Annotated in this window: 96 protein-coding genes and 2 pseudogenes (1 of these 98 cut by a window edge); 40 read left to right on the top strand and 58 right to left on the bottom strand. The window is 65.4% G+C overall.

Annotated elements, in window-relative coordinates; translation table 11 throughout:
• Both ACUZUJ_RS00490 and ACUZUJ_RS00485 read right to left on the bottom strand, forming a co-directional pair.
• A protein-coding gene (locus ACUZUJ_RS00490) for a hypothetical protein (protein WP_197622187.1) crosses the window boundary here: on the bottom strand, positions 1-162 show its beginning. Its footprint begins 513 nt before the window's first position; only the first 162 of its 675 coding nucleotides appear in the window; the start codon lies at positions 160-162; its stop codon lies beyond the left edge, outside the window.
• Positions 163-202: 40 nt separating this feature from the next.
• Positions 203-721 (bottom strand): hypothetical protein, encoded by a 519-nt coding sequence (locus ACUZUJ_RS00485; protein ID WP_458220850.1) that lies wholly within the window; start codon positions 719-721, stop codon positions 203-205.
• Between the two features lie 238 nt (positions 722-959).
• Between ACUZUJ_RS00485 and ACUZUJ_RS00480 the strand changes: the two genes are divergently transcribed.
• The 4 genes from ACUZUJ_RS00480 (at position 960) to ACUZUJ_RS00465 (ending at position 6,166) form a co-directional block, all read left to right on the top strand.
• The gene (locus ACUZUJ_RS00480) at positions 960-2,171 is read left to right on the top strand and encodes a hypothetical protein (RefSeq protein ID WP_458220851.1); all 1,212 of its coding nucleotides are present in this window, start codon (positions 960-962) and stop codon (positions 2,169-2,171) included.
• A gap of 93 nt (positions 2,172-2,264) precedes the next feature.
• Positions 2,265-4,754, top strand: coding sequence for a DEAD/DEAH box helicase (locus ACUZUJ_RS00475; protein ID WP_049443594.1), 2,490 nt, complete (start codon positions 2,265-2,267; stop codon positions 4,752-4,754).
• Complete coding sequence (locus ACUZUJ_RS00470; protein ID WP_458220852.1) at positions 4,751-5,773, top strand: ribonuclease H-like domain-containing protein; 1,023 nt, start codon at positions 4,751-4,753, stop codon at positions 5,771-5,773. The genes ACUZUJ_RS00475 and ACUZUJ_RS00470 overlap by 4 nt, the downstream gene beginning before the upstream one ends.
• A gap of 78 nt (positions 5,774-5,851) precedes the next feature.
• Positions 5,852-6,166, top strand: coding sequence for an I78 family peptidase inhibitor (locus tag ACUZUJ_RS00465; RefSeq protein ID WP_049443590.1), 315 nt, complete (start codon positions 5,852-5,854; stop codon positions 6,164-6,166).
• Between the two features lie 35 nt (positions 6,167-6,201).
• Here the strand turns inward: ACUZUJ_RS00465 and ACUZUJ_RS00460 are convergent, their stop codons facing one another.
• Positions 6,202-8,202, bottom strand: coding sequence for a M56 family metallopeptidase (locus ACUZUJ_RS00460; protein WP_119007370.1), 2,001 nt, complete (start codon positions 8,200-8,202; stop codon positions 6,202-6,204).
• Positions 8,203-8,205: 3 nt separating this feature from the next.
• A complete protein-coding gene (locus ACUZUJ_RS00455; protein WP_049443587.1) occupies positions 8,206-8,592 on the bottom strand; it encodes a BlaI/MecI/CopY family transcriptional regulator in 387 nt (128 codons plus the stop codon).
• Positions 8,593-8,783: 191 nt separating this feature from the next.
• Here ACUZUJ_RS00455 and ACUZUJ_RS00450 point away from each other — a divergent pair, with 191 nt between their 5' ends.
• The gene (locus tag ACUZUJ_RS00450; RefSeq protein ID WP_101766360.1) at positions 8,784-9,905 is read left to right on the top strand and encodes a serine hydrolase domain-containing protein; all 1,122 of its coding nucleotides are present in this window, start codon (positions 8,784-8,786) and stop codon (positions 9,903-9,905) included.
• Here the strand turns inward: ACUZUJ_RS00450 and ACUZUJ_RS00445 are convergent.
• From ACUZUJ_RS00445 to ACUZUJ_RS00435, 3 genes are all read right to left on the bottom strand, one after another.
• A complete protein-coding gene (locus ACUZUJ_RS00445; RefSeq protein ID WP_101764655.1) occupies positions 9,840-10,652 on the bottom strand; it encodes an SPOR domain-containing protein in 813 nt (270 codons plus the stop codon). The genes ACUZUJ_RS00450 and ACUZUJ_RS00445 overlap by 66 nt on opposite strands.
• Before the next feature lie 3 nt (positions 10,653-10,655).
• Positions 10,656-12,071, bottom strand: coding sequence for an XVIPCD domain-containing protein (locus tag ACUZUJ_RS00440; RefSeq protein ID WP_101764654.1), 1,416 nt, complete (start codon positions 12,069-12,071; stop codon positions 10,656-10,658).
• Positions 12,072-12,187: 116 nt separating this feature from the next.
• On the bottom strand, positions 12,188-13,294 hold the full coding sequence (locus tag ACUZUJ_RS00435) for an SDR family oxidoreductase (protein WP_101764653.1): 1,107 nt from the start codon (positions 13,292-13,294) through the stop codon (positions 12,188-12,190).
• A 196-nt stretch (positions 13,295-13,490) separates the two neighbouring features.
• Between ACUZUJ_RS00435 and ACUZUJ_RS00430 the strand changes: the two genes are divergently transcribed.
• Positions 13,491-13,799: a hypothetical protein gene (locus ACUZUJ_RS00430; protein ID WP_049443579.1), complete on the top strand. Its 309-nt coding sequence runs from the start codon at positions 13,491-13,493 to the stop codon at positions 13,797-13,799.
• Here the strand turns inward: ACUZUJ_RS00430 and ACUZUJ_RS00425 are convergent.
• Complete coding sequence (locus ACUZUJ_RS00425) at positions 13,787-14,845, bottom strand: DNA topoisomerase IB (protein WP_101764652.1); 1,059 nt, start codon at positions 14,843-14,845, stop codon at positions 13,787-13,789. The genes ACUZUJ_RS00430 and ACUZUJ_RS00425 overlap by 13 nt on opposite strands.
• A gap of 111 nt (positions 14,846-14,956) precedes the next feature.
• Here ACUZUJ_RS00425 and ACUZUJ_RS00420 point away from each other — a divergent pair, with 111 nt between their 5' ends.
• The 3 genes from ACUZUJ_RS00420 to ACUZUJ_RS00410 all read left to right on the top strand — a co-directional run bounded on the left by ACUZUJ_RS00420 (position 14,957) and on the right by ACUZUJ_RS00410 (position 21,483).
• Positions 14,957-15,346, top strand: a complete 390-nt coding sequence (locus tag ACUZUJ_RS00420; RefSeq protein ID WP_014035471.1) for an I78 family peptidase inhibitor — start codon at positions 14,957-14,959, stop codon at positions 15,344-15,346.
• A 175-nt stretch (positions 15,347-15,521) separates the two neighbouring features.
• The gene (gene gltB, locus ACUZUJ_RS00415) at positions 15,522-19,976 is read left to right on the top strand and encodes a glutamate synthase large subunit (protein ID WP_049443576.1); all 4,455 of its coding nucleotides are present in this window, start codon (positions 15,522-15,524) and stop codon (positions 19,974-19,976) included.
• 61 nt (positions 19,977-20,037) lie between these two features.
• Entirely contained in the window at positions 20,038-21,483 is a 1,446-nt protein-coding gene (locus tag ACUZUJ_RS00410; RefSeq protein WP_049443574.1) for a glutamate synthase small subunit GltD family protein, read from the top strand.
• On the opposite strand, the gene ACUZUJ_RS00405 is transcribed toward ACUZUJ_RS00410, so the two are convergent.
• A complete protein-coding gene (locus tag ACUZUJ_RS00405) occupies positions 21,469-23,877 on the bottom strand; it encodes a response regulator (RefSeq protein WP_049443668.1) in 2,409 nt (802 codons plus the stop codon). The genes ACUZUJ_RS00410 and ACUZUJ_RS00405 overlap by 15 nt on opposite strands.
• A gap of 166 nt (positions 23,878-24,043) precedes the next feature.
• Here ACUZUJ_RS00405 and ACUZUJ_RS00400 point away from each other — a divergent pair, with 166 nt between their 5' ends.
• Positions 24,044-24,910 carry a methylglyoxal synthase gene (locus ACUZUJ_RS00400; RefSeq protein WP_014035467.1) on the top strand — a complete coding sequence of 289 codons (867 nt, stop codon included), beginning with the start codon at positions 24,044-24,046 and terminating at the stop codon, positions 24,908-24,910.
• Positions 24,911-25,311: 401 nt separating this feature from the next.
• Here ACUZUJ_RS00400 and ACUZUJ_RS00395 read toward each other — a convergent pair whose 3' ends face one another.
• Genes ACUZUJ_RS00395 through ttcA form a run of 3 tightly spaced genes read right to left on the bottom strand, consistent with a single transcriptional unit; the run spans position 25,312 to position 28,013 of the window.
• Entirely contained in the window at positions 25,312-26,091 is a 780-nt protein-coding gene (locus tag ACUZUJ_RS00395) for a M48 family metallopeptidase (protein ID WP_049443572.1), read from the bottom strand.
• Between the two features lie 59 nt (positions 26,092-26,150).
• Positions 26,151-27,056, bottom strand: coding sequence for a recombination-associated protein RdgC (locus ACUZUJ_RS00390; protein ID WP_005411825.1), 906 nt, complete (start codon positions 27,054-27,056; stop codon positions 26,151-26,153).
• 36 nt (positions 27,057-27,092) lie between these two features.
• The gene (ttcA, locus tag ACUZUJ_RS00385) at positions 27,093-28,013 is read right to left on the bottom strand and encodes a tRNA 2-thiocytidine(32) synthetase TtcA (RefSeq protein ID WP_182474436.1); all 921 of its coding nucleotides are present in this window, start codon (positions 28,011-28,013) and stop codon (positions 27,093-27,095) included.
• A gap of 91 nt (positions 28,014-28,104) precedes the next feature.
• On the opposite strand from ttcA, the gene ACUZUJ_RS00380 reads away from it, so the two are divergent.
• Positions 28,105-28,308 carry a YdcH family protein gene (locus tag ACUZUJ_RS00380; RefSeq protein ID WP_004153435.1) on the top strand — a complete coding sequence of 68 codons (204 nt, stop codon included), beginning with the start codon at positions 28,105-28,107 and terminating at the stop codon, positions 28,306-28,308.
• Positions 28,309-28,463: 155 nt separating this feature from the next.
• Here the strand turns inward: ACUZUJ_RS00380 and plsB are convergent, their stop codons facing one another.
• The 5 genes from plsB to ACUZUJ_RS00355 all read right to left on the bottom strand — a co-directional run bounded on the left by plsB (position 28,464) and on the right by ACUZUJ_RS00355 (position 35,055).
• Positions 28,464-31,100, bottom strand: a complete 2,637-nt coding sequence (gene plsB, locus ACUZUJ_RS00375; RefSeq protein WP_049443568.1) for a glycerol-3-phosphate 1-O-acyltransferase PlsB — start codon at positions 31,098-31,100, stop codon at positions 28,464-28,466.
• Positions 31,100-32,053, bottom strand: a complete 954-nt coding sequence (locus ACUZUJ_RS00370; RefSeq protein ID WP_458220966.1) for a hypothetical protein — start codon at positions 32,051-32,053, stop codon at positions 31,100-31,102. Before ACUZUJ_RS00370 ends, plsB begins: the two co-directional genes overlap by 1 nt.
• A gap of 316 nt (positions 32,054-32,369) precedes the next feature.
• Positions 32,370-33,191 (bottom strand): S1 family peptidase, encoded by an 822-nt coding sequence (locus ACUZUJ_RS00365; RefSeq protein WP_049443564.1) that lies wholly within the window; start codon positions 33,189-33,191, stop codon positions 32,370-32,372.
• A gap of 218 nt (positions 33,192-33,409) precedes the next feature.
• Positions 33,410-34,135, bottom strand: coding sequence for an orotidine-5'-phosphate decarboxylase (gene pyrF / locus ACUZUJ_RS00360; RefSeq protein WP_014035461.1), 726 nt, complete (start codon positions 34,133-34,135; stop codon positions 33,410-33,412).
• A complete protein-coding gene (locus ACUZUJ_RS00355) occupies positions 34,132-35,055 on the bottom strand; it encodes a 5'-nucleotidase, lipoprotein e(P4) family (RefSeq protein WP_049443561.1) in 924 nt (307 codons plus the stop codon). Before ACUZUJ_RS00355 ends, pyrF begins: the two co-directional genes overlap by 4 nt.
• Before the next feature lie 101 nt (positions 35,056-35,156).
• Here ACUZUJ_RS00355 and ACUZUJ_RS00350 point away from each other — a divergent pair, with 101 nt between their 5' ends.
• A complete protein-coding gene (locus ACUZUJ_RS00350; RefSeq protein ID WP_458220967.1) occupies positions 35,157-35,807 on the top strand; it encodes a YceH family protein in 651 nt (216 codons plus the stop codon).
• 125 nt (positions 35,808-35,932) lie between these two features.
• Here the strand turns inward: ACUZUJ_RS00350 and ACUZUJ_RS00345 are convergent, their stop codons facing one another.
• The gene (locus tag ACUZUJ_RS00345) at positions 35,933-36,457 is read right to left on the bottom strand and encodes a GNAT family N-acetyltransferase (RefSeq protein ID WP_458220968.1); all 525 of its coding nucleotides are present in this window, start codon (positions 36,455-36,457) and stop codon (positions 35,933-35,935) included.
• Positions 36,458-36,720: 263 nt separating this feature from the next.
• Entirely contained in the window at positions 36,721-38,697 is a 1,977-nt protein-coding gene (locus ACUZUJ_RS00340; protein ID WP_049445716.1) for a UvrD-helicase domain-containing protein, read from the bottom strand.
• A gap of 99 nt (positions 38,698-38,796) precedes the next feature.
• Here ACUZUJ_RS00340 and ACUZUJ_RS00335 point away from each other — a divergent pair, with 99 nt between their 5' ends.
• From ACUZUJ_RS00335 to ACUZUJ_RS00325, 3 genes are read left to right on the top strand one after another with little or no spacing between them, the layout of a single operon-like run.
• On the top strand, positions 38,797-39,468 hold the full coding sequence (locus tag ACUZUJ_RS00335) for an SEL1-like repeat protein (protein WP_049445719.1): 672 nt from the start codon (positions 38,797-38,799) through the stop codon (positions 39,466-39,468).
• Positions 39,465-40,199: an SEL1-like repeat protein gene (locus ACUZUJ_RS00330; RefSeq protein WP_049445721.1), complete on the top strand. Its 735-nt coding sequence runs from the start codon at positions 39,465-39,467 to the stop codon at positions 40,197-40,199. The genes ACUZUJ_RS00335 and ACUZUJ_RS00330 overlap by 4 nt, the downstream gene beginning before the upstream one ends.
• Positions 40,200-40,208: 9 nt before the next feature.
• On the top strand, positions 40,209-40,829 hold the full coding sequence (locus ACUZUJ_RS00325; RefSeq protein WP_049445723.1) for a thymidine kinase: 621 nt from the start codon (positions 40,209-40,211) through the stop codon (positions 40,827-40,829).
• 526 nt (positions 40,830-41,355) lie between these two features.
• Here ACUZUJ_RS00325 and ACUZUJ_RS00320 read toward each other — a convergent pair.
• The 5 genes from ACUZUJ_RS00320 to ACUZUJ_RS00300 form a co-directional block, all read right to left on the bottom strand.
• Positions 41,356-42,960, bottom strand: coding sequence for an OpgD/OpgG family glucan biosynthesis protein (locus ACUZUJ_RS00320; protein WP_049445726.1), 1,605 nt, complete (start codon positions 42,958-42,960; stop codon positions 41,356-41,358).
• Between the two features lie 106 nt (positions 42,961-43,066).
• Positions 43,067-43,879 (bottom strand): bifunctional DNA-formamidopyrimidine glycosylase/DNA-(apurinic or apyrimidinic site) lyase, encoded by an 813-nt coding sequence (mutM, locus tag ACUZUJ_RS00315; RefSeq protein WP_005421105.1) that lies wholly within the window; start codon positions 43,877-43,879, stop codon positions 43,067-43,069.
• 76 nt (positions 43,880-43,955) lie between these two features.
• Complete coding sequence (locus ACUZUJ_RS00310) at positions 43,956-44,798, bottom strand: hypothetical protein (protein WP_049445955.1); 843 nt, start codon at positions 44,796-44,798, stop codon at positions 43,956-43,958.
• A gap of 198 nt (positions 44,799-44,996) precedes the next feature.
• Positions 44,997-45,329 carry an EF-hand domain-containing protein gene (locus ACUZUJ_RS00305; RefSeq protein ID WP_014035450.1) on the bottom strand — a complete coding sequence of 111 codons (333 nt, stop codon included), beginning with the start codon at positions 45,327-45,329 and terminating at the stop codon, positions 44,997-44,999.
• Entirely contained in the window at positions 45,326-46,528 is a 1,203-nt protein-coding gene (locus ACUZUJ_RS00300) for a DesA family fatty acid desaturase (RefSeq protein WP_119007384.1), read from the bottom strand. Before ACUZUJ_RS00300 ends, ACUZUJ_RS00305 begins: the two co-directional genes overlap by 4 nt.
• A gap of 151 nt (positions 46,529-46,679) precedes the next feature.
• On the opposite strand from ACUZUJ_RS00300, the gene ACUZUJ_RS00295 reads away from it, so the two are divergent.
• Positions 46,680-47,501 carry an ABC transporter ATP-binding protein gene (locus ACUZUJ_RS00295; RefSeq protein ID WP_049445731.1) on the top strand — a complete coding sequence of 274 codons (822 nt, stop codon included), beginning with the start codon at positions 46,680-46,682 and terminating at the stop codon, positions 47,499-47,501.
• Between the two features lie 51 nt (positions 47,502-47,552).
• Here ACUZUJ_RS00295 and ACUZUJ_RS00290 read toward each other — a convergent pair whose 3' ends face one another.
• The gene (locus ACUZUJ_RS00290) at positions 47,553-48,755 is read right to left on the bottom strand and encodes a DUF4785 domain-containing protein (protein ID WP_049445734.1); all 1,203 of its coding nucleotides are present in this window, start codon (positions 48,753-48,755) and stop codon (positions 47,553-47,555) included.
• Positions 48,756-48,766: 11 nt separating this feature from the next.
• Positions 48,767-49,645, bottom strand: a complete 879-nt coding sequence (locus ACUZUJ_RS00285) for a hypothetical protein (protein WP_014035446.1) — start codon at positions 49,643-49,645, stop codon at positions 48,767-48,769.
• A 260-nt stretch (positions 49,646-49,905) separates the two neighbouring features.
• On the opposite strand from ACUZUJ_RS00285, the gene ACUZUJ_RS00280 reads away from it, so the two are divergent.
• Entirely contained in the window at positions 49,906-50,745 is an 840-nt protein-coding gene (locus tag ACUZUJ_RS00280; protein ID WP_049445739.1) for an acid phosphatase, read from the top strand.
• A 128-nt stretch (positions 50,746-50,873) separates the two neighbouring features.
• On the opposite strand, the gene ACUZUJ_RS00275 is transcribed toward ACUZUJ_RS00280, so the two are convergent.
• Positions 50,874-53,144, bottom strand: a complete 2,271-nt coding sequence (locus ACUZUJ_RS00275; RefSeq protein WP_049445741.1) for a TonB-dependent receptor — start codon at positions 53,142-53,144, stop codon at positions 50,874-50,876.
• Between the two features lie 159 nt (positions 53,145-53,303).
• Here ACUZUJ_RS00275 and ACUZUJ_RS00270 point away from each other — a divergent pair, with 159 nt between their 5' ends.
• Both ACUZUJ_RS00270 and ACUZUJ_RS00265 read left to right on the top strand, forming a co-directional pair.
• On the top strand, positions 53,304-54,317 hold the full coding sequence (locus tag ACUZUJ_RS00270; protein ID WP_119007387.1) for a TIGR00266 family protein: 1,014 nt from the start codon (positions 53,304-53,306) through the stop codon (positions 54,315-54,317).
• 183 nt (positions 54,318-54,500) lie between these two features.
• Positions 54,501-55,493 carry a patatin-like phospholipase family protein gene (locus ACUZUJ_RS00265; protein WP_014035442.1) on the top strand — a complete coding sequence of 331 codons (993 nt, stop codon included), beginning with the start codon at positions 54,501-54,503 and terminating at the stop codon, positions 55,491-55,493.
• Between the two features lie 39 nt (positions 55,494-55,532).
• On the opposite strand, the gene ACUZUJ_RS00260 is transcribed toward ACUZUJ_RS00265, so the two are convergent.
• Positions 55,533-56,018, bottom strand: coding sequence for an Lrp/AsnC family transcriptional regulator (locus ACUZUJ_RS00260; protein ID WP_049446786.1), 486 nt, complete (start codon positions 56,016-56,018; stop codon positions 55,533-55,535).
• A 125-nt stretch (positions 56,019-56,143) separates the two neighbouring features.
• On the opposite strand from ACUZUJ_RS00260, the gene phhA reads away from it, so the two are divergent.
• Positions 56,144-57,037 (top strand): phenylalanine 4-monooxygenase, encoded by an 894-nt coding sequence (gene phhA, locus ACUZUJ_RS00255; protein ID WP_458220287.1) that lies wholly within the window; start codon positions 56,144-56,146, stop codon positions 57,035-57,037.
• Positions 57,038-57,141: 104 nt separating this feature from the next.
• On the opposite strand, the gene ACUZUJ_RS00250 is transcribed toward phhA, so the two are convergent.
• The gene (locus tag ACUZUJ_RS00250; protein ID WP_430346819.1) at positions 57,142-58,197 is read right to left on the bottom strand and encodes a LacI family DNA-binding transcriptional regulator; all 1,056 of its coding nucleotides are present in this window, start codon (positions 58,195-58,197) and stop codon (positions 57,142-57,144) included.
• 240 nt (positions 58,198-58,437) lie between these two features.
• Here ACUZUJ_RS00250 and ACUZUJ_RS00245 point away from each other — a divergent pair, with 240 nt between their 5' ends.
• The 4 genes from ACUZUJ_RS00245 (at position 58,438) to ACUZUJ_RS00230 (ending at position 61,429) form a co-directional block, all read left to right on the top strand.
• The gene (locus tag ACUZUJ_RS00245; RefSeq protein WP_101764635.1) at positions 58,438-59,028 is read left to right on the top strand and encodes a cysteine dioxygenase family protein; all 591 of its coding nucleotides are present in this window, start codon (positions 58,438-58,440) and stop codon (positions 59,026-59,028) included.
• Positions 59,029-59,145: 117 nt separating this feature from the next.
• A complete protein-coding gene (gene eda, locus ACUZUJ_RS00240; protein WP_101764634.1) occupies positions 59,146-59,784 on the top strand; it encodes a bifunctional 4-hydroxy-2-oxoglutarate aldolase/2-dehydro-3-deoxy-phosphogluconate aldolase in 639 nt (212 codons plus the stop codon).
• A 96-nt stretch (positions 59,785-59,880) separates the two neighbouring features.
• The gene (adhP, locus tag ACUZUJ_RS00235; protein WP_014035436.1) at positions 59,881-60,909 is read left to right on the top strand and encodes an alcohol dehydrogenase AdhP; all 1,029 of its coding nucleotides are present in this window, start codon (positions 59,881-59,883) and stop codon (positions 60,907-60,909) included.
• A gap of 127 nt (positions 60,910-61,036) precedes the next feature.
• Positions 61,037-61,429, top strand: a complete 393-nt coding sequence (locus ACUZUJ_RS00230) for a hypothetical protein (protein WP_014035435.1) — start codon at positions 61,037-61,039, stop codon at positions 61,427-61,429.
• 64 nt (positions 61,430-61,493) lie between these two features.
• Here the strand turns inward: ACUZUJ_RS00230 and ligD are convergent, their stop codons facing one another.
• The 3 genes from ligD to ACUZUJ_RS00215 form a co-directional block, all read right to left on the bottom strand.
• Positions 61,494-63,986 (bottom strand): DNA ligase D, encoded by a 2,493-nt coding sequence (gene ligD, locus ACUZUJ_RS00225; protein ID WP_458220288.1) that lies wholly within the window; start codon positions 63,984-63,986, stop codon positions 61,494-61,496.
• Between the two features lie 3 nt (positions 63,987-63,989).
• On the bottom strand, positions 63,990-64,910 hold the full coding sequence (gene ku / locus ACUZUJ_RS00220; RefSeq protein WP_049446799.1) for a non-homologous end joining protein Ku: 921 nt from the start codon (positions 64,908-64,910) through the stop codon (positions 63,990-63,992).
• A gap of 154 nt (positions 64,911-65,064) precedes the next feature.
• The gene (locus ACUZUJ_RS00215; protein WP_014035432.1) at positions 65,065-65,463 is read right to left on the bottom strand and encodes a hypothetical protein; all 399 of its coding nucleotides are present in this window, start codon (positions 65,461-65,463) and stop codon (positions 65,065-65,067) included.
• Between the two features lie 146 nt (positions 65,464-65,609).
• Between ACUZUJ_RS00215 and ACUZUJ_RS00210 the strand changes: the two genes are divergently transcribed.
• Positions 65,610-65,954 carry a hypothetical protein gene (locus ACUZUJ_RS00210; RefSeq protein WP_049446800.1) on the top strand — a complete coding sequence of 115 codons (345 nt, stop codon included), beginning with the start codon at positions 65,610-65,612 and terminating at the stop codon, positions 65,952-65,954.
• Between the two features lie 143 nt (positions 65,955-66,097).
• Here the strand turns inward: ACUZUJ_RS00210 and ACUZUJ_RS00205 are convergent, their stop codons facing one another.
• Positions 66,098-68,188 (bottom strand): TonB-dependent receptor family protein, encoded by a 2,091-nt coding sequence (locus ACUZUJ_RS00205; RefSeq protein ID WP_458220289.1) that lies wholly within the window; start codon positions 68,186-68,188, stop codon positions 66,098-66,100.
• Between the two features lie 171 nt (positions 68,189-68,359).
• Here ACUZUJ_RS00205 and ACUZUJ_RS00200 point away from each other — a divergent pair, with 171 nt between their 5' ends.
• The 3 genes from ACUZUJ_RS00200 (at position 68,360) to ACUZUJ_RS00190 (ending at position 71,743) form a co-directional block, all read left to right on the top strand.
• Complete coding sequence (locus ACUZUJ_RS00200) at positions 68,360-69,562, top strand: amino acid aminotransferase (RefSeq protein WP_101764630.1); 1,203 nt, start codon at positions 68,360-68,362, stop codon at positions 69,560-69,562.
• Positions 69,563-69,908: 346 nt separating this feature from the next.
• On the top strand, positions 69,909-70,925 hold the full coding sequence (locus ACUZUJ_RS00195; protein ID WP_101764629.1) for a class 1 fructose-bisphosphatase: 1,017 nt from the start codon (positions 69,909-69,911) through the stop codon (positions 70,923-70,925).
• Between the two features lie 107 nt (positions 70,926-71,032).
• Positions 71,033-71,743, top strand: coding sequence for a 2OG-Fe(II) oxygenase (locus tag ACUZUJ_RS00190; RefSeq protein WP_014035427.1), 711 nt, complete (start codon positions 71,033-71,035; stop codon positions 71,741-71,743).
• Positions 71,744-71,754: 11 nt separating this feature from the next.
• On the opposite strand, the gene ACUZUJ_RS00185 is transcribed toward ACUZUJ_RS00190, so the two are convergent.
• The 3 genes and pseudogenes from ACUZUJ_RS00185 to ACUZUJ_RS00175 form a co-directional block, all read right to left on the bottom strand.
• Positions 71,755-72,375: a hypothetical protein gene (locus tag ACUZUJ_RS00185; protein ID WP_233490818.1), complete on the bottom strand. Its 621-nt coding sequence runs from the start codon at positions 72,373-72,375 to the stop codon at positions 71,755-71,757.
• Positions 72,376-72,417: 42 nt separating this feature from the next.
• A pseudogene (locus tag ACUZUJ_RS00180) lies at positions 72,418-73,272 on the bottom strand (PA0069 family radical SAM protein); the annotation flags it as partial.
• Between the two features lie 120 nt (positions 73,273-73,392).
• Entirely contained in the window at positions 73,393-73,926 is a 534-nt protein-coding gene (locus tag ACUZUJ_RS00175; protein ID WP_229298581.1) for a cyclin-dependent kinase inhibitor 3 family protein, read from the bottom strand.
• 451 nt (positions 73,927-74,377) lie between these two features.
• Between ACUZUJ_RS00175 and ACUZUJ_RS00170 the strand changes: the two genes are divergently transcribed.
• The 11 genes from ACUZUJ_RS00170 to ACUZUJ_RS00120 all read left to right on the top strand — a co-directional run bounded on the left by ACUZUJ_RS00170 (position 74,378) and on the right by ACUZUJ_RS00120 (position 88,150).
• Entirely contained in the window at positions 74,378-74,770 is a 393-nt protein-coding gene (locus ACUZUJ_RS00170; protein ID WP_229298500.1) for a hypothetical protein, read from the top strand.
• Positions 74,771-74,860: 90 nt separating this feature from the next.
• Entirely contained in the window at positions 74,861-76,111 is a 1,251-nt protein-coding gene (locus ACUZUJ_RS00165; protein ID WP_012478646.1) for a TolC family protein, read from the top strand.
• Complete coding sequence (locus ACUZUJ_RS00160) at positions 76,108-77,343, top strand: efflux RND transporter periplasmic adaptor subunit (RefSeq protein ID WP_005411786.1); 1,236 nt, start codon at positions 76,108-76,110, stop codon at positions 77,341-77,343. Before ACUZUJ_RS00165 ends, ACUZUJ_RS00160 begins: the two co-directional genes overlap by 4 nt.
• A gap of 9 nt (positions 77,344-77,352) precedes the next feature.
• Complete coding sequence (locus tag ACUZUJ_RS00155; RefSeq protein ID WP_012478645.1) at positions 77,353-80,490, top strand: efflux RND transporter permease subunit; 3,138 nt, start codon at positions 77,353-77,355, stop codon at positions 80,488-80,490.
• Complete coding sequence (locus ACUZUJ_RS00150; RefSeq protein WP_012478644.1) at positions 80,487-81,218, top strand: HupE/UreJ family protein; 732 nt, start codon at positions 80,487-80,489, stop codon at positions 81,216-81,218. Before ACUZUJ_RS00155 ends, ACUZUJ_RS00150 begins: the two co-directional genes overlap by 4 nt.
• Before the next feature lie 19 nt (positions 81,219-81,237).
• Entirely contained in the window at positions 81,238-81,876 is a 639-nt protein-coding gene (locus ACUZUJ_RS00145; protein WP_046272255.1) for a hypothetical protein, read from the top strand.
• Between the two features lie 39 nt (positions 81,877-81,915).
• Positions 81,916-82,155 carry a hypothetical protein gene (locus tag ACUZUJ_RS00140; RefSeq protein WP_458220290.1) on the top strand — a complete coding sequence of 80 codons (240 nt, stop codon included), beginning with the start codon at positions 81,916-81,918 and terminating at the stop codon, positions 82,153-82,155.
• Between the two features lie 165 nt (positions 82,156-82,320).
• A complete protein-coding gene (locus ACUZUJ_RS00135) occupies positions 82,321-83,655 on the top strand; it encodes an MFS transporter (RefSeq protein ID WP_005414984.1) in 1,335 nt (444 codons plus the stop codon).
• Positions 83,656-84,341: 686 nt separating this feature from the next.
• A complete protein-coding gene (locus tag ACUZUJ_RS00130) occupies positions 84,342-86,069 on the top strand; it encodes an ATP-dependent nuclease (RefSeq protein ID WP_005414983.1) in 1,728 nt (575 codons plus the stop codon).
• Positions 86,059-87,480: a UvrD-helicase domain-containing protein gene (locus tag ACUZUJ_RS00125; protein WP_012478642.1), complete on the top strand. Its 1,422-nt coding sequence runs from the start codon at positions 86,059-86,061 to the stop codon at positions 87,478-87,480. The genes ACUZUJ_RS00130 and ACUZUJ_RS00125 overlap by 11 nt, the downstream gene beginning before the upstream one ends.
• Positions 87,481-87,724: 244 nt before the next feature.
• Positions 87,725-88,150, top strand: coding sequence for a hypothetical protein (locus tag ACUZUJ_RS00120; RefSeq protein ID WP_125892599.1), 426 nt, complete (start codon positions 87,725-87,727; stop codon positions 88,148-88,150).
• On the opposite strand, the gene ACUZUJ_RS00115 is transcribed toward ACUZUJ_RS00120, so the two are convergent.
• The 7 genes from ACUZUJ_RS00115 to ACUZUJ_RS00085 all read right to left on the bottom strand — a co-directional run bounded on the left by ACUZUJ_RS00115 (position 88,113) and on the right by ACUZUJ_RS00085 (position 97,334).
• Positions 88,113-90,179 carry an integrase gene (locus ACUZUJ_RS00115; protein ID WP_458220291.1) on the bottom strand — a complete coding sequence of 689 codons (2,067 nt, stop codon included), beginning with the start codon at positions 90,177-90,179 and terminating at the stop codon, positions 88,113-88,115. The genes ACUZUJ_RS00120 and ACUZUJ_RS00115 overlap by 38 nt on opposite strands.
• A 44-nt stretch (positions 90,180-90,223) precedes the next feature.
• Positions 90,224-92,065 carry a hypothetical protein gene (locus ACUZUJ_RS00110; RefSeq protein WP_021204602.1) on the bottom strand — a complete coding sequence of 614 codons (1,842 nt, stop codon included), beginning with the start codon at positions 92,063-92,065 and terminating at the stop codon, positions 90,224-90,226.
• A 90-nt stretch (positions 92,066-92,155) separates the two neighbouring features.
• Positions 92,156-93,457: a tyrosine-type recombinase/integrase gene (locus ACUZUJ_RS00105; RefSeq protein WP_012478638.1), complete on the bottom strand. Its 1,302-nt coding sequence runs from the start codon at positions 93,455-93,457 to the stop codon at positions 92,156-92,158.
• 619 nt (positions 93,458-94,076) lie between these two features.
• Positions 94,077-94,550: an NIF family HAD-type phosphatase gene (locus tag ACUZUJ_RS00100; protein WP_021204601.1), complete on the bottom strand. Its 474-nt coding sequence runs from the start codon at positions 94,548-94,550 to the stop codon at positions 94,077-94,079.
• A 118-nt stretch (positions 94,551-94,668) separates the two neighbouring features.
• Positions 94,669-95,457, bottom strand: coding sequence for a hypothetical protein (locus ACUZUJ_RS00095; protein WP_232418926.1), 789 nt, complete (start codon positions 95,455-95,457; stop codon positions 94,669-94,671).
• Positions 95,458-95,756: 299 nt separating this feature from the next.
• Positions 95,757-96,848 (bottom strand): PA0069 family radical SAM protein, encoded by a 1,092-nt coding sequence (locus ACUZUJ_RS00090; RefSeq protein ID WP_021204599.1) that lies wholly within the window; start codon positions 96,846-96,848, stop codon positions 95,757-95,759.
• 150 nt (positions 96,849-96,998) lie between these two features.
• Entirely contained in the window at positions 96,999-97,334 is a 336-nt protein-coding gene (locus tag ACUZUJ_RS00085; RefSeq protein WP_012478634.1) for a hypothetical protein, read from the bottom strand.
• Positions 97,335-97,414: 80 nt separating this feature from the next.
• On the opposite strand from ACUZUJ_RS00085, the gene relB reads away from it, so the two are divergent.
• On the top strand, positions 97,415-97,639 hold the full coding sequence (gene relB, locus ACUZUJ_RS00080; protein ID WP_012478633.1) for a type II toxin-antitoxin system RelB family anti-toxin: 225 nt from the start codon (positions 97,415-97,417) through the stop codon (positions 97,637-97,639).
• A 159-nt stretch (positions 97,640-97,798) separates the two neighbouring features.
• Here the strand turns inward: relB and ACUZUJ_RS00075 are convergent.
• The 15 genes and pseudogenes from ACUZUJ_RS00075 to dnaA form a co-directional block, all read right to left on the bottom strand.
• Positions 97,799-98,035, bottom strand: a pseudogene (locus ACUZUJ_RS00075) (PA0069 family radical SAM protein); the annotation flags it as partial.
• A gap of 144 nt (positions 98,036-98,179) precedes the next feature.
• Positions 98,180-98,923, bottom strand: a complete 744-nt coding sequence (locus ACUZUJ_RS00070; protein ID WP_458220292.1) for a pyridoxine 5'-phosphate synthase — start codon at positions 98,921-98,923, stop codon at positions 98,180-98,182.
• A 9-nt stretch (positions 98,924-98,932) separates the two neighbouring features.
• Positions 98,933-99,202: a hypothetical protein gene (locus ACUZUJ_RS00065; RefSeq protein WP_014035422.1), complete on the bottom strand. Its 270-nt coding sequence runs from the start codon at positions 99,200-99,202 to the stop codon at positions 98,933-98,935.
• Between the two features lie 40 nt (positions 99,203-99,242).
• The gene (cls, locus tag ACUZUJ_RS00060) at positions 99,243-100,703 is read right to left on the bottom strand and encodes a cardiolipin synthase (protein WP_042358375.1); all 1,461 of its coding nucleotides are present in this window, start codon (positions 100,701-100,703) and stop codon (positions 99,243-99,245) included.
• Positions 100,704-100,862: 159 nt separating this feature from the next.
• Complete coding sequence (locus tag ACUZUJ_RS00055) at positions 100,863-101,276, bottom strand: ExbD/TolR family protein (RefSeq protein WP_005411740.1); 414 nt, start codon at positions 101,274-101,276, stop codon at positions 100,863-100,865.
• Positions 101,277-101,279: 3 nt separating this feature from the next.
• Entirely contained in the window at positions 101,280-101,705 is a 426-nt protein-coding gene (locus ACUZUJ_RS00050; protein WP_005411739.1) for an ExbD/TolR family protein, read from the bottom strand.
• Between the two features lie 62 nt (positions 101,706-101,767).
• On the bottom strand, positions 101,768-102,529 hold the full coding sequence (gene exbB / locus ACUZUJ_RS00045) for a TonB-system energizer ExbB (protein WP_005411738.1): 762 nt from the start codon (positions 102,527-102,529) through the stop codon (positions 101,768-101,770).
• A gap of 94 nt (positions 102,530-102,623) precedes the next feature.
• Positions 102,624-103,292 (bottom strand): energy transducer TonB, encoded by a 669-nt coding sequence (locus ACUZUJ_RS00040; RefSeq protein ID WP_008265902.1) that lies wholly within the window; start codon positions 103,290-103,292, stop codon positions 102,624-102,626.
• 143 nt (positions 103,293-103,435) lie between these two features.
• The gene (locus ACUZUJ_RS00035) at positions 103,436-104,629 is read right to left on the bottom strand and encodes a tetratricopeptide repeat protein (protein WP_014035419.1); all 1,194 of its coding nucleotides are present in this window, start codon (positions 104,627-104,629) and stop codon (positions 103,436-103,438) included.
• A gap of 132 nt (positions 104,630-104,761) precedes the next feature.
• Positions 104,762-105,568 carry a M48 family metallopeptidase gene (locus ACUZUJ_RS00030; RefSeq protein ID WP_458220293.1) on the bottom strand — a complete coding sequence of 269 codons (807 nt, stop codon included), beginning with the start codon at positions 105,566-105,568 and terminating at the stop codon, positions 104,762-104,764.
• 71 nt (positions 105,569-105,639) lie between these two features.
• Positions 105,640-106,488, bottom strand: a complete 849-nt coding sequence (locus ACUZUJ_RS00025) for a CPBP family intramembrane glutamic endopeptidase (protein WP_049446813.1) — start codon at positions 106,486-106,488, stop codon at positions 105,640-105,642.
• Positions 106,489-106,555: 67 nt separating this feature from the next.
• A complete protein-coding gene (gene gyrB / locus ACUZUJ_RS00020; protein ID WP_014035416.1) occupies positions 106,556-109,015 on the bottom strand; it encodes a DNA topoisomerase (ATP-hydrolyzing) subunit B in 2,460 nt (819 codons plus the stop codon).
• A gap of 112 nt (positions 109,016-109,127) precedes the next feature.
• Positions 109,128-110,222 carry a DNA replication/repair protein RecF gene (gene recF, locus ACUZUJ_RS00015; protein WP_458220294.1) on the bottom strand — a complete coding sequence of 365 codons (1,095 nt, stop codon included), beginning with the start codon at positions 110,220-110,222 and terminating at the stop codon, positions 109,128-109,130.
• 990 nt (positions 110,223-111,212) lie between these two features.
• Complete coding sequence (dnaN, locus tag ACUZUJ_RS00010; RefSeq protein ID WP_005411731.1) at positions 111,213-112,313, bottom strand: DNA polymerase III subunit beta; 1,101 nt, start codon at positions 112,311-112,313, stop codon at positions 111,213-111,215.
• Positions 112,314-112,588: 275 nt separating this feature from the next.
• Positions 112,589-113,920, bottom strand: coding sequence for a chromosomal replication initiator protein DnaA (gene dnaA / locus ACUZUJ_RS00005; protein WP_014035414.1), 1,332 nt, complete (start codon positions 113,918-113,920; stop codon positions 112,589-112,591).

The following is a 113,920-nucleotide window of genomic DNA, read 5'->3' as shown; positions in this document are numbered from 1 at the left end:
GAGCAGGTACAGGCGCGGCGCATCGACCACGCGTGCCAGCGCGAACTGGCTCTGTTCGGAGGGGAACGCGCCATTGCGGCAGGCGCCATCACCGGCGATGCCGGAAGCAAAGGCGGACGCTGGCAGCAATGCAGCCAGCAGGCAGAACGAACGCAGGAACATGGCAGCGCCACCGGTTGAGGAACCGGCAGGATATACCGGCCTACTTCACCGCCGGCGGATCACAGCCATCCTGCTGCTGGCAGAAACGCAGCGCACGCTGCTGCTGTTCGGCACTGAGCTCCGGCGGCGGCCGGGCAATGGCGGACTGGATCTGGTCGGGGCCGCCGGTGAGCTTGTTCAGGCCCCGACCCGCCGCCAGCACGCCCTTGACCACGCCCATCATGATGTAGCCACCGCCCATGCTGACCTGCTCCGGTGACGGTGGCTCGCTCCAGTCGCGGCTGAAGCGGTTGTCGCCGAACTTCACCGGGTTCTTGAAGCGGTACAGGTCCAGCGGCTCGTCATCGGGCTTGAGCGCACGCACTTCGCCAAGGGTGGTGACGTTGTCCTGCGGCGGAGCGGCAGGAATCGGCGCGGTGGTGGCAGCCGGCGCATCCGCCGGGGGAGTCGGCGCTGGATCAGGCGCCGCTGCCGGTGGGGCCTGCTGCGCCTGCGCGAGACCTGCCAGCAGCAGGCCGGCCAGGAGTGCTCCCTGCGTTCCACGTCGTGCCACAGCCATCCGCCCTGTTGGTTGCGTCCAGCGCTCAAGGATACGGATGCCGGCTTCAGATTTCGTTGTGACCTGCGCCGGTGTTCAGCTTCCATCGGCGCCCCCTACGTGGTGACCCCGACCGCGATCTGCAACTACTTGCATTCCCCTTGCAGGCAGAAGAACCCAGTCTGCGGACTGCCCTGCACCCGCTGTCGATGAAGCCCATGCCGCTCCCCTCCCGCCTTCCCCGCCACGGGCGCCACTGATGTCGCCGGCGCTGGCGTTGGTCCTGGTGTTCCTGCTGGCCGCGGTGGTGCTGATCGCCCGTGCCGAATGGGCGTCGCGCCGCAGGCGGGCCTTTGCCGAGCTGCGCCGGCAGCCACCTTGCCGCGTGCTCAGCGGCGACGAAAACGCGGCCCTGGCCGTGGTGCGCGCACTGACCGGTTGCGTCCACGACCATCAGGTCCGCGTGGTGTCCGGCGCATTGGGCAATGCTTCGCTGTTCGGCGCGCGCGCGATCAATCATGCCGACCTGGGGGAGATCCCGGTCCTGCTGCCCTTCGATGCCTGGCGCCACATCGCCACTGACAATCACGCCGAGGTGGTACTGGCCGATGGCATGGCCGTGGTCGTGCGTCTGAACGGCTTCCATATCGTCGGCGCACAGCGGCGAGCCGACCGCGCAGCTGCGGTCGAGGAGGCCCCTTTCGAACCCCTCGTCCTGCGGCCCCGGCGACACCGGGTGCATTCGCTGGCACCCAGTGAAGTACTTGGCATGCGAATGGAGAATGCTGCGGAAGTCCGTCTTCGCCGCCACCGCCCCCCACGCTGGACGGGGTTGCTGGTGGCATTGCTGGCCCTCGGAGCAGCGGCCGCCCTGCATGACGACTCGCCGTTCTGGTTGCAGCTGCTGCTGTGCAGTCCGCTGCTCGCGATCGCCGCGCTTGCGCTCTGGTTGTCGCGGCCGCGACGACGCGGGCCGGCGGTGCCGCAGCGTGTCCTGCAGGTCCGCGGCAGGCTCGCCGACTTCGCGCTGCACCCACAGCATCCGCCGTTGTGGCTGATCGGCAGTGACCGCCGCATTGAACTGCCGGCGGAGTGGCTGGGCAGCGGGCACTTCGTCAGCGGCAGATGCGTGCGGCTGGACGTGCGCGAGAGCGACGGCGTCGTACTGGGTGCGGGACCGCATTGGTCCCGCGTGGAGGACCACCACCACTATCCGCCGAGCGGCGCGCTGTGGCCACTGGCCTGGCTGGGGATGATGCTGGTGGTGCTGTTGTTCGGCGGGACAAGCCCGGACCTGATCAGCGATGCGGGCGCCGCGCGTGCGGACGCGTGGCGGCTGTGGTGGCTGCTGGCCCTGGCCATCACGCTGTGGCAGCCCATCGGGTTCCTGCGCAGGACACGGCATGCGCTGCGTCGGACGGCCCGGTACACCGCCGCACTGGCCAATCGGCCGCCGCCAGCAGCGCACTGAACGGTTCACTCCGTCCCATGCCGATGTCTCACATCCTGAGACGTGGATGTGGTGCCATGTGACCCCTCGCAATCCGTCCCGGCTCCACTTTCCATGGCTTACGAACTCGCCAAGCGCACCGCCGATGCCGAGCAGAAGCTCGCCACCCGCGATGGCCTGCCCGCCCGCGACGGCGCCCTGCTCAGCGCGCGACTGCAGCGCCGCTACCAGGACCGCATCACCGGCAGCTTCGCCATTCCCGGCCGCGAGGGCCGCTACGCCCCCATTCCCGACTCGGTGCCACCGGCACTGGCCGCGGCCCTGAAGGCACGTGGCATCGAGCAGCTCTACAGCCACCAGGCCGAGGCCTGGGAGGCCAGCCAGCGCGGCGAGCACGTGGCCATCGTCACTCCCACCGCCAGCGGCAAGTCGCTGTGCTACACCCTGCCGGTGGTCAGCGCAGCGATGCAGGACAAGGCCAAGGCGCTGTACCTGTTCCCGACCAAGGCGCTGGCGCAGGACCAGGTAGCCGAGCTGCTGGAGCTCAACCGTGCCGGCGACCTCGGCGTGAAAGCCTTCACCTTCGACGGCGACACCCCCGGCGATGCGCGGCAGGCGATCCGCCTGCATGGCGACATCGTGGTGTCCAACCCGGACATGCTGCACCAGGCCATCCTGCCGCATCACACCAAGTGGGCGCAGTTCTTCGAGAACCTGCGCTACATCGTCATCGACGAAGTACACACCTACCGCGGCGTATTCGGCAGCCACGTCACCAACGTGCTGCGCCGGCTCAAGCGCATCTGCGCGTTCTACGGCGTGCAACCGCAGTTCATCCTGTGCTCGGCCACCATCGGCAATCCGCAGGCGCATGCCGAGGCGTTGATCGAGGCACCGGTCACCGCCATCACCGAATCCGGCGCGCCCAGCGGACCGAAACAGGTACTGCTGTGGAACCCGCCGGTGATCAATCCAGACCTGGGCCTGCGCGCCTCGGCACGTTCGCAGAGCAACCGCATCGCGCGCATCGCGATCAAGTCCGGGCTGAAGACCCTGGTGTTCGCGCAGACCCGCTTGATGGTCGAGGTGCTGACCAAGTACCTGAAGGACATCTTCGACCACGACCCGCGCAAACCACCGCGCATCCGCGCCTACCGCGGCGGCTACCTGCCCACCGAACGCCGCGAGACCGAGCGTGCGATGCGCGCCGGCACCATCGACGGCATCGTCAGCACGTCGGCGCTGGAACTGGGCGTGGATATCGGCAGCCTGGACGTGGTCATCCTCAATGGCTACCCCGGCAGCGTGGCCGCCACCTGGCAGCGCTTCGGCCGCGCCGGCCGCCGCCAGCAACCGGCGCTGGGAGTGATGGTGGCCAGCTCGCAACCGCTGGACCAGTACGTGGTGCGGCATCCGGACTTCTTCGCCGAAGCCTCGCCCGAGCACGCGCGCATCGCGCCGGACCAGCCGCTGATCCTGTTCGACCACATCCGCTGCGCGGCGTTCGAGCTGCCGTTCCGGGTCGGCGATGGCTTCGGCCCGATCGACCCGGAAGTGTTCCTGGAGGCGCTGGCCGAAACCGAGGTGATTCACCGCGAAGGCGAGCGCTGGGAATGGATCGCCGACAGCTATCCGGCCAACGCGGTCAGCCTGCGTGCGGTGGCCGACGGCAACTTCGTGGTGGTCGACCGCAGCGACGGCCGCCAGCAGATCATCGCCGAGGTCGATTATTCCGCTGCCGCGCTCACCCTGTACGAAGGCGCCATCCACATGGTGCAGTCCACGCCCTACCAGGTGGAGACGCTGGACTGGGACGGCCGCAAGGCCTACGTCACCCGCACCCATGTGGACTACTACACCGACAGCATCGACTTCACCAAGCTCAAGGTGCTGGACCGTTTCGACGGCGGCGTGGCCGGGCGTGGCGATTCGCACCATGGCGAAGTGCACGTGGTGCGGCGCGTGGCCGGCTACAAGAAGATCCGCTACTACACCCACGAGAACATCGGCTATGGGCCGGTGAACCTGCCCGACCAGGAACTGCATACCACCGCGGTGTGGTGGCAGCTGCCGCAGGCGCTGTTGCTGCGCGCGTTCGCCAGCAGGCAGGATGCGCTCGATGGTTTCCTCGGCGCGGCGTATGCGCTGCACATCGTCGCCACCGTGGCGGTGATGGCCGATGCGCGCGACCTGCAGAAGTCGGTCGGCAACGGCGATGGTGCCTGGTTCGCGATTGCCGACCAGAGCGGCCGTGGCCAGCTGCGCGGCAGCAATGGCGACCCGGGCACGGTGGAACTGCTGCAGGAATTCGTGCCGACCGTCTATCTGTACGACAACTTCCCCGGCGGCGTTGGCCTCAGCGAGCCGTTGTGGCAACGCCAGGCCGAACTGGTGCAGCGCGCGCGCGAACTGGTGCAGCGCTGCGACTGCAAGGCCGGTTGCCCGGCCTGTGTCGGCCCGGTGCTGGCCGCACAGGAAGAGGATGAGACCTCGCCGCGTGCGCTGGCGCTGCGCGTGCTGGACCTGTTCGATGCCGAGGCCTGCCAGCACGTACCCGACGTGGTGGTGACCGCGCGCGACCCGATGGAGCTGCTGGCCCCGTGAGCCTGAGCCTGGACAAGCTGCGCCTGCTGCGGAAGCAGGCCGGCGACCCGAAAGCAGTCACGCCGGTGGCGCCCGAGCCACCGCCGCCAGCGCCGGCCCCGGTAGCCGCCAACGATGCACAGCAGCCGCCGGCCGAGCGTTCGGTGTTCGCCTGGGTCGAGCAGGAGATCCGCCACAAGCCGACTGGCGCTGCCGCGCCCGTGACGGCCGCCGCTCCGCTGCGTCGGCCGGAAGTGGGCAGCCTGCACCGCCTGCTCGGCCTGCGCTCGCGCGGCGGTGCCACGCCGGCGCGTGCCAGCGTGCAGGATCGACAGCTGCCCGGCGAGGAGATCGCACCGGGCCTGTTCCTGATCGAATCGCTGCTGCCGCAGCCGATTCCCGCAGAACCGCTTTCCCTGGCTTTCGCCAAGCGCGAGCACGAGCACGTCGCCGCGCGCGACCTGCTGTTCTTCGATACCGAGACCACCGGCCTTGCCGGCGGCACCGGCACCCGCGCCTTCATGATCGGCGCCGCCGACTGGCATGTGTGCCCGCAACGTGGCGAAGGCCTGCGCATCCGCCAGTTGCTGATGGCCACGATGGCCGCCGAGGACGCGATGCTGGCCACCTTTGCCCGCTGGCTGCAGCCGTCCACCGTGTTCTGCAGCTACAACGGGCGCAGCTATGATGCGCCGCTGCTGAAGGCGCGCTACCGGCTGGCCCGGCAGCGTTGCCCGATCAGCGCGCTGGATCACGTCGACCTGCTCTATCCGACCCGCCGCCGCTATCGCGGCACGTGGGAGAACTGCAAGTTGTCCACCATCGAGCGCCAGCTGCTGCGCGTGGTGCGCGAGGACGACCTGCCCGGCTCCGAAGCCCCGGGCGCATGGCTGCGTTTCCTGCGCGGCGGCGACGCGGTGAACCTGCGCCGGGTCGCCGACCACAACCACCAGGACGTGGTGACCCTGGCCCTGCTGCTGCAGCGGCTGGTGCACGAGGAACAACGCGAACGTGAGACGCTGGCGCTGGTCGGGCAGTAACGGCATGGGGCCGCGTTGACATGCCCTGACGCTGGCAGCGGTGACACTGCCGCCACCATCCACGCCTGGAGCCCGACGATGCGCCTCAATCCCCTTGCCCTGCTCGCCATCCTGCCGCTGGCCGCCTGCAGCCACGCCGGCAGCACCACCCGCCACGATGCCGCACCGGCGCCGGTGGCCGATGCCGCGCACGAATGCAGGCCGGAAGCGCTGGAAGCCTTCACCGGCAAGACCGCCGACGAGGCCACGATCAAGAAGCTGGTGGCCGACAGCGGCGCGCGCAACGCGCGGGTGGTCAAGCCGGGCATGGCGGTGACCATGGACTTCCGCCAGGACCGCGTGACGGTGCAGGTGGACGGTCAGAACCGGATCGAGCGCGCCAGCTGCGGTTGATCAACGGGGTGCCGGCCAGCGGCCGGCACCACCGATCAGAGCCGCTCGGCCTTGCCGCTGGCCAGTGCGCGCGCGATCACCTGCTGCGCCTGCCGCGACGCCTGCTCATGCACGCGTGCCTGGCGCTCACCCAACGCGGCCTGCTGGCTGCCCAGCGCCGCCTGGCGGCTGGCCAGTTCAGACTGCTGGCTGGCCAGGCGCTGCATGTCGCGGGTGTGAGTGGCCCGCGCGGTTTCTTTATCAACTTCCTGCATCGCACGACGTGCCTCTGCAGCGGCCTCACGTGCGGCCTCACGGGCAACAGCCGCATCGTTGGTCGCGCCGCGCGCCGCCTTCGCCGCTTCCGCCGCCGCTTCGCGGTTGATGTCATGCGCGGCCATCGCGCTGCGCGCGGCCTCGGCGGCAGCCAGTGCCATGCGGCGCGCCTCCTCGCCCTGCAGGCGGCCCATCTCGCCCATCTGCTTGCCGAGTTCGCCCTGCTGGCGACCCAGCGCACTCTGCTGGCGGCCCAGTTCGCTCTGCTGGCGGCCCAGATCCGCCGCGCCGCTGTAGGCACGCTGCAGGGTCTGGATCATCATCGGATCACGCACCACGTAGCGCTTGTCGCCCTGGCGGAACCACAGCGCCGGGCCCTTGCCGAGCTGCCTGCGGGCGACCGTCACGTCGTCCATGCCGCCATTGGCGAAGGTCGAATCGCCATCGACCAGCACGAAGGCCTCCGGCGGCGACTTGCCCAGGTCCAGGCGGCCGTAGGTGGTGATGGAGGTGGCGCGGGAGGTCGTGTGTTGACTGTGCATGCCGGTATCGACATCGACATCCGCATCCACGTCGACCGCCACATCCGCATCGTCCGGACCTGACAACGCCTCGGCATCAGCCGGCTCGGCAGGCGGCGCTGGCGCCACAGGCACGGCCGGAACGCGCGCGGACGAAGGCGGTGCGGGCGGTGCTTTCGGAGCCTTCGGCGGCGACGGCACAGCGACCTTCGGCGCCGCAGGAGGCGCGGGCGGTGCCGGCGGCACCGGCGCAGCGACCAGTCGCATCGGCGCCACGCCCACCACCAGCACCACAGCGGTCAACGCCATCGCCAGGATGCGCGGGCAGGCCCGGCGTGGCTGCAACGAGAGCAGGCGACGCTTGAGGCTGGTGGTATCCGGTGCGGCACTGGCCACGCCCAGGTGCGGCTGCGGTGCCACACCCAGCTGCAGCAGCAGGCGCCCATAGGCCTGGCGGCTCGCGCCATGCTGGCCAACCACCGCTGCATCCACCGCTTCTTCGCGGGCCTGTGCGTATTCGCGCACCGACAGGCGCAGCAGTGGGTGGAAGAAGAACAGATGCTGGGCCAGCGCCGGCAGCAGGCCCCACTGCAGGTCACGCCGCTGCAGGTGCTGCAATTCATGGGTCAGGGCCAGGTCCAGCGCATCGCCCTGCAGGGCGTTGTCGCCGGCCGGCAGCAGCAGCACCGGGCGGAACGGACCGACCAGCTGCGGTGCGTCCACCTGCGTGCTCATCCACAACCGCGGCGCAGGACGCACGCCATGTGCATCGGAAGCCAGCTGCAGGGCCTGCACCAGCGCCTGGTCCTCGCAGGGATAGGCCGCTGCCAGCAGCGCACGGCAGCGACGCCACTCACCGAAGGTACGCAGTGCCATCAGCAGCACGCCGGACATCCACAGCGCGGCCAGTGCGACGGCCCACCATGCCACCGCCGGCACATCCGCGGCAGGCACCGGCATTGCGGCCAACAGCTGTGCCGAGGCCTCCGGGGCCAGCGGGTAGACGATATCGGCGGCCACGTCAGTCGCGCTCATCGCCACCGCCTGCGGCGCCGGCAGCCAGGCCAGCTGCAGCGGCTGGCTCCAGAACAGGCCGAGCACGGCCTGCAGCGAGACGAGCCACCACAGGCGGCAGCGGGTCGCCGCCGACAGCGACGGCAGCGCGCGGCATACGCCATACACCAGGGCCACCAGCAGCACGGTCTGCAGGCTGGTCCAGCCCAGCCGTTCCAACATCGGGATCAGCATCGTGGTGTCCATGGCTCAGCCCTCGTGGCGGCGCGATTGGAGTTGGGCGACCAGCGCTTCCAGCTCGGCCAGCTCGTTGTCGCTGACCTGCTTGCGCTGCGACAGATAGGCCACGAACGGCGACACCGAGCCCTGCAGGGTGTTGTCGACGAACTGGGCCACGGCGCCCTGCAGCACGCTCTCCGGGCCACGCGTGGCCTGGTAGCGATAGACACCGTCCTGCTGCCGGCGCTGAAGATACCCCTTCGCCCGCAGCCGCTCCATCATCGTCAGCACGGTGGAACGGGCCAGGCCACGGGCCTCCCCATAACCACTGGCGACCTCGCCGACCGTGGCCGGCGCATGTTCATCGATGTACTGCAGCAGGGCCAGTTCCTGGTCCCCGATCGTCTTGCCACGCATGACACCACTCCCTTGACTACACGTGTCGTCACTGTCTACGTGACGACAACTGTAGTCAACCCCCCGGAAGTCATGGGCCGACGAACGGTAGGCACCACCGAGCGCCTAAACCTTTGACCCGCCCGCTGCATCCGATCCGCAACGCCCCGCTGGAATTCCCCATGTCCCGCCCAATGCTGCGAGCCCTGCTCATGCTCATCAGTGCACTGCCCTTCGCCGCCGTCTCTGCCAGCCAGGACCAGGCCAACGACCAGACCCGCCGCCTGGTCCGCCAGATCATGCTGGATGAGCGCATCCCCGGGCTGCAGTTGGCCGTGGTCAAGGACGGCCAGATCGTGCTCTCCGAAGCCTACGGCCTGGCCAATGTCGAAAACGGCGTGCTCGCCTCGCGCGACACCCGCTTCCCACTCAACTCGGCCACCAAAGCCTTCACCGGGGTCGCCATCGCACAGCTGGCAGAGCAGGGGCGAGTGGATCTGGATGCACCCGCCTCGCGCTACCTGGACGACCTCCCCATGGCATGGCGCGAAGTGCGTGTTCGCCAGCTGCTGGCCCACACCTCGGGCCTGCCGGACATCCTCGATGCCAACGGCCTGCTGGGCGGGGGTTCCGAAGCGCAGGCATGGACGGCGGTCAGCGCGCGACCGCTCGAAGCGGCACCCGGGCAGCGCTTCGCCTACAACCAGACCAACTATGTGCTGCTGGCACGGATCATCGCGCAGCAATCCGGCATGCCCTACGAACGTTTCCTCGCCACCGGCCAGTTCAGCAGCGCGCGCATGGCCCGCACCACCTTCGGCGACAGCTACGACCTGATTCCGGATGCGGCGACGATGTACAGCCTCGCCCCTCGTACCAGTGATGCGGCCGATGCTCCGCCACGCCTGTCACACTGGTTCTACGACATTCCGCCCTCACTATGGGCCGGCGGCGGCATCCTCACCACTGCCGACGACACCGCGCGCTGGCTGGTCGCGTTGACCGAAGGCCGCCTGCTGCCGAAGACGGCCCTGCGGCGGATGTGGACCGCAGAGCGCCTCACCGATGGCTGTGCCGGCCCGTGGGCGGGCGGCTGGCCGGTGCTGCGCGCATCGCCCGACCTGCAGGTGGCCGGTATCGGCGGTGCCCGCTCGGCCTTCGTGGTCTACCCCGACCGCGACGTCGCGGTGGTGGTGCTGACCAATCTGGTCGGCGCCAATCCACAGCAGTTCATCCCCCGCATTGCCGATTTCTACGCGCGTGACGCCTCACCGCCCGCTCACGAACGGGTCGCCCTTGCACGGCAGCAACGGGCTGTCGTCGCAGGGCCATAAGGCGGCCGGTACGGTCCTGGCCACTTCGAAGTGATCCTGGTTCCAGCGCAGGAAACCGCCGTGGATGGCATTGCCATGGTCGAAGCTGCGCGCATCGACGGACAGTGGCTGTTCGGGGTCGGCTTCGGCCACCCAGCGCAGCACCGGCACCTTGTCCAGCACCCCGATGAAGGCGAACAGATCACCCGCGCCCTTGTTCTGGTAAGCCGTCATGGTCCCCGCGTCGGGCAGCTCGGCCTGCGACAGCAACGACGCGGTGACATCCTGCAGCGGTGCGGCTCCCTGTGCGATGTAGGCGCGCATGCCCGTGGTGGTTGCCGGGCAATCCTGCAGCTGCACCAGATACCCGGTGGTACCGCCACTGCCGGAGAACGACCGCATCCAGTAGCGGAAACGCGGCCCGCTGCGATCAGTAACCATGAAATCCTGCTGGCCATCCTGCGCGGGAATGGAAAGCACCTGCACCTTGCTGGCGCCCTCCACGTTGCACTTCAACTGCGCCAGCACCTGCCTGGCAGGTTCGGGCAGCGCAGCGTAGCGGCCGCCGGGATAGGCGCTGCCGGAGGCTTCCGGCAGTGCGGGCAATCCACGATCAGTGGGCAGGGTCTGCGCAGGCAAGGCCTCCGGTTTCGCCGCCGGGCTGGCAGTGGGCGCTACCGGCGCGACGCGCTCTCCAGCGGGCGCGCAGGCACTGCAGGCCAGCAACAGCATCAACGAAATGCCCGGCATCAGGTGTGATCGGATCATCGCTCAACGCCCTCCCATCGCCGGCGCTTCCTGCAGTTGTGCAGGCGCGGGTGTGGGTGCCGCCTGTTCGCGCGATTGCTGCTGCAGTTGGCGCAGGCTGCTTTCCACCGAAGTCTCGCGTACCTCGGCCGCATTGACGCCTGCGCGCAGCGCCGCAGGATCGCCCGGACTGCCCTGCACCAGGAACAGTGTCTCGCCCGCCGCACGTCCAGCACTGGGATTGCTGGCCACGATCTGGTCGACCCGGGTGATGCCCGCGGCCTTCGCTTCGCGCAGCATCACCAGACTATAGTCATCAGCATGCTCGGCGTAGCGTCCGCCCAAGGCCTGCAGGCGCGTGCTGATCTGCTGCTGCAGGGCATGGTCGCGATGCTGCGGCTGACGGGGGTCGTCATTGGCCGCGAGCGGCACGTCCTGCCCCAGCTCACGCGCCTGGCCGGGTGCGACCGAGGTCAGCACGTACTGCCAACGGTTCTGCCCGGGCGTGCCGCGCACCGTCGACACGAAGTCGTCGTACTCGCCGCCGCCGATGGTCTGGCAGCCGGCCGAATCGGTGTTGGAGCGGCTGCCCCGATGGATCTTGAAGGTGTCGTTGAGGTCCTGCACGCCCTGCGTATCTCGCGCATCGAACCAGCCGTCGCCATTGCTGTCGCGCTCCACCCGTCCGGCGCCAGCAGTGATCGCGTCCTGCGAAGGACGCAGCGCGAACTCATTCGGATGGCCATTGCGCGGATGGGTCGTTGCGCGCATCTCGGTGGTGCCCTCACCCAGGCGCCCCAGATCCTTGACCCGGTCGCCGTTGACGTCCTCACCCTCGGTCTTGGTGCGCGGCGCCACGTTGCCAAAGCCCGGGCTGCGTGGCGTGGTCTTGGCATGCCCGTCGTACTGGGCGGTCGGCTCAGTCGTGGCCTGGTTGAACTCGCGCACATGGCCGTGGCCCTGCGCATCCCTCCACAGCACCACGATGCGATCGTCGTAGACGCCACGCCCACGTGCCTCGGTGGTGCGGTTCTCGTCGCGCAGCCCCAGCACCACGCGGTCCTGCGTTGCCATCGCGTCATTCGCTGCGGTGTTGCCGCGCTGGGCCACCATGCTGCCATACACATCGTACTGCTGGGCCTGGCTCAGGGCTGCGGTCTCCGCCGCATCCGGCATTCGCGGTGGCCGCGTCGCCTCGCCCAGGCGATCCAGCATCGGGTTCACCGTTGCCGCATCCGCTGCGGCAACACCACCATTCCGTCGCAACGCCTCGAGCTCGGTGGCGGCACGCACCGATATGTAACGATCCAGCGATTCCTGCACCACGGCGCTCTGGCCGTCGTGCAGGACCTGCAGACGGGTGGCGGCAGCGCGCGCATCGTTCTGCCGCAGCAGGGCGACGACTTCGTCGGCCGCCGCATTGATATCCATCTCGGGCATGGTCGGTCCTGGGACGTGATCAGTACAGGGTCAGCCTACCCCAGCCCCCCACTGGGGCGTTTGACGCACTGCACACCCTCACTGCCACGCCGTATTCAGGCAGATCACGCCGTCACTCAGCCCCGTGGGCCGCCCATCACCGGCAGGATCACCCCGCTGATGTAACTGGCACAGACCGGCGAGGCCAGGAACACATACGCCGGTGACAACTCTTCGGGCTGTGCAGGCCGGCCCATATCGCTGTCCCTGCCGAACTCGGCGACGTCCCCGGCCTGCTTGTCGGCCGGGTTCAGCGGCGTCCATACCGGCCCCGGCGCCACGCAGTTGACCCGGATACCGCGTGGCAGCAGCTGGCTGGCCAGCGCCTTGGTGAAGGCATGGATGGCGCCCTTGGTGGCCGAGTAATCGATCAGCGCCTTGCTGCCGAAAATGCCGGTTTCCGAACCGGTGTTGATGATGCTGGCCCCCTCGCCCAGATGCGGCAGTACCGCGCGCGCCATCTGGATGTAGCCGCCAATGTTGGTCTGCAGGGTCTCCTGCAGGTGCGCGTCTTCCAGGTCTTCCAGCCGCTTGCAATGCAGCTGGAACGCGGCGTTGTTGACCAGGATGTCGATGCCGCCGAACGCCTTGGCCACCTGCTTGACCGCCTTGTTGCAGAAGCGCGGATCGCGCACATCACCGGCGATCACCACGCAGCGGCCGCCTTCGCGCTCCACGTGCTGGCGGGTGATGTCCGCGTCTTCGACCTCGTCCAGGTGCAGCACTGCCACATCGGCGCCTTCGCGTGCGAACAGCACCGCCACCGCACGGCCAATGCCCGAATCGCCACCGGTGACGATCGCGCGCATGCCTTTCAGCTTGCCGCTGCCGGCGTAGTCCGGTGCAAGGAAACGCGGCGCCAGCTCCAGTTCGTGTTCATGCCCGGGCTTGGCCAGCTGCTGCGCCGGCATCGCTTCCGGTTGCCGGCGTGCACCGGCCTGGGTAGCGGGCTTCTTTGTGGCTTTCTTTGCCGCGCGCACGTCCTTGGCCTTCTCCTGGTCCTGCAGGCGTCGCTGCCGGGCCGCGACGCGCGCTGCCCGTGGATCGCTGGCCGCCGCCTTGCGGGTTGCGGTCTTCACCACCCGTGGGCGAGCGGGGTCGGCAGCGGTCTTCGTCGCGGTGCTGCCTTTGCGCACCTTGGGCGAGGCTTTGCGGCGGACGGGGGTCTTTCGGGTGGTGGCCATGCAGGTCTCCTCGGGAGGGAAAGGGGCTGCCGGCCAGCGGCCGGCACTACCGGGGGCGGCGCACGCCGCTCCTGCAGTGTCTCCACCCAGGCTGTTGGCGGCAGTGAGCGCGCCGTGTCCACGATGTGCACGGTATTCATTCCGCCACCACGTGCGGCGTCGCACGCTGCACCCAACCACACCAAGGAATCCTTCCATGAAACATGCCATCGCCACCGCCGCCGTCTGTCTTGCCCTCGCCGCCTGCAGCAGCACGCCGATGGCCCAGGTGCAGCCGATCGACGGCGTGATTTCCGGCCAGTGCCACAGCGACATGGTGCGCGGCGCACTGGGCCTGGCCGCGTCGGACGCCACCGTGGCCCGTGCACGCGTGGACAGCGACAGCCTGCACGTACGGGTGCTGCGTCACGATGGTCCGCGTGTGCCGCCGGCCAGCGAGGGCGGCGACCGCCTGACCATCGAGAAGGGCCGCACCAACAACATCGTCGCGATCTACTGCGGCTGACGACTGCGGCTGAGCCGGCGCGCCCTGCGCAGCACGCGCAGAGTGGCCTGTTCCCACTGGCGCGGCCCACGCAGGCCGGCCAGCTTGGCCAGTTCGCCTCGCTCCCAGCCGGCGAACACGCACGGGTCGATGTAGGCCTTGCGGCACACCGCCGGGGTGTTGCCCAGCAGCGACGCCACCTCGCACACCACCGCGCGCTGCGCCTGCGCCAGGGCGCGCTGGCTGGCCGGTTCCGGGAGCTCGGTGGCGGCGAACGCCTGCACCGCCGCCACCGTGCCGCCCCAGGTGCGGAAATCCTTGGCGGTGAAGTCCTCGCCCATCACCCCGCGCAGGTAATCGTTCACCGCACCGGAGTCCACCGGCTGCAGCGCACCGTCGTCATCGCGGTACTGGAACAGCGCCTGCCCCGGCAGCTGCTGCAGGCGCCGCACCAGCAGCCCCAGCCTGCGATCGCCCACGGTCACCTCCTGCAGCTGCCCGGACTTGCCACGGAAGCGCATGCGCACGCGGCCGCCGCGCAGCAGTTCCAGATGCCGGTTGCGCAGCGTGGTCAGCCCGAACGAACGGTTCTGCTGCGCATAGGTTTCATTGCCGACCCGTACCAGCGTATCGGCCAGCAGCGCGACCACCATGGCCAGTACCTTTTCCTGCGGAAACCCGGGCCGTTTGAGATCCCGCGACAGCCGCCGCCGCAGCGTGGGCAACGCCTCGCCAAAGGCGATGATGCGGTCGAACTTGCCGGCGTCGCGCTCCTTCGCCCAGTTGGCGTGGTAGCGGTACTGCTTGCGCCCGCGGGCATCGCGGCCGGTGGCCTGCAGATGGCCATTGGCGTGGGCGCAGATCCACACGGCGGTATACGCAGGTGGAATCGCCAGCGCGCGGATGCGCTGCAGGGTGGCGGCATCGCGGACCGCGTGGCCATCGGCATCGCGATAGCTGAAACCCTTGCCGGCGCGGCGCCGGCTGATGCCCGGCTGGGTGTCATCGACATAGCGCAGGCCTGCAGCACGCGCAGCCTGTCGTTCGGGTGTAGAGGGGGTTGGCATGCCCGCAGTGTCGCCGCCGCGATGCCGCGAACCTGTCGATAACACAAGACAAACACGTGAGGATCGGTTCGCCGCTATGCTCGGGCTTTCACAATCCCTTCCGGAGTCATGATGTCGTTCCCGATTCGCGCCCGTTCGCTCTCCGCCCTGCTGCTGCCGGCCGTGCTGGCCCTGACCGCCTGCCAGGCACCGGCGCTGGATGAACAGGATTCGGCCACGGCCCATGCCCAGCAGGCTGCCGAAGCCGCCAAGGCGCCGGCCGACGAGGCTGGCAAGGCCACCGAGGCACCGCCGGTCGGCACCTGCGATGCCAGCCAGGTGCAGAGCCTGGTCGGCCAGGCCTACGCCGACGCGCTGGGCAAGCAGGCGCAAGAAGACGCCGGTGCCCACCAGCTACGCGTCATGAAGCCCAATGACGTGGCCACGATGGAGTTCCTCGGCGACCGCCTGAACATCGAAGTGGACGACAAGGGCCTGGTCAGCGGCGTGCGCTGCGGCTGAGTTCGACCCCGCGCCGGCACGGGGTTGCCGGCGCGTTCTGTTGCACCTGCAACCGTGTATTGCGGCGCTGCAGCAACCTGTGATCTAGTCGAGGCATCCGGTGGCCTCACGATGCGCTCCAGGGATTGAGCGGGCTTGAGTGTCCCCGTTCAATTCATCCCGCATCGAGGTAGAGATGGCCCCCCGCAACCGCCAAGGGCTTTACGACCCGCGCTCCGAGCGCGATGCCTGTGGATTTGGCATGGTCGCCCAGCTCGACGATCAACCTTCGCGCCTGTTGGTTGATACCGCCATCGCCGCGCTTTCGCGCATGACCCACCGTGGTGGCGTCGCCGCCGACGGCCTGACCGGTGATGGCTGCGGCCTGCTGCTGCGCCGCCCCGATGCATTCCTGAAACTGCTGGCCGGCGAAGCCGGCATCACGCCGGCTGCGCGGTTCGCTGCCGGCGTCGTGTTCCTGCCACACGATGCCGATGCGGCCCACGCCTGCCGCACCCAGCTGCAGGCGCAGGTCGAAGCGGTCGGCTGCAAGGTCGCCGGCTGGCGCGAGGTACCCACCGACGACAGCGTCTGCGGCCAGCTGGCGCGCGATACGCTGCCACGCATCGAACAGGTGTTCGTCGATGCCGGCGTCGGCCAGGATGATGCCGGCTTCGCGCTGGCGCTGTTCCTGGCCCGCCGCCGCAGCGAACAGCAGCTGCGCGGGCACGCCGATTTCTACGTCACCACCCTCACCCCGGATGCGATCAGCTACAAGGGCATGGTGCTGCCGGACAAGCTCAGCCGTTTCTATCCGGACCTGCAGCGCCGCGAACTGGCCTCCAGCGCGATCGTGTTCCACCAGCGTTTCTCCACCAACACGCTGCCGCGCTGGCCGCTGGCCCACCCGTTCCGGATGCTTGCCCACAACGGCGAGATCAACACCATCGAAGGCAACCGTCGCTGGGCGCAGGCGCGCAGCAAGGTGTGGAAGACGCCGCGCTTCGACATCGCCGAGTTCGACCCGGTGATCTCCATGCACGGTTCGGACTCGCAGAGCCTGGACAACATGCTGGAACTGATGGTCGCCGGCGGCATGGAGTTGATCCAGGCGCTGCGCATCCTGGTGCCACCGGCCACCCAGTCGCTGGAGTTCAAGGATCCGGACCTGGCCGCGTTCTACGAATTCCACGGCCTCAACAGCGAACCGTGGGATGGCCCGGCCGGCATCGTCGCCTGCGACAGCCGCTACGCCGTATGTACCCTCGACCGCAATGGCCTGCGGCCTGCGCGCTGGATGCTGACCGCCGACCGCCACTTCCTGGTCGCCTCCGAAGCCGGTGTGTGGGAAGTGCCGACCGAGCGCGTGGTGCGCAAGGGCAAGCTCGGCCCCGGCGAAATGGTGGCCATCGATCTCAAGCGCGGTGACCTGCTCGACTCCGATGCGGTGGACCGCATCAACCGCGGCCGCGCACCGTACAAGCAGTGGCTGCAGCAGGGCGTGACCTACCTGCAGACCGAACTGATCGATCCCTCGCTGGTGGAAGAGCCGTTCGACGAAGGCACCCTGCGCAGCTACCACAAGCTGTACCAGCTCAGCAGCGAGGAAGTGGAACAGGTGCTGCGGCCGCTGGCCGAGACCGAACAGGAAGCCACCGGCTCGATGGGCGACGACACGCCGATGGCGGTGCTGAGCCAGCGCAGCCGTCCGCTGTACGACTATTTCCGCCAGGCCTTCGCACAGGTCACCAACCCGCCGATCGACCCGCTGCGCGAAGACTGCGCGATGTCCCTGTCCACCCAGCTCGGCAAGGAGACCAACATCTTCCATGCCGGCCCGGAGACGGTGAACCACGTCATCCTCAATTCGCCGGTGCTCAGCCAGCGCAAGCTGCGCCAACTGCTGAAGATGGACCAGTACGTGCACGCCAACCGCCTGCTCGACCTGTCCTACAGCGAAGACGAGGGCCTGCGCGCCGGCATCGAGCGCATCTGCGCCGAGGCCGAACAGGCCGCGCGCGAGGGCATGGTGATGCTGCTGCTGTCCGACCGCTACCCGGTGGCCGGGCGGCCGATGGTGCATGCGCTGCTGGCCACCAGCGCCATCCACCACCACCTCTCGCGGCTGGGCCTGCGCTGCGACGTGAATCTCATCGTCGAGACCGGCACCGCGCGCGACCCGCACCACATGGCCTGCCTACTCGGCTTCGGCGCCACGGCGGTGTATCCGTACCTGGCCTACCAGACCCTGTTCGACCTGGGCCGCCGCGGCATCCTCAAGCTCAGCAAGGGCGGTGAGCAGTCGCAGATCGGCCGCCGCTACCGCAAGGGCGTCTACAAGGGGCTGTCGAAGATCATCTCGAAGATGGGCATCTGTACCGTGGCCAGCTACCGCGGCGCGCAGCTGTTCGAAATCATCGGCCTGGAACCGGAGGTCGTGGACCTGTGCTTCCCGGATACCGCCTCGCGCATCGGTGGCGCCGGCTTTGCCCGCCTGGATGCCGACGCGCGCGAACTGTGCGCGCAGGCGTGGGACGCGCAGCAGGACGTGGATGTCGGCGGCCTGCTGAAGTACGTGCACGGCGGCGAGTACCACATGTACAACCCGGACGTGGTCACCACCCTGCAGCGCGCAGCACGCAGCGGCGATCCGCGTGCGTGGCAGCAGTACTGCGATGCGGTGCATGCGCGTCCGCCGTCGGCGCTGCGCGACCTGCTGGAACTGGTGCCGGCCGCCACGCCCGCGCCGCTCGATGAAGTGGCACCGGCCAGTGCACTGTTCCCGCGCTTCGATACCGCGGCGATCAGCCTGGGTGCTCTGTCACCTGAGGCGCACGAGGCGCTGGCGATTGCGATGAACCGCCTGGGTGGCCGCAGCAATTCCGGCGAAGGCGGCGAAGACCCCGCACGCTATGGCACCGCCAAGCGCAGCAAGATCAAGCAGGTGGCCTCGGGCCGCTTCGGCGTCACCGCCGAATACCTGGTCAATGCCGAGGTGCTGCAGATCAAGGTCGCGCAGGGTGCCAAGCCCGGCGAGGGCGGCCAGCTGCCCGGGCACAAGGTCAACGAACTGATCGCGCGGCTGCGCTATGCGCGTCCGGGCATCGGCCTGATTTCGCCACCGCCGCACCACGACATCTATTCGATCGAGGACCTGGCGCAGCTGATCTACGACCTCAAGCAGGTCAACCCGACCGCGCTGGTGTCGGTGAAGCTGGTCAGCCATGCCGGCGTCGGTACGATCGCGGCGGGCGTGGTCAAGGCCGGTGCGGACCTGATCACCATTTCCGGCCACGACGGCGGCACCGGCGCCTCGCCGGTCAGCTCGATCCGCTATGCCGGCGTGCCGTGGGAGCTGGGCGTGGCCGAGGCGCACCAGGCGCTGCTCGCCAACGACCTGCGCGGGCGTACCCTGCTGCAGACCGATGGCGGCCTGAAGACCGGCCTGGACGTGGTCAAGGCCGCATTGCTGGGCGCGGACAGCTTCGGCTTCGGCACCGCGCCGATGATCGTGCTGGGCTGCAAGTACCTGCGCATCTGCCACCTCAACAACTGCGCCACCGGCGTGGCCACCCAGGACGAGCGCCTGCGCGAGAACCACTTCACCGGCCAGCCCGAGCGCGTGGAGAACTTCTTCCGCCTGCTGGCCGAGGAAGTGCGTGGCTGGCTGTCGTACCTGGGTGCGCGTTCGCTGGAAGAAATCGTGGGCCGTACCGACCTGCTGCGACAGATCGACGCCGCGCCGCGCGACGGCGTGCGCGTGGATCTGTCGCGCCTGCTGGCCGACAGCCGCTACGAGGGCAGCCACTGCGCGGCGCAACGCCTGTACGAATCGCCGGACAGCCTGGCCACGCAGATGGATGGGCTGCTGGCGCCGGCCATCGCGCACAAGCGTGGTGGCGAGCATCGCTTCCTGATCCACAACACCGACCGCAGCATCGGCACCCGCCTGGCCGGGGCGGTGGCGCGCGCGCATGGCAACCAGGGCATGGCCGAGGCGCCACTGGAGCTGCGCTTCCGCGGCAGCGCCGGGCAGAGCTTCGGCGCCTTCAACGTGGGCGGCCTGCACCTGGAAGTGGAAGGCGAAGCCAACGATTACGTCGGCAAGGGCATGGCCGGTGGCCGCCTGGTGGTGCGCCCGCCGCGTGGTGCCCGCTTCGAGGCACGCAGTACCGCGATCATCGGCAACACCTGCCTGTACGGCGCCACCGGCGGTGAACTGTTCGCCGCGGGCCGCGCCGGCGAGCGTTTCGCGGTGCGCAATTCCGGCGCGCTGGCGGTGGTGGAAGGGGCCGGTGACCACTGCTGCGAGTACATGACCGATGGCGTGGTGCTGGTGCTGGGCAAGGTCGGCCTGAACTTCGGCGCCGGCTTCACCGGCGGCCTGGCCTACGTGCTGGACGTGGACCGCGATTTCGTCGACCGCTACAACCACGAGCTGATCGACATCCATCGCGTATCCGCCGAAGGCTTCGAGAACTACCGCCAGCACCTGCACCGCCTGATCGGTCGCCACCGCGAGCTGACCGGCAGCATCTGGGCGCAGCAGATCCTGGACGAGTTCCGCGATTACATCGGCAAGTTCTGGCTGGTCAAACCGAAGGCCGCCAGCATCGAGTCGCTGACCGAAACCCTGCGCCGCGCCGCGTGATGTTTTCCGGTAGTGCCGGCCGCTGGCCGGCAACGTTCCCCCTCGCATTCCAGAGCCCGCCATGAGCCGCAAGCACGCCTTCCAGTTCCTCGACCTGCCCCGCACCATGCCGCAGCGCATCCCGGTGGAACTGCGCACGTCCGGCGACTGGGGCGAGCTGTACGGAAAGTTCGGCAAGGAAGATGCCCAGTACCAGGCCGGTCGCTGCCTGGATTGCGGCAACCCCTACTGCAGCTGGAAGTGCCCGGTGCACAACGCCATTCCGCAGTGGCTGCAGCTGGTGCAGGAGAACCGCATCCACGAAGCCGCCACGCTGTGCCACAGCACCAACCCGCTGCCGGAGGTGTGCGGCCGGGTCTGCCCGCAGGACCGCCTGTGCGAGGGCAGCTGCACGCTGGAAGAGTTCGGTGCGGTCACCATCGGTGCGGTGGAGAAGTACATCGTCGATACCGCGCTGGCCAGCGGCTGGCGCCCTGACCTGGGCGCGGTGCAGCCCAGCGGCCACAGCGTGGCGGTGATCGGCGCCGGTCCGGCCGGCCTGGCCTGCGCCGACCGCCTGGCCCGCGCCGGCATTACCGCCGTGGTCTACGACCGCTATGAGCAGATCGGCGGCCTGCTGCAGTTCGGCATTCCCAGCTTCAAGCTGGACAAGGACGTGATCCATCGCCGCCGCGAAGTGCTGGAGGGCATGGGCGTGCAGTTCCGCCTTGGCGTCGAGATCGGACGCGACCTCAGCGCGCAGCAGCTGCTGGAGACCCATGATGCGGTGTTCGTCGGCACCGGCGCCTACCGCTACACCGATGGTGGCCTCGACGGCCAGGACCTGAAGGGCGTGCTGCCGGCGCTGCCGTTCCTGGTGCAGAACAGCCGCATCGTTGGCGGCGATGACCCGAAGGGCCGGCCGATTGCCGGCTGGGAAGACACCATCGCCCTGCCCGACCTCAACGGCAAGCGCGTGGTGGTGCTCGGTGGTGGCGATACCGGCATGGACTGCGTGCGCAGCGCGGTGCGCCTGGGCGCGGCCAAGGTCACCTGTGCCTACCGCCGCGACGAAGCCAACATGCCCGGCAGCGCGCGCGAAGTGGCCAATGCGCGCGAAGAGGGCGTCCGCTTCCTGTTCAACCGCCAGCCGCTGTCGATCGAGGCCGGCGCCGACGACGAAGTGATCGGCGTGACCGTGGTCGAAACCCGGCTGGGCGAACCCGATGCCAATGGCCGCCAGAACGCGGTGCCGATCGAAGGCAGTGAATCGCTGCTGGAAGCGGACGTGGTGATCATCGCCTTCGGCTTCTCGCCGAGCGTGCCGGCGTGGCTGGCCGAGCTGGGCGTGGAAGGCCAGTCCAACGGCCGCATCGTCGCCGGGGGCAAGGACCGCCTGCCGTTCCAGACCGCGCATCCACGCCTGTTCGCCGGTGGCGACGCGGTACGCGGTGCAGACCTGGTGGTGACCGCCGTGGCCGAAGGCCGCGACGCCGCTTCCAGCATCGTCCGCCTACTGGCGCACTGAGTCCGGCAACAGCAGCACTTCCAGCAGTGCGCGCAGTTCGCACGGCTCCACCGGCTTGGCCAGGAAATGGTCGATGCCGGCATCACGGCAGGCCTCGCGCGTGCGCTCCAGCACGCTGGCGGTCAGCGCGATGATCGGCACCTGCGCACGGATGGCGCAGGTGTCGCTGCGGATCGTGCGTGCCAGCGCGAAGCCGTCCATGTGCGGCATATGGCAATCGGTGATCACCAGGTCGAACGGCTGCGCCTGCCAGGCCTCCCATGCCTGCAAGCCGTCGTCGCAGGCGTGTACCTGCAGCCCCAGTTCGCGCAGGCGCTGCTCCAGCAACTGCAGGTTGGTCGGATGGTCTTCGACAACCAGCACCCGTGCCGCCGGCAGCGGCCGTTGCGCGGCCGTCGTGAGCACCGGTACCGCCGTTGGTGCCGCACAGTCCGCCAGAGCCAGCTCCAGCCATACGGTGGTGCCCTTGCCGGGCGCGCTGCGCAGGTGCAGCTGCCCGCCCATCGATGCCGCCAGCTCGCGGCAGATCGACAGGCCCAGCCCACTGCCACCGAAGCGGCGCGTGGTCGAAGTCTCGGCCTGCTCGTAGGCAGCGAACACCGCCTGCTGCCGCTCCACGCTGATGCCCATGCCCGTATCGGTCACCTGCAGGCGCAGCCGCTGGCCGCCATCGCCCTGCTGCAGCACGTGGACCTGCAACACCACGCTTCCCTGCAGGGTGAACTTGAGTGCATTGCCGGCCAGGTTGAACAGGACCTGGCGCAGGCGCAGCCCATCGGCCAGCGACCACCGCTGCAACGCGGGGTCGATCTCGCTGTGCAGGTGCAGGCCGCGGCTGGCCGCAACGGGCATCAACAGCTGCTGCACCGCGCGCACCAGCGCCGCAAGGTCGGTCGGCCGCAGCTGCAGTGGCGCTGGCTGCAGGCGCTGGCTGTGCAGCACATCGTCGAGGATCTGCCGCAGCATCTGCGCGGCGTCACCCACGGTGGTCAGCACCTGCCGCTGGCCCGCATCCAGGTCACTGCCCGCCAGCCGCTCCAGCATGCCCAGCAGGGTACTCATCGGCGTGCGGATCTGGTGGCTCATGGTCGCCAGGAAATGGCTCTTGGCCAGCGCCGCCTGCTCGGCCGCGCGGCGCGCCTCGGCCAGCGCTGCGGCACGCGCCTGCGCTTCGCTGACATCCAACCAGTAGCCGCTCCACTCCACGTTGCTGTCATCGCACTGCAGCGGTCGTCCCTGCGAACGGACCCAGCGCCAGCCCTGCGCCGAGCGGGTGCGGAAGGTAACGTCGATGGGACCGCGCACCAGCGCGGCCGCTTCGATGCACGCCATCACCCGGCTGCGGTCGTCGGCATGCACCGCGGCCAGAAGCTGCAGATGGTCGATCCGCGCGGTCTCCACGCTTACCCCGAACAGCGCCTGCACGTCGCCGGCGATCTGCGCCAGGGTGTAGTGGCCGGTTGCCGAACGGCGGGCCTGGTAGACCACCGCCGGCAGGTTCGCGGTGACGTCGCGCAACCGCTGCTCCAGCACGCGACGACGCACGCTCTCGCGATGCACGCGCCAGTAGCCGAAGGCATGCAGCAACACGAGTGCGAGCAGGATCAGCGACGCCGGCACCAGCCAGCGCAGTGCCGACCCGGTGAGCTGCGCGCGTGGCCGATCCGGCAGCCAGGCGCTGCGGTTCGACGCGCGACGTGCATCGCCCTCCTGCAGCAGCCGCTGGTCGAAAGCAGCGACCACCTCGGCACAGGCCGGTGCGGCCGCGAGTACCAGTGCATCGCCGAAGCCCGCGGGTGCCGCGATCACCACGGCATCCCCCGGCTCCGCGCGGAGCGCAGCTTCCACTTCAGCGAGATTGGCGACCACGGCGTCGACCAGCCCGGCACGCAGCAGTGACAGCGCGTGCTCCAGCGGCGCAGGTGCCAGCAGCTGCGCCCCCGGGGCCTGCTCGGCCAGCAACGCCTCCAGCGGCAGCCGGTCCGGGCTGGCCACGCTGCGACCACGCAGGCCTTCCAGCCCCAGCACCGCAGCGGCGCCCTCGCGCCGCACAATCACCTGTGGCACCTCCAGGTAGGCCCTGCTGGCCACCCAGTCGGCCGGCAGCTGCGCACGCGGCCAGCCCAGCAGCACCTGGGTGCCGGCCGGCAGTGATCCCTCGGCAAGCACCGCCGCAGGCAACGGCTTCGCATGCTGCATCGCCTGCGTGCCCAGCAGCGGCAGGTAGTCCGCGGCCAGTCCCGCAACCTCGCCCTGCTGGCTGTATGACAGTGGCGGCCGGTCGGAGCGCCATGCCACCTGCAGGGGGTTCGCACACCCGGATGCAGCGGCGATGCCGGGCAGCAACAGCGATGCCATGACAGCGGCGACGGCGCGGCGGCCGGCGACATTCACGATGGACGTCCTCATTTCGCGGGCAGGAACCACGGCCGCGCAGCGGTACCGCTGCAGCCACGCTAGCGAGGCAGGCTTCCGCGACAATGAGAAAAATTGGAAAAGCATCCGCATCGGCGAATGCCGACATACACTGCCGCTTCTACCCGTCCCTACGGAGCGCTCGATGCGTATCGGCCTGGCCGCCAACCGTCTCCATCACCACGATGCGCGCGCCGCGCTGTTCCGTTGGCTGCGTGCCAGCGAGGCGGGCCTGCGTGAACTGGGGGTGTCACTGCATGCGGTCGGGCGCACCCACGATGCGATCGAGCGGCAGGGCTTCCTGGCCGGCTACGGCGGCCTGCACCGGTATCCCTATGGGCGCGAGGGTGGCCTGATGAAGCTGGTGGCCGAGGTGGTCGGCATGGGGCCGGAGCGGACACTGGACGGTGCGATCTACCTGATCGACCCGGTCGATCCGTCCTCGGTGTTTCCGGAAGCAACCGCGCTCAAGCGGCAGTGCGTGATCCACGGCAAGCCGTTCATCTCAACCGTGGCCACCGCACGCGACTGGATCGAGGTGGAGCGCATCCACGCCGGGCTGGCGGCCGACACCGGTGCCGACGACCTGCATGCCTTCCAGGGACAGACGCTGGCGCTGATCGCGCATGATGCGATGAAGCCGGCGATGCTGGCCTTTGCCGATGAACACTTCGATGTGCTGGCCCGATTTGGCCAACGCGTGGCGACGGGCACCACCGGGCAGCGCTTGAACGAGCTGGCCTGGAGCCGGGGGTGGCCCAGCGATACGCCGTGGGTGACGCGTTACCAGAGTGGCCCGATGGGCGGCGATGCACAGATTGCCGACCGGGTGCTGGAGGGGCGCTGCCAGCGCGCGATCTTCTTCGAGGACCCGCATGTGGCTCGCCAGCACGAGGCCGATATCCAGCTGCTGGAGCGCGCGGTGACGACGGTGACCGACCAGGCGGTGTGCATCACGGCGCCGCGGGTGGCGGCGCGCTGGGCGGCGGCGGCGGCGTTGCGGGCGGGGTGAGGGTTTCGGCCAACGGCTGAGCCCCTCGTGGTGGGTTGGGCCTGCGCGGTCATGAGGTTGGCCGGGATGGGTGGAATTGCGGGGGACGCCGTGAACCCATCCATGGGGGCTTGGCCGCGGCATCCATGCCGCGGACACCCCTGCAATCCCACCCATCCCGTCCTTCGACAGATTCCGGTGTGCCCACCACGGAAGAAAGAAAAGAAGAGCAGGAGCGGGTCGCGCGCTGCGCGCGCTCTGCGGCGCGCTCCCATTCCGCGGAGTTGTTGTTCTTCACTCTGTAGCGTCGAGCTTGCTCGACTGCTCAGCACACGGTCTGGAGTGAAGCCCCTTCTGTTGAAGGGGCGCGCCGAAGGCGGAGATAGAGGAAGAATGCGTGGGCAACTGCTGTAGCGCTAGCGCTACAGCAATTGCCGGAGCATAGCCTTGAGGCGTCGCCCTTCGAGCTGGAAGTAGTCGCGCTGTTCGCGCCACGCGGGGAAGCGCTGTTCCACTTCGTGCCAGAACGCGGGCGAATGATTCGGCTGGATCAGGTGGCAGAGTTCGTGCACCAGCACATACTCGAACGCGTCCGGACGCCCCAGCACCAGTGCCAGGTCCAGTGCCATGCTGCCGTCGGGCGCCAGCGAGCCCCACTGCGAGGACATCACTTTCAGCCGCAGGCGGCTGGGTGCACGTGGCAGGGTCGGCAGGTACTTCGGCAGCCAGCGGCCGACATCGGCACGGGTCTGTGCTTCGTAGAATTCGCGCAGCAGGCGGCGCAGGGTGGCATCGCCGGCACGGGCCGGCCACTGCACGCAGGCGCCGTGTTCGTCGATCTCCAGCCGCGCATAGCGGCCTTCCTGCCAGCGCAGCGGCAACAGTTCGCCGCGCAATGGCAGCACGCCGTCCTCGCCTGGCTGCAACGGGGCGGGCAGGCCATGGCTCTGGTACTGGCGCAGCTGCAGCGCCAACCAGTCGCGGTGCTGTTCCAGGAAACGCTCGCCCATCACCAGGCTGGCCCGCGGCGGCAGCGTCAACCGTGCGCCGCGCTCGTCCACGCTCAGCTTGATCCGTCGCGCGCGCGGATCGCGCACGCGCAGCACCTCGATCTCGGCGTCCTCCAGGCGCAGGCGAACGGTGTCGCGCTGCACGGTGGCGGGCGGGGTCGGGCTGATCAGGCGGCGCAGCAGACGGCTCATGCGCCCAGCATAGCGCTGCTTCGGGCCGCCGGATGACCGGCGGCCCACAGGGTGCCTGTTCAGTCAGCCTTGCTGAGCTTGAAGGCTTCTTCCAGCAGCAGGAACAGGCGACGGATCTCGGCGCTCTGCAGGGCGAAGCGGGCGTCGAACTCGGCGCGGCGGCCGTCTTCGTCGGCATGCTCCAGCTGGTCCAGGGCGCCATCGAGGAACTTCAGCTTGCGCACGATCAGGTCGTCGCCGATCACGAAGGACAGGTTGTCCTCGAAGATCAGCGCCAGCTTGGTTACCTGCTTGCCGGCGTCCAGGTGCTTGTCGATCTCGTCGCAGCGCAGTTCCTGGTGCTGGCACTTGACCACGGCGCCGCCCTCCACCGGATCCTTCATCTCGCACTCTTCGCCCAGGCTCAGCCCGGTCGGCAGCGGCTCGCCGGCGATCCAGCCGGTCAGGATCGAACGCGGTGCGACTTCGGCGTTCAGCGGCATCGCCGGGAAGCTGCCGAGCAGGCCGCGGATGTCGGACATGAAGTACTCGCCGGTCTTGCGGCTGGAGGTATCCACCGCCACGTAGCCGTGCTGCAGGTCGATGAAGGCATCGTTGCGCGAGGACTTCACGAAGGCGCGCGGCAGCAGTTCATGCAGCAGGTCGTCCTTCATGCGCTTGCGCTCGCGGCCACCCGGGCGGCGGCCTTCCTTCTCCTCGATCTCCTCCAGCTTGCGCTCGAGCAGGTCGTTGACCACCGCCGCCGGCAGGATCTTGTCCTCGCCGCCCACGGTCAGCCACAGGTGTTCGGCGATGCGGTGGGAGAGCAGCTCCTTCTCCTCGCGGCCGAACGGCGAGATGAAGCCGCGCGAATTCATTTCCAGCGCGCCGACCGGCTTCAGCAGGGCGTGCGGCAGCAGGGTATCGACTTCGGAAAAATCGGTGGTGGTCGGGAAACGGAAGAACGTCAGGTTGCGAAAGAACATGGAATTCCGGATGGCAAAGAGGAAGGGCGACCGACCTTAAACGGTGGGCGTCTCGGGATCTGCGTCGGCGTCGGCCGGGGAGCCGGCCAGCCAGGCATGGGCGTCGGGCAGCGGCGCGTCGTCGCGACGGCCCAGCGCCATGAAGTCGAACAGGGTGGTGTCGGCCAGCTGCGAGGGCCGGACTTCACCCATGGCGCGCGCGATCTGCTCGATGCGGCCCGGGTGGTCCTTTTCCCACTGCTTCAGCATCAGGCCGACCTGGCGGCGCTGCAGGTTCTCCTGGCTGCCGCACAGGTTGCAGGGAATGATCGGGAACTGGCGGGCCTGCGCGTACTCGACGATGTCGCTTTCGCGCACGTAGGCCAGCGGCCGGATCACCACGTGCCTGCCGTCATCGCTGCGCAGCTTCGGCGGCATGCCCGACAGCCTGGCGTGGTGGAACAGGTTCATGAAGAACGTGGCCACCATGTCGTCGCGGTGGTGGCCCAGCGCGATCTTGGTGAAACCGTGGGTCTCGGCGTAGTTGTACAGCGCGCCACGACGCAGCCGCGAGCACAGCGAACACATGGTCTTGCCTTCCGGGATGACCCGGCTGACCACCGAATAGGTGTCCTGCTCGATGATGTGGTACGGCACGCCCAGCCCGGCCAGGTACTCCGGCAGCACGTGCTCGGGGAAGTCCGGCTGCTTCTGGTCCAGGTTCACCGCCACCAGCTCGAACGGTACCGGCGCCTTCTTCTGCAGCTGCAGCAGCACGTCCAGCAGGGTGTAGCTGTCCTTGCCGCCGGACAGGCAGACCATGACCTTGTCGCCGGCCTCGATCATGCCGAAGTCGGCAATCGCCTCGCCGACCTGGCGGCGCAGGCGCTTGGCCAGCTTGTGCTGCTCGCGCTCGGCCACGCGCGGATCACGGGCGGCGCGCGGCTGGGGATCGGGAAGGGAAATCACGGCACTCATGGGTTCCATTCTAACGGCTCGGAGCCGCCCCGGCCGGGGGTCGGGGTTCCCCTCTCCCGGCGGTCATCATCGCTGTGTATGCTCGGAGGCTGTGGACACCTACAGCCCCGCCGAGATCGTCGAGCACCTCGCCGCCCTGCGCGCCGAGCACCGGCTGCTGGATGAACAGATCACCCGCATGGCCGCCAACGGCGAGGACGAGCTGGAGTCCAAGCGCCTGAAGCGGCGCAAGCTGCAGCTGAAGGACTGCATCGCCAGGCTGGAAAGCCTGCAGATTCCCGACGAACCGGCCTGAGCGGTGGCCCATCCACGCATGGCGTGGATCTACTGCTTCGCCCCGGTAGATGCCAACCTTGGTTGGCCCACTGCTCTGGTGGGTGCCAACCTTGGTTGGCACGGCTGGAAGGTGTGGACCAAGGTCCACACCCACCGCATCGCCCGGCGCTGCCTTCAATCCTGCGGCGCAGGCTCGTCCGGGCGGGCCGCTTCCGGGCTGACCCGTTCGATGGTGTGGCGCAGCTCGCGGCCGAGGATGAACTTGGCGTCCTTGGCCCAGGCATCCAGGCGCTCGTCGAACAGCAGCTTGCTGTTCTCGTCCGGCCACACCAGGCGCAGTTCGCGCAGCTTCTGGATGAAGCCACGGAACAGGGCCTTGTCGAAGAACTCCGGTGCCGCCGGTGCATAGAGCAGGCTCAGCCGCTGCGCCGCCTGCTGGCACAGGCTTTCCAGCTCGGCGGCGCCGAGCACGCCGGGGCCGTTCTTCACCAGCACCGAGATGGCGATGTAATAGCGCTCGAACGCCTGCTGCAGCGAATGGCCGATCGCACGCAGGCGGAACACCTCGTCGGTCTGCCCGGTATTGCGCGCCAGGATGCCGCCGTCGTCATCGTTGACGTTCTGCAGCAGGCCCTCGCGCACGAACACATCGATGGTCCGGTCGATGCGCAGGGCGAACTCGTCCTCGCTCCACGGCAGGAACAGCTCGGCCTGCAGGAACGGGTACACCGTACGGCCCAGCTGGACCAGGCCGGTGCGGCTCATGCGGCGGTTGTTCTGGAAGCAGCAGGCCACCCACGACGAGGCGGTGAACAGGTGCACCACGTTGTTGCGGAAGTAGCTCAGCAGCACCGCGGTGTCGCCGCTGACGCTGAGCACATCGCCCAGCGGGTGCTTGATGCGGGTGAGGACGTTGATTTCCTCGGCGTGGGCGATGATCCGCTCCGGCGAGTGCGGGGTCACCGTCACCCGGTCCGAGTACGGCATCTCGACCAGCAGGGTCTTGCACAGCTCGATCTGCGCGATCAGGTCGGCCTCGCCCATCGCGTGCTTCGGCGTGGACAGCAGGGCCAGCGCCAGCAGGTTGATCGGGTTGACGTCGGCGGCGCCATTGATGCGCACCTGGATGCGTTCGGCCAGCGTGTCCACCGTGGTCGACAGCCAGGCCGGTTTCTCGTCCTCGGACACCGCCTCGCCCTTCCACTCCGGCGCCTTCTCGGCCAGCACGTCGTTCAGCGCGATCGGCTCGCCGAAGTTCACCACCACCTGGCCGTAGTTCTGCTTGAGCACCTTGGGGATGCCCCACAGCAGCGACCAGATCGATTCCTTTTCCTTCGGCCGGCCGGACAGTTCGTCCAGGTAGCTGCCGCCTTCCATCAGCTTCTCGTAGCCGATGTAGATGGGCTGGAACAGCACCGGTTTGCGCGGCTGGCGCAGGAACGCGCGCAACGTCATCGAGATCATGCCGCCCTTGGGCTGCAGCAGGCGCCCGGTACGCGAGCGGCCGCCTTCGACGAAGTACTCCAGCGAGTAGCCACCGGCCACCAGCTGCGCGACGTATTCGCTGAGCACCGCCGAGTACAGCGCATTGCCACGGATCGAGCGGCGGATGAAGAACGCACCGCCCTTGCGCAGCAGGGTGCCGACGACGGGCAGGTTGAGGTTGATGCCGGCCACGATGTGCGGCGGCACGATGCCACGGTCGTACAGCAGGTACGACAGCAGCAGGTAGTCCATGTGGCTGCGGTGGCTGGGCACGTAGACCACTTCGTGGCCCGGCGCGGCGGCCTTGAACTTGTCCAGGTGGTGCACCAGCACGCCCGCATAGATGCGGTTCCACACGTGGCTGAGCATGAAGCTGGCCGAGCGCACCACCGGGCTGGAATAGTCCGCAGCGATTTCCCAGGCGTAGGCGTGTGCCTTCTTCCAGGCATCGGCCGGCTTCGAGTTGTCGCGCTTGGCCTGCGCGGCGATCGCTTCGCGTACCGGCTCGGCGGCCAGCACCTGGTCCACCAGCAGGCGCCGGGTCGACAGGTCGGGGCCGATCACCGATTCACGGATGCGTCGGAAGTGCGTACGCAGCACGCGCTGCAGCTTGCGCACCGTGCGCTCCGGCTCCAGGCCTTCATCCACGGTGTTGCGCAGCGAGATCGGCGGGGCGAAGCGGACGATGGTGCTGCGGCCGTTGAGCAACACCGCCAGCAGGCGACGGAAGCGGCCGACCAGTGCCCAGTTTTCCGAGAACAGCACCGCGAACCAACCGCTCTGCTTGTCCGGGGCGCGGCCAACGAAGATCGACACCGGCACCAGGTGCACGTCCAGGTCATCGCGCACGCGGTGTGCCTGCAGGACCTTGGCCAGCGAGTCGGAGTGGGTCTTCGCGCCGCGCTGCTCGGGAATCAGCGAGTTGCTGGAGCTGCGCCGCGACAGCGCCAGGTAGGCGCGCTTGCGGCCGGTCGGGTCACCGGCCAGCGGCACCAGCGGCGACGGCAGGCCGGCCTGGCGGCAGGCCTTGTCCAGGATCAGCGCGTTGGACAGGCCGTAGTCTTCCAGCACGTACATGACCGGGCGGCCATCGTTGTACTGGCCCGGGTCTTCCGGCTCGATCTTCAGCGACAGCCACGGCTCGACCAGGCGGCCCAGCAACCGCGCCCACAGCGGGCGGCGGCCGGCCGGACGCGCGTGCGCGGGCGGCGGTACCGGGTTCGGGCCGGTACCGGTCGAGGGGGACGCCGGCACCGTATCGGCGGGCGTCGACTGGGATTCTTCGCCGGGGAACGGCAGCGGGTTCTGTTTCGACATCGGCGCCATTATGGCTTAGGCGGCGGCGTTGCCGCTTCCCCACCCTCCGCGGGGGCTTCAGCCGGTGCCGGCGACGCAGCCGCGCGGGCCGAGTCGGCCTTGCGCAGCAGCGCGTCGGTGTCGGCCAGGGTACGGGTCAGGTACCAGTGGCCCTCGCGCCGGCTCAGTGGCAGCTGCAGGGTCATCTCGCGCCCGGCCAGGTCGTAGTGCAGGCGTACCAGCGCATTGTCGCCCTCCACCGAGAGCAGCTCGCCCCGGACGCTGCGCAGCGCGTCATCCACGCCCAGCCCGTAGCTGCCAAGCACCGCCTTGAGGGTGTGGATGAACGGCGCCAGCTGCTGCAGGCTGCCTTCCATGCCGGCCGCCTGCAGGCCGGCTTCGTCATCGAAGCCGACCTTGTTGGCGGCGCCGACCAGCGCGGCAATGGTGCTGCGTGCGCGGGCGCGGTCACTGATCGGCGCGCCCTGGGCCCAAACGGCAAGGGTTTCGACCAGGGCGATGTAGTGGGCCTGCTGGCCGGGCGTGTAGCCCTTCTGATGGCGCAGGTACTGCACGCCGAAGTTGCCCATCGACTGCGCGGCCTGGCGCACGGCGCTGGCCTGGCCGGCCAGCTGGCGGTCGAAGCTGCGCTGCAGTTCGGCGCTGGCATCGGGCTTGCGCAGCGCGGCCAGCATCGGCAGCAGCTGGTCCCCCAGCGGCAGCTCGGTCAGCGGCCACTGGCTGTGGCCCTGCGCCCAGGCCTGCTGCAGGCGCTGGTACTGGCCCGGCGGTACCGACAGCTTCGCGTAGCCGACCAGATCATCTTCGGCCAGGCGCAACGCCATCGCCTGCACCGCAGCCACCGGCTCGGCCGCCGGCCTGGCCGGATCGTTGGCAGACTCGCGGCACGCCGCCACGGCCAGCAGCAGCATGGCCGCCAGCCCCCATCCACGCGCAGACCTTCCTCGCACCGCCACGCTCATGCAATCGGACTCCCCGGACCGGCCCGCATCTTGCGGCCTGCGACGTGACAGCGGCAAGCCGGGACGTCACGGTTTTCGGCCAAGGCGGTCAGATCCCTTCTGCCGCGGGCAGAAGGGATCTGACCGCAGAGCCGCCGCCGGCATAAAAAAAGAGCCCGGATCACGGGGATCACAGGCTCTTCAAACCGGCGCGAGGCCGGAGGACAGTGTTGTGGCACATGTCCGGTCCGAGGACCGGATGGCGGCGATCCTACGCTGCCCTTCAAGTTAAGGCAACACTTCACGTAACGCCATGTATGTATTTGATTTTATTGAATCAATCACGCTGCCAGACAGATTCAATGAAATCTACGGCGTGTTTTTCGGCGATTCGGGCATAAATCCCCGGATAGCCGGCCAGCGCGCAGCCCTCGCCCCAGCTGACGATGCCGAACTGGGTCCAGCCATCGCGCAGGCGCAGCAGCAGCGGCCCGCCGGAATCCCCCTGACAGCTGTCGATGCCCTCGCGGCCGGCGCAGATGACCTTGCCACGCGACAGTTCCCCACCGTAGGCCTGCTGGCATTCATTGAATGCCACGAACGGCACCTGCACGGTCTGCAGCTGGGTCGGGTAGACCCGGCCATCGCCGATGTCGGTGTCCCCCCAGCCGATCACGGTGAATTCGCGGCCCGGCTTGAGATAACTGGCGTCGGGCCGCAGCCGCAGTGCCACCGGCTGTGCACCATCCAAGGGGGCGCTGAGCTGGATCAGGGCCACGTCGTGCTCCAGCGAGTTACCACTGTTGAATGCCGGATGGACGTGGATCGCCTTGACGTTGGAGGCGCGGGGCGAGGCGTCGGTGGACAGGGCAGCGGCGTTGCCGACGACGGCGATGCCGCCAGGCGCTTCCCCCTGCATGCAGTGCGCGGCGGTCAGCACCCACGAGGGCGAGATGAGGGTGCCCCCGCAGAAGTGGCGGTCATGATCCGAATCGCCGTCGAAGATGCCCTGGATGCTGACCATGAACGGGTATTCGCCGGCCGGAGCCGCTTCACCGCCGATGATGCGTGGTGCATCGCGTGCCTGCGGCGCAGCGATGGCGGGTACGGCAGACGCGGCCAACAGCAGGCCGATGAACAAAGAGGTGCTGCGATACATATCCCTGTACTCCTCTATCGATGGTTGGAACCGGCGCGGCCGCGGTCCGTGCCGGTGCATCGATTGGGGAGCAGTGATGAGGCTGACAGCGCGAACGCGCGCACAGTTCCGGTGCCTTGCGCCGCCTGCGACAACTGCAGACCTACAAATGCGAACGCCATCCCGCATGGATCGGGATGGCGTTCGACGTGCCGGCGTGACCGGCGTCGGCGGCAGGCTCAGCGCGCAGCCAGAGCCGACGCGATTTCCTGCTGGATTGCCCGCGCTGCGGCCTGCGGATCGGCCGCCAGGCGGATCGGGCGGCCGACCACGATGGCATCGGCGCCATCGGCGAAGGCCTGCGCCACGCCAACGGTGCGCTTCTGGTCATCGCCGACCGGGCCACCCGGACGGATGCCCGGGCAGACGATCGAGAACCCGCTGCCGGTAGCGGCGCGGATCGGGCCGGCTTCCTGGCCCGAGGCGATCACCCCGTCGATGCCAGCGGCCTGGGCGGCCAGCGCGCGCTCGACCACCACGTCCACCGGCTCGCGGTCGATGCCCATCTGCGCCAGGTCGGGTCGGCCCATCGAGGTCAGCACGGTCACTGCCAGCAGGCGCATGTCGCTGCTGTTGGCGGCTGCGCAGGCCTCCATCATGGCCGGGTGCCAGCCGTGGATGGTGGCGTAGCTGACCGGCCACTGCGACAACCGCTTGATCACCGCCGCAGCGGTGGCCGGGATGTCGAAGAACTTCAGGTCGACGAACACGCGCTTGTCGCGGCGGGCCAGCGCATCGAGCACCTGGAAGTACTCGCCGGAGGCGAGCAGTTCCATGCCGATCTTGTAGAACGCCACGCTGTCGCCGAGGCGATCGACCCACTCCAGTGCCTGCACGCGGTCAGGTACATCCAGCGCGAAGATCAGGCGCTCGTCATCGCGCAGCGGCAGCGGTGCGCGGCTCACGGTGCGTAGTCCAGCGCAGCGCGCTTGGCGTCGTGGCGGGCCTGGCGCGACTGGCTGTAGTCGTTGTTGAACTGCGCCGGCTCGAAGCCGCCGTAGGTCGGGTTCGGCAGCATCCACCAGCGCTCGCCGAACCAGTCGTGGTACTGCTGCAGCAGCGCGTCGCGGCCGTCGTTGGTGTTGGCGGTCACTTCCACGAAGTCGCCCAGCTGGTCACCGAACTGCATCAGCACGCGGTACTTCTGCCCGGCCAGGCGGCGGCGGCAGTTCTTCTCGCTGCCGTTCTGCTCGCACCCCGGCACCACCGTGCCCAGGCCGAGGAACACGCTGTCGTCGGCCACCGGCAGGCCCTGCTCGCGCAGGTTGGCCAGGGTCGCGTCCTTCAGGTGCACGGCGCGGTTGGAGATGTACAGCAGGGTCACGCCCTTGGCATTGGCGGCCTTGGCGAAGTCGACCACGCCCGGGATCGCCTTGGCCTTCTTTTCGGCTACCCACTGGTCCCAGGTCAGCTCGTCGTATTCCTTGCCATCGCGCACCAGGCGCGCCTGGTAGGGCGAGTTGTCCAGCACGGTCTCGTCCACGTCCAGCACCACCGCCGGTTTCAGGCCCTTGGCGTCGTTGCCGCGCTCTTCCGGTACCAGTGCGTCCCAGTGGGCTTCCTTCAGGGCCGCGTCGAGATGGTCGGCGGCGGCACGGTAGGTCTGCTCGGTGATCGCCTTGTACTCCTGCGCGCGCTGCATCCACAGCACCGCGTTGAGGTTGTCGTTGGCGGTGGCATCGAGCACGCCATCGGCCTTGGCGGCGGCGGCCGGGGCCTGCGGGGCAGCGGCTTCGGCGGCAGGCGCATCCACGCGCTTGCAGGCGGACAGGCCCAGCGCCGCGGTGGCGAGCAGGGTCAGGGACAGGGAAACGGGACGACGCATGGGTTCACCGGCAATCAGATATACCGGCGCATTTTACCGGCAAAGCCGGCCTTGGGACGGCTATGCTTGGCGGTTGACCCGTTGCCCTTCTGGAGGCCGCCATGACCGATTCCGCCCAGACCCCCGACGTCCCCCTGCTCGACGCCGTGCAGGCCCGCCTGCTGGGCTGCCTGGTGGAGAAGGAGGCGACCACCCCAGACACCTACCCGCTGACGGTCAACGCCGCCCAGTCGGCCGCCAACCAGAAAACCGCCCGCGAGCCGGTGATGAACGTCGATGCCGGCAGCGTGCAGCACGCCCTGCGCCAGCTGGAGACGCTGGGCCTGGCCCGCCAGCACTTCTCCTCGCGCGCCGACCGCTACGAGCACCGCCTGCAGGCCGCACTGGACCTGACCCGGCAGCAGACCGTGCTGCTGGCGATGCTGCTGCTGCGTGGGCCGCAGACGCTGGGCGAGCTGGTGACGCGCTGCGAACGCCTGCATCGCTTCGCCGACACCGACGAAGCCCGCCACGCCATCGAGCGCCTGCAGCAGCGCGCGCTGCTGGTGGTGCTGCCGCGTGCCAGCGGCCAGCGCGAAGACCGCTACATGCACCTGCTGTGCGGCGAGGTGGACGGCGCGACGCTGGCGGCCAAGTACGCCGGCAGCGGCGGTGGCAGCGAGGCCGCCGACCCGGGCCTGGCCGAGCGCGTGGCCCAGCTGGAAGCGGCCGTGGCCGATCTGCAGGCGCAGCTGGCCGAACTGCGCGGTTGAACGTCCATATGCGGTAGTGCCGGCCGCTGGCCGGCAACCCAGGTTCACCGAGATGCCGGCCAGCGGCCGGCACTACCGGATGTCCTGCCGATGCAGTGCCGACCAACGGTCGGCACCCGCCACGATCAAACCTCGGCCGCGCCCTGCGTGGCATACAGCCGGCTCGGGCTGTCCACGCCCGGCAGCTGGATCACCCCGCGTTCCTGCATGCCCAGCCCCAGCAGGATCTTCCCGGACACCACGTTGTCCAGGTCGGTGATGCCATACAGATCGTTCAGGCCCAGTGCTCCACGTGCATGCGCAAACACCGCCCGCGCCGCCTCACCGGCATAGCCCTGCCCGGCAAATTCCGAAAGCACCGCATAGCCGATATCCGGCCCCGGCAGGCCGTCACGCCGCACCAGCCCGGCATTGCCCAGCCAGGCACCATCGGCCAGCCGCTCGATGGCATACATGCCATAGCCATGCAGCGCATAGGCCGGCAGCACCCTTGCCGCCGCGTAATCGCGCGCCTCCTGCTGCGTACGCACGCCACGATCGCCGATGAAGCGCACGAAGCCCGGATCGTTCAACAACGCCAGCATCTGCGCGGCATCACGCTCTGGATCGATCCGGCGCAGCCGCAGACGTTCGCTTTCAATCGGATGCACGCCCAGACCTCCAACAGAAAGCCCGATTGTGCCCCAGCCCCCGGCTGTTGCTTTTGATTTTCTGTTTTCTTTTCCGTGGCTGGCGCGCACGGAACCTGTCAGGGGCCGGGCGGGTGGGCTGGGGCGGGACCGTCCGCGGCATGGATGCCGCGGCCGAGCCCCCATGGACGGGTTTACGGCGTGTCCCGCCCGGCCCACCCGCCCGGCCCACCACGAATGCACTGCGAACGGCGCCAACCACGAGGGGCTGCGCCGTTCGCCGGTCAATCGAACAACGCTTCGATCGCCGCCAACCCCGCCGTCGCCCGCTCCTTCTTCCGCGCCGCATCGGCCACCGGATCCGCACCATCGCGCTGGATCTCCTCGGCCGGAATCTCCTCGAAGAACCGGCTCGGCTTCAACCGCACGTGCTCGCCGAACTTGCGGGTCAGCTTGCTGTAGCTCATCCACAACTGGATCTTGGCGCGGGTGATGCCCACGTACAGCAGGCGGCGCTCTTCCTGCAGGTTGCCTTCGTCCAGGCTGACCTGGTGCGGCAGCACGCCGTCCTCGCAGCCGACGATGAACACGTACGGGAATTCCAGGCCCTTGGAGGCGTGCATGGTCATCATGCGTACCTGGTTGCCGCCCTCGTCCTTGTCGCTGCGCGACAGCAGCGCCAGCTGGCCGGCCAGGTCGGCGGCAGTGGCACCACGCGGGCCACCCTCGAACCACTGAGCCAGTTCCTCGATGTTGTTGGCACGGCGCTGGTAGCTGGCCTCTTCCTTGGCCTGCTGGCGCAGCTCACTCAACAACCCTGATTCCTTGGCCACCTTGCGGATCATGTCGCCGGAACTGATCTGGCGCGTCTGCGCGCGCAGGTCACGCAGAATGTCGGTGAAGCGCGCCAGGCTGTTGGCCGCACGCGGCGGCAACTGCTGCAGGGCGCCGATCGCCTCGGCGGCCTGCGCCATCGGCATGTCCTTTTCCTGCGCCAGTTCAGCCAGCTTGGCCAGCGTGCCGGCACCGACATCGCGCTTGGGTGACTGCACCGCACGCATGAACGCGGTGTCGTCGTCCGGGTTCACCAGCAGGCGCAGCCAGGCCAGCGTGTCCTTCACTTCCTGGCGCTCCAGGAACATCGTGCCGCCGGTCAGGTGGTAGGGGATGCGCAGCAGCTGCATCGCTTTTTCCAGCGGGCGCGACTGGAAGTTACCGCGGAACAGGATGCAGAAATCGCTCCACGGCACGTTGCGCGACTGCGCCACGAAGGCGATCTCGGCCGCAACCTTTTCCGCTTCGTGTTCGCTGTTGCGGCATTCCCACACGCGGATGCGCTCGCCGTCGGCCTGGTCGCTCCACAGCTTCTTCAGGTGCTCGTGCGGGTTGTTGGCGATCAACGCGTTGGCCGCGCGCAGCACGCGGTTGGAACAGCGGTAGTTCTGCTCCAGTTTGATGATTTCCAGCGCAGGGTAGTCGCGCCCCATCTGCTGCAGGTTTTCCGGGTTGGCGCCGCGCCAGGCGTAGATCGACTGGTCATCGTCGCCGACGCAGGTGAAATTGCCCTTGTCACCGGCCAGCTGCTTGAGCAGGCGGTACTGTGCGTCGTTGGTGTCCTGGCATTCGTCCACCAGCAGGTAGCCGATGCGCTCGCGCCAGGCCAGCGCGATCTCCGGGTTCTCTTCCAGGATCTGCACCGGCAGACGGATCAGGTCGTCGAAGTCGACCGCATTGAACGCGGTCAACCGCAGCTGGTAACGCTCGTAGACGCTGGCCGCTTCCTTTTCGCGGTTGCTGCGCGCGGCAGCCATCGCCTGTTCGGGCGACAGGCCGGCGTTCTTCGCGCGCGACACCAGGTTCTTCATGTCCTCGATGTCATCGGGCTTGGCGCCGTACATCAGGTCCTTGATCTGCGCGGCGGCATCATCGGCATCGAAGATCGAGAAGCCGCGCTTCAGGCCCACGGCGGCATGTTCGATCTGCAGGAACTTCAGGCCCAGCGCATGGAAGGTGCAGATGGTCACCTCGTCGGCGTCCTGCTCGCGCAGGCGCTTGGCCACGCGCTCGCGCATTTCCTTGGCCGACTTGTTGGTGAAGGTGATCGCGGCGATGCGGCGGGCCGGGTAGCGGCCACAGCCGATCAGGTGGGCGATCTTCTCCACGATCACGCGCGTCTTGCCGCTGCCGGCGCCGGCGAGCACCAGCAACGGGCCTTCGATGTGCAGGACCGCGGCAGCTTGAGGAGGATTGAGACCGTGCATGGGGACAGGATTGTAGCGGGGTGCCGGCAGGCCCACCTGACTTGCATGGCGCCCGGCCGTAAGGTATTGAATCGGCACCGGAACACAGGAGCGTGGTCCATGTCCCTGAGCATCATCGCCCGCCCGTTGGCGGCCGTCCTGCTGGGCCTGCTGGCCCTGCCTGCGGCCGGGTCCAGCCCGGCGCCGCCCGCCGATGCCTATGAAACGATCGTGCTGCAGTCGCACGAGTTTCTTGTCTACCATCCGGACCTGCGCTTCCGTGGGCTCGGCATGCAGGCCCGCGAACGGGGCCGCCATGAAGAAGCCCGCAACGACTTCCGCAACGCCGCGCGCTACGGCGACAAGCTGTCACAGGCAGCGCTGGCCGACATGCTGTGGAACGGGCAAGGCGGCCCGGTCGACCGCGCGTTGGGCTACGCGTGGATGGACCTAGCGGCCGAGCGCGGCACCGAGTGGCTGGTGGTGCAGCGCGAACGCTTCTGGGAGGCGCTGTCCGCCGACGAACGCGAGCGCGCGGTGCGCGAGGGCCGCGCGCTGTACGCCGAGTTCGGCGACCCCGCCGCCACGCCGCGGCTGGAACGCGAACTGCGGGCCGGCAGCATGCAGCAGACCGGCAGCCGCGCCGGCTGGAGCGGCGCCATGCGCAGTCAGGGCCGCGGCGATGCCGGGTCCCGTGTGCTGCAACCGGAGAAGCACCAGTTGGCCCGCTACTGGGATCCGGTGGCCTACCGGCAATGGCAGGACGAGGAACTGGCCAGGTCGGGGCGATGACCCGCGCCTGCCAGGCCATCGTTGCCTTAGCGCTGGCACTGCTGGCGCCCGGGTACGCCGCCGCCAGCGCCTGCACGCCCGACCCGGTCGCGTCGATTCCGTCGGCATTGCTGACCGAGGGTTTCCTGCAGGCCCATCCCGACCTGTACTGGCGCGACCTGGGCCAGCTGTCGTGGCGACGTGGCAAGCCTGCACAGGCGCGGCTGCGCTTCCAGCGCGCCAGCCTGTACGCCGACAAGTTCTCGCAGTCACTGGTTGCCCGCATGTACCAGGAAGGCATCGGCATCGACGCCGATCCGGTATTGGCCTACATCTGGATGGACCTGGCCGCCGAGCGCGGCTACCGCGACCTGCTGGTTGAACGCGAGCGCTACTGGCAACGGCTGGATGCGGGGCAGCGCCAACGGGTGCTGGCCGAAGGCCCTGCGCTGTACGCGCAGTACGGCGATGCCGTGGCCAAGCCGCGCATGGAAACCGCGCTGCGGACCGCCCGCAATGCGATGACCGGCAGCCGCACCGGCTTCGTCAACCCGGGCCTGCGCATGGCGCTGGGCGAGGGGCCGGAGGCCAACCGGCCGGTCACCGGCGATGACTACTACCGCGATGCCTTCTGGGAACCGGCGGCCTACTGGTGCCTGCAGGAACAGATCTGGCAGAACACCCGGCTGCGGCCCAGCATCGAGATCGGTGCACCGCGGCAGATCCGCGACGGCGGGCCGGGTGGCGACTAGAATTGGCCGATGGCCAAGCTCTACTTCTACTATTCGGCGATGAACGCCGGCAAGACCACCACCCTGCTGCAGAGCGCACACAACTACCGCGAACGCGGCATGCGGGTGGCGATCCTGACCCCGCGCCTGGACGACCGTGCCGGCGCCGGCGTTGTCGCTTCGCGGATCGGCCTGCGCGCCGATGGCATGGCCTTCGACCGCGATACCGACCTGCAGCACTGGGTCGAGCAGGATCTGGCAGCCAACGGTCCGATGGGCTGCGTGCTGGTGGACGAGGCGCAGTTCCTGACCCGTGCCCAGGTCTGGCAGCTCAGCGAAGTGGTCGACCAGCTGCGCATTCCGGTGCTGTGCTACGGCCTGCGTACTGACTTCCGCGGCGAGCTGTTCGAGGGCAGCCAGTACCTGCTGGCCTGGGCCGACGAGATGCAGGAGATCAAGACCATCTGCCACAGCGGCAAGAAGGCGACGATGACCGTGCGCGTGGACGAGCATGGCCACGCCGTGCAGGACGGCCCGCAGGTGGAGATCGGTGGCAACGAGCGCTACGTGTCGGTCAGCCGTGCCGAGTTCAAGAAGATCACCCGCGGCGAAGGACGGATCGATCCGGCGCAGGCACCCCTGCCGCTGTAAGGGGTGTTCTTTTGCAGGGCTTGCAGCCCTGCACCTGCTCAACGCAACAGCAACAGCGAAAAGCTGGTATCCCGTGGGATGGCGGGGCGGTGTGGGCTTGCAGGACACGCCGTAAACCCATCCCTGGGGGCTCGATGGCGCCATCCATGGCGCCAACGGTCCTGCAGGCCCACACCGCCCCACCTCTGTCAGATCCCCACGGCTGTTGGTAGGTGTCGACCTTGGTCGACACATCTGTCAGATATCGAATGAAATTCCGGGGGTCAGATCCGTTTTCCTTCGGGAAACGGATCTGACCCCCAGAGCAATTCCCACAGATCGCGGAGATCTGTCGAAGGCGGGGTGGGTCCGGTGGCGGGAGTGTCCGCGGCATGGATGCCGCGGCCAAGCCCCCATGGACGGGTTTACGGCGTCTCCCACCACCGGACCCACCCCGCCTACCCACGGAATGCCGGCTTTTGCTTCGGCTGTTGCCGTTGCTTGGAGCCTCTGCGGGTGCAGGGCGCAGCCCTGCCGATAAACCCACTTAGTACAGCGTGCGCTCCGGCGCGCCCGCCGGCGGCGGGGTGTACTGGTACAGCCAGGTCTCCGTAAGCGTCTTGCCACCACTGCGCAGGAACAGGCGGATGTCGATCTGCTCGGTACTGCCTTCCGGCGGCACCAGGTCGAACATCGCGCGATAGCCGTTGATCTCGCGCAGCGGGCGCGCCGACACGATCTCGACCCGGCCACGGCTGGCTTCCACCACCGCCTCGACCTCGCCCTTGTCGATCAGGCTGGCCAGCTCGCCCCCTTCGAAGTCCACCGCGAAGCGCCAGCTGAAGTACTCGCGCTTCTTGCCAACCACACCGCCCAGGCCGGTACGGCTGGCCACGCAGTGCGCCAGCGGCGGCCGCGCCGGCGGTTCGGCGCCCCAGTACAGGCGGTAGCCGACCAGCAGCTCCTGGCCCGGCTGCGGCTTTTCCTTCGGGTTCCAGAACGCCACGATGTTGTCGAAGGTCTCGTCCACGGTGGGAATCTCCACCAGCTGCACCGAGCCCTCGCCCCATTCGCCCTTCGGCTCCACCCACAGGCACGGGCGCTTCTCGTAGAACACGCCGTCGTCCTGGTAATGGTCGAAGTTGCGGTCGCGCTGCAGCAGGCCGAAGCCGCGCGGGTTGCGGTCCACGAACATGTTGAAGCGCAGGTTGCGCGGGTTCAGCAGCGGCCGCCAGATCCATTCACCGGCACCGGTCCACAGCGACAGGCCATCGGTATCGTGGATCTCCGGGCGCCAGTCCCATGCCATGCGGCGGTCGTTCTCGCCCACCTGGTACATGCTGGTGCACGGGGCGATGCCCAACCGCTCGATCGCCTTGCGCGGGTACAGCGCACTGTCGATGTCCATCAACAGCACGTCGCCATTGGTGATCGCGAAGCGGTAGGCGCCAGCCACGCTGGGCGAATCCAGCAGGCCGTAGACCACGATCGTCTCCGAATCGGCCGACGGCTGTTCCAGGTAGTAGGCGATGAAGTCCGGGAACTCCTCCGGCTTGCCCATGCCGGTGTCGATCGCCAGGCCACGCGCGGACTGGCCGTACTGGCCTTCCTTGCCGACCGCGCGGAAGTAGCTGGCGCCGAGGAAGGCGGCGAAGTCGCGGTCGGTATCCTTGCGGGTGTTCAGGCGGAAACCGGCGAAGCCGAGGTCAGCCGGCAGCTCGCCATCCTTGATGCCGCTCTTGCCGTAGTTGAACGCCGCGCCGTCATAGGCCAGCTCCTGCGCCTTGCCGTCGACCACGTCGAACATGCGCACCGGCGAATGGAAGTACAGGCCCAGGTGGAAGAACTTGGCCTGGAACTTGCCCGGCTGGTCAGCCCACAGCGCATGGTCCTGGCGGTAGCCGATCGACTGGTACTGGTCCCAGTCCAATCCCTCCAGGCGGCCCGGCAGCACCCGCTTGTGGCTCTTGTAGGGCGCCTGCGCCAGCGCGCGCGCCTGGCCCTTCAGGGTGGCGAAGTCGAACGGCTGCGGCTGGCCGAGGCGGCGCAGGCCCATCTGGCCGCTCTTGCTGGCCGCGCACGCGGGCAGGGACGGCAGGCCGAATGCAGCCAGGGCGAGGGAGGCATTGCGGATGAAGTCGCGTCGTTGCATGCAGGCGCGTCAGGCACAGGGAGGAAGGTCGGCCATCATAGGCAGACAAACGTTAACGGGCAGCGGAGACGCGCCCTGCCCGTTCAGCTGCCGCTGGCGGCCCGGCTCAGCGCTGGCAGTGGCTGCACCAGACGCTGGCACGCTGGCCGATGGTGGCGTGCTTCAGCGCACGGCCGCAGTTCGGGCAGGGCAGCCCGTCACGGCCGTACACCAGCAGTTCCTGTTCGAAGTAGCCCGGCGCGCCATCGGGGCTGATGAAATCGCGCAGGGTGGTGCCACCGCGGGTGATGGCGTAGCCCAGGATCTCCTTCACCGCGTCGGCCAGCCGCTGGTAGCGTTCGCGCGAGATCTTTCCCGCCTCGCGCAACGGACTGATGCCAGCCTTGAACAGGCTCTCGGCGGCGTAGATGTTGCCCACGCCCACCACCACCGCCTGGTCCATCAGGAAGGTCTTCACCGGCGCGCTGCGGCCACGGCTGCGGGCGAACAGGTAGTCGCCGTCGAACGCGTCGTCCAGCGGTTCCGGGCCCAGCCCCTGCAGCAGCGGGTGAATCTCACCGGCGGGCTGCCACAGCAGGCTGCCGAAGCGGCGCGGGTCGTTGAAGCGCAGCAGGCGGCCGTTGTCCAGGCTGATGTCGACGTGGTCGTGCGCACGCAGCGGGGTATCGCCGGGCAGCACGCGCAGGCTGCCGGACATGCCCAGGTGCAGCACCGCGCTGCCGATGGCGGTGTCCAGCAGCAGGTACTTGGCGCGCCGCCGGATGTCCTCGATGCGCTGCCCCGGCAGCAGCTCGGCCACTTCCGGTGGGATCGGCCAGCGCAGGTCGGCGCGGCGCAGGATCACCCCGTGCACGCGGCGGCCCTGCAGGTGCGGCGCCAGGCCGCGGCGGGTGGTTTCGACTTCGGGCAGTTCAGGCATGCAGGGATTCTATCGCTGCTCTGCCGCCGGCACCTGGCCGTCGAAGCCGGGGAATGATCCCCGGCTTCGACGGGTGTCAGGCGTCCTGCCCGGCGCGCGCAGGCTCCGCCGGGACAGGTGCGGCAGCGGCGGAACGGTCCGGGAACAGCGACGGCAGCGTTTCCACGAACCGGGCCAGGCACTGGTCGCTGTAGCGCTCGGCCGTCTGCTTGACCAAGGCGTAGTCGTCGGCCTGCCAAGCTTCCAGGGGTGCGGCCACCGGCTCGTCCACCTGGCACTGCACGCCTTCGCCACCGACCAGGCGCAGCAGCTTGCGGGTATACGGGAAGCCGACGTGCTGGGTCTGGCGCAGCTCGTACTGGGTATCGGCATCGCCCAGTTCCTTGTAGATCAGGGTGAAGCCATCGGCGGTGATCTGCACCGGCCGGACCTCTGCCGGCACAGCGCCCGGATGCGCGGTGAAGTATTCGGCCAGGCGCAGGCGCACCTGGTCCTGCAGGTAACCGAAGGCCGGGTTCGGAACAGTCTCGACCCGGGTTCCCTTCAGCTGATCCTTCTTGAACGAGCTGCCACCGAGCGTGCCGGAAAACAAGGACACGGCAACCTGCGCGGCCACCAGCTTGCCGGTGGTGGAACGCTGCACCAGGCGCAGCGTCTTGTCGCCGACCGGCTGGCCATCTGCGCCCATCTGCAGCTTGACGCTCAACGGCACCCGGCCTTGCCAGGCAGGCACCTCCGCCACGGTGGCCGCCGCCGTGTCTTCCACGACGGCGACAGCACCGGCATCAGCTGCGGGAACGTCTGCAGCCGTCGCCGTGTCGGACGGGGTGGTTGGGGGCGGCTCATTGGCCAGCACAGGCGAGGCGATGACGAGGCTGCCGAGCAGCGCGGCCGCCAGCAGCGGTGGGTTCGATTTCATGGGGGATCCTTGGGTCGTGTCGGGCCAGTGCAGGCGATTCCGTTCGGCATCGATCATCGCAATGGCACAGCACTCCCTTCCATGTCCTTCCCCCTACCGCGATCCATCGCGGTCGACATGCCAGCTCGCCTTACCCGTGCGGATCGACCGGTTCCCGGGATCGCGTCGAACCCACCATCGGCAGCACGCCGGGAATCTTTAGCGCGGAGGCGCTGCCAGTTCGCGCGCATCCAGGAAGCCATCACCGTTGGCATCCTGCTTGTGGAAGCGCTGCACGATCACCTGCCGCTGCTGCTCGCGGCTGATCACCCTGCCCTTGCCACCGGGCAGCTCCTCGGCCGTCAGCACACCGTCACCATTGCGGTCCATGCGGTCGAAGGCATACAGCATCCACTGCACGTACTCGGCCTCGCTAACCCTGCCGTCGCCATCGCTGTCCATCCGCTGCAGATAGCTGGCGGTATCGGTGACCTGGGCCAGCGCCGCGCCCGGCAGCAACGCCGCCAGCAGAAGCCCGTACCCTGCCCTCACGCGCCCACCAGGCTGTAGCCCTTCAAGCGTGCGGCGTAGGCCTGCAACGCCGCGATACCGCTTTCCTCGGCCTCGCGGCACCACGCCTGCAGCTGATGCAGGCGCTCGGCGGCATCGTGGCCGCGGGCTTCCAGCAGCGCCGCCAGCCGCGCGCGGTACTCGACCAGGGTGCGGATGCGCGGGCGCTGCGCCACCCATTCGCTGAGCTGGGCACGACTGTCCGGCTTCAGCCAGCGGCCATCGTTGACCAGGCCGCGGCGCAGCCGGCGCGGCAGCAGGCGGCGCAGCTTGGCCCCAGCCTGTACGGCTTCCTCGCGCAGGGCCGGCATGAACACATTGCGCTGGTAATCGGTCATCGCCTGGAAGCGGTGCGACAGCAGCGCCTTCAGGGTCTCGGCGTCGGGCACGGCGATGTTCGGGCGCACGTCCATGGCCGGCGCCACCCGCAGCACCCTGGCCAGGCGCAGCGCCTGCAGCAGGCGGATCGCACTCCAGCCGATGTCGAACTCCCAGCGCCGCATCGCGAAGCGCGCCGAACTGGGGAAGGCATGATGGTTGTTGTGCAGCTCCTCGCCACCGATCCAGACCCCCCACGGCGTGAGGTTGGTGGAGGTATCGGCCGACTCGTAGTTGCGGTAGCCCCACCAGTGGCCCAGGCCATTGACCACGCCCGCAGCCCAGAACGGGATCCACGCCATCTGGATCGCCCACAGGGCCACGCCGGGCAGACCGAACAGCACGCTGTTGATCACCAGCAGCAGCACCGGCCCCAGCGTCGCGTGCGGGGTATACAGGTGGCGCTCGATCGCATCGTCCGGGGTGCCGCGCCCGTACTGCTCGATGTCCGCGCGCATGCCGCGCGCTTCCCGGTACAGCTCCACGCCGTGCCAGAACACCTTGCCGATGCCGCGGGTAACCGGGCTGTGCGGGTCGTCCTCGGTCTCCACCTTGGCGTGGTGCTTGCGATGGATGGCCACCCACTCGCGGGTGATCATCGAGGTGGTCAGCCACAGCCAGAAGCGGAACACATGGGCCAGCGCCGGGTGGAAATCGACCCCGCGATGGGCCTGGCTGCGGTGCAGGTACAGGGTCACCGAGAAGATGGTGATCTGGGTGAAGACCAGCAACACCACCAGCATGGCCCACCAGCCCAGGCCGAGCACACCACCGGTCAACAGGGACATCAGGGCATCAGGCATGGCAGCTCTCCGGATCGACGCGGGGATGGCAGACATGATGGGCGCTTGCGTTGCAAACTGCATCCCTGCGGCGATGAATCCCATCGCCATCCGTGGCACCGTTCACAGTTGGGGACCTGAGTTGTCGAGCCTTGATCCACGCGCCAGCGCCATGACCGCCGCCCCGCCCGTCGCGGAGCTGCCCCCCTTGATCGAACTGGACCGCGCCACCGTGGTGCGCGGCCAGGTGAAGGTGCTGCACGGGCTCAGCCTGCGCATCGCGCAGGGCCAGCACACCGCCCTGCTAGGCCCCAACGGCTGCGGCAAGTCCACCTTCATCAAGCTGATCACCCGCGAGCTGTACCCGCTGGCCCAGGGCGACGGCACGGTGGCGGTGAAGGTACTGGGCCAGAACCGCTGGCAGGTGGACCGGCTGCGCTCACAGCTGGGCATCGTCACCGGCGACCTCAGCAGCAACCTGGCCGACATGCCCGGGCTGACCGTGGAACAGGCGGTGCTGTCCGGCTTCTTCGCCAGCTACGTGGTGCCGGCCTTCCGCGAAGTGACCGCCGACATGCGCACGCGCGTCGGCGAAACACTGGCGATGACCGGCGCCCTGTCCCTTCGCGAGCGCGCCTATGCCGAGCTGTCGGCCGGCGAAACGCGCCGCGTGCTGATCGCGCGCGCGCTGGTCAATCGGCCGCAGGCACTGCTGCTGGACGAACCCTCCACCGGGCTGGACCTGGTCGCCCGCGAGCAGCTGGTGGCGACCATGCGGGTGCTGGCGCAGCAGGGCATCACCCTGGTGCTGGTGACCCACCACATTGAAGAGATCATTCCCGAGATCGAGCGGGTGGTGCTGCTGCGCGATGGCCGCGTACTGGCCGACGGCACCCGCGCCGAGCTGCTGCGCAACGAACCGCTGTCGGCGGTGTTCGGCGGCGCGATCACGGTGATCGAGCAGGAAGGCCGGCTGACCGCGTATGCGGGGTGATCGACATGCGCAGTGCAGCGGGCCGGATATCCCGGCCCACTGCACCCTCGCTCAGAACTTCAGCGCCAGCGCACGCGACTCGATCGGCGCCATCCGGCTCTGGTCCTGAAGCTGCAGGTCGCGCAGCTCATACGGCGCACCGAAGCCGACCGGCAACGCAGCCTGGTCGAACGGCAGCACCAGCTGGCCTGCGCCCGGGCCATCGAACCACGCGGCCGCATGTGCCTGCGCGACCGGCTTCAACTGGCCATCGCGGGCCGTGGCATACAGCGTGCCCCGCGCCTCATAGCGTCCGGCCGCTGCTACCTGCAGCGGCAGCGCCACCTGGCGGCTGGCCGGGTCCGGTGCCGCCTGGCCGCTGAAGCGCGCGGTCGGCCGTGCCACCGCGAAGGCCACCTTGCCATCGCGCAGCACGCCATCGGCCTGGGCGAACACCTGCAGTTCCCATAGGCCCTGCACAGTGCCGACATCGGCCGGGATCCGTACCTGCGCGCGCAGGCTGCCATCGGTGGTGCGCAGCAGGCGCTGCGGCCAGCTGCGGCCATCCGGCGCGACCAGCAGGGCTTCACCGCCCAGGCCGCCACGACGCGATGCCAGCTGCGCGGTGGTGGCGCCGTCTTCCAGCAGGCGTGCCTGCAGCTGCACGTTGCCACCGGCCAGCACCTGCGCCTGGTTGGCCTGCACTTCCAGCCGCAGCGGGCTGTTCGGCTCCAGCACCTGCACCACATAGCGGCCCTGCGCCTGCGTGCTCTGCAGGGTGTACGCACCGGCCGCACTGGTCGCGCCGGTGCGCAGCATGCTGCTGCCATCCCCCACCGGCATGCCGGCATCCTGCAGCGCGCGCGCATCGACGCTACGCGCCACGCTACTGCGGCCAGCCGGATCGCGCACCTGCAGGGTGTTGGCCGGCACTGCGCGGGCACCTGCGGCCGGGCTCAGCTGGATCACCGCATCGGGCGCCGTCAGCGGCAGGTCCAGGCCGCGCTGCAGCTGCGTGCCATCGACCTGCTGCCAGTAGCTGCGGCTGACCGAGGCATACGGCGTGGCCGCCTGCAGCGGCTGTGCCGGGTCCAGCGCCCAGGCAAACGACAACGGTGCGTGTTCGCTTTCATCAGCCGGCAGCGGCGCGGCCACCAATGCGGCAGGCACCTGATCGCCTGCACGGGCGGCCTGCAGCGGCTGCGCGGCCTGCGCCGTGGACAGGGACAGCACGGCCAGCACCGCACTGGCCAGCAGAGTGGAATGGTTCGTCATGGTCGTCTTCCTCACTGGGCCAGGTCGGTGCGCAGGATCGTGCCGAGGCCGAAGCACTCGCGGCGGCTCTGGTTGTGGCTGAGCGGCTCGGCATCCTTGGTGCGCTGCTTGTCGGTGAACCAGGTGGTGCCGGCGGCCTTCTGGCTGCTGCACTCCAGGAAGCCATCGGAGCAGGACGACAGCCAGTTCTGGGTGAACTCCAGGCCGACATTGGCGGCGTAGCCACCGCAGTAGCTGTTGCTGTCCCACACCGCCGATTCCACGTCGCTGCCGACCACGGCGCGGAACGGTTTGGGCAGCGCCGGGCGACCCGCGGTGCCGTACAGGTTCTGCGCGTTGTAGGTGGCCATGCTCGCCACCTGCTGCTGGCGCACCGCGTCGTTCTTGTAGCCCAGCAGCCAGCCCAGCGAGGTTTCGAAGGTGTTGCCGTTGAGCACCGCATCGGCCAACGGCGTGCCCGCCGAAGACGGTGCCAGTGCGTTGACCTTGCGCACCGTGCGGATGATCTTCGGATAGCGGCTGTCGTAGGTCGGGTTGGACAGGATCCAGCGCATCACGTTGCCGCCGTTGGAGTGGGTGATCACCACCAGCTGGGTGATGCCACGGCTGTCGATGAAGCTGGTCAACTGGTTGGCCAGGCAGCCGGCGGCTTCCGGCTTCCACATGTACTGGGTGAAGTCACAGTTGATGACGACGTAGTTGCTGCTGTTCGGCAGGCCCTGGCGCACGGTGTCGATGATCGCCGGCTGCCAGTAGTCCTGGGTGGCATTGGTCTGCGCGCCGGTGCCATGCACGAAGGCCACGCCAACCACGTCGGCGGCCTGCGCTTGGGCGGTTGCCAGCCCGAGGAGCAGGGCCAGGACGGTACTTCCTGTTGCGGTGCTGCGCATCGCTTCTCTCCCTCTGTCAGCGGATCCCCCCGACCCGGCTGGAACTGGACGGCCTGTCGATCACCGTTGTGCCGATGCTCATGGCGCGGCCGCGTGAAAGTCCGTGCGCTGCGCCCGGATTCAGGAGACTGACGACACTCAATGACGCTTTTCATACTGCTGCGATGACCATGCCGGGTCTGGCCGTATGACCGATGGCCACTGCGGTGTCGTATGGGGGCTGCGATCATGGCGCGATGTTTTCTGCCCGGAGCCTGCCCATGTCGCTGATTTCCCACCCTGCCCGCCCGCTGCTCGGCCTCGCCGTTGCCGCGGCCCTGGCCGGTTGCGCCGCCACCGCCGCCAAGCCGACCGCCGTCGAAGCCAACATCACCACCAAGGCGGTGGGCTATCTCGACAAGGGCGCGGTACCGGCCAGCCTCGACCTGGTGCCGGCACCACCAGTCGCCGGTTCGGCCGCCCTCGCCCTGGACGAACAGGTCAGCCGTGAAGCCCGTGCGCTGCGTGGCAGCCCGCGCTTCGCCCAGGCCGGCGTCGATGCCGAACTCGGCTTCCCCGAAGGCGCCAACCACTTCTCCTGTGCCGCCGACATCGACGTCGATGCGGTGAAGACCCCGGCGCTGTACCGCCTGCTCGAGCGCAGCCGGATCGACGCCAGTGCCGCCACCAAGGCGGCCAAGAACCACTACCAGCGCCCGCGCCCGTTCATGGTCAACGGTGAGCCGACCTGTTCGCCGAAGGACGAGGAAGGCCTGCGCAAGAACGGCTCCTACCCGTCCGGCCACACCTCGATCGGCTGGGCCTGGGCACTGATCCTGTCGGAGATCGCACCGGACCGCGCCGATGCCATCCAGGCCCGTGGCCGCAACTACGGCGAGAGCCGCCTGGTGTGCAACGTGCACTGGCAGAGCGACATCCTCGAAGGCCGCTTCATGGGCGCGGCCGCCGTGGCCCGCCTGCATGACAACGCTGCCTTCAACAAGGATCTGCTGGCCGCACGCAGGGAAATCGCTGCCGCGCGCAAGGCCGGCCTGCACTCCAGCCGCGACTGCGCCACCGAGAATGCAGTGCTGAAGATCCGCCCGCAGAGCGCGCTGTAAGCGGCGATCCGGGGTCGGATCCCTTTCCGCTGGAAAGGGCTCTGACCCCATTCGGCAACCGATGGGTGTAAAGCAGAAGGGCCGGCATTGCGCCGGCCCTTCTTCATTGCATCAACGCAGCAACCGCATCAGAACTTCGCGGTGAATTCCACGCCCCAGGTACGCGGCTCGTTGAGGAAGCCGGTCAGGTTGTTGAAGTCGATCGCGCCGACCACGCGGGTCTGGTTGGTCAGGTTGCGGCCGAACACCGCCACGTCGTACTGGCCGTAATCCCAGTTGTAGCCCAGGCGCAGGCCGCCTTCCAGCGAACTACGGCCGCGGAATTCCGGCGACTCGTAGATGAAGAAGTTCACCGCGCTGCGGTAGGCCCAGTCAGTGTAGGCGTACAGCTCGCTGCCATCGCTGAGCGGGAAGCCCACGCGCAGGGTCGCGTTGTGGATCCACTTCGGCGCCTGCGGCAGCGGGTTGCCGTTCACCAGCGCATAGGTCTGGCCGTTGATCACCGTGGTCGGGTCGGTGATGGTGCAGCCACCACCACAGATCGCCACCGCCAGGTTCTTGTCCTTGATCTCGGTGTCGTTGTAGCTGCTGCCGAAGGTCAGCAGGACGTTGTCGGCCAGGTAGGCCTCCAGGTCCAGCTCGACGCCCTGGCCGATGGTCTTGTCGGCGTTGAGCAGGGTGGCGGTGTTGTTGGTGCCGCCCACTGCGATCAACTGCTGGCCATCGACGTTGTAGCGGAACACGCTCAGGCCCAGGCGCGCGCGGCGCTCGAACAGATCAGCCTTGATGCCGGCTTCGTACGAGATCACCTTCTCCGAATCGGCCTGCGACAGGCCCGGGGCGAAGGCCAGGCGGCCCTGGATCGACGGCGCGCGGAAGCCCTTGGCCACGCGGGCATAGGCGTTGATGTCGTCGGTCAGCTTGTACACGCCGCTCAGATCCCAGCTGACGTCGTTGACGTCGGTGTTGGCCAGGTACGGGCCACTGACCGGGGTGCCGAACGGAACGGCCTGCAGCACGCTGGCGCTGAAGTCCTTCTTGTCCTGGGTGTAGCGCACGCCGGCACGCAGCTTGAAGCGGTCGGTGACATCGAAGTCACCCGAAGCGAACACCGCCCAGGCCTTGTTGCGCTGGTTCTGCACCACGTGGCCGGTCTGCGGATTGCCCGGGGCCAGCGAGTCATAGTTGAAGTTGTTGATGGTCACGTCTTCATCGAAGTAGAAGACGCCGGCCTGCCAGTCGAAGCGGCCCCACTCGTTGGACTCGATGCGGAATTCCTGCGTCCACTGGCGATGGTGCGGCAGGCCGTCAGCCGACTCCGACGAGAACGGGATGAAGCCCGGGCCGTAGTTGCCGGCGCCGAGGAACGCCGCACCGTAGCCACCGTCGATGTCACCGCGGTTGAGCGATTCGGCGGTTTCATAACCGGTGATCGAGTGCAGGGTCACCGAGCCGAGGTTCCACTGCAGGCGCGCGCTGCCGCCCCAGGTCTTCAGGTCGGAGAAATTGACGCCGTCGTTGGCCACCTTGTCGCGGTCGAAGTTCTCGACCAGCGAGTTGCCACCCTTCTCGATGATGTTGGCGCGGAACAGGCGGGCGGTGCCATTGAGCTTGCGCTTGTGCAGGTTGAACAGCGCTTCGAAGTCATCGCCTTCGTACAGGAACTGCACGCGGCCGGCGGCTTCGTCGTAGCCTTCGAAGCCGCTGTTGGGGGCGCCGACACGGGTGTTGTCGACCCAGTCATCGCGGCGCTGGTAGATCGCCGAGACGCGTGCCGACCAGCGGTCGGTCAGCGGGCCGCCGTAGGCGCCCTGCACGTTCCAGCTGTTGTAGCTGCCATAGCCGACGCGGATGTAACCATCGGCATCCTGCGACGGACGCGCCGAATCGAACTTGACCACGCCAGCCGGCGTGTTGCGGCCGAACAGCGTGCCCTGCGGGCCACGCAGCACTTCCACGTTGGCCAGGTCGAACAGCGGGAAGCCCTTCAGCAGCGGGCTTTCCTGCACCACGTCGTCGTACACCAGCGACACCGGCTGCGATGCATTGAGATCGAAGTCGGTGTTGCCCAGGCCGCGGATGTAGAAGCGCGGGAAGGCACGACCGTAGGACGACTCGATGTTGAGGCTGGGCACGCGTGCGGCCAGGAAGCGGATGTCATCGCCGGCCGAGCCGAGCACATCCAGCTTCTCGCCCTGGATCGCGCTGACCGCGACCGGCACGTCCTTGGCGTTCTCGACGCGGCGCTGCGCGGTCACCTGCAGGGTGTCGAGGGCAACCGGATCCTTGGCAGCGGGGGTTTCCTGGGCGGCTGCTACCAGCGGCAGCAGGGCGGAAAGAGCGGCAACGAGGGGGCGCGCGACCGGAAATCGGCCACGGGAAGTGCGGGTCGGGGACATGGCGGTAGGCTGTGTTTGGAGGGGTGGTAAAACGGCGCTACCAGATAATTGTTGCAATACAGCACCTGCCCCGCAAATGCCGGCCGTTCATGGCCCCGTCGCCCTGCCCCCGGTGCGCTCGCTAGACTCGGGGTTTTCCAGCGCCGCGGAGCCACCGCAATGACCCAGTGGTACTTCCATGCCTCCGCCCAGGCCGACCGCGTCGGCCCCCTCGATGACGAGGCCGCGCGCCGCTATGCGCAGGCCAACCCGCGCGCGCTGGCCTGGTGCCAGGGCATGGCGGGCTGGACGCCGACCGCCGAGGTGGCCGAGCTGCGTGCGCCGGGTGCGGGCCAGCCAACCCCGCCGCCGGTACCTTCCAACACCGCCGGCAATCGTGCCGACGATATCGAATTCCGCATCGTCGGCCATGAAATGCAGTTCGTGGAGATCGAGCTCGACCCCGGCGAAAGTGCGGTGGCCGAGGCAGGCGCGTTGATGTTCAAGGACGCCACGGTGCAGATGGACACCGTGTTCGGCAGCGGCGCCGCCAGCAGCGGCGGCCTGATGGACAAGGTGATGGCCGCCGGCCGCCGTGTGCTGACCGGCGAGAGCCTGTTCGCCACCGTCTACACCCAGACCGGCCACGGCAAGGGCAAGGTCGCCTTCGCCGCGCCCTACCCCGGCACGGTGCTGGCGATGCGCCTGGACCAGCACGGTGGCCGCCTGATCTGCCAGAAGGACAGCTTCCTGGCCGGCGCACGTGGCGTGCAGATCGGCGTGCAGTTCCAGCGCAAGATCATGACCGGCCTGTTCGGCGGCGAGGGCTTCATCATGCAGAAGCTGGAAGGCGACGGCTGGGTCTTCATCCATGCCGGCGGCTGCGTGATCGAGCGCGAGCTGGCCGCGGGTGAACGCCTGGACGTGGATACCGGCTGCGTGGTGGCCTACCACTCCAGCGTGGACATGGACGTGCGCCGGGTGGCCGGCATCAAGAGCATGCTGTTCGGCGGCGAAGGCGTGTTCCTGGCCACGCTGACCGGCCCGGGCAAGGTCTGGCTGCAGTCGCTGCCGTTCTCGCGCCTGGCCGGCCGCATGTGGATGGCCGCACCGCAGGGCGGCGGCCAGAGCCGCGGCGAAGGCTCGGTGCTGGGCGGCCTGGGCCGGATGCTGGACGGCGACAACCGGTTCTGACCGCCTCCGGTAGTGCCGGCCGCTGGCCGGCAACCCCGTGGACCGTTGCCAGTTTCCCAATGGTTGCCGGCCAGCGGCCGGCACTACCTTTATGAATAGGGATCTCCCCCACCCTGCCCGCCCCGCCACAGCTTCGGTATGCTGGCGCCCTTTCCTGAATCCGGCGCCGCGAGCGCACTGCCGATGAGCCTGTTCCGCCCCCGCATGCTGCTGTCCGTCGCCCTGATCGGCCTGCTGGCCGGCTGCGGTGGCGACCCGGTCCGTCCCACGCCGCCGCCGGCGCCGACCGTGGTGCCGCAGGCCAAGCCGATCAAGATCGGCATCGCTCTCGGTGGTGGCGCAGCCAAGGGCTTCGCCCACATCGGCGTGATCAAGATGCTGGAAGCCAACGGCTTCGAGCCGGCCGTGGTTTCCGGCACCAGCGCCGGCAGCGTGGTCGGTGCGCTGTATGCCAGCGGCATGGACGCCTTCCAGATGCAGAGCAAGGCGGTCGCGCTGGACGAAGCCAGCATCCGCGACGTGCGCCTGTTCTCCGGTGGCCTGGTGCAGGGCCAGAAGCTGCAGGACTACGTCAACGAGCAGGTTGCCAACCGTCCCGCCGAGCGCCTGAAAAAGCCGTTCGCCGCCGTCGCCACGCAGCTGGAAACCGGCGAGCGCTCGATCTTCGTGCGCGGCAACGTCGGCCAGGCGGTGCGCGCGTCGAGCAGCATTCCCGGTGTGTTCGAACCGGTGAAGATCGGTGGCCGCAACTACATCGACGGCGGCGTGGTCAGCCCGGTGCCGGTGGATGCCGCGCGCCAGCTCGGCGCCGACTTCGTGATCGCCGTGGACATCTCCAGCAAGGCCAGCGGCAAGGCACCGACGGACATGCTGGGCATCGTCAACCAGTCCATCTCGATCATGGGCCAGCGCCTGGGCGAGCAGGAACTGGCGCGCGCCGACATCGTCATCCGCCCGAAGGTGCTGGACATCGGCGCCGCCGATTTCAGCCAGCGTGGCACCGCGATCCTGGAAGGTGAAAAGGCCGCGATGGCGGCCATGCCGCAGATCCGCGCGAAGATCCAGCAGTTGCAGCGCGCGCGCGCCGCAGCAGCAGCACCGGCGCCGGTGGCCGCACCGAAGTGCGAGGAAGCTTCGCGCCTGGGCAAGCTGATGGGCCGCAAGGACAAGTGCTGATCCGTTGATGCCAGGCCACCGGGCACGCCTGGTGGCCGCTCAGGGCTCCAGCTGCGACAACGGCAACGCCTGGAAGCCTTTCACCGTGCGCAGCACGAAGCTGGAATTGGCATCGGCCACGCCACCGGCGTTGAGCAGCCGGTCCAGCAGGAAGTGCGAGAAATGCTCCAGGTCGCGCACGTAGACGTGCAGCAGATAGTCCATGTCGCCGGTCAGCGCATGGCAGGCCACCACCTCATCCCAGCCCTGCACGCTGTCCACGAAGTGGCCGATGGCGGCCTGGTCGTGCTTTTCCAGCTGCACGCGCACGAAGGCCTGCAGGCCGAGGCGCAGCTGCCGTGGCTCCAGCCGCGCGCCATAGCCGACGATCACGCCCTCGCTTTCCAACCGCTGCAGGCGGCGCAGGCAGGCCGAGGGTGAGAGGTTCACCCGCGTCGCCAGCTCGGCGTTGGTGGCGCGCCCATCCCGCTGGATTTCAGCCAGCAGGCGTATATCCGTGCGATCGAACTGGACTTCTCCGGCCATTGTTGCCCCGCAACATGGTGAGTACGCAAGGATATTGCGCCAACAAGGCCAATCGACGCAACTTTTGCAACCCTGTTGCGCGCCCCCTGCCCTAGCATCGTGGGTATCCCGTCAAGGAGTGCCCCATGGACCTCGCCCAGCCCCGCCGCGTCGAACACCAGCAGACCGACAAGGGCTACGTGCCGGTGTATACCACCGCGCTCGTCGAGCAGCCGTGGGACACCTACAGCGCCGACGACCACGCCACCTGGAGCACGCTGTACCAGCGCCAGCGCGAGCTGCTGGTCGGCCGTGCCTGCCAGGAGTTCCTGGATGCACAGGACGAGATGGGCATGAACGCGCACATGATTCCGCGCTTCGACCAGCTCAACGAAGTGCTCGGCGCCGCCACCGGCTGGACCCTGGTCGGCGTTGAAGGCCTGCTGCCGGAACTGGATTTCTTCGACCACCTGGCCAACCGCCGTTTCCCGGTGACCTGGTGGATCCGTCGCCCGGACCAGATCGACTACATCGCCGAACCTGACCTGTTCCACGATCTGTTTGGCCACGTGCCGCTGCTGATGAACCCGGTGTTCGCCGACTACATGGAGGCGTACGGCCGTGGCGGCGTCAAAGCCCACGCGATCGGCCCGGATGCGCTGCAGAACCTGACCCGCCTGTACTGGTACACGGTGGAGTTCGGCCTGATCGATACGCCCGACGGCCTGCGCATCTACGGCGCGGGCATCGTGTCGTCGAAGGGCGAATCGCTGTACTCGCTGGAATCGGCCGCGCCCAACCGCATCGGCTTCGACCTGCAGCGGATCATGCGCACCAGGTACCGCATCGATACCTTCCAGAAGACCTACTTCGTCATCGACAGCTTCGAACAGCTGATGCGGGCGACGTCACCGGACTTCACCCCGATCTATGCAGCACTGGCCGACCAGGCGCATCTTCCGGCCGGTGAAGTGCAGGGCGATGACCGCGTATTCCAGGCCGGCACGGGCGAAGGCTGGGCCGACGGCGGCGACGTGTAAGCGCGCAACGCACACCGCTTCGCACTGGAACGGCGCACCCTGGTGCGCCGTTCTCGTTTCCACCGGCCTGCACCGTTGCCACGGCGCAGGCGAGGGCAGGGCACTCAGCCGTCCACGGCCCGGCAGGAACCGCGCACCATCAGCTGCGGATGCACGCTGGCCGCAGTCGGCGCCTCCGGTACGTCGGTCTGCACCAGCATCGCGGCAGCCATGCGGCCGATGTCGGAGACGTGGCGGCGCACCGACGTCAGCGGCGGCCACAGCCGCGAGGCCAGCGGGCTGTCGTCGTAGCTGACGATCGACAACTGCTGCGGCACCGCGATGCCCGCGCGCAATGCCACCTGGTAGACGCCAGCGGCCATTTCATCGTTACCGGCGAAGATCGCACTGGGGCGTTGTCCACCCATCAGCAGCCGCTCGGCGGCATGCACGCCGGACTCGAAGGTGTCGCCCGCTTCCAGCACGCGCTCGCCCGGCAGGGTCAGCCCCACCTGGGCCAGCCGATCGAGGAAACCATGGGTGCGCTCGCGTGCGCTACGACGATCTCCCGGACCCGCAATCACCGCGATATCGCGATGGCCCAGCGAGAGCAGGTAGCCCGCAGCCGCGGCGGCACCATCGCGATCGTGGGTGACCACCGCCTGCACGTCTTCCTCCGATGCATGCGCGTTGATGCGGATGTAGCGGCAGTCGATCGCGTCCAGCATCTGCGCCAACGCCACCGACTCGGAGGCGCGCGGGCCAAGGATCACGCCATGCAGTTTCTGCTGCTGCACGAAGCGACGCACGCCGTCCGCACAGTCCGGATCCTGGCTGTTGCACGGGTGCACCACCAGCTCATAGCCGGTGCCGCGCAGCGCTTCCAGTGCGCCGTGCTGCAGGTCGACAATGCATTGGGCACCGGGGTCGTCGTACACCAGGCCGATCAGGAAGGAGCGGCGGAACGCGAGTCCGCGCGCCAGCGGGTCGGGCACGTAACCGACCTCGCGCATCAACGCCTCGACCTTGTCGCGGGTGTCTTTGCGCACCAGCGGCGAGTTGTTGATGATTCTTGAAACCGTTTTCTTGGAAACTCCCGACAGTCGTGCGATGTCGTTGATCGTGGCAGCCTTGCCCTTCGATGCCGGCAACGCGGCATCGCTAATATTTCGCACTGACATGTATAGAACCAGGTAAGTCGGAGAATTCTAGCCTTGCGCCCGTCGGGCGCGAAGTTGCGGAATGTCGCAGCGGATCTGAATCGTGTCGTGTTCGACACGTTCTGCTGCGCGAGGTTCCATTGTGATCGCTCTACTGCCTCTGCATCTGAACCGTTCTTCCGCGCGTGTTCACCCTGAATGCGGACGCGACGCGCGCGAACGCCAACATTCCCTTAACCATGCTCCGCTACAGTCAGGTGCATGGACCTGCAGACCTCTCCGTTTCCGCCGTTCCGTGGCCGCGACCGGTTGATCGCCGCGGTCGACGCGGCGATGACCTCCGGTGATGCCGGGCGCATCACCGCCGACCTGCAGCTGGCGCTGCAGGAAGCCATAACCGACAGCCGCATCGAATTGCCCGAATGCGTGCATCGGCCGGTCAGTGATCATTACGCGCGACGTCCGCTGTACCACAGCCGCGAACACGGCTACAGCGTGATTGCCATGAGCTGGGGCCCAGGGCAGGGCACGCCGCTGCACGACCACGATGCCATGTGGTGTGTGGAGGGAGTGTGGTTGGGCGAACTGGAGATCACCCGTTACGAGCTGCTGGAGCGCGCCGGCGAGCGCTGGCGTTTCCACCGCCACGCCGCGCTGCGCGGGGGCTTCGGCAGTGCCGGCAGCCTGATCCCGCCGCACGAGTATCACACCCTGCGCAACGCCAGCGATGACGCGTTGGCGATCTCGGTGCACGTGTACGAGGCGCAGATGGAGCGCTCGGCGGTGTTCGACCCGCTCGGCGGCGACTGGTACCAGCGCCGCATCCAGGCACTGCAGGCCGACCCCGCCTGAGCCAGGCACGGGGGCAGGGTGCTGCCAGCACCTTCGCGATCCACGTGGCATCATGCGCCGCTGCGCTGCCGGACCCGGCAGCGATCCGCGATGCCCGGTCGGGCAAGGAGCAAGACGATGTCCAGCGCTGATCCGCGCCTGCGCGCGCTGTTGAAGCTGGCACCGGTGATCCCGGTGTACACCCCCGAAGATGTGAATGAAGCGGTCGATGTCGCCCAGGCGTTGTTCCGCGGCGGCCTGCCGGTGATCGAAGTGACACTGCGCACGCCGCAGGCGCTGGATGCGATCAAGGCGATGGTCGAGGCTGTGCCGGATGCGGTGATCGGCGCCGGCACCGTACTCAACGCCGCGCAGATGCAGGCAGCGAAGCAGGCCGGTGCGCGCTTCGCGGTCTCCCCGGGTGCAACACCGGCGCTGTATGCGGCCGCGCGTGATGCCGACCTGCCGTACCTGCCCGGTGCGGCCTCCGCCTCGGACCTGATCCTGGGCCTGGAGCACGGCCACGACACCTTCAAGTTCTTCCCGGCGGTGCAGGCCGGTGGCGCTGCGCTGCTGGCGGCCTGGCACGGCCCGTTCGCCGATGTGCGCTTCTGCCCGACCGGTGGCATCAGTGCGCAGACCGCGCCGCAGTTCCTGCACCTGCCCAACGTGCTGTGCGTGGGCGGTTCGTGGCTGACCACCCCGGCGCTGCTGCAGACCCGCGACTGGGACGCGATCGAGCGCCTCGCCCGCGAGGCGTCCGTGCTGGCCAGCTGAACCCGCTCCACGAATCTTCAAAGGTTTGATCGTGATCAAAGCGCCGGCCTCGTGCCGGCGTCATTCTGTGGGCAAGCGCACTACGGAGATCCGAACATGAATTCGACCATGAAGGCCGCTGTCGTGCGTGAGTTCGGCAAGCCACTGGTGATCGAGGAAGTCTCGGTACCGCGCCCGGGGGCGGGCGAGGTGCTGGTCAAGATCGAGGCCTGTGGCGTCTGCCACACCGACCTGCACGCCGCCGAGGGCGACTGGCCGGTGAAACCGAACCCGCCGTTCATCCCCGGCCACGAGGGCGTGGGGCACGTCGTGGCCGTGGGAGGCGGGGTAGGGCACGTCAAGGAAGGCGACAGGGTCGGCATCCCCTGGTTGTACTCGGCGTGTGGCCATTGCGAACACTGCCTGGGTGGCTGGGAAACGCTGTGCGAGACACAGCGCAACACCGGTTACTCGGTCAACGGCGGCTTCGCCGAGTACGCACTGGCCGATGCCAACTATGTCGGCCTGCTTCCGAAGGACGTGGGCTTCGTCGAGATCGCGCCGGTGCTGTGTGCCGGCGTGACCGTCTACAAGGGCCTGAAGGTCACCGACACCAAACCCGGTGACTGGGTGGCGATTTCCGGCATCGGTGGCCTGGGCCACATGGCGGTGCAGTACGCTCGCGCGATGGGCCTGAACGTGGCTGCGGTGGATGTGGACGACAACAAGCTGGCATTGGCCCGGCAGCTTGGCGCGCAGATCACCGTGAACGCGCGTACCACCGATCCGGCCGCCTTCCTCAGGAAGGAAATCGGCGGCGCGCACGGTGCGCTGGTCACCGCGGTGTCGCCGAAGGCGTTCGAGCAGGCGCTGGGCATGGTCCGCCGTGGCGGCACCGTCTCGCTCAACGGACTGCCGCCCGGTAACTTCCCGCTGGACATCTTCGGCATGGTGCTCAACGGCATCACCGTGCGTGGCTCGATCGTCGGCACCCGGCTGGACCTGCAGGAGTCGCTGCAGTTCGCGGCCGAAGGCAAGGTTGCGGCCACGGTCAGCACCGACCGCCTGGAAAACATCAACGACGTGTTCGCGCGCATGCATGCGGGCACCATCGAAGGCCGCGTGGTGCTCGATTTCGCCGCCTGACCGCCTGTGCATGGCCGCCGTCGCTCCGTCCCCCTCTCCCACGGACGCGGCGGCCATGCCGATCCATCGGTAGTGCCGGCCGCCGGCCCGCAACCCCAGGCACTTCGCGCCGCCGTACAATGCGCGCATGCCCGGCCTGCTCAAGACCCTGTTCCTGTCCATCGTCGCCCTGATCGGCGGCGTGCTGTCGCTTGCGCTGGTCAGCAGCGTCGCTAGCTGGCTGCCTCCGCTGCTGGGCCTGTCGCCGGACAACAACAGTGTGCAGCTGGGGTGGGATCTCACCTTCAGCGTGCTCGGTGGCATCGCCGGCATTTCCTTCGCCACCTATTACGCCCCCTGCTGGCCGCGTTCGCATGGCTTCTCGATCTGGTCGCTGATCGCGCTGGGCTGTGGCTACGCCATGTGGACGGCCGGTGCGGATTTCCCGTTCTGGTTCGTCATTTCGCTGCTGGCATCGCTGCCGTTGCAACTGCTGGTCGGCTGGTGGTTCGGCCGTCGCGCCTCGCGCGATCCGCGCTGAGCATATACAGGTAGTGCCGGCCGCTGGCCGGCAACCTCGGCCATCCTACTGTTGCCGGCCGGCGCTACCGCTTCAGCGACGGCAGCGTCTGCTTCAACCGCTCGATGCCCCGCCAAGGGTCACCCTTCAAGCGCTTCGCCCTCGCCAGCGCCTTGCCCATGGGAAATGCGTCGGCGGCACTGATACGAGCCAGCTCCTCCCAGCGCAGTGGCACTGCCACACCGGCGGAATCGCGCGCGCGCAGCGACCACGAGCACACGCTGGTGGCCCCCCGGGTGTTGCGCAACCAGTCGATGAAGATGACGCCACTGCGCTTGGCCTTGCTCATCGTCGCCACATAGCGATCAGGTTGCTCCTGTGCCATTGCCTGCGCAAAGGCTTCGCAGAATGCCTTCGCCTCGTCCCAGCCAGCCTTGGGCTGCAGCGGTACCACCACATGTACGCCCTTGCCACCGGACAGCCGCACGAAGCTCTCGAGACCTGCCTGCTGCAGGCGGTCACGCACATCGCGTGCACCGGCTTTCACCTGTGCCCAGCTGACGCCGTCACCAGGGTCGAGATCGAACACCAGTCGATCCGGATGCTCCGGGTCGGCCACGGTCGCACCCCATGGATGCAGCTCCAGCGTGTTCATCTGCACCAGCTGCAGCAGGCCCCGCGCATCGTCGATATAGACATAGTCCTCGCGGCCGCTCTTCTGCTGCAGGGGCACCGCATGCACCGCGTCACCCAGGCCGGGGCCATGATGCTTCTGGAAGAAACAGACCTTGCCGACCCCATCGGGGCAGCGCAACAGTGACAGCGGCCGTCCGGCGATCTCGGGCAGGATCCAGCGCGCCATGCGCCGGTAATAGTCGGCCACGTCGCCTTTGCCTAGTCTCTGCCTGGGAAACACCACCCGCTCCGGATGAGTGATCTGGACCTCGCCTCCGACTTCATCATCTGCCGTTGCTGTGCTCATTCCCAGGTCCTCCTTCTGCTTGTCGCTGCGCAGCCGCTTGAAACTGGCCTGGCGCAGCAGGCCTTCCTTGCCCCAGCCACGGAACGCCACTTCCGCCACCGTCACTGGCTTCACCCAGCGCACGCTGGCGGCGCGGAACGGTACATGCGCCGGAAGCTGCAGCACAGGCGTCTTTACTGCCAGTGGCTGCAGTGCCTTGAGCAGCGCGCGCAGGTTCTCGTCATCGAAGCCGGTACCGACGCGGCCAACATAGCGCAGGCCCTCCTTGTCCGGCGTTGCCAGCAGCAACGATCCGAAGCCCACGCGTGAACCCTTTGGCGCCGTATAGCCGACGATCACGAACTCGTCGGTGTCTTCATGCTTCACCTTCACCCAGCTGCGGGCGCGGGCGTTCACGTACGGCGCGTCCACCTGCTTGCTGACGATGCCTTCCAATCCCGCCTCGCCACTGGCATCGAACACCTGCGGGCCGTGGTCGATCACATGTTCGCTGAAGGCCAGGATGCCCGGCATGGGTCCGATGAGATCCTTCAGCAGCGCTTTGCGTTCCAGCAATGGCGCACGACTGATGTCCGCGTTGGCCACACCCGGAAGATCGAACACGATGTAGCGCAGTGGTTGCTTCGAGCTTCCATCGATCACGCGCTGCAGCGCTGCGAAATCGCTGCGCCCTTCCGGGTCCAGCACCACCAGCTCACCGTCCAGGCGCGCATCACGCACCGGCAGCGCCCGCACGGCCTGCACCACCTCGGGGAAATCATCGGTCCAATCCAGGCCATTGCGTGAGCGCAGCTTCACCTCGCCGTCATGCAGATCGGCCAACAGGCGATAGCCGTCCCACTTGATCTCGTGCAGCCAGTGCGCGCCGTCCGGCGCACTGTCGCGATGATCGGTCAATTGCGGTTTGAACCCATGCGGGTAGGGCGCGTCACGTGCGCCGTCCAATTTCAGCGCGCGCGCATGCCAGCGTGCATCGGCCTTGCGGGTAGACGTGCGTGCGGCCGGCACAGCACGCCCTGTCTTCCCCGCAGTGCGCTTCATCACTGCGGATGCGCGCTCGGGCGCGGGCGCGCCCAGCAGATCGTCTGCTTCGGCGTCGCGCGCTTCCTCGTCACCGCGCTTGATCAGCAGCCACTGTACCTGACGCCCCTTCATTGCCGTGCGCACCAGCTTCCAGCCGCCCGCCAGGCGTTGCCCATGCAGCACGAAGTCGATCTTTCCAGCGGCCAGCGCCTGCAGTGGATCGCCTTCACAGGCCCAGGTGCCGTGATCGAAGACATCCACGTGGCCAGCACCATAGTGGCCTTCAGGAATGTCTCCTTCGAAACCGGCGTAGGACAGCGGATGGTCTTCCACTTCCACGGCCAGCCGCTTCTCACCGACACGCAGCGAAGGTCCCTTCGGCACCGCCCAACTCTTCAGTACACCGTCCATCTCCAAACGGAAGTCGTAGTGGCGCGAACTGGCATGGTGCAGCTGGATGACGAAGATCGGCCGCCGCTTGGGATCAGCACGTACAGGCGTTTCGTCAGGTTCCGGCGTCTGCCCGGCGCCACCTCCAAGTCGGCGCTTGCGCCTGTACTGGTGCAACGACATGGCTCAACCTGCCTTGCGCCGTGGTGCGGTCTTCTTTGCAGCCTTCTTCGTCGCCTTTTTTGCGGCCTTTTTCACCGTCGACTTTGTGGCTGCCTTGCGCGTTGCGGTCTTCTTCGCCGGCGTACGTTTGTTCGCATCAAGGCTCTTCTGCAGCAGCGCCATGAAATCAACCACATTGGTGGTGGCGTCCTCGCGTGGTGCGGGCTCATCTTCCACCCGGGTGGTGCCGCCCTTGGACTTGATGCGCTTGTTCAACACCTGCTGCAGTCGCTCGCGGAACTCGTCGTGGTATTGGGATGGGTCCCAATCACCGGCCATCGACTCGATCAGCTGCTCTGCCATTGCCGTTTCCTTGCTGCTGATGCGGTAGTCGGAGAGTTTTCCGGTGGGCAGCTTGTAGTCCTCGGGATCCACGAGTTCCTGCGGATAGCGCAGGATCATCAGCACCAGCGCATCCTCATGCGGCATCACCGCGCACAGGTATTCGCGCGTGCGCACCACCACCCGTGCGATGCCCACCTTGCCGGTGCTGCGCAAGGTCTCGCGCAGCAGCACGTAGCCCTTTTCGGCCTTCTTGCCGGGTACCAGCAGATACGGTTTCTCGTAGTAGCGCGGGTCGATCTGCGCCGCATCCACGAACGATTCCACTTCCACCGCTTCGTGACTTTCCGGTGCTGCCGAGCGGATATCGCCTTCCTCCAGCACGACATAGCTCCCCTTGTCGTACTCGTAGGCTTTGACGATGTCCTTCCAGGGCACTTCCTCGCCGGTATCGGCATTGACCCGCTCAAACCGGATCGGCTTGCGGTCGCGCGAGTCGAGCATGCGGAACTGCAGATCGACCTTCCGTTCGCCGGACATCAGCGACACCGGCACGTTGAGCAGGCCAAACGACAGCGTGCCGGTCCAGATCGGGCGGGCCATGGGCGCACCTTTGATGGGGCAGGGTGCCCAGCGTGTTCCGGGCGGTGTAAACCGGCCGTGTCGATGTCGTGCAGGTGGCTTCTACGGAAAACGGTAGTGCCGGCCGCTGGCCGGCAACCACAGCACACCCGCGCGTGTACGCAGAACCCCAGCGTTACTGCAGCAACGGCCTCACTGCCGCCGCCGGAATATGGTCCAGCGCACGCCAGGCGTCTTCCACCACCGGCCGTGCCTGCGACCAGCCCAGCCGCGACTGCCCGCGCATCTGCTCCCAGTGCTCAGCCAGTTCCTCGCAGGTATCGGCGGCATCACCGCGCGGCCAGTCGGCAGCATGGGTAGTCAACGCGAAGGCATAGACCGGGCACAGGTCGCGCCAGTTGCGATGGCTTTGCCCGCGACGTTCCTCGTAATCACTGAGCATGTATTGCAGGTAGTCCTGGGCCACCGCCTGCGGATCCTCATGGCGACGCGTGCGGCGCTGCGCGGTGCGCTGGCCGAGCGGATCGAGCAGGGCGTTGAACACGGACGGTGCGGGTCGTTCAAGACGGGGCATGGCCGGCTCCTGCAGCGGGGGCGGGTGGGCAGGAATACGCGCGGTACCGTTACCGGGGGGTGAGCGAGATGTTCATGACGCCAGGTTCGCGGTGGCTTTACCTGTGGCGCGGTGTAGTGGGAACCCCGAGCGCAGGTAGCCAGACCATGAGCCGAGAGACCTCCCGCGATCCGCTGCGCGCGAACCATCCGCCCATTCCCGGCGAGCAGCGCGGCAAACACGATGCCGACAATGCCGACTACCGCGGCACCGGCGCGCCGTTCTTCGATGCCTCGCACGCCGGAGAGCATCTGCCGGTGAAGCACGAGGCTGAACAGGCGGCCCAGGATCGCAAGGACGGTGGCGACCGCCATCGCGGCGGCCAGGAAAGCCCGCTCAAGCGCCGCGAACGCAAGCAGCGCGCCAGCGACAACCAGGACGAGGCGCTGGAGGAGACGTTCCCGGCCAGCGACCCGACCTCACCCTTCGTGCCGGCCAAGGCGCCCGATTGAAAGGTAATGCCGGCCGCTGGCCTGACGTCCTGCACGGCGCGATGCCGCCAGGGCCACCGAATTACGGGTAGTGCCGGCCGCTGGCCGGCAACTTCCTGACGTCCTGCACGGCGCGATGCCGGCCAGCGGCCGGTACTACCACTTCAGCGCCACGACCATTGCAGGCCGACGTTGGCCCGCCGTCCTGGCCCCGGCTCGTAGAAGCGCCCGTTGCCATCGTTGACGATCACCGAGCCGATATAGGCCTGGTCCAGCACGTTCTCCAGCCGGGCGAAGGCGCGCAGCTCGCCACCCGGCAGGGTCCAGCGACGCCCGGCTTCCAGATGCAGCAGGGCGAAGCCGGGCGCGCGTTCGGTCGCCACGTCGTTGACCACGGTATCGCTGCTGGCGGCGGCCTCCAGCGCCCACTGCCACTCGCCGGGTGACCATTGCAGCCGGGCGAAGGCCTGCTGGCGCGGTACCCCGGGAAGGCGGCTGCCGGCAGCAACCAGGGTATTCGAGGTCAGGTACGGCGAACGCACCTGCGCCTGCAGCCAGGTCCACGCCAGCTGCAGCTCCAACTGCTCGGCCAGCGGCTGTCGGTACTGCAGTTCCACGCCCTCGCGGCGGGTGCGGCCGATGTTGCGATAGGTGCTGCGACCTCCGATGTTGCTGGCAACTGCCAGCTCGTTGTCGGTATCTGCGCGGAACAGGCTGACATCAAGCTGGGTTCCATCCTGTGCGCGCCACTTGCTGCCCACCTCCAGGCTGCGGCTGCGCGCCGCCGCCAGATCCAGCGCCAAGCCCGCCTGGCCATCGGCGCGATAGCCCAGCTCGTTGAAGGTGGGCGTCTCGAAGCCGCGGCCCACGGCGGCATGCAGGCGCCACTGCGGGCTGGCCTCGAAGCTGATCCCGGCCACCGGCGTGGTTGCCTGGTAGCGGCGGCGGCCACTGTCATCGGGGTTGGCGCCAACGATGTAGCGGTCGTCGGATGCGAAGCGCACCGCGCTGTGGCGCACGCCCGCCAGCAACGACCAGCGCGGGCTCCACTGCCACCAGGCCTGGGCGAACTGGTCCACGTTCTGCACGGTGTCGATCTGGTCGCGGCGCAGGCGCCCGCGCACACCCAACGTACGGCCGATGAAGTTCTCGAAGCCGGTGCGGTGCTGGCGCTGCCGGTCCGCGCTGAGCCCGGCCACCACGTCCAGCGGCCGGCCGGCGAAGTCGCCGTGCCAGCCCCAGCGCGCGTCCAGCCCACCATAGCCGCCCTCCAGATCGATCACCCCGCCGGCATGCATTGGGTTGGCCTGGGCAGCCGGCGGAATCGGCAGGTATTGGGTCACCGCGCGCTGGCCGGCATAGCCCATCAGCTGCCAGCGCTGCGCCCCGGTCTCCCGGGTCCAGCGCAGACCGGCCTGCTGCTGGCGCACCGATTTGCGGGTGTTGTACTGGTGCGCCACGGCGGTGGCCTGGCGCGGATCCGCCGCCACCTGGGCACGGCTCAGGCCCAGCGGGTCCTGCGCATCGGGGGCATCCAGCGCATTGAGCAGCAGCTCCAACCGCCCACCGCCCAGATCACCACCGATGCGCGCATTGAGCGATTCACGGCGCGCGCGGCTGTGGTCGCGCCAGCCATCGGTGCGGAAGTGGTTGGCGGCGATGTTGTAATCCAGAACACGGCCGGCACCCTTCAGTTGCGCGCCGACGCTGAGCGTGTTGTCGGCACCGGCATTGAGCCGCAGCCGCCACGGGTCGCCGGGCTGGCCCTGCGCGCTCCACACCTGCAGCACGCCGCCGGAGGAATTGCCGTACAGCGCCGAGAACGGCCCGCGCAGCACCTCGATGCGTTCGGCGCCCAACAGGCTGGCGTGCGACAGCTGGCCCTGGCCGTCGGGCATGGTCGCCGGTACCCCGTCGATCAATACCCGCACCCCGCGCACACCGAAGGTCGAGCGCGCACCGAAGCCACGGATCGACAGCTGCGTGTCCTGCGCGAAGTTCTGCCGGTCGCGCGCGACCAGGCCCGGGACCCCGGCCAACGCCTCGGACAACTGCGCGCCGGCGCCGGCGCGGCTGGCATCGATCCAGACCGTATCCAGGCTGGCGGGCAGCGCGAACGGGTCGATGCCCGGCACCCGCGCAGCCTGCACCTGCACGCTGGGCAGGGCGGTCGGTGCGGGCTCGGCCACGGCCGCCCAGGGCGACAGCAGCAGGGCGGACAACGGCAGGCAACGGCGGTGTGCGGCAGGATTCATGATTCAGGTTGATGGATCGGGCGGCAACGCACGCCATGGTACGGGGCCGCGGATGACGATGGCGGCGGCCAGCCCCGGCAGGCTTTGTTACGATGGGCTGTTTCCGGCCGAAAAGCCGCAAGCCGCGTAGCGCACTTCCTCCCCCTTTCCGTCTACCGAACGAGTACCGCCGTGTCCTTCTTTGCAAACGTGGAACTGGTCCCAGGCGACCCGATCCTGGGCCTGACCGAGGCGTACAACGCCGACAGCCGCCCGACCAAGGTCAACCTGGGTGTGGGCATCTACTACGACGAGAGCGGCCGCATTCCGCTGCTGCGCGCCGTCAAGCAGATCGAGCAGCAGCTTGCCGCTGAAGCCAAACCGCGCGGCTACCTGCCGATCGATGGCCTGCCGGCGTACACGCAGGCCACGCGTGAGCTGGTGTTCGGCAAGGACTCGCCGCTGCTGGCCGCCGGCCGCGTCACCACCGCACAGACCGTCGGTGGCAGCGGTGCGCTGCGCGTCGGCGCCGACGTGCTGAAGAAGCTGCTGCCGCACGCCACCGTTGCGCTGAGCAACCCGAGCTGGGAAAACCACCGCGCCGTGTTCAGCGCGGCCGGCTTCGAGGTGGTGGAGTATTCCTACTTCGACCCGACCACCCATGGCGTCAACTTCGATGCCCTGCTGGCCGACCTGGGCAAGCTGGACGCCGGCACCGTGGTGCTGCTGCATGCCTGCTGCCACAACCCCACCGGTGCCGACCTCACGGTCAGCCAGTGGAAGCAGGTGGCACAGCTGCTGAAGGACCGCCAGCTGTTCCCCTTCATCGACATGGCCTACCAGGGCTTCGACAAGGGCATCGAGCAGGACGGCGCCGCCGTGCGCATCATCGCCGAAGCCGGCATCGACAGCTTCATCGTCGCCAACTCGTACTCCAAGTCGTTCTCGCTGTATGGCGAACGTGTGGGTGCGCTGTCGATGGTGGCGCCGACCGCCGCGGACGCCAAGGCCGTGCAGTCGCAGGTCAAGCGCGTGATCCGCACCATCTACTCCAGCCCGTCCACCCACGGTGCTGCACTGGTGGCCGGCGTGCTGACCAACCCGGAACTGCGCGCGATGTGGGAGCAGGAGCTGACCGAGATGCGCGAGCGCATCCACGCCCTGCGCCATGGCCTGGTCGAGAAGCTGGCCGCTGCAGGTGCACCGCAGTTCGGCTTCATCAACGAGCAGGCCGGCATGTTCTCCTACTCCGGCCTGAGCCGTGAGCAGGTCGAGCGCCTGCGCGACGAGTTCGGCATCTACGCCGTCGGCACCGGCCGCATCTGCGTGGCCGCGCTGAACCAGAACAACCTGGAATACGTCGCCAAGGCCGTGGCCACCGTCGCCAAGGGCTGAAGCAACGCTCCAGTGGTTTGAAGACAAAGGCGCCGAAAGGCGCCTTTGTTTTTTGCTCTTGCTCTTGCTCTTGCCTTTGCCATCCCCACCGCGCTCGCGGCGAACCCTGAAGCGCGTGGGAGGGGGAGGTGATGCAGGACCGTTGGCGCCATGGATGGCGCCATCGAGCTTACATGGACGTACTTGCAGCGTGTCCTGCATCGCCTCCCCCTTCCACGCGCCTCGACAAAAGGAAGGCGCCACGAGCGCAACGCATCTGGAAACGATTACGCCTTCCCGCGCTCACGCACGGCCCCGCCATACGGGCGACAATAGGCGTTTTCCCGCTGCCGAGACCTGCCCGCTCATGTCCCGTACTTCGTTGACCCGCTTCCTGATCCAGGAACAGCACGCCAGCCGCATCAATGCCGACCTGCGCCAGCTGATCGCGGTCGTCGCCCGCGCCTGCACCAGCATCTCCATCGCCGTCAGCAAGGGCGCCCTCGGTGGCGTGCTCGGCGACGCCGGTACCGGCAACGTGCAGGGTGAAGCGCAGAAGAAGCTGGACGTCATCAGCAACGAGATCCTGCTCGAGGCCAACGCCTGGGGTGGCCACCTCGCCGCCTGCGCCTCGGAGGAAATGGACCACAGCCAGCCGGTGCCGGACATCTATCCGCGCGGTGATTTCCTGCTGCTGTTCGATCCCCTCGATGGCAGCTCCAACATCGACGTCAACGTCTCCGTCGGCACCATCTTCTCGGTGCTGCGCTGCCCGACCAACGTCGAACTGCCGGGCGATGACGCGTTCCTGCAGCCGGGCAGCAAGCAGATCGCCGCCGGTTACTGCATCTATGGGCCCAGCACCCAGCTGGTGCTGACCGTCGGCCATGGCACCCACGCCTTCACCCTCGACCGCGAGAAGGGCGAGTTCGTGCTGACCACCGAGAACATGCAGATTCCGGCGGCCACCCAGGAATTCGCCATCAACATGTCCAACCAGCGTCACTGGGAAGCGCCGATGCAGGCGTACGTCGGCGACCTGCTGGCGGGCAAGGAAGGCGCACGCGGCAAGAACTTCAACATGCGCTGGATCGCCAGCATGGTGGCCGACGTGCATCGCATCCTGACCCGCGGCGGCATCTTCATCTACCCGTGGGACAAGAAGGATCCGTCCAAGGCCGGCAAACTGCGCCTGATGTACGAAGCCAATCCGATGGGCCTGCTGGTCGAACAGGCCGGCGGCGCTGCCTGGACCGGCCGCGAGCGCATCCTCGACATCCAGCCCGACCAGCTGCACCAGCGCGTGCCGGTGTTCCTCGGTTCGCGCGAGGAAGTGGCCGAGGCCGTGCGCTACCACCACGCGCACGACGACGCGCAGGGCTGAGGCAGTTCCTCCGACAGCGGTCGTGGCAGAACGATGACATGACCGTGGGGTGACACCGAGGGCGGCAAACGGCACCATCAAGCCGTTGCCGCCTAAGGAATGCACGCATGCACGAGCAGGGCCCGGTCGATTTTATCGAAGTCATCCACAACGCCGTCCCCAGCGAGGTCTGCGCCGCCATCGTTGAACGCCTGCGCGCCACGCGTGGCCTGCAGCCCGGTGCGGTGGGCAGTGGCGTGTTCCCGGAACTCAAGCACAGCAAGGATCTGCGCATCAGTGGCCTGGACGGCTGGCAGGATGTTGATCAGCAGCTGCAGATTGCGGTGTTCAACGGCCTGCTGACTTATCTACGCCGTTATCCACAGGCGTTGATTGCGCCGCTGATGTTGCAGATCCAGGACAGCAACGGCCAACCGCGACGCCTGTCTGCCGAGGACTTCCCCGACATGCCGCCGCAGCAGCTGGCCGATCTGGCCCGCACCTGCCTGCGCCCGGGCGCGATCAACCTGCAGTGGTATGCGGCAGGCGAGGGCGGTTACCCGTACTGGCACTGCGAGCTGTACCCGAAGGATGCGCAGGCCGAGACCCTGCACCGGCACGTACTGTGGACGCTGTACCTCAACGACGACTTCGACGAAGGCGAGACCGAATTCCTGTTCCAGGGGCGCAAGATCGCGCCGCGCACCGGCAGCCTGCTGATCGCCCCGACGGCATTCACCCACACCCATCGTGGCAACCGGCCACAGGGTGGCGACAAGTTCATCGCGACCAGCTGGATCCTGTTCCAGAGTGCGCAGAAGTTGTTTGGGGGAGGGTGAGACTGTCGCAGCTACTTGGTCGGTCCAAAAGACCGCCAGAGATTGCCGTTGCCACCTTGCCAGGCACTGAGCTTCTCGACGGGGATTTCCCTGGGTTGACAGGTGAACTGGAGATAGAAGGAACGGTCTTCTTTTCGATAGCTGTTCCATCCGACAGACGTCACTTTGACTTCCATCGGACTATCGCGCTTGTGCGGTCGATGTAGCTCGATATCCGCCGAATCGGACAACCAGTAGTCTCCCTTGTGCGCGAAGCCCGCGCCACCACTGGTCATGCGTGCGTCGAGCACCTCCGGAATCCCTTCAGCGGACGGAGTGTATCCCTTCAGGATACCGGTGACCTTGGTGAACTCTTGGGAATCCATCACGCCCGGTGATTCCGAGAACAGGCGAAGCAGAAGAAGGGTGTCGGTGCCCTTGCTCACCACCTGACCCGCATTTGCTGTCCACAAACGCTGTTCGAACTCGTCCAGGCCAGCCGGCATGTCAGTGACGACCGTGGCCTGCGGAACGACGATGCATTCGTGCAGGGCGCGGGCCTGGACCTGCAGGGTCGCAAGGCATAGAAGAAGACCACTGGCACGGAAGCAGTGACTGCATTTCATCGTGTACAACACCAGGCGATGCGGCAAGGCTTGGATTGTTACCGGTGGGTCGCACTGCGGTCCAGCGTCCTAGAACAGACTGCCCTGCGGCGTATCCTTCTTCGGCGGCAGCGGCTTCTGGAACCGGCTGCAATCCAGCTTCGGCCAGTGGCTGTTCTGTGCATTGAATCCCAACCGTTTGCGCGCCAGCTTGAAGCGGTTGTTCAACAGATCGGCATATACGCCCGGGCCGCGCATGCGGGTGCCGAACCGGCTGTCGTAGTCCTTGCCGCCACGCAGCTGCTGGATGGTGCTCATCACATGCGCAGCGCGATCGGGATGGTGCGTATCCAGCCAGTCGCGGAACAGCGGTGCCACTTCCAGCGGCAGGCGCAGCAGCACGTAGCCGGCGGTGCTCGCACCTGCATCGTGTGCGGCCTCCAGCACGGCTTCCAGCTCACTGTCGTTGATCCACGGAATCACCGGCGCCACCATCACACCGACCGGAATGCCAGCGTCATGCAGGCGTTTCATCGCGCGCAGCCGTGCATGTGGCGCTGATGCGCGCGGTTCCAGCTTCGCGGAGAGATGCGGATCCAGCGAGGTCACCGAGAAATGCACGCTGACCAGGTTCTCCGCGGCCAGCGGCGCGAGCAGATCGATGTCGCGCTCGACCAGTGCGTTCTTGGTGATCAGCGAGAACGGATGCTTGGTCTCCAGCATCACTTCAATCAGTTGGCGCGTCAGCTTGAACTTGCGTTCGATCGGCTGGTACGCATCGGTGTTGATGCCCAGCGCGATCGGCTGCGGCACGTAACCCGGCTTCGACAGTTCCTTGCGCAGCAGTTGCGGCGCATTGGTCTTGGCGAACAGCTTGGTCTCGAAGTCCAGGCCCGGCGACAGATTCAGATAGGCATGCGAGGGGCGTGCAAAGCAGTACGAGCACCAACACTATATGTGTTCGAGGAAAAGTGTTCAGCACTGCGTCCCCTACGGCGGCTTCCCTACAGACTACCTGCGGAGTTCCGTCCTCTTGTATTCCAGCCCAAGGCGGTAAAGGGTAGGTTAGCCGGGCATTGCGACTACCCCCAGACTTGAGGCTCTGCGAGCAGGCCAATTCAGGATGAATTCTTCCTGCTCCGCAGTCTCCACTGCACCAGGGCGCACCGAGCGCACCTTAGCGATCGCATCGATGCCGTCTGGAGCGCAGCCCGTGTCAATGAGAAGCATCGACGCCACGGTCCCCGCTCGCCCTAGGCCTCCTTTGCAGTGCACCACGATCCTGCTTCCGGACAAGAGCTCGGCTGCGAACTGGGGTCCTGTGGATTGCCATGGCAGAAGCAGCCGTGCATCAGGAGCCGCACCATCCTTAATCGGTAGGCCGTGCCACATCAAGCCATGCGCTTTGGCACGCTCTGCCAAGGAGGTAATTCGTAGCTCTTCGAACTCCCACGGCTCAATCAACGTGATCAGATGCTGTGCTCCCCACGCGACTATCGACGCCAGATCGATATCCAAGTCTCGGGCCCAAGACCCCGTCATTGCGACGTCCTGATATTTTCCCGGTGCAAAGGTAACGCCGATCGCACCGCCATTCACGCCGATAGGCAGCGTCGCAATCTGCAGTGGATGAGAATTACTTGTTCTGCTCACCTGCGCTCTCCGAAATCAATGGCCCTGTTGGGCGAGAAGCGAACGCTGCGCCCTTTTAACCTGAAAGTCCAACGGTGAGCCTAGTGGTACGGATATGGTCTTACTGAATCCCATAAGCAGCGCAGAATCGCCCAACGCCTGAGAGAGGGGCCAGGCCCCATTCGACGTTGGAACGAGCCTGGAGGACGCGGTTCCAGAGAGCAGTGAGGCCCAGTTCCAGCCTCTGGCCGGCACCATCCTTACTGGGCGGCCGCTATCGGCCAGAAGCGGCAGCAGGCGCGGCGATACCTGAGGCAATGCGATCTGATCGGAGTGGGCTTAAGCGACGCCCTCCCTCGAGCGCCAAGCCATAACTGGATCAGGGGGGGCTCCAACTCAGGGCTCTCGACAACTCAGCTTGACTGCCTCTATTCTTCCTTTCATGTCCGCCTTCTCGGCCCGCCACCGTCGACTCATCCGGTTCAGCCTTTTCGTGCTGATGCTGTTGAGCGTCGTTGTTCGGCCGATCGTGATCCAACAGGGCGAGCTCCATACTGCCGAGCACGACATCGCTGCAACGGCAGAGCACGGGCACTCACACGGTCCTGGAACTGGCGACAACGTAGATCCGAAGCATGCATCGGGCGTGCACAGCGTCCTTCACCAGGCCGATGTGAGCTTTGCCGGCATGCTGGTGTCTTCGAATCTGAACCTAGCAACTGTTCCGCCGGCATCTTTACTGCCCGGCCTGCACTCCGTCGATGAGCCCTCTGGTCATCGCGGCTCGCCATTCAGACCTCCGATCGTCTGACGACACCTGCCGCGCTGTAGCGGCCTGAGCGCGCTGTCCACCCAATGTTGGCCGGCAGCGCGTCGTCATGACCATCGTCGGAGATTTTCCGTGAAATTACGTAGTTTGTGGGCGCTCGCCATAGCCGGCGCCTACGGTGTGGCCGTGCCTGGCCATGCCGCTGAAGTGCTGCGCTTGGAGGATGTGGTCGCCCGCGCCCTCGGCACCCATCCCAGCGTCCAGGCAGACACCGCTCGACTGGAAGCTGTCAGAAGCCGGGCGGGCCGGGAGGCATTGCCTACGCCGCTCGTGCTGGGCGGCGAGCTTGAAAACGTGGCTGGCTCAGGCGGCCTGAGCGGCCTAGACGCCGCCGAATCCACCTTCCGCATCTCCAAGGTTCTAGAACTGGGTGGGAAGCGGGCTGCGCGCCAAGCGCTCGGCGGCGCCGAGGTGGACGCTGCCCGAAGCGAAGCGGACGTCACCCGTATCGCTATCGCAACTTTGGCCGCAGGGCGTTTCGTCGACGTGCTGGCCGCCCAGGAGCATGTCGAGCACGCCGAAGAGCGCATCAAAATGGCCAGCGCCATGCGCCGTGAAGTGGCCCGTTGGGTCGCGGCCGCCCGCAATCCCGACTCGGACCTGAGATCCGCCGAGATCGCCCTGCTCGATGCCGAGCTGAAGCGGGAGCAGGCATTGCAGGCTCTGGAAAGCGCGCGAATGTCGCTGGCTGCCACGTGGGGGGCGCCAAGTCCGGATTTCGGCTCGGTTGCAGGGGATACCGCGGTCCTTCCCCCTCTGGATGATTTTGATGATCTGAGCCGGCGCCTCGCCACGACACCACAACAGCGCGCCTTGGACGCTCAAGCCGGAGTTATAGATGCAAGGAGGGAGATCGCCCGCGCTAGCGCCAAGCCGGATGTCAGCGTTGGCCTCGGCATCCGCCGACTGGAAGCCACCAAGGACAGCGGCCTGGTGATGTCCGTCTCCGTCCCGTTGGGGAGCCGTCGGCGATCGGACTTCTCCGTGGCTGAAGCGGACTACGAACTCACCTCTCTCAAATACCGGCGCCAGGCGCAGATGCTGGAAATGCGTCAGGAGCTGTTTGGCATCTACCAACAGCTCAAGCAAGCGCAATCGGAAGTGGAGTCAGTGCGCCAGCGTCAGTTGCCAAAGGCCCAGCAGGCCTTTGATCAGAGCCGCAGGGGCTTTGAGGAAGGACGCTTCTCCTTCCTGGTACTCAGCCAGGCTCAGCAAAGGCTCTTCGATCTTCGCGAACGGGAAGTCGAAGCCGCCGCGCGCTATCTCCGTCTCCTGGTCGAGGCCGACCGCCTCACCGCTTCTGCCTTGGACATTCGCCCATGAACCGATACGTATTCCTGATCCTGCTTCCAATTGCCCTGGCTGCGTGCGGTGGCAACGAATCGTCGCAACGAGCAAAGCCAGAGGACACTGCTGCGACCGCAGGCGACTATGAGCGAGGGCCGCATCGCGGTCGCATGCTTCGCGACGGCGACTTCGCCCTTGAAGTAACTGTTTACGAAACCAATACCCCGCCTCATTTCCGGCTGTATGCCTATCGCAACGACAAACCGCTGGCACCTGGAGAAGTCAAAGCGACGATACAACTCAAGCGTCTGGACGGCGAAGTCAACAACTTCAGCTTTATTCCAGAGAAGGACTACCTGGTCGGCAGCGGGGAGGTGGTCGAGCCGCATTCCTTTGATGTCAAAGCCGATGCGGTGGTGGGTGGAAAGAACTACGCCTGGTCTTACGCCTCCTATGAAGGGCGCACCACGATAGATCCGAAAGCCGCTGCCGACGCAGGTGTCGTGGTCGAGTCCGCCGAACCGGGGACCATCCGGGACACCGTTTCCCTCATGGGCAACGTCGCGGTCGACACCGGCCGATTTGCTGCGGTCAAGGCACGCTTCCCTGGCGTGGTCCGCAGTGTGGCGGTCGAGATGGGACAACGCGTCTCGGCTGGTCAGACGTTGGCCACAGTCGAGGGCAATGACAGCATGCGGACCTACTCCGTCACGGCACCTTTCAGTGGAGTCGTACTCGCGCGCAGCACGTCGGTAGGCGATGTCGCTGCCGACAACACGCTGTTTGAAATTGCCGACCTTTCGGAGGTCTGGGTGGACCTGCGTGCGCTGGGAAGCGATGCCGAGCGACTGTCGCCAGGCCAGATGGTGACCATTCGCTCGGCAACAGGCGGTTTGGAAGCAACGGGAAAGCTGCAGGGCATCCTTCCGTTGGCCAGCGCTGGCCAGACCGTGGTGGCACGTGTGGCCCTTACCAACAGCGAGGGCAGGTGGCGACCAGGAATGGCCGTATCCGCCGAAGTCGTCATCGCGGAAACGGAGGTTCCATTAACAGTAAAGGAATCGGGCCTGCAGCGTTTTCGGGACTTCACCGTGGTATTCGCCCAAGTGGGCAACAGCTATGAGGTGCGGATGCTTGAACTGGGTAGGCGCGATGGCGATCGCGTGGAGGTACTGAAAGGGCTTAAGCCGGGAACCCGGTACGTTTCCGAGCAGAGCTACCTGATTCGTGCCGACATCGAAAAGTCCGGCGCAAGCCACGACCACTAAGGACGCACCATGCTAGAGCGAATCATTCGCGCGTCTATCGCGCACAGATGGCTTGTGCTCCTTCTGGTCCTGGCCCTCTCAGGCCTTGGGATCTGGAACTACAGCAAGCTTCCCATCGACGCCGTTCCTGACATTACCAATGTCCAGGTGCAGATCAACACCGAAGCTCCGGGCTACTCACCGCTGGAGGCCGAGCAACGGGTCACCTTCCCGGTCGAAACAGCGTTGGCCGGGTTGGCAAAGCTGGAATACACCCGTTCCATCTCACGCTACGGCCTGTCTCAGGTCACGGTCGTGTTTGAAGATGGCACAGATATCTACTTCGCCCGTCAGCAGGTCGCAGAGAGACTTCAGCAAGCGGGATCCCAATTGCCCGTGGGACTAAAGCCAAGCCTTGGACCGGTAGCGACGGGCCTGGGTGAGATCTTCATGTACACCGTGGAAGCGGAGTCCGGTGCTGAAGAGACGTGGACACCAATGGCGCTTCGTACGCTGCAGGACTGGGTGATCCGACCGCAGATGCGCCACTTGAAAGGCGTAACCGAGGTCAACACCGTCGGAGGCTATGTTCGCCAGTTTCACATCACGCCGGACCCGAAGAAGCTCCAAGCATACGGACTGACGCTGCAGGATGTGCTCGAAGCCGTGGCCCGCAGCAACACTAACGTGGGTGCCGGCTACATCGAGAAAAGCGGTGAGCAGTACTTGGTACGCGTGCCGGGCCAAGTGGCCGACATGGCGGGTTTGCGCAAGATCGTAGTGGCTAACCGTGATGGCATGCCATTGCGTGTTGGCGATCTGGCAGAAGTTGTAGAAGGCACCGAACTTCGTACAGGCGCGGCAACCAAGGATGGCAACGAAGTGGTCCTTGGTACGGCGTTCATGCTCATCGGCGAAAACAGCCGGGACGTGGCTCAGCGAACCGCGGCCAAGCTCAAGGACATCGACGCTACGCTGCCTGACGGCGTTCGGGCGCATCCTGTGTATGACAGAACCGAACTGGTGGATCGGACCATCGAGACGGTGAAGAAGAACCTCCTCGAAGGCGCCTTGCTCGTCATCGCGGTGCTCTTCCTGCTTTTGGGCAATCTTCGTGCGGCACTGATCACTGCGGCGGTCATTCCATTGACGATGCTGCTGACGATCACAGGCATGGTCCAGAATCGCGTCTCTGCGAATCTGATGAGCCTGGGCGCACTGGATTTTGGCTTGATCGTCGATGGGGCAGTCATCATCGTAGAGAACTGCCTGCGTCGCTTTGGCGAGCGGCAACACCTTCAGGGCCGTTTGTTGACTCGGGAAGAACGATTTTCCTTGGCGGCAAGTGCCAGTGCAGAGGTGATCAAGCCAAGCCTGTTCGGCCTTTTCATCATCGCGGCGGTCTACATCCCGATCTTTGCCCTCTCCGGCGTGGAAGGGAAGATGTTCCACCCGATGGCGCTTACCGTGGTCATCGCGCTTACCGGTGCCATGGCACTGTCCTTGACATTCGTGCCTGCCGCTGTGGCTCAGTTCGTAACGGGAAAGGTTTCGGAGAAGGAAACCAAAGCCATGCGCCGAGTCACCAACGTGTATGGCCCGATGCTTGAGCGTGCCGTCAATGCACGCAAGGTAGTGGTGGCCTCTGCTGCGGTGCTCACCGTCCTGGCGGGCCTGCTTGCAAGTCGCCTCGGCACCGAGTTCATTCCGAACCTGGATGAGGGCGATATCGCCTTGCATGCGCTTCGAATTCCAGGGACCAGCTTGACCCAGGCGATCGGCATGCAACGTCAGCTGGAAGCGGCGATCAAACAGTTCCCCGAGGTAGATGAAGTCGTCGCAAAGATCGGCACTGCCGAGGTGGCCACCGATCCCATGCCCCCCTCCGTAGCCGACACCTTCATCATGCTCAAAGATCGGGACCAATGGCCTGATCCGCGCAAGCCGAAGGCACAGCTTGTTGCCGAGCTCGAGAAAGTGGTTCGCGCCATTCCTGGCAACAACTATGAGTTCACCCAGCCGGTGCAGATGCGGATGAACGAGCTCATTGCGGGCGTTCGGGCTGAGGTTGCTGTCAAGCTGTACGGCGACGACCTGGAGCAACTGGCAACCATCGGCAGCCAGGTAGAGAACGTTGCCAGTGAGATCCAGGGAGCGGCCGACGTGAAACTTGAGCAGATCACCGGTCTGCCATTGATGACGATCACGCCGGACCTGGATGCACTTGCACGATACGGCGTAGCCATTGACGACGTGCAGAAGACCATCTCGGTGGCGCTGGGAGGTGAATCGGTCGGCCAGGTGTTCGAAGGCGATCGGCGCTTCGATATCGTGGTTCGTCTGTCGGAGAACCTTCGCCAGGACGTCCGGACACTGGCGTCACTACCTGTGGCCGTCGCGCCCGGGGTGAGCACAGGCCAAGAGCGCAGCTTCGTGCCGCTGGGCCAGTTGGCCAAGGTCGAGATCGCGCCTGGTCCGAACCAGATCAGCCGTGAGAATGGTAAACGCAGGGTGGTGATCACAAGCAATGTGCGCGGGCGCGACTTAGGGTCCTTTGTCGAGGAGTTGCGCACCAAGGTCGGACAGGAGGTCCAGCTGCCGGAAGGGTACTGGATCGAGTACGGCGGCACGTTTGAGCAGTTGATCTCGGCAAGCAAGCGGCTGTCCGTCGTCGTGCCAGTGGTTCTGGTGATGATCTTCGGATTGTTGTTCATGGCATTCGGCTCAGGGAAGGACGCTGCGATCGTATTCAGTGGCGTGCCGCTTGCACTGACCGGGGGCGTGGTGGCGCTGTGGCTGCGCGACATTCCCATGTCCATCTCCGCAGGTGTGGGCTTCATCGCTCTTTCGGGCGTTGCCGTGCTCAATGGCCTGGTAATGATCAGCTTCATCAAGAACCTGCGGGAAGAAGGCGTCCCCCTGCACAAGGCTGTCACCGAAGGTGCTCTTACCCGCCTCCGGCCAGTCCTGATGACGGCCTTGGTGGCGAGTCTGGGCTTCCTTCCTATGGCCCTGAACGTCGGTGCTGGCGCGGAAGTTCAGCGTCCGCTCGCCACTGTTGTTATCGGCGGAATCATCTCTTCAACGCTGCTGACACTTCTCGTGCTGCCGGCGCTGTATCGATTGGTTCACCGCGAAGATTCTGTTCTGGAAAGTCGCTCCTCATGAACCACCCGTCCCCTTTCTGCACAAGGAACTTGTCTTTGACTTCTTCCAACAAGCTCTTTGCTTGGCTTTCGATGCTTGCCGCAGTCCTCCTGCCGTTTGCGGCGTTCGCGCACGGTGTAAGCGAGGGAGACCAGGCCTTCCTTGAAGAAAGCACCGGTAGGCAACTGATCGCGTTTACCTACCTTGGCGCCAAGCACATGGTGACTGGATACGACCACCTTCTATTTCTGTTCGGGGTGATCTTCTTCCTATACCGCATGCGGGACGTGAGCATCTACGTCACCTTGTTCGCCATTGGCCACAGCACGACGCTGCTGCTCGGCGTGCTCGGCGGCTTTCATGTCGACGCCTATCTGGTCGACGCGATCATCGGTCTCTCGGTGGTCTACAAGGCCTTGGACAACATGGGCGCGTTCAAGCGGTGGTTCGGCGTGCAACCCAACACCAAGATTGCAGTCCTTGTCTTCGGCTTCTTCCACGGCTTCGGCCTGGCCACGAAGCTTCAGGACTTCTCGCTATCGCCGGACGGGCTGGTCCCCAACATGCTTGCGTTCAACGTGGGCGTTGAGCTCGGCCAACTTCTGGCGCTTGCCGGCATCTTGATCGTGATGGGCTTCTGGCGTCGGCTGCCTTCCTTCAACCGCCAGGCCTACGGCGTGAACACCATCTTGATGACGGCCGGCTTCGTGCTCATCGGCATGCAGCTCACCGGCTACTTCGCTTCCTGATTTCTGACCGAGACCCATCATGTCAATCACTATCAATCAACCACTTCCCACGACTGGCCGCCTGCTGAAGTCGACCCTTGTCGCTGCCGCCATTGCCGGCGCGCTTCTCGTTACGGCCGTTCTGCCGGCGGAGTACGGCATTGATCCCACCGGGATCGGCCGAGCGCTGGGCCTGACTGCCCTGGCAGACGGCGGAAGCACCGCCGCAGACCCGGCTACGCCGACGTCCTCGACAGCATCGGACGCAGCGACCACCTTGGCGGAAAAGGCTGCGGCTGCGTTCGGGGCGAACAAGGGGCAATCGCTTGATCCAGCCGCGGTATCGCTCACCAACGGTGAGCTTCGCCAGGACGCGATGACGATCACGCTGGAGCCGGGGAAAGGCAAAGAGGTCAAATCCCACATGGCTGCTGGCGCGGGAATGCTGTTCAGCTGGAAGGCGACCGGTGATGTAGCAGTCGATATGCATGGTGAGCGGCCCGACGTGAAGGGTGCATGGACCAGCTACGCCGTCGAAGCTGCGCAGCGGGAGGCGCACGGCACCTTCGTCGCGCCATTTGAAGGAACTCATGGGTGGTACTGGCAGAACCGAAGCGACACGCCGGTGACCGTGAGCATCGAACTTGTGGGCTACCAAGCCGACATCTATCAGCCGTAACACCCGGCACTTCGCCGACCCAACCCGAGGAGAAACAACATGAAAACTCATAGCGCAGTAATTGCCGGCCTGCTTTTCAGCATGTCCCTTTTCACCACGGCATCCGCTCATGATCCTGCCCTCCATGCCGATCCGGCTCCCCCGGCTGCTCCCAAGGCCAAGCCGACGACTTGCGAACAGCTTGCCGACCGTTCGAGGTACAAGGTGGACCTCAAGGATGCCCAGACCAAGGCGCTGAAGGAACGTTGCGACGCACAGGCAGCTCCGAAGAAGAAGTAAATCCACTCGGATTTAGCCAACGACCCTGCCATTCCGGCGGGGTCGTCACCTCGACCCGAACAGTGGTGGGCGTACACTCCGCCTGTCTGCCGCCTCTGCCCTGAATCCGGGCAAAAGGGCGCACACGGGTTGGTGCCGTCAGAACGTTGCTACCAGGACAATCCCATGCTCGAAGTACTGAGTCACCCGGCGTTTCGGCGCCTGTTTGGTGCCCAGATAGTCGCCCTGGTCGGAACCGGCTTGGCGACTGTCGCCCTTGCCCTCCTGGCCTACGACCTCGCTGGCAGCCAGGCCGGAGCGGTGTTGGGCACCGCGCTGGCGATCAAGATGGTCGTGTACGTGACCTTGGCGCCCGTTTCAGGAGCGTTGGTCCCTGCACGGCTGCGCAAGCGGGTGCTGATCGCACTCGATCTGGTTCGTGCGGTTGTGGCGGTCTGCCTGCCCTTCGTCACCGAGATCTGGCAGGTGTATGTCCTCATCGCTGTGCTGCAGTCGGCATCGGCATGTTTCACGCCGCTGTTTCAATCCACCATCCCCGAAATTCTTCAAGAAGAGCGTGATTACACCCGTGCGCTCTCACTTTCCCGATTGGCATATGACCTTGAAAGCCTGCTGAGCCCGGCGCTTGCTGCCGCACTGCTGACGATCATTAGCTTCCACGGGCTGTTCGCTGGTACCTCGGTAGGTTTCATCCTCTCGGCGCTGCTCGTCGCGTCCACCACCTTCCCGGCCCTCGCTGCGGTCTCTTCCAAGGACGGTCCCTATGCCCGAGCCATCCGTGGAATGCGAATCTACCTCCGCACACCGCGATTGCAGGGCCTGCTCGCGTTGAACCTCTGCGCCGCAGCCGGCGGCGCGATGGTGTTCGTCAATACGGTGGTTATGGTCCGCACCGTTCTGGGCGGGGCGGAGGAGCAGGTTGCATGGGCGCTGGCGGCCTTCGGAGGCGGGTCCATGCTGGTCGCACTTCTTCTTCCGAAGGTTCTCGACCGCATTTCGGACCGGACAGTAATGTTGGCTGCAGGACTGTTCATGTCAGTTGTCCTGGTTACCTTCCTTGGCGTCTGGTTTGCCCTGAAGGGACATCCCGGGTGGACGGCGGTCATTCCGGCCTGGACGCTGCTGGGCATGGCGTATGCCGGCTTGGTTACCCCCGGCGGGCGGCTGCTGCGGCGTTCGGCTGAGTCCGCCGATCTACCATTCCTCTTCGCTGCCCAATTTTCCCTATCGCATGTTTGCTGGTTGATCGCCTATCCACTCGCCGGGTGGGTTGGTGCGCGCTACGGCTTGCATGTTGCCTTGGCCGCCTTGGGGATTCTGGCCACACTCGGTTTGGTCGCCGCGTGGCGCAGATGGCCGGCGCACGATCCAGAGGAGATAGCGCATAAGCACGAACATCTTGCTGAGGACGACCCGCACCTCTTGGCACACCGAGACGTGGATGGCACGCACCGTCACCGGTTTGTCATCGATCAACTTCACACACGCTGGCCAGGCTGACCAAGGCGCCAGGCGGGCGGCGAGCACGGAGCTACCTACTTGCGAGTTTGGTCGCAGACGTACAAGTCCATGTCGACGTCATATCGACACGCGCGCCCACATTCGTAAGATCCCACTTCCTGCGCCCCTGGCAGTGGAGGGCTATTTCTCAGGGCGGCTATTGCAGCCGCCTGGCAATGCTCGAAGGTGTCGTAATCGCCATAAACAGCGTGACGGACTTCCTGAGTGGACGCGCCGGGCGGATAGACAAAGGCAGTCCAGCGCCCCTGGGACCCGCCGCAAGAAACCGCGACTATGGCGACGCCGACGGTTAAGGTTGTCCGACCGATGTCCATGGCCGAATCCTAGGACCGCCGCGCGCCGGGCGGACACCAGCTTAAGCCTATTCAGCTTCGCGAACCAATTTCCTTCGCTCAGGGAAGTCCGCTGTTGGCGATGAACGGACCTCCGTCGCCTGCAAGCGGGCAGGTGACCACGGAAGAAGCGACCTGGAACCGCTCTCTCAGTGTTGCCGCGTTACAGGTTAGGGAAGTTCGCGAAGCAGCTCGGCGTGGCGCCAAGTTCCACCAATGAGCCAATGACTGGCAGAACGCTTTAGGGCTAGGATTGCCTCAGGGGCGTAGTAGGAGTTGGTGTCAGTCTGCGTCCTACACGGACCGTTGACCAAGCCTCTTACAGGACGCCCCATGCCTCGAATTCGCCATTTGGCCATTCGGAACTTTCGATCCATCAAGGCGCTCGACTGGTCGCCCGCCCCGGGCATCAACTGTTTGATCGGTCCTGGCGATAGTGGCAAGTCCACCATCCTCGATGCCATCGACCTGTGCTTGGGTGCTCGACGAAGCATTTCCTTCGGCGACATGGACTTTTTTGACCTCGATGTCTCAGAGCCCATTCGTATTGCCGTGACATTCGGGGAACTGCCGGCATCGCTGATGGACATTGATGTCTATGGCGACTTCTTGCGAGGATTCGATTCGGTATTTGACACCCTAGAAGACGAACCCGCCGCGGGGTTGGAGACAGTGCTTACGCTGCTGCTTCAAGTCGGGGCGGACCTTGAGCCCAGCTGGACGCTGATCTCCGATAGGTCGCTTCAACAAGGCTTGGAACGAAGCCTGCCTTGGAAAGAACGCATCGTGTTAGCTCCGGCACGCATCGGCAGCTTTACAAGCTCCAACTTATCTTGGAGCCGCGGGTCGGTGCTCAACCGGCTAACAGACGAGCGCGCAGAATTGGGAGCCCAGCTCGCTCTAGCAGCGCGTCAGGCGCGCGCCAACTTTGGCGCTCAAGCATCGCCCCACCTGAGTCAGACACTCGGAATCGTCCGGACAACTGCCCAGAGCCTTGGAGTTGACGTCGGATCGATGCCGCAGGCCTTACTCGACTCGCACTCCGTCTCCATCGGCGAAGGCGCCATCGCGCTTCACAGCGAGGCAGGCATCCCCCTTCGGTCCCTTGGTACGGGTTCTTCTCGACTCTTGGTGACGGGACTTCAACGGGCCGCGGCGGAGTCAGCGCCGATTGCCTTGGTGGATGAGGTGGAATATGGGTTAGAGCCCCATCGGCTCATGCGGCTGCTGGATTCCTTGGGAGCCAAGGAGACGCCGCCGCCTCTCCAAGCGTTTCTCACAACACACTCCCCTGTGGCACTTCGTGAGCTTTCAGGTGAGCAGCTGCTTGTAGTTCGGCCACGACCGGCTGGCCATGTCGTCATTTCCGCTGGCTCGACCGACGAGATTCAAAGCACGCTGCGCACTGACCCGGAGGCCTTTCTGGCGAAGTCTGTGATTGTGTGCGAGGGAGCAAGCGAGGTAGGGTTTGTGCGTGGCCTCGATCTATGGGGGGTAGCCAGCAAAGAATCCTCTTTCTTGGCTTTAGGTGGTGCATACGTCAATGCAGGCGGAGGCACTCCGGACAACGCTTTTGCCCGAGCGACTGCGCTTATGGATCTGGGTTACCGAGTCCTCGTCTTCATAGACGCTGACAAACCTGCCGCTCCAGGTGTTGCAGAAGCATATCTTCAATCAGGCGGCAGCCTCGTGACTTGGCGGGCAGGAATGACGTTGGAGGACGAGCTGTTCCTCTGCCTTCCTGACACATCGATTGATGCCCTGCTCCTGAAGGCTAAAGAGCGTGTTGGCGAAGATCTTATGAACCAACAGCTGGTTGCCAAATCGAACGGTCTAACAACTTTGGCGTCCATCGAAGCGCTGAGGCCGAATTCACCCTATCCGCCTGATATTCGCGTACTGCTTGGCGAAGTCTCCCGTATCAAAAAGAATAGCTGGTTCAAGTCGCTTACGACTTACCAGTCAATCGTCCTGGATATCGTCTCTCGGGGCTACGCAAACGCGGACGCTAGCTTCAAGGCAGTAGTAGACCAACTCTGGGCCTTTACCCGTGCTGCCTGAAATCGATCTGCTAGCTATCCAACGCGGATCGATCACCGCCCCAGCAGGATGCGGCAAAACCCAGCTGATTGCCGAGGCGCTGGCATCCCACTCTGGGAACAGACCGATCCTTGTTCTGACTCACACAAATGCTGGCGTCACCGCGTTGAGGACACGCTTGAAACGCGCGGGGGTGCCCAGCTCTGCCTATCGGCTGTCGACGATTGATGGATTCGCTATGCGTCTCATCGCCAAGTTCCCGGCGCGCAGTGGCCATCATCCCCAACTCTTGGAGCTCAACAACGCGGGTAGCGACTACCCCGCGATCCGTGAATCATTCCGGCAACTCTTGGACTCGGGGCATATCGCTGCACCCATCGCAGCCACTTACGCCCGGCTTTTGGTTGACGAGTATCAGGATTGCAGCACCGTTCAGCACTCCATCGTGTCCACCCTCGCTGCGCTTTTGCCCACGTGCGTCCTCGGTGACCCTCTGCAGGCCATCTTCGGATTTGGCGGAAATCGGCTGGTTCACTGGGAACAAGACGTTCAATCGTCCTTCCCAGCAGCGGGTAGCCTTCGAACCCCTTGGCGCTGGCAAATTGCAGGTAATGAAGAGCTGGGCCAGTGGCTGCTATCCCAAAGGCATGCTCTTACGGCCGGCTTACCCATTGATCTAACTACGGCTCCGTCATCCGTTCGTTGGATCCAGCTGGTTGCCGGTAGTGAAGTGCAGCAAAGATTGACTGCGGCACGGACCAATGCGCCTGGTAGCCAAGGAACGGTTCTGGTAATTGGCGAGTCCATGAATGTTCAAGGCCGCCACCAACTCACCAGCCAAACGCCTGGGGCAATGGCGGTAGAAGCCGTGGACATGCGAGACCTCGTCAACTTCGCCAGGCAATTCAATCTTCAGGCTCCTAGTGCGCTGCAAGACTTGGCCACCTTCTCCGCTCTCATGATGACGGGCGTCGGCACGGCGAATCTAGTGACGCGTGTCGGTACCATTCGTAGAGGGAGAGCCAGGACACCTCCAACTCCTGTAGAAGCTGAGGCAGTCGCCTTTGAGTCCGAGCGGACCATGACGCGCGCCTTGCGGCTGGTGGACGCTTTGGCCGAACAGACAGGCACTCGGGTCTATCGGCCCGAGATTCTGCACTGCTGTCGATCAGCCATGCGAAGCGTTATCAACGGAGAGCAAGATCTATTAGGAGCCGCACTTCATGCCCGCGAGCGAAATCGTCACCTCAGCCGCCCCATTGCGCGCAGAGCAGTCGGCAGCACTCTCCTTCTGAAAGGTCTCGAGGCAGACATTGCCGTGGTCCTCTATCCGGAGAGCATGAGCGTGCAGAACCTCTATGTAGCCCTCACGCGTGGTGCGAAAGGGCTGGTGATCTGCTCCAGTACCCCAACGCTGACCCCGACCCCATAGCCTCAACCTAACCATTCTGCGCCCTATCAGGCACGAAGCTTTGCGGCGCTTCATCATTGCAATGGTCACAATGGACCTTGTCCCAAAGTCGTTGCTGAACATCTGGGTCTGAAGAACGTGGGTCTCGCCGGGCAGCGACTGCATCAGGATTGATTTCAAGGTTCTCCTTGTCCCACCTAGATGATTGGGCGGCGAAGGTGGCGTAGGCTATCTGCTTACCAATGATGCGTCAGCGGACAGCAGAATGAGCAGACCCAACTCAGTAGAGGATAAGGCATTGGCCGCTCTTGACCGCCTGGTGAAGCGACGCCCGACCAATGAACTGCTGAAGGCAAAGATGGCCGCAGGTCATCGGATCATCACGCCTACCGCGGTCGCGGCAGAGGCAGGAGTAAATAGAGGGAGCTTTGGATCAAGGCACGCTCGACTTGGGCACGTCTGGCTTAAAATTCAGGAGCTGGCTGAGGAGGAGAGGCGAGGCTCAGTAGCTGAAGAGCTCGCCAGGGTTAAGGCTGAGAACGCAAGGTTGAAGGCTCTGCTTTACAAGACCAACATCCACAACGCATCTCTCCAACTCGCAGTGTCCCGGCTTCAGAAGCAGAGTACCAAGAGAGACGATGGAGCAAATGTCGTCAACTTTCGCCGGAACGATCGGAAGCGTCCCCGGTAGCGTTGGATATCATCCTCAGCACTGCTCGACTCTGAACAACACGGCTCATAGCAATCTTGGAATACTGATCCCTAGAGTTGGTCCGCTCCATCTGGACAATGGCCTGATTTTTCAGGAGGCGATCCTCCCAAAAGTCCTTATGCTCTGGCAGGATGATGCAGCACTTGCACCCCGCGCACAGGCCGGGCGACCGTAGGCCGAAGTTCGGCGAGGCGCGGACAGTGAGGAGGCTTGCTTGTGGGTTGCAGCTGGAACGGTCAGGCAACATATCAATCAGGCAACTTGCGTAGGTCCCTGTCCATATCCGCAGGTCGGTGAGTTTCACGTATGCCACGGCCTTATCGATCGGCGTCTCTCCGTCCATCTTGGACAGTGCCTCGGTCATTGATTCGGCATGCTGCATGAGAAGACGCTGCGCCGGTCCACCTCCGATCGGCCTGCCGAGGGTGATTTGAACTAGGAACCGAGAGGTCTCCATGACTCTCTCTCCTTCCAAGTTCTCGAGCAGAGCCGCATCGTTTCCAATGTACCCTTGATCCGTGATCTGCTCGCTCATGTGACGGAAGTGCGTCCGTAGCGCTGGCATTAGTTCCGGCTTGGATCGGAACACATAGTGCGCAAAGGTGATCCTCCATCGCTGCGGGCGTAGGTACCTCACCTCGTAAACAGCTTGCGTCGTTTCGATGCCACGCTTCTTCGTGAGGGCTTCGACGGCAAACTCACGTTGCAGCAGAGAATTTCTGGATGCTGTCATTCGGCCGATTCCATCGGGACCCGATGGAAGGGACTTGGCGTGGGAGAAGCTGAGCATCAGTGACTTAGTGCCCGATAGTGCTCGCCAAGGCTCCATTAGCCGCACCAGCACCTCGACGGATTTCAGCACGATCGGCAGGTGATTCGTGCCCAACGGGCGCAGTCCGGCAGTCCACTCATGGCGAGTCGCTTCCCTTTTGGCGGAAATGCCACAGATGGAGAACACCTCCATTAGTCCGTCTAGCGACGTCACTGACTTGACCACACCGTGCTGTAGCGTCGGATCGTGGTCCAGGGAGAGGCCAATCAGCTCATGAGCTCGAATCCCGGTGCATCCCTGCAGCAAGACACTGAATGCGCTTTGAGTCATTAGTATTAGGCGTCTCAGGCCCTGAGTTCCGCTAATCTCGCGCTCGTCACCAGCGTCATCAATCCGATCTATGGTGGCCAATGGCTCATGCCAGGGTGTCAGTGTCCCTGGGATCGGGCTCATCTGGAACTCCTCGATGTGCCGTTTGATCTGACGAAAGCAGGCGATTCGTCTCGGTCCCGTAGCACTTCTTGCGTCGATCAGCATCGGGATGACCTCAGCCTGAAGTCTGATCACATCCTCCGAGCCGTACTCAATCCATTCACATGCGTAGGAAAGAATCGGTACCGAGATCTCGTCCGGGACAGGCATCAATCCACCCGTTCGAGCAAGCCCGAGCGGCTCTGTCACGACGTCGTAGGTCTTTCTTCCGTCAAACGGCGCTTCGCACGGTGCTTGTCCGCCTCTGGCGCGCAAGCTGTCCGCGATTTCGTAGATCTGTGTAAGTGGATGGATGAGTTTGTAGGCGGTCGCATGCGTCCACGCCCTGTCTCGACCGGCATCACTTCGGGCCGTCATGTACTGCTCTTCGAGACCTTCGACGTAGTCCCAGCTCATCGCCGTGGTGATATCGAAGAGGGAGTGGATCTCCCGCTCTCCCATGAACTTCACCAGCTCCCTCATGCCCATGTAAGTGCCAGGGATAGACCCAACCGTCATACGTACGGTGTCCTCAATGATGGCGGTCTTGAGGTAGCACTTCAGCTCAGAGAGCAGTCCTCTGTGCTTGTAGTCCGTGAGCAACTCTCCGCGTGCCACAGGGATTGCCCAGTCAACTGTGACAAACTCCTTCTGTTGGCCGACCGTGGTCTGGGCAAAGGTCCAGACATCACTGTCATAGTCAACTTGGAAGGAAGGATGCAGGGTCGCTGCCTGCGCTGTTTCGACCTTTCTTGCTGCGGGCATAGCCATATCTCTAGAATTGATTCGCTAGTGGCGGTACAGCCGGACTATTCAAGTCCAGGCAGGGGCGTCAGCATGATCATCATCGCTGATTGTCGATTCGCAGTTGTGCTCACTGCTGGGATCCATGAATCGCGGAGAGCGAGATAGGCATTCTCGAACTTTCGCCTCCAGATCTCGCTGCCGAGCTCTGCCCTGGCTTCTTCGTATAGCTCCTGCAGTTGAAGAAAGCGCGCGAGCGCGTAGGCTTCGTTTGGATCAGCTGCGGCGAGCGGGCATGCAGGACAGGAACCATAGCTGGTGCAGAGCTTTCCATGGCGCTGCCCTGGTTGAGGACTTTGGAATGGATCTGCACAGCAGAAGCCCTGCGTGGCTGCCGTTTGCTCACGATCACTTCGGGCGGAGCGTGTGTCGATCTTTCCATTTGAAGTCACCCAGCGCTCCTGTGCGGTCATGGCTCCTGCCAGCTGTTCCTTTTGCCGATGCTGCATCGTGGTTGTCTGGTAACTGTCTTGACCAGTTGACAGTAGCCGATGGCCTAGCATTGCTCGGAGCTCGAAGGCGTCGCCGTCGGTCAGCCCATCAACCGCTTCGGAGAACGCAAGCCTGTTTGCTTGAGAGCCAGAGTACTTAAGCCCCCTTCGTTTGCAGAACAACGTGATGTAACCGGTCACCCGCGTGGTCACGTCGTCGGTTCTGGCTGAGTAGGAGTCGATGTGCATTCCTCGGCGCTTGTGCCGCCCGCCTTCGGAAACTGCGTGGAGGAAGAAGTCATTGGCAAGCTCACCAGCAGCGTAGTCTCTGATTCGTTTGGTCCAAGCAATAACGAAACTGATCAATCTTTCAGGCGCTAGCGGGTGATCGCTAGCGGGGAAGGCTGCTCGCTGTGTCGCGCCCTGAGCGGAACTTCCAGCCCTGCGCTTGGAGGACTTGATCACCGTTCGCTTTTGTCCAAGCGGGTAGTGCTCCGATATGCCATTCAGGGTGAGTGTTCTAAGTGGCTGCTCGTTGAAGCCCGAGTGCATGGCTAGTACGAGAAAGAATGGGATCAGATCGCCGCCGATCGGGTGCGCTAGTCTCCTCAGACGGAAGTACTCGCTTTCGCTGATCTTTCCTACGCCTGGGAGCTTGTGAACCGCGCCTTGGCGAGGAAGATGACCGTCAAAGTTTGCCAATATTTGAGCAATTGCCTCTGCCGGATCGCTTAGCGATACAGCGTCGCCCTTTTTCTTCTGAGCGAGGGCACTGTGAACCCTATCTAGAAGCGGCCACACTTCGTCCATTGTCGATATGCATTCTTCGACCGCCGCCTTCATGACGTTGGCCCAAGCCGCACGGTCCAGCTCTTTCGGCTTGCTCTTCCGTGGCAGTCCTGCGAACGGCTTTGGCGGAATACGGATCACCTTCCACCGTGGATCCATCTCGTGCAGCGCAAGAACGACCTTCTTGAAGGTCCCGTAATAGTGGCGCTGGGTCTCCACCGAGAGAACTGTCGGGTGCGTGGTATCCCTACCTTTCAGATACGTTAGAAAGGACTCGCCGAGATCCATTGGAGTGTCGTCTGGGCCGCTTATCTTTACCCCTTTTACGGTTAGGTACTGCACCAGGCCACTCACGATGTTGTTAGCTGAAGAGGATCTAGTCGTCTCCCTGCTGTTCTTGTTAGCTCGGCAGAACGCCTCGGCGAAGAGCGGTGCCGCTGCACCTATGCCCTTCCACCGGCTGAGATTAACGATGTTGTCGCGCAGGTCTCCGGCGCGCCTGAACGCGACTTCTAGGCGACCAGCGCTCTCGCGGACATCCCATTTCTTTGTGTTGCCTACCTTTTCCTCAACTACTACGGCGTGCCGCAGCTGGGCGGATCTTCTTCCTGCCACGTAACGCTCCAATCCGTGTTCAATCTGATTTGATAAGGTGAGTCGGTCACATGCGAGGAGTAGTGCGTATGCTGGCCGTGGAGCCGTGTGAGCTCCAACTCGTCAGGCCTCGACGCCGATTCGCATAAAGGGTTGACCTTCAAGGTGCAGTCTGATCGATTCCCTGGTTTCGCTCTCGAATGCGTTCGCGCTTCGCAGGTAGATGGACTCAGTCGTATCCCTGAGACTGTGTCCCAGTACCGACTGAACATACTTGATCGCATCCATGTCACCGTTTGCGCGCTTCTCCATGTACGTGTACAAGGCGAAGGTGTGTCGAAGGGCGTGAATGGTTATTCGCTCGCGCTGCGTGGATTCGTAGCGAGCCAGGTCACGCTCTTTGGAGAGCCGTTTGAGCAGCCTGTCCTTGGCCTGGGCGAAATGCCGGTCGAAGATCTGCGGGGTTATCGGATTGCCCGCATGCTTGCGGTTGTTTGCGTCGAGGACGAATAGGACGCCGTGATCCTCGAGCTTGTGGTATCCCAGTCGGAGGTCAACGAGGCGCTGCCGAACACCTTTGGCATAGCGCTTCAACGCGTTGAGTAGCCAGACTGGAACGGGAACATTGCGCTTCTTGTTACCTTTCCCGAGCACGGGGATGGCGACTGCAGTGAGAGGATCGCGCCCTTCCGTACGGGCCTGAAGGATGGTTTTCGCTTTGAGATCGCACACTTCCGCCCGCCTCAGTCCTGCTTGATAGCAAAGCTCAGCCATCAATCGCTGCGCCGTGGTTGCGTATGCCAGTTCAACCAGACCGTTTCGCTCGAGCACAGGGTTTGGACCTAGTTCGTCAAGAATACCGACGACGGTCTCGGGATGGAGCGCAGTGATGAGTTCGTCAGCGTCGTTCAGCCCGGGAAGGTCGACGCCAACGTCGAGAACTTGAACAGTTCCTCGCTTCGTCTGCTTGCTCAGCAGCGCTGGTGCCTTCCTCAGGTATCCCCGTTTCACGCAGAATGCGATTAGCTTGGTCACGGTCGACCATCTTCGATGAATAGTCGCGGCGGCGAGCTTATCCAAGGTCACCGCAGAGTCCAGGTCAGTCAAGGTGTCCGCATAGGATCTGAGGAGATCCTCATCTACGTCGGAAACGAGCTTTTTTCTTGCGTCAAGAAAGTGATGGAAGTCGGTGAGGTCAGCCGCGATAGCTGCGGTTGTGTTCTTGCTGCAGGCAAGCTTTGGCTTTGGACCGATCGTTAGATGGGCATCTGCAAAGAATTCAAAAGCGGGCTGAACGATCGTTCCATCAGACCTGCTGACCAAAAAGCAGAAGCCTTCGGGTAAGGGTACGCCTTGCGCACACTTGATTCCTGTCGCTTCCGAAGCGATTGCACGTGCGGTGCATATTTCGACGTCATAGACCATGGCGCCGAAAGCTATCAGGTATACGGAAAGTTTTTTTTGCTGTGAGCCTTACGGTACGTTAACAACTGAAATGAGAATCATGCCTACTTTTTACTTCCATTGATTCATATATTTACGCGTGATCGTGACCCTACTGGTACGCTCGGTGTGAAGGAAGACCTGCTCGCTGGTACGGGGGAAGTGCGCAACAGAGAGGTGGGTTCGTTCGTCGCGCAGGCTAGATTTGCTCCTTCAGTACCAATGTTGGTGTCCGCTTGGCGCGGCAATCGGTAGCGCGCGGTCAATGGCTACCCAAGGCTGGCAGTGAGTTGACATCATCAATCGGGAGACGCCGCGGTTGCTACTGCGCGTTCTTTAGGGAAGCGTGTTGGCTGGGCAGTGGGTACGCCTGGAGCTACCGATTCAATTGCTGCCGGCAAAGGTAAGGTTGCCGCAACGCCACTGCACCACTTTTGATTGCTGGCAACCTTTGGTTGGCCGTCTCCGGGTTCTCCGGAGCGACGCTATCAAAGAGTTTCTCGAGTGCTGCCCGCGTGCTGATCCCTAACTGTGCCGAATGTGCGAGAGGACGGCCGCTGCATACGCGCTCTTTCAACGAGCCATCGAGACAACGCGCTGCTCAGCCATGATCGGCGATCATGTGGCCAAGGTCGGATGCACTCTGCAGTTCAATGATGCGATCGGTCAGGCGTTCAGCTGCGATCTGCAACCCGTCATCGTCTGACGAGTACGGGGAGCCGAACAGCGGGATCTCGACCCACAGTCTCTCCTGCCCATCATGCACATAGGGGCCATGGTCATCCAAGAGAAGGGCTTCACCCACGTGGGGGGAGACATAGGAAAGATCCTTTGTCCTTCCAGACCAGTGGATGTATCGAAGCTCGACAAACCATGCCGGAACACTGCCTTCCCTAGCCAGGAGTCCGGCAATTCTTCTTGCAAGTGCCTCGGGAACCGTAGTGAACAGTACAAGTTCCTCGAACTGCGATCGGACATCCTCTAGGAACCGGTGAAGCCCAGGGCGAGGAATCTGACTGACTGCGTTGGAGATGAGCGTGCCTTCGAGGTCCAGTGCCAGGATGGTTGGCTTCATTGGGAGTTCCTGTCTAAGCTTCTAAGCCTGAGTAAACGCATCGGTAGGTAGCTATCCATGGCGTGGGTCACAGGGTACCGGTTCGGGCTACGCCCCTCTGAAACTTTGCCCAACCACTTCACTTCCGTTGGATTGCTTCTGAGACCTCTACGGCCCAACGCGAGGTGTGGATGATCCTGGTCTCCTGCAGCTGCTCTTGAAGGATCTGGCGTTTGGTGAGCTGAGACACCGCCTCCCACTCGTTCCTGAAGATGTAAGTGGCATTGCCTGACTCGGGACTCTCGAACACGTATCGATTCCTTCCCGTGAACCCAAAAACGATGTACTCACTGAAACCGCCTAATCCGACTGCCATGAAGTCGGGCTCGTGACGAGTGATGGTCCGGATGCGCTGCTTAGCGACTGCGCGGTCGCTGTCGGTCAACTGCTTCAGATAACTATCCAATACCTGCATCGCTCTATCGAACGGGAACTTCCCCGGAGGGAGAATGCGCCAGTTGATCTTCTCGACCCTGACCGGCACCGCGAGGTCCGGGTCAACGATTTCGAAGTGTTGGAAGCATTCCAGGTAGATGTTGAGGAGGTTTGCAATGCTCTCTTCTGGCTCCGTCCGGTCAATGATCCTAGTAGCCATTGCGATACCACTGTCTGTATCTACAGCAGTGAGGAATTCACCAGGTGGTGCAACGTATTCCCTGGGATAGGTCTCATAGGATCTTGTCTGAGTACCGTGGTGAGTGTGTCCGTGCCAGTCCTTCCACGAGGTATTGATTGATCGAGACTTGGTGACCATCGGAAGGTCCTTTCGGATGATCTCTTTGCCTCGGGCATTGAATAACGTCGCGGGTCCTTCGGCGCTTGGCACAATGGAAGCGCCTGCGAGCGGAAGGTCGTCGAATCCCAGCATCGCCGCTTGGTGTTCTGTGAGTGGGCCGCTAAGAATGCGAAACTGTGGCAGCCGCTCAATCGTGCTTCGGTAGACTGATAAACCTCTCACTTGCTTGGGCATACGCTGGTCCTTTTCATGAGGAAGCGGGATAACCAAATATGTTTGGAAAGCCGTCTAAGCTTGCTGCGGAGGAGATGCTATTTCCTTTTCGGGGAGATGCTATCAGTACTCAGAAACCTAGGACGCTCTGTCCCTGTAGGCGCCGCTCGGACTGCATCCATAGCTTTGTACTGATGCTAGCCTCGTTTTCCGTTCGGCTAGAAAAGTTGCCCCTGTGGCGACTTGTCTTGGGGAGGTTGAAAAAGATGAGTGGCCAGCGCTGGCAGCCTAGTGAAACCGAGTTCACGATGCTTCTTTTCAAAGCGCTTCCGGATCAAGTCCGCTACAGGGCCAGTTCCGGACATCCTGGTGCCAAAGCTGGCGTCATACTCCTTTCCACCATGCATCTGTCGCATCAAGCTAAGCACGTGCGCAGCGCGGTCCGGATAGTGCAGCTCGAGCCATTCTCTCCAAATGTCCTTAATCTCGTTGGGTAGCCTGAGAAGCACGTAGCCTGCTGCCCGAGCGCCGTGTTCGTGAGCAGCCTCAAGGATGGCTTCTAGGTCATGGTCGGTGATCATGGGAATGACCGGCGCGATCAAAACCCCTACCGGTACTCCTGCCTCGTGCAGCTGATTCATTGCTCGCAGCCTTGCGTGGGGAGCAGCAGCTCGTGGTTCCAGTTTTGCAGATAGCTTCCTGTCGAGCGTGGTGACCGAGAAGTAGACCGTAACCAACCGATCCTTGGCCATCGACGCCAGCAGTTCGACGTCCCTGGTGATCAAGGCACTCTTGGTGACGAAGCTCACCGGATGCTTGGCATCAGCAAGCACCTCAAGGCATTGGCGTGTAATTTGGTAATTCCTTTCAATCGGCTGATAGCCGTCTGTGTTTATCCCCAACGCAATCGGGGTGCACTTGTAGTTCGACTTGCTAATTTCTGCTCTGAGGCGCTCCGGGGCATTTGTCTTTGCAAACAGGCGCGTCTCGAAGTCTAAGCCTGGTGAAAGGCTCAAGTAGGAGTGAGAAGGGCGAGCAAAACAGTAAACACAGCCATGCTCGCAGCCGCGGTACGGGTTGACCGACGCGCTAAAGCCAACGTCAGGGGATGAGTTGTGGCTGATCACTGTGCGCGCTCGCTCTTCCTGCACCTGAGTTCTCAGCGGTGGCGCGTCTTCCATCTCCTGGTAGACCGACTCCCAGCCGTCGTCGACTCCCACTGTTGCAGTGGTATCGAAACGGCTTGGGACACGCGATGCGGCCCCTCTGCCTTTGAGGGGAACTTGGGCCTTTCGAGCATCCTGTTCCATGGCGACAACTTGGGAAGGTCGGGCCGTTAGTATTATTGCTAACCACAGGCGCCGCAACACCGTGAAATTCAGCTAGCTGTAGGCCATACGGTCGTTTGGCGAGTAGGTTCTGCCCAGGCTTATCCACAGCTTCGGCTGGCAAGGCCTTTATCAGCTGCGTTGGCCATGGAGCGCTTTGGCTTCCGCCAAGAAGATCTGCATCAATGCCCGCGATCGACGTGTTGCTGCAGGCAGTGGAATGCCCAACTGTGCGCAGAGCGAAGTCGCATATGCCATCTGTGCACCCGTGGGCGGCTTGATGTCCCAATCCGTTAGCTGGGGGATGAGCTTTGAGAGCTCTTCTGCCAGGCGGTACTCAAAGCCTCTTGCTTGCCCTTCCTCTTCTTGCATTCGACGCATCTGCATAGCGACCTGCTCCCTGCCCATGGGAGAAAAGGGAAGCTCAAGAGTGAACTCCAGTTCCGGACATACGAGGTAAAAGTTCATGGGAGATGCAATTAGTACTTATAAGTAGACTACCTTTAGAGGCGTAGTCTTTAAAGTACTGGAACCACAAGCTGCTTCGTATGGTCGAGCATACGAACCAAGCGAAACTTGCAGATGTGATCCGCGCGCATCGCATTGATCTGGGTGTCAGCCAAGAAGCCTTTGCTGACCACATCCAGATGCACCGCGCCTACTACAGCAAGATCGAGCGTGGCGAAAAGAACCTCACTCTCGCTACCTTGGAGCGAGTTGCTAAAGGCATGGGTACCTCGATGTCGGCCCTGCTGCGCGCCGCAGGGCTCTAACACTCTTTGCAGACCACGAAGGTTGGCCAACCTCTCCAGGATGGGCGTGTTTGGCCGGCACTGCGCGGGGGATTGTGCCGATAGCAATGTGTTTACTGATTATTCTCTAACCTGTTGATCTATATGGATTTATCTAGTGAACAATCAGGGGGTATTGATACCGTGCTCGCAACCGCGGTACGGATTCACCGACTGGCTGAAGCCGACGTCCGGCGAGTTGTTGCGGGTGATGATGCTGCGCGCGGTTTCGGCGCGCACTTCAGTGCGCAGGCGCGGGGCGAGGAATTCCTCGCTCTCGTCGACCGCCCAGCCGTCGTCCACCGCCTCGCTGACGGTGCTTTCAAAGCGCCCGGCAAGGTGGGACGTGGAACCTCGGCCCTTGATCGCAATACCCATTGCGGCAGGGTACGTCGCCACCGTCTCAATGGCTGCGACGGCCGCCTGAAGGGTTCAGCCCCCTCGTAGAGGCGAGCCATGCTCGACTGCCTCCGGACGGATGGGAAATGGAGTCGAGCATGGCTCGACTCTACAGGGGAGGGGTCAGAGCAGCGCCAGGTACCCGCGCACGGTGGCATCCAGCCCGTCATACAGCGCCTCGCCGATCAGCGCGTGGCCGATCGACACCTCCAGCACCTCCGGCACATGGGCCAGGAAGTCGCGCAGGTTGTCCTGCGACAGGTCGTGGCCAGCATTGACGCCGAGGCCGACGGCCTGCGCGCGGCGGGCGGCAGTGGCGAACAACGCCAGCATCGCGTCGGCGTCGCCAGCCGCATGCGCCTCCGCATAGGGCCCGGTATACAGCTCGATGCGGTCCGCACCCACGTCGGCCGCCTGCTCCAGCAGCGGGTTGCCCGCGTCGACAAACAGGCTGACCCGGCACCCCATCGCCTTCAGCGCAGCCACCAGCGGACGCAGGCGCTCGGCATCGCGTTCGAAGTCGAAACCGTGGTCGGAGGTGATCTGGCCGTCGCCGTCGGGCACCAGGGTGGCCTGCGCCGGGCGGGTCTGTTCGCACAGCGGCAGCAGCCCCGGGTAGCCCTCGCGCGGCGGCGCAAACGGATTGCCTTCGATGTTGAATTCAACGCCACGCGCGCGGGTCAACGTGGACAGGGCCAGCACGTCCTCGGCGGTGATGTGGCGGCGGTCTGGCCGCGGGTGCACGGTGATGCCATGTGCACCGGCATCCAGGCAGGCCTGGGCGGCGCGCACCACGTCCGGTTCGGCGCCGCCGCGCGAATTGCGCAGGACGGCGATCTTGTTGACGTTGACGCTGAGCTGGGTCATGGAACGGGACTACTTGGAAAGAGGGGATGGGTCGTGGTCGTTGTGGTCGTCGGTGCGGCGGGCCTGGGCCTGTTCGCGCAGGCGGCGCAGCTCTTCGGCATCGATCAGGGTGGCCGGGTCCCGCTGCAGGTCGCCGAAACGGGCCACGTAGCGGCCGCGTACCCAGGCCAGCAGGAAGGCGAGGGCAGCCAGCAGGCACAGGGTCATCAACCCCGCGCTTGGGGTCTTCAGCGCGAAGGCAAAGCAGCCCAGCGCCAGCAGCAGGTACAACCAGTACATAGTCGGGCTCCCCGGATGATCGCCGCAGTGTAGCGCTGCGTCAGAGCAGCGGCGAGGCCAGCCGGGCGAAGGCCTCGGGCAGGCGGTGCAGCCATAGCGAGCGGCCGGCCTGGTCATGCACCCGGGTGGCGCGGTCGAATTCGCCCTGCAGCAGTTCGGCCAGCGCGGCGACACGGTCACGGTCGCTGATCATCATCGACAGCTCGAAGTTCAGCCGGAAGCTGCGATGGTCGAAGTTGGCACTGCCGACAATGCAGACATCGTCATCGGCGATGAACGCCTTGGTATGCAGCATCCGCGGGCCGTATTCGTAGATCTTCACGCCAGCATGCAACAGCTCATCGAAGTAGGAGCGGGCGGCCTGGGTGACGAACCAGGAATCGCTCATCTTCGGTACCAGCAGGCGCACGTCCAGGCCGCCGAGTGCAGCCGAGGTCAGTGCCATCCGCGCCGCTTCGCCCGGCACGAAATAGGGCGTGACCAGCCACACCCGCTCATGCGCTTCCTGGATCGCCGCCACATGCAGGCGATGGATGGTCTCCCAGCCCGAGTCGGGCCCGGACACCAGCACCTGTGCGCTGATCGGTCCATCCGCGCGCAGCGGCATGTCGGCCGGCCACAGGCGGGCGATGTCGAAACGGGAGTGGTCCTGGCCGCTGGCGTAGAGCCAGTCCTCGGCGAACACCAGCTGCAGGCTGCGCACCACATGGCCGCGGATACGCATGTGCAGGTCGCGGTAGGCGTCTGGCCTGCGGCTCTCGTCTTCCTCGTCAGTGATGTTGATGCCGCCGGTGAAGGCGAGGCGACCGTCGACGATCACCAGCTTGCGGTGCGTGCGCAGGTTCAGCCACGGGCGCTTGAACGGCTTCAGCAGCTGCCGCGGGTGGAACCAGATCGCTTCACCGCCGGCATCCAGCAGGGGTTGCAGGAAGCGGCGGGGCAGGGCGGAGGAGCCGACCGCATCCAGCAGCAGGCGCACCTGCACACCGGCCTGCGCACGCTCGACCAGGGCATCACGCAGAGCGGTGCCGGCGTGGTCGGGATTGAAGATGTAGTACTCCAGGTGCACGTGGTCGCGCGCCTGCGCGATCGCGTCGAGCAGCGCGGCGTAGGTGGCTGCGCCGTCGACCAGCCAGGTCACCTCGGTGGCACTGCTGGGCGCCAGCCCGGTGGTGGCCTGGGCAACCTTGGCCAGCTCGGTGCAGTCCGAATCCGGCGGGCAGACGTCACTGTAGTGCTCCATGCCCGAGCGGGCGCGGCCACGGCGCAGCCGCTGCCGCTTCACCTTCTGCGGGCCCAGCAGGTAGTAGATGAAGAGCCCCAGGTAGGGCAGCAGCGCCAACGACAGGATCCAGCTCAGCGTGGCCACCGGCTCGCGCTTCTGCAGCATGATCCAGCCCGCCAGCGCGAACAGGTACAGCAGATAGGCCACCGCCAGGATCGTGCCGAGGTGGGCGATGCCGTCGAGCCAATGGCGCAGGGAGTCGAAGAGGGCGAGCATCCGCCGATCATAGCGGCGCATGCTGCCTGTTGGGGTCAGGTCCCTTTTCCGCAGGAAAAGGGATCTGACCCCGATGGGACCCCTCGGGCACAAAAAAGACGCCCCTGTTTCCAGGGGCGTCTGCAGTCGCGTCATGACTGTTGTGTTGCGGTGTAGCGTTTACTGCTGCACAAAACCGATCTTCTTCATCTGAGCATTCTTCGCGGCGGCCAGAACCTTGGCCATCACGTCGTACTCGGAATCCGGGCTGGCGTCGATGCGCAGTTCCGGCTGGTTGGTCGGGTCACGCTGGACCTCCTGCTCCATCCGCTGCTGCAGCTCGCTGGTATTGATCGGGCTGTTGTTCCACGAGACCTGGTTGCTGGCGTCGATCTTCAGTTCGATCGGCGGCGGCGGTTCGACCAGCTGCGGCGGTGGGTTGAGCACGCGCTGCGGCAGGTCCACGGCGATCGGGTACGTCATGATCGGCGCGGTCACGATGAAGATGATCAGCAGAACCAGCATCACGTCCACGAGGGGCGTGACGTTGATGTCTGCCATGGGGCCCTTGCCACCACCACTACTGAATGCCATGGCTTATTGCCCCTTTTCTTTGGTCGCGACGAAGCCGACGTCCAGCATGCCCTGCTCCTGCGCGACCTTGGTCAGGTCGTTGATGACGCGCATCTTGGTGGTGCGATCACCACGCAGGTTCAGCGGCGGCTGCGGGGTCTGCTGGGCGGCGGTCGCCAAGCGCGACTCGAGAGTCTGCTTGTTGATTTCTTCGTCGTTCCAGTAGATCGAGCCGTCTTCCTTGACTGCCAGCGTGATCGGTCCGGAACGCTTTTCAGCGTCTTCCGGCTTCTGGATCAGGTTGGCTTCCGGCAGATCCACCTTGACCTTGTGGGACATCAGGGGCGCCGTGATGATGAAGATGATCAGCAGCACCAGCATCACGTCCACGAGGGGCGTAACGTTGATGTCGGCCATGGGGCCGCCGCTGTTACCACTACTGAAAGCCATAACGGGCTCCGTCTAGATCTTGGTGACTACTTACGTTCGTCGCTGGGTGACGCGCGCCGCAATTAGCGGACGCGCGAGCCGGTGGCGAAGAAGTCGTGCAGGTCGTGCGCGAAGGTATCGAACTTGCTGATGGTCGCGCTGTTGATCTTGCTGAAGAAGTTGAAGGCGAACACGGCCGGGATTGCGACGAACAGACCGATCGCGGTCATGATCAGAGCTTCACCCACCGGGCCGGCAACGGCGTCGATCGAAGCGGAGCCGGTGGCACCGATCTTGATCAGCGCGCCGTAGATGCCCCACACGGTACCCAGCAGACCGACGAACGGAGCGGTTGCGCCGACGGTGGCCAGCAGGGTCATGCCCGACTGCAGCTTGTTGCTTTCGCGGGTGACGGCCTGACGCAGAGCACGGTCGACGAACTCCGAACGGCTCAGGTTCTCACCGACGCCGCCGGTAGCACCGCCTTCAGCGCGCTGGTGGTGGGCAGCTGCCTGGGCAGCGTCCAGGGCGATCTTCGAGAACGGCTCCGAAGCCGGCTGTTCTTCCATCGCACGGATGGCGTCCTGCGCGTTCGGGGTGTCCCAGAACAGGCTGACGACGCGATCAGCGGCGCTCTTCAGGCGGGTGGCACGGAAGATGTTGATGACGGTCCAGTACCAGGACATGGCCGACATGGCGATCAGGGTCAGCAGCACGACCCAGGAAACCGCGAAATCACCCGGCTTGGTGGTCATTTCGTGGATCAGGTGCTCGAAGCCCATCTGCGACAGGGCGTTGGACGGATTGCCCCCGGCAGCAGCGGCGATGAAAATTTCCTGCAGCATGACGCTTACCTTTGTTGTGTGTGGTGATAAAGGGTGTAGCTAAGCTAAACAATCGAACTGGGAGCGGGGGTGGCCAGGCGGCCACCCGGGCGCATCAGTTCAGCGCAAAGTTGACCGGGACGCGAACGCGACCTGCCGCCTTCTTACCGCCAGATTCAGCGGCGTTGAAGCGCCACTTGCGAGCCGCTTCCATCGCAGCACGGTCCAGGTCGCGGTTACGGCTGGACTTTTCCACCGTGACATTGGTGACGTTGCCGCTGGCATCGACATCAATGATCAGGATCACTTCGCCCTGGATACCAGCGCGGAAGGCTGCCGGCGGGTAGCGCGGCGGATTCATGGCCTTCGACGAGATGTCCACGCTGGCCTCGATCGAGGTCGGCGGAGCCGGCGGCGACGGCGGCGACGGCGGGGTGACGATGTCGTTCGGACGCGGTTCCGGCACGTCCACGACCGGCGCCTGCGGCGGCGGCGGGACCGGCGACGGCTTCGGCGGCGACAGATTCTTCACCGGCGGCGGCGGAGTATCGGTCGGCGGCGGCGGCGGCGGCGGCGGGGGCGGCGGCGGCGGTGCGTCGACGATGGTCACCATGACGTTACGCTCCTTCTCAGCCACGGCCTTGGGGGCCACAGCGGGGATCAGGAGCATCATGAAGGCGGCCAGATGCAGGGCGATTACAAACGCGATGCCGACGATGCGAGGCCAGCTCAGCCCCTTGTCATCGGGTTGTTCGTACCGGTGAACGACTAGTTGTTCCGTCATGCGCCAAGAGCTCAATAGTGGGGCCGGAATCCCGGGGGCGGGATCCCTGATCAGCGGTGCATGACACCGCAGGAACCTCCAAGCTTATACCAATCCTGAGCGCCTGCGCATCAACTGAGCAGGCATTCAGGCGTTATTCCTACTTACTTCAGGTTGATGATTTTTTTGGCATCAGCCTGGTTCTTCACGCCCTTCGCCAGCGCCTGCTGGGCGGCCTGCTTGGCCTCGGGGACGCGACCTTCGGCATGCAGGACGCGTGCCAGGTTCAGGTAGGTCTCACCGTCCTTGGAGAGCGGGGCGGCCTTCTGCCACGCATCGATCGCCTGCGGCACCTGGTCGGAGTAGTAGTAGGACTGGGCCAGCGCCAGGTAGACCTGGTAATCCGGCTTCAGGATGCCCTTCTGCAACCCTTCGTTGATGACCGCGATGACGTCCTTTTCCTTGTTCTCGGTGTTGGCATAGATCGAGTACAGCTGCTTGTACTCGCGCTCTTCGGTGAGCTGGCCGCTGCTGCGCAGCTTGTCCATCACCGCGGCGGCCTTCGGCATCTGGTCAGCCTGCATGTACATGTTGGCCAGATTCAGCTGGGCCTTCTTGTCCGTCGGGTTCTTGGCCGCCAGCGCTTCCGCGGCCTGCACGGCCTCACCGGTCTGGCCGGCTTCGGACAGGGCCGCCATCAGCAGCTGGTTCCAGTTGTCCTTCGGCTCGGCGGCGCCGGCGATGGCCTGCTTCAGCACCGGGATCGCTTCCTGGTAGCGCTCCAGCTGGTACAGCGCCTGGCCCTTGGCGATCAGCTCTTCCGGCTTGGTCGACTTGCTCTCGGCGAAGTACTTGTCCAGGGTGGCCAGGCCTTCGGCGGTCTTGTCTTCCTGCAGCTGCAGCTGGCCCAGCATCAGCATCGACTGGAAGTGGCCGTTGTTGTCCAGGCCGTTGAACTGGATCACCTGCTTCAGATACGCGATGGCGCCCGGCACGTCGTCGGTCTGGTACGCGGCCTGCGAGGCCAGCTGCGCGGCCAGCGACTTGTCGTACTCGTTGGAAGCGCTGTCGGCCAGGATCGCGTCAGCCTGTTCGCGCGTCTCCGGGAACTTTTCCTTGTTGTAGCTGTCGATCATTTTCTGCAGCTTGCTGCCCATCTTGGCCGAGGCCTTGGCGGTCGGCTCCTGGCGGGTCGCGTTCGGGTACAGCGGTTCGGCCTTGGCCTGCTTGCTGCTGCCGCCGCGGCTGCCACGGTCGGAGGAACGCGAGGACTGCGCAAAGGCATCGGTGACCACGGCGCCGGTCAGGGCGGTCGCGACGAGGACGGAAAGCACAGCTTTGTGGTTACGGAAAATCATCGTTCACCTCGATCGAACCGCCGGATAGCGGCAAAGTCGGACTGTCAGAAAAATCTGAGCCGCCAAACGTATCAGAAACAGATGGCGTGAGAAATCGTTTTATGTGCTGCAATACAGCATAGAACTGCGCACTCATCCGCACTTTGGCCGCAGCCCGGCCGCCTGCGCCTGCTGATAGACCGGCGTCAGGCCCGGTGCGTCACGTCGCAGCTCCTGGATCCGGTTGGCCGGATCGGGGTGGGTGGACAGCCATTGCGGGCTGCGACCGCCGCTGGCGGCCATCATGTTCTGCCACAGATCCACGGCCTGGGCCGGGTTGAATCCGGCCTGCGCCATCAGTCGCTGGCCAATCACGTCTGCCTCGCTTTCCTGGGTCCGCGAGCCCGGCAGCAGGAAGGCTGTCTGCGCGCCCATCCCGCCCAGCTGGTTGACCGTACTGGCGGCGCCATCGCCATAGGCGGCACCAGCCAGCGCACCCAGCACGGCCAGGCCGGTCTGTGCGCCCATCTGCCGGGTGATGCGTTCTTCGTGGTGACGCGCGATGACATGGCCGATCTCATGGCCGATCACGGCAGCCAGCTGGTCCTGGTTCTTGGCGACGGTGAAGATGCCGGTGTTCACGCCCACTTTGCCGCCAGGCAGGGCAAAGGCGTTCGGTTCCTTGTCGACGAACACGGCCGTCTCCCACCGTACGCCACGGTACTGAGACGGCAACTGCGCGACCAGGGCATTGACCACGCACTGCACATAGCCGTTCTGGCGGCCATCAGTGCTGATCTTCTCCTTCTGCTTGGTCTCGGCGAACGCCTGCGCACCCAGCTGGTCCAGCTGTGCCTGCGACACGCCGCCGACCATCTGCCGTCTTCCGGTTGGCGAGGTGGTGGTCGCACAGGCACTGACCACGGTGGTGATGACTAGAGCCAGCAGCAGTTGTTTCATGGGTCCGCCCCCGTGTTCATGTGCGCAGTGTGTAGCCTACCTGCTTAATCTTTCGTCAAGCGGGCACGGCCTTACGTTGACCCCAGGAACACCATCGCGGCAAGGGCGACAGCGTTGTTCAGTGCGTGCGCGGTGATCGCTGCCCACAGCGTGCCGGTGCGCCGGTACAGCCAGCAGAAGGCGGCGCCCATGCCGCCGTACACCAGCCACAGCTGCGCCATGCCCAGCAATGAGTTCTTGCTGACACCGGGCACTTCATGGACCAGGGCGAACGCCAGGCTGCTGAGGATGAGGCCCAGCCAAGGGCGACCGGCCTGCCACAGGCGCCCGAACAGGACACGGCGGAACAGCAGCTCTTCGTAGGCGGGGGCGAGGACGACCGCAAACAACACCAGGAACAACGGGAAGCGCGCGATCGCGCTCTGCATCAGTTCCACGTTGGTGGGCACCGGCTCGATGCCGAACTGCTTGGAAAGGAAGGCGATGCCGTTGCTGCCAAGGACGATCAGCGTGGCCACCAGCAGGGTCCAGCCCCAGGTGGAAGGCCGCTGCAGCGCCTGTCGCGAGGCCAGGCGTTCGCCGGCGTTCGCCGGGCGGCGCCAGAAGTACAGCAGCAGTGCGGCGCCACCGGTGGCGATCAGGGCCATCAGGATCTGCGCCAGGGCACCGGGCTGGCCCACTGCCGTGCCGACGGCATCGGGTGTCAGTGCGCCGCCATTGGCCGCGGCGTTCGCGCGGCTGACCACGATCGCACGGTAGAAGCCCCAGAACAGGCCAGTGACCATGCTCAGGCCGACCAGCGTGACGGCGGCGATGCCCAGGTCGATGAAGAAACCTGCCAACGGTGCCACGGCGCGCGGCGGGGTAGACGCCGGCGGAACCGGAGGCGGGGCGGCGGAGACCGGGGCGGATGCGGACATCAGGTACCTGCGTTCAAGGGACGAAGGCCGGTGCAGCTCCCCGCGCACCGGCCAGGTCCCGATTGTGTCAGATATCCAGGTTGGCGACCTTCAGCGCATTGTCTTCGATGAAGTCGCGACGCGGTTCGACCACATCGCCCATCAGGGTGCTGAAAATCTGGTCGGCGGCGACCGCGTCTTCGATACGCACCTGCAGCAGGCGACGGGTTTCCGGGTTCACCGTGGTATCCCACAACTGCTCCGGATTCATTTCACCCAGACCCTTGAATCGCTGGATCTGACGGCCGCGCTTGGCCTCCTCGAGCAGCCAGTTCTGCGCCTTGGCGAAGCTGTCGACTTCGATCGACTTGGCGCCGCGGGAAATCGTCGCTCCTTCGCGCACCAGGCCGTGCAGCAGCTTGGAGGCCTGATGGATCGCGCGCAGCTCGCCGCTTTCGAACGCCGACATCGGCAGCACCTGGATGTGCTGCTCGCCCATGTGGCGACGGGTCACCAGCACGGCGGCGGGGCGCTCCTCGTTGGCGTCCTGCAGTTCCAGGCTGAAACGCGGGCTGCCCAGGCTGCCCTGGTTGAGGCGCTTGGCCAGCGCATCCAGGCCTTCGCCTTCGCCGGCATTGCGCAGGCTGTCCATGTCCATCGGCACGAAATCGACCAGCGCTTCGAGCAGGTTGCGGTCATAGCGGTGGGCGTTGCGTTCGATGGAATCGAGCGCGGCGGCATAGGCCAGCAGCAGCTTTTCAAGCGCCAGGCCTTCGATGCCCGGTTCGCCGGTGGCCGGCACCAGCGCGGCGTTTTCCACCGCACTGCTGGCCAGGTAACTGTCCAGCGCCGGGTCGTCCTTCAGGTACAGCTCCTGCTTGCCCTGCTTGATCTTGTACAGCGGCGGCAGGCCGATGTAGACGTAACCGCGCTCGATCAGCTCCGGCATCTGACGGTAGAAGAACGTCAGCAGCAGGGTGCGGATGTGGGCGCCGTCGACGTCGGCGTCGGTCATGATGATGATCTTGTGGTAACGCAGCTTGTCCGGGTTGTACTCGTCACGGCCGATGCCGGTACCCAGGGCGGTGATCAGCGTACCGACCTGGTCGGAGGACAGCATGCGGTCGAAGCGTGCGCGTTCCACGTTGAGGATCTTGCCGCGCAGCGGCAGCACCGCCTGGTTCTTGCGGTTGCGGCCCTGCTTGGCCGAGCCACCTGCCGAGTCACCCTCGACGATAAACAGTTCGGACAGCGCCGGATCCTTTTCCTGGCAGTCGGCCAGCTTGCCCGGCAGGCCGGCGATATCCAGCGCGCCCTTGCGGCGGGTCAGGTCGCGGGCCTTGCGCGCCGCTTCACGCGCACGCGCGGCGTCGACGATCTTGCCGGCGATCGCCTTGGCTTCGTTCGGGTTTTCCTGCAGGAACTCTTCCAGGCGCGCGCCGAAGGCGTTTTCCACCGCCGGGCGCACGTCGGAGCTGACCAGCTTTTCCTTGGTCTGGCTGGAGAAGCTCGGGTCCGGCACCTTTACCGACAGCACCGCGATCATGCCTTCGCGCATGTCATCGCCGGTCAGGTTGATCTTGGCCTGCTTGGCGATGCCGTTCTGCTCGATGTAGTTGTTGAGCACACGGGTCAGCGCACCGCGGAAGCCGGCGAGGTGGGTACCGCCGTCCTTCTGCGGAATGTTGTTGGTGAAGCAGTACATCGTCTCCTGGTAGGAGTCGGTCCACTGCAGCGCCACATCCACGACGATGCCGTTGTGCTCGCCGGTGACCGAGATGACGTTCGGGTGCAGCGGAGTCTTCAGCTGGGCCAGATGCTCCACGAAGCTGCGGATGCCGCCTTCGTAGTGGAAGTCATCGCGACGGCCATCGCCGCGCTCGTCGGCCAGGACGATCTTGACGCCGGAGTTCAGGAACGACAGCTCGCGCAGGCGGCGGGCCAGGATGTCGTAGTGGAATTCCACGTTGTCGTGGAAGGCGACGGTCGACGGCCAGAAGCGCACGGTGGTGCCACGCTTGGTAGTGGCTTCCAGCTTGGCCAGTGCGGTCACGGCTGCGCCGTTGCTGAATTCCTGCTGGTAGTGGGAGCCGTTCTGGAACACGTCCACCAGCAGCTTCTGCGACAGCGCGTTGACCACGCTGACGCCGACGCCGTGCAGGCCGCCGGAAACCTTGTAGCTGTTGTCGTCGAACTTGCCGCCTGCGTGCAGGACGGTCATGACCACTTCGGCGGCGGACACTTCGCGACCGAGCTTGGCGCTCATCTGCTCGTGCTTGCCGGTCGGGATACCGCGGCCGTTGTCGGATACCGAAACCGAGCCGTCGGCGTGGATCGTCACTGCAACGTGGTCGGCGTGGCCGGCCAGCGCTTCGTCGATCGAGTTGTCGACGACCTCGAACACCATGTGGTGCAGACCGGTGCCGTCATGCACGTCGCCGATGTACATGCCGGGACGCTTGCGGACAGCCTCCAGGCCTTCCAGGGCGGTAATGCTGTTGGCGTCGTAATTGCCGTTGTTTGCCGGGGTGTTCTGTTCGTCGCTCATTGCGCTTGCCGTAGGCTCCGCAGGTCGGCCACCGCTTGGAGCGATGCGCCGAGAATGAAAGGATTCCAACCCGAATTATACCAGCCGGGGTCGAGCGGCCCTGGTGTGCCCACTATGGCACAGCCACGATCTGTGCATGTTCCACGTGGAACCGGGCGATGTGGGTCAGTTCTTCCAGCGCCGCCGGCGTTTCGGTGGCGGTGATGAAGATCTGTGCCGGTCCATTGAGCAGGCGCTCCAGAACCCGCGCCTGGTGGGTGCGATCCAGCTCCGAGGCCAGATCGTCCAGCGCGATCACCGGCCATTCGCCGCGCTGCTCGGCATAGTCCTCAGCCTGCGCCAGCAGGCAGGCCAATGCCGTCAGCTTGGCCTGGCCGCGGGACAGCGCATCGCGACCAGGAATGCTGTGGAAATCCACGCTCCAGTCTGCGCGGTGCGGGCCGACCGAGGTGTACCCGGCCTGGCGGTCACGTTCCCGGGCCAGAAGCAGGGCATCGGCCAGCGGGAGCTCGTGCCGACGCCAGCCCGGGCTGAGTTCCAGTGCCTGAATGCCGAGTTGCGGGGCCAGGATGGAAGCCAGAGCCACGGTGCGCTGCTGCAGACGCTCCAGGTAGTGCTGGCGGCGGCTGGTCAGGGGTTCGCCGGCTTCGGCCAGTTCGTGATCCCAGGTATCCAGCATCCGCGACGGGCCACCCTGCTTGAGCAGGGCATTGCGCTGTTTCAGTGCCCGCGAGTACCGACGCCACAGGGACAGGAAATCAGGTTCCACGTGGAACAAGCCCCAATCGAGGAAGCGGCGGCGGGGTTCACCACCTCCGCTGACCAACGCATGGCTGCCTGGCTCGAACGTGACGACCGCAAGCGCGGCGCACAGATTGCCAAGCTGGGCCACGTCTTCGCCGTCCAAACGTCCCTTCCAGTCCTGCCCACTGTGGCGCAGGCCGGCCTTTCGGCGGTGCGGCGGGTGATTGGCGCGTTGTTCGTCCCATTCCACGAAGATCTCCAGCGCTTCCTGGCCCTGGCGCACCAATCCATCGCGGACACGACCTCGGAAGCTGCGTCCATAAGCCATAAGATGCAGGGCCTCGAGCACGCTGGTCTTGCCGGCACCGTTGTCGCCGGTCAGCAGGTTCAATCCTGGCTGGGGCGACAGATCCACCGCACTGAAGCGACGCAGTTGGTGCAGGGCGAGGCGGCGGATAAGCATGGGGCGCGAAGGACCATCCGCACGGGGCGGTAGAGGGACAGGGAATCCATCAGCTTACTGCATCGGTCAAACCGACACGGCCCGAAGCGGCTGCCGAGCCGATGGGCTCAACAAGGCCGGATCCGGATCGCGTGTTCCACGTGGCGCCGCCTCAACGCGGGCCGTTATCACAGCCCTGAACTGTCCTGGAAATCTTCAAATCTGCAGTGGGTGGCAGGGTGTAGACCCTCAGAATTCAACGATTTCACGGCTCATCGCGCCCCACTTGCGCGCCACCACTTCGACAGTCGCTCTGCATGACCCGCAGATTTCTTGAAATCTACGACGCCCTCTCCTGGACGGTTCCACAGATTTCAAGAAATTCATGCCGACAGTTTCACGCTGTCCACAGCGGGCATGTATGACTTATACACAAGGTATGGGCAATCTGTGGATAAAAAAGGCCTTTTACCTCGTCCTTAAAACTATCCACAGGTTCCCCCCCAGCCTGAGGTACCTCTATACAGGGGGTTTCATGCGCATAAATTTCTTTTAAATCAATTAGATAAGGCATTTTTCCACGAGATCTGGCTCTACCATCACCACCATGCTTTAGATTTATACCCAGATTTAGAAGCTAGGCTTGACCCGATCTGCCCTAAACCAGGGCTGTGGACAGTGGCGTTTCCAGAAGGGCTGCGAACTTTCAGAGTCGCGTTCCAACCGCTGGCTGATGGGGACGCAGGAGATGGAAGCTCGATCTGAGATTCCTGCGGCTGCAGCCCAAAGCGATTAGGAGTGATCCATGCACACATGGCCCGCTATCCAGCGTCTCCAGTGCAACCGTCGCGGAAGGATCAGTGGGAGCCATCAAGCATCCACCGACAGGGAACTCCCGGCTGGACAGGATCCAGCTCAATGGTTCGCCTTCAATGCTCCACGTGGAACCTAAAAAAAAACGCCCGGGAAGATCCCGGGCGTCCTTCGGTTCCACGTGGAACAACGCTGCTGTCACAGACGCAGCGGCATCACCACATGTCGCGACTTCTCGCTGCTCGATTCACGCACCAGCGCCGAGGAGTTGGAGTCGCGCAGCTGGATGATGACTTCCTCATCGCGCAGGGCGGAAAGGGCATCCAGCAGGTAGTTCACGTTGAAGCCGATGGCCAGATCGCTGACCGTGGTGTCGGCTTCGATCTCTTCCTGGGCTTCTTCCTGCTCCGGGTTGTGCGCGCTGATCTTCAGGTTGCCCGGCGAGACTTCCACGCGGATGCCGCGGTACTTCTCGTTGGACAGGATCGCGGCACGCTGCAGCGAGGCACGCAGCGCTTCGCGATCAACCTTCACTTCGCGGTCGGCGCCGATCGGAATCACCGCTTCGTAGTCCGGGAAACGGCCGTCGATCAGCTTCGAGGTGAAGGTGACATCGTCGCGCTTGACCCGGACGTGGCTGCGGCCGACTTCCAGCTCGATCTCGCGATCGCCGCTTTCCAGCAGGCGCTGGAGTTCGGTTACGCCCTTGCGCGGCACGATGATCTGGCGCTTGGAACCGCTGGGCTTGGCCAGATCGGTTTCACACAGCGCCAGGCGGTGGCCGTCGGTGGCGACGGTACGCAGGGCATCGCCGCGCAGATCGAACAGCAGGCCGTTGAGGTAGTAGCGCACGTCCTGCTGGGCCATCGCGAACGCGGTGCGTTCGATCAGTTCCTTCAGGGTCGCTTCGCCGATGGCCACGCGCTCGGTGGCTTCCACTTCGTCAACCGACGGGAAGTCGTTGGAGGGCAGGGTGGCCAGGGTGAAGCGGCTGCGGCCGGCCTGCACGGTGATCTTGTCACCGGTCTGCGAGACGGTGATCCGGCTGCCGTCGGGCAGGGCGCGGATGATCTCGAACAGCTTGCGGGCGGGGATGGTGGTTTCGCCGTCCTGGGCATCTTCAACCGCGATCCGCGACACCATCTCCACTTCCAGGTCGGTACCGGTCAGCGACAGCTGGCCGTTCTGCACCTGGACCAGGAAATTGGCCAGAACCGGAAGGGTCTGGCGGCGTTCGACCACGTTGACGACCTGTGCCAACGGCTTGAGAAAGGCTTCGCGCTGCAGTGTGAAACGCATGTGGTTCCGTGCCCCTATGCTTTAAAAAATGTGGAATAAATCAAAAGCTTGGTGGTGCTGGTAGAGACAGAATCGCTGGAAAACAACGCTAAGTCTTTGTAAATAAAAGAATTTCTAACCTCGAAACCCTCTGTATTACCGACCCCCAGGGGGTGGGGAAAGTTGTGGATAAATCCAGCGCGATTTCAAACGCCATTTTTATCCACAACGTGTCCCGCGCTTGCTACCGGATTCTGCACCGTTTTGTGCGATGACGCCTCATCGGCATCCGTGCATCATTCGCTCAGCTTCCGGATCAGCTTGTCCCAGTCTTCACGGAGCTTGCCGTCGGTTTCCATCAGGGTCCGGATCTGGCGGCAGGCATGCAGCACCGTGGTGTGATCGCGACCGGCAAAGGCGTCGCCGATCTCGGGCAGGCTGTGCTCGGTCAGTTCCTTGGTCAGGGCCATGGCGACCTGGCGGGGGCGGGCCAGCGAGCGGGTCCGACGCTTCGACAGCAGATCCTTGATCTGCAGGCCGTAGTAGTCGGCAACGGTTTTCTGGATGTTGGGAATGCTGATCGCCTGCTGCTGGGCGCGCAGCAGGTCGCGCAGGGTTTCCTGGGCGAATTCGGTGGTGATCGCGCGGCCGGTGAAATTGGCGCGGGCGGTCAGGGTATTGAGCGCACCTTCGAGGTCGCGCACGTTGGAGCGCATCTTCTTGGCGATCAGGAACGCAACATCATCGGGAATCTCGGCACCGCGTTCGCGAGCCTTCGCCAGCACGATCGCGGCGCGGGTCTCGAAGTCCGGCGGTTCGATCGCGACCGACAGGCCCCAGGCAAGCCGCGACTTCAGGCGCGCTTCCAGGCCTTCGACTTCGCGCGGATAGCGGTCGCAGGTCAGGATGATCTGCTGCTTGCCATCGAACAACGCGTTGAAGGTGTGGAAGAACTCTTCCTGGGTGCGGTCCTTGCCGGCGAAGAACTGGATGTCATCGATCAGCAGCGCATCCACCTGCTGGAACTGGCGCTTGAACTGATCCATGGTCTTTTCCTGCAGGGCCCGGATCATCGCGCTGAAGAACTGCTCCGAACGCAGGTACAGCACCTTCGCACCCGGGTTGGCCTGGCGCATGGCATTGCCGGCGGCGAACATCAGGTGGGTCTTGCCCAGGCCGGTGCCTCCGTACAGCAGCAGCGGGTTGTGCGCACGGTCGCCCGGCTTCTGCGCCGCCTGGAAGGCAGCGGCCAGGCCCAGCTGGTTGCTGCGGCCTTCAACGAAGTTGGCGAACGTGTAGTGGTTGTCCAGATTGCCGGCGAAGGGCACCTGCGGTTCGCTGGAAACATGCGCCGACGGCGTGGAAACCGGCGTGTTCTGCGCCTCCACGGGGCGCGGGCGCGAGCCGATTTCAAGAAAAACGTCGCTGAAGCCAGCGAAATGAGCCAGTAGCTCGCGGATCCGGGCCAGGTACAGCTCGCGGACCTGGTCGACGATGAAGGCATTCGGTGCATACAGCACCAGGCTGTCCACGCGCAGATCGGCCTGCAGCGGCTTCAACCAAGTATGAACGTCTTCCGGCGGGAACTCCGCTTCGAGGCGCTCGAGACTACGGGACCAGGCATCCAT

The sequence above is a fragment of the Stenotrophomonas sp. S4 genome (assembly GCF_054187805.2).
This window is presented reverse-complemented; position numbering and strand designations above follow the sequence as displayed.

What these genes read in the sequence shown, in the direction of transcription:
- ACUZUJ_RS00480 (WP_458220851.1), top strand. Translation starts at nt 960, where the DNA reads ATGTCGCCGGCGCTGGCGTTGGTCCTGGTGTTCCTGCTGGCCGCGGTG.
- ACUZUJ_RS00215 (WP_014035432.1), bottom strand. Translation starts at nt 65,463, where the DNA reads ATGCCCCGTCTTGAACGACCCGCACCGTCCGTGTTCAACGCCCTGCTC.
- ACUZUJ_RS00425 (WP_101764652.1), bottom strand. Translation starts at nt 14,845, where the DNA reads ATGCCAACCCCCTCTACACCCGAACGACAGGCTGCGCGTGCTGCAGGC.
- ttcA (WP_182474436.1), bottom strand. Translation starts at nt 28,013, where the DNA reads ATGAGTGCCGTGATTTCCCTTCCCGATCCCCAGCCGCGCGCCGCCCGT.
- plsB (WP_049443568.1), bottom strand. Translation starts at nt 31,100, where the DNA reads ATGGCGCCGATGTCGAAACAGAACCCGCTGCCGTTCCCCGGCGAAGAA.
- ACUZUJ_RS00475 (WP_049443594.1), top strand. Translation starts at nt 2,265, where the DNA reads ATGGCTTACGAACTCGCCAAGCGCACCGCCGATGCCGAGCAGAAGCTC.
- ACUZUJ_RS00430 (WP_049443579.1), top strand. Translation starts at nt 13,491, where the DNA reads ATGAAACATGCCATCGCCACCGCCGCCGTCTGTCTTGCCCTCGCCGCC.
- ACUZUJ_RS00365 (WP_049443564.1), bottom strand. Translation starts at nt 33,191, where the DNA reads ATGTATCGCAGCACCTCTTTGTTCATCGGCCTGCTGTTGGCCGCGTCT.
- gyrB (WP_014035416.1), bottom strand. Translation starts at nt 109,015, where the DNA reads ATGAGCGACGAACAGAACACCCCGGCAAACAACGGCAATTACGACGCC.
- ACUZUJ_RS00145 (WP_046272255.1), top strand. Translation starts at nt 81,238, where the DNA reads ATGTCAATCACTATCAATCAACCACTTCCCACGACTGGCCGCCTGCTG.
- ACUZUJ_RS00295 (WP_049445731.1), top strand. Translation starts at nt 46,680, where the DNA reads ATGACCGCCGCCCCGCCCGTCGCGGAGCTGCCCCCCTTGATCGAACTG.
- ACUZUJ_RS00285 (WP_014035446.1), bottom strand. Translation starts at nt 49,645, where the DNA reads ATGCGCAGCACCGCAACAGGAAGTACCGTCCTGGCCCTGCTCCTCGGG.
- ACUZUJ_RS00340 (WP_049445716.1), bottom strand. Translation starts at nt 38,697, where the DNA reads ATGCACGGTCTCAATCCTCCTCAAGCTGCCGCGGTCCTGCACATCGAA.
- ACUZUJ_RS00445 (WP_101764655.1), bottom strand. Translation starts at nt 10,652, where the DNA reads ATGATCCGATCACACCTGATGCCGGGCATTTCGTTGATGCTGTTGCTG.
- ACUZUJ_RS00395 (WP_049443572.1), bottom strand. Translation starts at nt 26,091, where the DNA reads ATGAGCCGTCTGCTGCGCCGCCTGATCAGCCCGACCCCGCCCGCCACC.
- ACUZUJ_RS00105 (WP_012478638.1), bottom strand. Translation starts at nt 93,457, where the DNA reads ATGGTCTATGACGTCGAAATATGCACCGCACGTGCAATCGCTTCGGAA.
- ACUZUJ_RS00245 (WP_101764635.1), top strand. Translation starts at nt 58,438, where the DNA reads ATGGACCTGCAGACCTCTCCGTTTCCGCCGTTCCGTGGCCGCGACCGG.
- ACUZUJ_RS00400 (WP_014035467.1), top strand. Translation starts at nt 24,044, where the DNA reads ATGCGTATCGGCCTGGCCGCCAACCGTCTCCATCACCACGATGCGCGC.
- cls (WP_042358375.1), bottom strand. Translation starts at nt 100,703, where the DNA reads ATGCTCGCCCTCTTCGACTCCCTGCGCCATTGGCTCGACGGCATCGCC.
- ACUZUJ_RS00210 (WP_049446800.1), top strand. Translation starts at nt 65,610, where the DNA reads ATGAGCCGAGAGACCTCCCGCGATCCGCTGCGCGCGAACCATCCGCCC.
- ACUZUJ_RS00390 (WP_005411825.1), bottom strand. Translation starts at nt 27,056, where the DNA reads ATGTTCTTTCGCAACCTGACGTTCTTCCGTTTCCCGACCACCACCGAT.
- ACUZUJ_RS00025 (WP_049446813.1), bottom strand. Translation starts at nt 106,488, where the DNA reads ATGTCCGCATCCGCCCCGGTCTCCGCCGCCCCGCCTCCGGTTCCGCCG.
- ku (WP_049446799.1), bottom strand. Translation starts at nt 64,910, where the DNA reads ATGGCCCGCCCGATCTGGACCGGCACGCTGTCGTTTGGCCTGCTCAAC.
- ACUZUJ_RS00300 (WP_119007384.1), bottom strand. Translation starts at nt 46,528, where the DNA reads ATGCCTGATGCCCTGATGTCCCTGTTGACCGGTGGTGTGCTCGGCCTG.
- ACUZUJ_RS00035 (WP_014035419.1), bottom strand. Translation starts at nt 104,629, where the DNA reads ATGATTTTCCGTAACCACAAAGCTGTGCTTTCCGTCCTCGTCGCGACC.
- ACUZUJ_RS00440 (WP_101764654.1), bottom strand. Translation starts at nt 12,071, where the DNA reads ATGCCCGAGATGGATATCAATGCGGCGGCCGACGAAGTCGTCGCCCTG.
- ACUZUJ_RS00230 (WP_014035435.1), top strand. Translation starts at nt 61,037, where the DNA reads ATGCCCGGCCTGCTCAAGACCCTGTTCCTGTCCATCGTCGCCCTGATC.
- ACUZUJ_RS00070 (WP_458220292.1), bottom strand. Translation starts at nt 98,923, where the DNA reads ATGACCCAGCTCAGCGTCAACGTCAACAAGATCGCCGTCCTGCGCAAT.
- ACUZUJ_RS00330 (WP_049445721.1), top strand. Translation starts at nt 39,465, where the DNA reads ATGACCCGCGCCTGCCAGGCCATCGTTGCCTTAGCGCTGGCACTGCTG.
- ACUZUJ_RS00280 (WP_049445739.1), top strand. Translation starts at nt 49,906, where the DNA reads ATGTCGCTGATTTCCCACCCTGCCCGCCCGCTGCTCGGCCTCGCCGTT.
- ACUZUJ_RS00270 (WP_119007387.1), top strand. Translation starts at nt 53,304, where the DNA reads ATGACCCAGTGGTACTTCCATGCCTCCGCCCAGGCCGACCGCGTCGGC.
- ACUZUJ_RS00265 (WP_014035442.1), top strand. Translation starts at nt 54,501, where the DNA reads ATGAGCCTGTTCCGCCCCCGCATGCTGCTGTCCGTCGCCCTGATCGGC.
- recF (WP_458220294.1), bottom strand. Translation starts at nt 110,222, where the DNA reads ATGCTTATCCGCCGCCTCGCCCTGCACCAACTGCGTCGCTTCAGTGCG.
- ACUZUJ_RS00085 (WP_012478634.1), bottom strand. Translation starts at nt 97,334, where the DNA reads ATGAACTTTTACCTCGTATGTCCGGAACTGGAGTTCACTCTTGAGCTT.
- ACUZUJ_RS00310 (WP_049445955.1), bottom strand. Translation starts at nt 44,798, where the DNA reads ATGAAATCGAACCCACCGCTGCTGGCGGCCGCGCTGCTCGGCAGCCTC.
- dnaN (WP_005411731.1), bottom strand. Translation starts at nt 112,313, where the DNA reads ATGCGTTTCACACTGCAGCGCGAAGCCTTTCTCAAGCCGTTGGCACAG.
- ACUZUJ_RS00140 (WP_458220290.1), top strand. Translation starts at nt 81,916, where the DNA reads ATGAAAACTCATAGCGCAGTAATTGCCGGCCTGCTTTTCAGCATGTCC.
- ACUZUJ_RS00115 (WP_458220291.1), bottom strand. Translation starts at nt 90,179, where the DNA reads ATGCCCGCAGCAAGAAAGGTCGAAACAGCGCAGGCAGCGACCCTGCAT.
- ACUZUJ_RS00250 (WP_430346819.1), bottom strand. Translation starts at nt 58,197, where the DNA reads ATGTCAGTGCGAAATATTAGCGATGCCGCGTTGCCGGCATCGAAGGGC.
- ACUZUJ_RS00325 (WP_049445723.1), top strand. Translation starts at nt 40,209, where the DNA reads ATGGCCAAGCTCTACTTCTACTATTCGGCGATGAACGCCGGCAAGACC.
- ACUZUJ_RS00095 (WP_232418926.1), bottom strand. Translation starts at nt 95,457, where the DNA reads ATGCTGGGATTCGACGACCTTCCGCTCGCAGGCGCTTCCATTGTGCCA.
- ACUZUJ_RS00410 (WP_049443574.1), top strand. Translation starts at nt 20,038, where the DNA reads ATGAGCCGCAAGCACGCCTTCCAGTTCCTCGACCTGCCCCGCACCATG.
- ACUZUJ_RS00120 (WP_125892599.1), top strand. Translation starts at nt 87,725, where the DNA reads ATGAGCAGACCCAACTCAGTAGAGGATAAGGCATTGGCCGCTCTTGAC.
- ACUZUJ_RS00260 (WP_049446786.1), bottom strand. Translation starts at nt 56,018, where the DNA reads ATGGCCGGAGAAGTCCAGTTCGATCGCACGGATATACGCCTGCTGGCT.
- ligD (WP_458220288.1), bottom strand. Translation starts at nt 63,986, where the DNA reads ATGTCGTTGCACCAGTACAGGCGCAAGCGCCGACTTGGAGGTGGCGCC.
- ACUZUJ_RS00040 (WP_008265902.1), bottom strand. Translation starts at nt 103,292, where the DNA reads ATGACGGAACAACTAGTCGTTCACCGGTACGAACAACCCGATGACAAG.
- ACUZUJ_RS00335 (WP_049445719.1), top strand. Translation starts at nt 38,797, where the DNA reads ATGTCCCTGAGCATCATCGCCCGCCCGTTGGCGGCCGTCCTGCTGGGC.
- ACUZUJ_RS00355 (WP_049443561.1), bottom strand. Translation starts at nt 35,055, where the DNA reads ATGCGTCGTCCCGTTTCCCTGTCCCTGACCCTGCTCGCCACCGCGGCG.
- ACUZUJ_RS00195 (WP_101764629.1), top strand. Translation starts at nt 69,909, where the DNA reads ATGTCCCGTACTTCGTTGACCCGCTTCCTGATCCAGGAACAGCACGCC.
- ACUZUJ_RS00465 (WP_049443590.1), top strand. Translation starts at nt 5,852, where the DNA reads ATGCGCCTCAATCCCCTTGCCCTGCTCGCCATCCTGCCGCTGGCCGCC.
- ACUZUJ_RS00320 (WP_049445726.1), bottom strand. Translation starts at nt 42,960, where the DNA reads ATGCAACGACGCGACTTCATCCGCAATGCCTCCCTCGCCCTGGCTGCA.
- ACUZUJ_RS00435 (WP_101764653.1), bottom strand. Translation starts at nt 13,294, where the DNA reads ATGGCCACCACCCGAAAGACCCCCGTCCGCCGCAAAGCCTCGCCCAAG.
- gltB (WP_049443576.1), top strand. Translation starts at nt 15,522, where the DNA reads ATGGCCCCCCGCAACCGCCAAGGGCTTTACGACCCGCGCTCCGAGCGC.
- ACUZUJ_RS00090 (WP_021204599.1), bottom strand. Translation starts at nt 96,848, where the DNA reads ATGGAACAGGATGCTCGAAAGGCCCAAGTTCCCCTCAAAGGCAGAGGG.
- ACUZUJ_RS00050 (WP_005411739.1), bottom strand. Translation starts at nt 101,705, where the DNA reads ATGGCTTTCAGTAGTGGTAACAGCGGCGGCCCCATGGCCGACATCAAC.
- ACUZUJ_RS00130 (WP_005414983.1), top strand. Translation starts at nt 84,342, where the DNA reads ATGCCTCGAATTCGCCATTTGGCCATTCGGAACTTTCGATCCATCAAG.
- mutM (WP_005421105.1), bottom strand. Translation starts at nt 43,879, where the DNA reads ATGCCTGAACTGCCCGAAGTCGAAACCACCCGCCGCGGCCTGGCGCCG.
- ACUZUJ_RS00460 (WP_119007370.1), bottom strand. Translation starts at nt 8,202, where the DNA reads ATGGACACCACGATGCTGATCCCGATGTTGGAACGGCTGGGCTGGACC.
- ACUZUJ_RS00155 (WP_012478645.1), top strand. Translation starts at nt 77,353, where the DNA reads ATGCTAGAGCGAATCATTCGCGCGTCTATCGCGCACAGATGGCTTGTG.
- ACUZUJ_RS00275 (WP_049445741.1), bottom strand. Translation starts at nt 53,144, where the DNA reads ATGTCCCCGACCCGCACTTCCCGTGGCCGATTTCCGGTCGCGCGCCCC.
- ACUZUJ_RS00160 (WP_005411786.1), top strand. Translation starts at nt 76,108, where the DNA reads ATGAACCGATACGTATTCCTGATCCTGCTTCCAATTGCCCTGGCTGCG.
- eda (WP_101764634.1), top strand. Translation starts at nt 59,146, where the DNA reads ATGTCCAGCGCTGATCCGCGCCTGCGCGCGCTGTTGAAGCTGGCACCG.
- ACUZUJ_RS00065 (WP_014035422.1), bottom strand. Translation starts at nt 99,202, where the DNA reads ATGTACTGGTTGTACCTGCTGCTGGCGCTGGGCTGCTTTGCCTTCGCG.
- ACUZUJ_RS00190 (WP_014035427.1), top strand. Translation starts at nt 71,033, where the DNA reads ATGCACGAGCAGGGCCCGGTCGATTTTATCGAAGTCATCCACAACGCC.
- ACUZUJ_RS00370 (WP_458220966.1), bottom strand. Translation starts at nt 32,053, where the DNA reads ATGAGCGTGGCGGTGCGAGGAAGGTCTGCGCGTGGATGGGGGCTGGCG.
- ACUZUJ_RS00290 (WP_049445734.1), bottom strand. Translation starts at nt 48,755, where the DNA reads ATGACGAACCATTCCACTCTGCTGGCCAGTGCGGTGCTGGCCGTGCTG.
- adhP (WP_014035436.1), top strand. Translation starts at nt 59,881, where the DNA reads ATGAATTCGACCATGAAGGCCGCTGTCGTGCGTGAGTTCGGCAAGCCA.
- phhA (WP_458220287.1), top strand. Translation starts at nt 56,144, where the DNA reads ATGGACCTCGCCCAGCCCCGCCGCGTCGAACACCAGCAGACCGACAAG.
- ACUZUJ_RS00135 (WP_005414984.1), top strand. Translation starts at nt 82,321, where the DNA reads ATGCTCGAAGTACTGAGTCACCCGGCGTTTCGGCGCCTGTTTGGTGCC.
- ACUZUJ_RS00450 (WP_101766360.1), top strand. Translation starts at nt 8,784, where the DNA reads ATGCTCATCAGTGCACTGCCCTTCGCCGCCGTCTCTGCCAGCCAGGAC.
- ACUZUJ_RS00150 (WP_012478644.1), top strand. Translation starts at nt 80,487, where the DNA reads ATGAACCACCCGTCCCCTTTCTGCACAAGGAACTTGTCTTTGACTTCT.
- ACUZUJ_RS00420 (WP_014035471.1), top strand. Translation starts at nt 14,957, where the DNA reads ATGTCGTTCCCGATTCGCGCCCGTTCGCTCTCCGCCCTGCTGCTGCCG.
- ACUZUJ_RS00350 (WP_458220967.1), top strand. Translation starts at nt 35,157, where the DNA reads ATGACCGATTCCGCCCAGACCCCCGACGTCCCCCTGCTCGACGCCGTG.
- relB (WP_012478633.1), top strand. Translation starts at nt 97,415, where the DNA reads ATGGTCGAGCATACGAACCAAGCGAAACTTGCAGATGTGATCCGCGCG.
- ACUZUJ_RS00205 (WP_458220289.1), bottom strand. Translation starts at nt 68,188, where the DNA reads ATGAATCCTGCCGCACACCGCCGTTGCCTGCCGTTGTCCGCCCTGCTG.
- exbB (WP_005411738.1), bottom strand. Translation starts at nt 102,529, where the DNA reads ATGCTGCAGGAAATTTTCATCGCCGCTGCTGCCGGGGGCAATCCGTCC.
- ACUZUJ_RS00030 (WP_458220293.1), bottom strand. Translation starts at nt 105,568, where the DNA reads ATGAAACAACTGCTGCTGGCTCTAGTCATCACCACCGTGGTCAGTGCC.
- dnaA (WP_014035414.1), bottom strand. Translation starts at nt 113,920, where the DNA reads ATGGATGCCTGGTCCCGTAGTCTCGAGCGCCTCGAAGCGGAGTTCCCG.
- ACUZUJ_RS00055 (WP_005411740.1), bottom strand. Translation starts at nt 101,276, where the DNA reads ATGGCATTCAGTAGTGGTGGTGGCAAGGGCCCCATGGCAGACATCAAC.
- ACUZUJ_RS00100 (WP_021204601.1), bottom strand. Translation starts at nt 94,550, where the DNA reads ATGAAGCCAACCATCCTGGCACTGGACCTCGAAGGCACGCTCATCTCC.
- ACUZUJ_RS00455 (WP_049443587.1), bottom strand. Translation starts at nt 8,592, where the DNA reads ATGCGTGGCAAGACGATCGGGGACCAGGAACTGGCCCTGCTGCAGTAC.
- ACUZUJ_RS00485 (WP_458220850.1), bottom strand. Translation starts at nt 721, where the DNA reads ATGGCTGTGGCACGACGTGGAACGCAGGGAGCACTCCTGGCCGGCCTG.